Origin of the sequence: Vibrio furnissii CIP 102972 (assembly GCF_000176175.1) — a bacterium.
GTDB classification, from domain to species: Bacteria; Pseudomonadota; Gammaproteobacteria; order Enterobacterales; family Vibrionaceae; genus Vibrio; species Vibrio furnissii.
On sequence record NZ_ACZP01000017.1, the window covers coordinates 1 to 102,801 of the forward strand.

Annotated in this window: 80 protein-coding genes, 9 tRNA genes and 3 rRNA genes; 43 read left to right on the forward strand and 49 right to left on the reverse strand. The window is 52.1% G+C overall.

The window, feature by feature from the left end; all coding sequences use genetic code 11:
* The 7 genes from VFA_RS18320 to VFA_RS18350 form a co-directional block, all read left to right on the forward strand.
* Positions 1-273, forward strand: a 16S ribosomal RNA gene (locus VFA_RS18320); the annotation flags it as partial.
* 67 nt (positions 274-340) lie between these two features.
* Positions 341-416 (forward strand) — tRNA-Glu (locus tag VFA_RS18325).
* A 1-nt stretch (position 417) separates the two neighbouring features.
* Positions 418-493: transfer RNA gene (locus VFA_RS18330), tRNA-Lys, on the forward strand.
* Positions 494-521: 28 nt separating this feature from the next.
* Positions 522-597: transfer RNA gene (locus tag VFA_RS18335), tRNA-Val, on the forward strand.
* Positions 598-947: 350 nt separating this feature from the next.
* Positions 948-3,838, forward strand: a 23S ribosomal RNA gene (locus VFA_RS18340).
* 93 nt (positions 3,839-3,931) lie between these two features.
* Positions 3,932-4,047 (forward strand): 5S ribosomal RNA (rrf, locus tag VFA_RS18345).
* A gap of 101 nt (positions 4,048-4,148) precedes the next feature.
* Positions 4,149-4,239 (forward strand) — tRNA-Ser (locus VFA_RS18350).
* A 97-nt stretch (positions 4,240-4,336) separates the two neighbouring features.
* Here VFA_RS18350 and ilvY read toward each other — a convergent pair.
* Complete coding sequence (ilvY, locus tag VFA_RS18355) at positions 4,337-5,230, reverse strand: HTH-type transcriptional activator IlvY (protein WP_004728351.1); 894 nt, start codon at positions 5,228-5,230, stop codon at positions 4,337-4,339.
* 136 nt (positions 5,231-5,366) lie between these two features.
* Here ilvY and ilvC point away from each other — a divergent pair, with 136 nt between their 5' ends.
* On the forward strand, positions 5,367-6,851 hold the full coding sequence (ilvC, locus tag VFA_RS18360; RefSeq protein WP_004728352.1) for a ketol-acid reductoisomerase: 1,485 nt from the start codon (positions 5,367-5,369) through the stop codon (positions 6,849-6,851).
* A 127-nt stretch (positions 6,852-6,978) separates the two neighbouring features.
* Here ilvC and ubiK read toward each other — a convergent pair whose 3' ends face one another.
* The 4 genes from ubiK to VFA_RS18380 form a co-directional block, all read right to left on the reverse strand.
* Positions 6,979-7,230: a ubiquinone biosynthesis accessory factor UbiK gene (gene ubiK / locus VFA_RS18365; protein WP_004728353.1), complete on the reverse strand. Its 252-nt coding sequence runs from the start codon at positions 7,228-7,230 to the stop codon at positions 6,979-6,981.
* A gap of 122 nt (positions 7,231-7,352) precedes the next feature.
* Positions 7,353-10,475 carry a multidrug efflux RND transporter permease subunit gene (locus tag VFA_RS18370; RefSeq protein WP_004728354.1) on the reverse strand — a complete coding sequence of 1,041 codons (3,123 nt, stop codon included), beginning with the start codon at positions 10,473-10,475 and terminating at the stop codon, positions 7,353-7,355.
* Between the two features lie 11 nt (positions 10,476-10,486).
* Entirely contained in the window at positions 10,487-11,593 is a 1,107-nt protein-coding gene (locus VFA_RS18375) for an efflux RND transporter periplasmic adaptor subunit (protein ID WP_038152543.1), read from the reverse strand.
* An 18-nt stretch (positions 11,594-11,611) separates the two neighbouring features.
* A complete protein-coding gene (locus tag VFA_RS18380; protein ID WP_050780285.1) occupies positions 11,612-12,220 on the reverse strand; it encodes a TetR/AcrR family transcriptional regulator in 609 nt (202 codons plus the stop codon).
* Between the two features lie 138 nt (positions 12,221-12,358).
* Here VFA_RS18380 and rep point away from each other — a divergent pair, with 138 nt between their 5' ends.
* The gene (rep, locus tag VFA_RS18385; protein ID WP_004728357.1) at positions 12,359-14,374 is read left to right on the forward strand and encodes a DNA helicase Rep; all 2,016 of its coding nucleotides are present in this window, start codon (positions 12,359-12,361) and stop codon (positions 14,372-14,374) included.
* A gap of 63 nt (positions 14,375-14,437) precedes the next feature.
* Here rep and VFA_RS18390 read toward each other — a convergent pair whose 3' ends face one another.
* Entirely contained in the window at positions 14,438-14,845 is a 408-nt protein-coding gene (locus VFA_RS18390; RefSeq protein WP_004728358.1) for a c-type cytochrome, read from the reverse strand.
* Between the two features lie 292 nt (positions 14,846-15,137).
* On the opposite strand from VFA_RS18390, the gene VFA_RS18395 reads away from it, so the two are divergent.
* From VFA_RS18395 to VFA_RS18440, 10 genes are all read left to right on the forward strand, one after another.
* Positions 15,138-15,214 (forward strand) — tRNA-Arg (locus tag VFA_RS18395).
* Positions 15,215-15,248: 34 nt separating this feature from the next.
* Positions 15,249-15,324: transfer RNA gene (locus VFA_RS18400), tRNA-His, on the forward strand.
* A gap of 5 nt (positions 15,325-15,329) precedes the next feature.
* Positions 15,330-15,406, forward strand: a tRNA-Pro gene (locus tag VFA_RS18405).
* Between the two features lie 66 nt (positions 15,407-15,472).
* Positions 15,473-15,548, forward strand: a tRNA-His gene (locus VFA_RS18410).
* A gap of 21 nt (positions 15,549-15,569) precedes the next feature.
* Positions 15,570-15,646 (forward strand) — tRNA-Pro (locus VFA_RS18415).
* Between the two features lie 1,190 nt (positions 15,647-16,836).
* Positions 16,837-18,552: a dipeptide ABC transporter ATP-binding protein gene (locus VFA_RS18420; protein WP_004728360.1), complete on the forward strand. Its 1,716-nt coding sequence runs from the start codon at positions 16,837-16,839 to the stop codon at positions 18,550-18,552.
* A gap of 95 nt (positions 18,553-18,647) precedes the next feature.
* Positions 18,648-20,204: an ABC transporter substrate-binding protein gene (locus VFA_RS18425; RefSeq protein WP_004728361.1), complete on the forward strand. Its 1,557-nt coding sequence runs from the start codon at positions 18,648-18,650 to the stop codon at positions 20,202-20,204.
* 176 nt (positions 20,205-20,380) lie between these two features.
* Positions 20,381-21,358, forward strand: a complete 978-nt coding sequence (locus VFA_RS18430) for an ABC transporter permease (protein ID WP_004728362.1) — start codon at positions 20,381-20,383, stop codon at positions 21,356-21,358.
* 2 nt (positions 21,359-21,360) lie between these two features.
* Positions 21,361-22,299 carry an ABC transporter permease gene (locus tag VFA_RS18435; RefSeq protein WP_004728363.1) on the forward strand — a complete coding sequence of 313 codons (939 nt, stop codon included), beginning with the start codon at positions 21,361-21,363 and terminating at the stop codon, positions 22,297-22,299.
* Positions 22,300-22,423: 124 nt separating this feature from the next.
* Positions 22,424-23,371 (forward strand): SPOR domain-containing protein, encoded by a 948-nt coding sequence (locus VFA_RS18440; RefSeq protein ID WP_004728364.1) that lies wholly within the window; start codon positions 22,424-22,426, stop codon positions 23,369-23,371.
* 105 nt (positions 23,372-23,476) lie between these two features.
* Here the strand turns inward: VFA_RS18440 and VFA_RS18445 are convergent, their stop codons facing one another.
* The 11 genes from VFA_RS18445 to VFA_RS18495 form a co-directional block, all read right to left on the reverse strand.
* Positions 23,477-25,783 carry a hypothetical protein gene (locus tag VFA_RS18445; protein ID WP_004728365.1) on the reverse strand — a complete coding sequence of 769 codons (2,307 nt, stop codon included), beginning with the start codon at positions 25,781-25,783 and terminating at the stop codon, positions 23,477-23,479.
* Positions 25,784-25,997: 214 nt separating this feature from the next.
* A complete protein-coding gene (locus VFA_RS18450; protein ID WP_004728366.1) occupies positions 25,998-27,548 on the reverse strand; it encodes a hypothetical protein in 1,551 nt (516 codons plus the stop codon).
* Entirely contained in the window at positions 27,545-28,117 is a 573-nt protein-coding gene (locus tag VFA_RS18455) for an ECF-type sigma factor (protein WP_004728367.1), read from the reverse strand. Before VFA_RS18455 ends, VFA_RS18450 begins: the two co-directional genes overlap by 4 nt.
* The gene (locus VFA_RS18460; RefSeq protein WP_004728368.1) at positions 28,114-29,562 is read right to left on the reverse strand and encodes a hypothetical protein; all 1,449 of its coding nucleotides are present in this window, start codon (positions 29,560-29,562) and stop codon (positions 28,114-28,116) included. The genes VFA_RS18455 and VFA_RS18460 overlap by 4 nt, the downstream gene beginning before the upstream one ends.
* A complete protein-coding gene (locus VFA_RS18465) occupies positions 29,559-30,896 on the reverse strand; it encodes a serine/threonine protein kinase (protein WP_038152545.1) in 1,338 nt (445 codons plus the stop codon). Before VFA_RS18465 ends, VFA_RS18460 begins: the two co-directional genes overlap by 4 nt.
* 198 nt (positions 30,897-31,094) lie before the next feature.
* Positions 31,095-34,223 (reverse strand): efflux RND transporter permease subunit, encoded by a 3,129-nt coding sequence (locus tag VFA_RS18470; RefSeq protein ID WP_004728370.1) that lies wholly within the window; start codon positions 34,221-34,223, stop codon positions 31,095-31,097.
* A gap of 3 nt (positions 34,224-34,226) precedes the next feature.
* A complete protein-coding gene (locus VFA_RS18475; protein ID WP_004728371.1) occupies positions 34,227-35,378 on the reverse strand; it encodes an efflux RND transporter periplasmic adaptor subunit in 1,152 nt (383 codons plus the stop codon).
* Positions 35,379-35,801: 423 nt separating this feature from the next.
* The gene (locus VFA_RS18480) at positions 35,802-37,706 is read right to left on the reverse strand and encodes an FUSC family protein (protein ID WP_004728372.1); all 1,905 of its coding nucleotides are present in this window, start codon (positions 37,704-37,706) and stop codon (positions 35,802-35,804) included.
* Between the two features lie 16 nt (positions 37,707-37,722).
* A complete protein-coding gene (locus tag VFA_RS18485; protein ID WP_004728373.1) occupies positions 37,723-38,145 on the reverse strand; it encodes a MarR family winged helix-turn-helix transcriptional regulator in 423 nt (140 codons plus the stop codon).
* Between the two features lie 177 nt (positions 38,146-38,322).
* On the reverse strand, positions 38,323-39,678 hold the full coding sequence (gene gorA, locus VFA_RS18490; protein WP_004728374.1) for a glutathione-disulfide reductase: 1,356 nt from the start codon (positions 39,676-39,678) through the stop codon (positions 38,323-38,325).
* A gap of 144 nt (positions 39,679-39,822) precedes the next feature.
* Positions 39,823-40,662, reverse strand: a complete 840-nt coding sequence (locus tag VFA_RS18495; RefSeq protein ID WP_014204127.1) for a 23S rRNA (adenine(2030)-N(6))-methyltransferase RlmJ — start codon at positions 40,660-40,662, stop codon at positions 39,823-39,825.
* Between the two features lie 262 nt (positions 40,663-40,924).
* Between VFA_RS18495 and prlC the strand changes: the two genes are divergently transcribed.
* The gene (gene prlC, locus VFA_RS18500; RefSeq protein ID WP_038152546.1) at positions 40,925-42,967 is read left to right on the forward strand and encodes an oligopeptidase A; all 2,043 of its coding nucleotides are present in this window, start codon (positions 40,925-40,927) and stop codon (positions 42,965-42,967) included.
* Between the two features lie 165 nt (positions 42,968-43,132).
* A complete protein-coding gene (locus VFA_RS18505) occupies positions 43,133-43,372 on the forward strand; it encodes a hypothetical protein (protein ID WP_004728376.1) in 240 nt (79 codons plus the stop codon).
* On the opposite strand, the gene VFA_RS18510 is transcribed toward VFA_RS18505, so the two are convergent.
* From VFA_RS18510 to VFA_RS18525, 4 genes are all read right to left on the reverse strand, one after another.
* Positions 43,356-43,814 (reverse strand): DoxX family protein, encoded by a 459-nt coding sequence (locus tag VFA_RS18510; protein WP_004728377.1) that lies wholly within the window; start codon positions 43,812-43,814, stop codon positions 43,356-43,358. The two genes, VFA_RS18505 and VFA_RS18510, sit on opposite strands and share 17 nt — an antisense overlap.
* Before the next feature lie 14 nt (positions 43,815-43,828).
* Positions 43,829-44,596, reverse strand: a complete 768-nt coding sequence (locus tag VFA_RS18515; RefSeq protein WP_004728378.1) for an HvfC/BufC N-terminal domain-containing protein — start codon at positions 44,594-44,596, stop codon at positions 43,829-43,831.
* The gene (gene bufB, locus VFA_RS18520) at positions 44,593-45,462 is read right to left on the reverse strand and encodes an MNIO family bufferin maturase (protein WP_370447154.1); all 870 of its coding nucleotides are present in this window, start codon (positions 45,460-45,462) and stop codon (positions 44,593-44,595) included. Before bufB ends, VFA_RS18515 begins: the two co-directional genes overlap by 4 nt.
* Before the next feature lie 72 nt (positions 45,463-45,534).
* On the reverse strand, positions 45,535-45,795 hold the full coding sequence (locus tag VFA_RS18525; RefSeq protein WP_004728380.1) for a BufA1 family periplasmic bufferin-type metallophore: 261 nt from the start codon (positions 45,793-45,795) through the stop codon (positions 45,535-45,537).
* A gap of 317 nt (positions 45,796-46,112) precedes the next feature.
* Here VFA_RS18525 and uvrD point away from each other — a divergent pair, with 317 nt between their 5' ends.
* Positions 46,113-48,287 (forward strand): DNA helicase II, encoded by a 2,175-nt coding sequence (gene uvrD / locus VFA_RS18530; RefSeq protein WP_004728381.1) that lies wholly within the window; start codon positions 46,113-46,115, stop codon positions 48,285-48,287.
* A gap of 703 nt (positions 48,288-48,990) precedes the next feature.
* Here uvrD and ggt read toward each other — a convergent pair.
* The 4 genes from ggt to rarD form a co-directional block, all read right to left on the reverse strand.
* Entirely contained in the window at positions 48,991-50,745 is a 1,755-nt protein-coding gene (ggt, locus tag VFA_RS18535) for a gamma-glutamyltransferase (protein WP_004728382.1), read from the reverse strand.
* A gap of 101 nt (positions 50,746-50,846) precedes the next feature.
* Positions 50,847-51,503, reverse strand: coding sequence for a LysE family translocator (locus VFA_RS18540; RefSeq protein ID WP_004728383.1), 657 nt, complete (start codon positions 51,501-51,503; stop codon positions 50,847-50,849).
* A gap of 72 nt (positions 51,504-51,575) precedes the next feature.
* Positions 51,576-52,376 carry a helix-turn-helix domain-containing protein gene (locus tag VFA_RS18545; RefSeq protein WP_004728384.1) on the reverse strand — a complete coding sequence of 267 codons (801 nt, stop codon included), beginning with the start codon at positions 52,374-52,376 and terminating at the stop codon, positions 51,576-51,578.
* A 201-nt stretch (positions 52,377-52,577) separates the two neighbouring features.
* Positions 52,578-53,495, reverse strand: a complete 918-nt coding sequence (rarD, locus tag VFA_RS18550) for an EamA family transporter RarD (protein ID WP_004728385.1) — start codon at positions 53,493-53,495, stop codon at positions 52,578-52,580.
* Positions 53,496-53,734: 239 nt separating this feature from the next.
* Between rarD and recQ the strand changes: the two genes are divergently transcribed.
* From recQ to VFA_RS18565, 3 genes are all read left to right on the forward strand, one after another.
* Positions 53,735-55,570: an ATP-dependent DNA helicase RecQ gene (gene recQ, locus VFA_RS18555; RefSeq protein WP_004728386.1), complete on the forward strand. Its 1,836-nt coding sequence runs from the start codon at positions 53,735-53,737 to the stop codon at positions 55,568-55,570.
* Positions 55,563-55,865 carry a DUF3630 family protein gene (locus tag VFA_RS18560; RefSeq protein WP_004728387.1) on the forward strand — a complete coding sequence of 101 codons (303 nt, stop codon included), beginning with the start codon at positions 55,563-55,565 and terminating at the stop codon, positions 55,863-55,865. The genes recQ and VFA_RS18560 overlap by 8 nt, the downstream gene beginning before the upstream one ends.
* Before the next feature lie 102 nt (positions 55,866-55,967).
* Entirely contained in the window at positions 55,968-56,327 is a 360-nt protein-coding gene (locus VFA_RS18565; protein WP_004728388.1) for a hypothetical protein, read from the forward strand.
* Between the two features lie 51 nt (positions 56,328-56,378).
* Here the strand turns inward: VFA_RS18565 and VFA_RS18570 are convergent, their stop codons facing one another.
* Positions 56,379-58,208: an ABC transporter ATP-binding protein gene (locus tag VFA_RS18570; protein ID WP_004728389.1), complete on the reverse strand. Its 1,830-nt coding sequence runs from the start codon at positions 58,206-58,208 to the stop codon at positions 56,379-56,381.
* 223 nt (positions 58,209-58,431) lie between these two features.
* Here VFA_RS18570 and VFA_RS18575 point away from each other — a divergent pair, with 223 nt between their 5' ends.
* The 4 genes from VFA_RS18575 (at position 58,432) to fhuB (ending at position 64,245) form a co-directional block, all read left to right on the forward strand.
* Complete coding sequence (locus VFA_RS18575) at positions 58,432-60,459, forward strand: TonB-dependent siderophore receptor (protein WP_370447166.1); 2,028 nt, start codon at positions 58,432-58,434, stop codon at positions 60,457-60,459.
* A gap of 107 nt (positions 60,460-60,566) precedes the next feature.
* Positions 60,567-61,352: an ABC transporter ATP-binding protein gene (locus VFA_RS18580; RefSeq protein WP_004728391.1), complete on the forward strand. Its 786-nt coding sequence runs from the start codon at positions 60,567-60,569 to the stop codon at positions 61,350-61,352.
* Positions 61,343-62,272 carry an iron-siderophore ABC transporter substrate-binding protein gene (locus VFA_RS18585; protein WP_004728392.1) on the forward strand — a complete coding sequence of 310 codons (930 nt, stop codon included), beginning with the start codon at positions 61,343-61,345 and terminating at the stop codon, positions 62,270-62,272. Before VFA_RS18580 ends, VFA_RS18585 begins: the two co-directional genes overlap by 10 nt.
* Positions 62,269-64,245: a Fe(3+)-hydroxamate ABC transporter permease FhuB gene (gene fhuB / locus VFA_RS18590; RefSeq protein WP_004728393.1), complete on the forward strand. Its 1,977-nt coding sequence runs from the start codon at positions 62,269-62,271 to the stop codon at positions 64,243-64,245. The genes VFA_RS18585 and fhuB overlap by 4 nt, the downstream gene beginning before the upstream one ends.
* A 37-nt stretch (positions 64,246-64,282) precedes the next feature.
* On the opposite strand, the gene VFA_RS18595 is transcribed toward fhuB, so the two are convergent.
* Positions 64,283-64,771 (reverse strand): TIGR00645 family protein, encoded by a 489-nt coding sequence (locus tag VFA_RS18595; RefSeq protein WP_038152561.1) that lies wholly within the window; start codon positions 64,769-64,771, stop codon positions 64,283-64,285.
* A gap of 239 nt (positions 64,772-65,010) precedes the next feature.
* Positions 65,011-66,543 carry a nitric oxide reductase transcriptional regulator NorR gene (gene norR, locus VFA_RS18600; protein WP_038152563.1) on the reverse strand — a complete coding sequence of 511 codons (1,533 nt, stop codon included), beginning with the start codon at positions 66,541-66,543 and terminating at the stop codon, positions 65,011-65,013.
* 178 nt (positions 66,544-66,721) lie between these two features.
* Here norR and norV point away from each other — a divergent pair, with 178 nt between their 5' ends.
* The 3 genes from norV to VFA_RS18615 are packed head-to-tail and all read left to right on the forward strand — an operon-like array spanning position 66,722 to position 69,754.
* Positions 66,722-68,221 carry an anaerobic nitric oxide reductase flavorubredoxin gene (norV, locus tag VFA_RS18605; protein ID WP_004728396.1) on the forward strand — a complete coding sequence of 500 codons (1,500 nt, stop codon included), beginning with the start codon at positions 66,722-66,724 and terminating at the stop codon, positions 68,219-68,221.
* An 11-nt stretch (positions 68,222-68,232) separates the two neighbouring features.
* Entirely contained in the window at positions 68,233-69,438 is a 1,206-nt protein-coding gene (gene norW / locus VFA_RS18610) for an NADH:flavorubredoxin reductase NorW (protein WP_004728397.1), read from the forward strand.
* Positions 69,419-69,754, forward strand: coding sequence for a TehB-like domain-containing protein (locus VFA_RS18615; RefSeq protein ID WP_004728398.1), 336 nt, complete (start codon positions 69,419-69,421; stop codon positions 69,752-69,754). Before norW ends, VFA_RS18615 begins: the two co-directional genes overlap by 20 nt.
* A gap of 122 nt (positions 69,755-69,876) precedes the next feature.
* On the opposite strand, the gene VFA_RS18620 is transcribed toward VFA_RS18615, so the two are convergent.
* Positions 69,877-70,743 (reverse strand): YicC/YloC family endoribonuclease, encoded by an 867-nt coding sequence (locus VFA_RS18620; protein ID WP_004728399.1) that lies wholly within the window; start codon positions 70,741-70,743, stop codon positions 69,877-69,879.
* Between the two features lie 215 nt (positions 70,744-70,958).
* On the opposite strand from VFA_RS18620, the gene rph reads away from it, so the two are divergent.
* Positions 70,959-71,675: a ribonuclease PH gene (rph, locus tag VFA_RS18625; RefSeq protein WP_004728400.1), complete on the forward strand. Its 717-nt coding sequence runs from the start codon at positions 70,959-70,961 to the stop codon at positions 71,673-71,675.
* A 178-nt stretch (positions 71,676-71,853) separates the two neighbouring features.
* On the forward strand, positions 71,854-72,495 hold the full coding sequence (gene pyrE / locus VFA_RS18635; protein WP_004728401.1) for an orotate phosphoribosyltransferase: 642 nt from the start codon (positions 71,854-71,856) through the stop codon (positions 72,493-72,495).
* 86 nt (positions 72,496-72,581) lie between these two features.
* On the opposite strand, the gene VFA_RS18640 is transcribed toward pyrE, so the two are convergent.
* From VFA_RS18640 to coaBC, 3 genes are all read right to left on the reverse strand, one after another.
* Positions 72,582-73,532 (reverse strand): Kdo(2)-lipid IV(A) acyltransferase, encoded by a 951-nt coding sequence (locus VFA_RS18640; protein ID WP_004728402.1) that lies wholly within the window; start codon positions 73,530-73,532, stop codon positions 72,582-72,584.
* 5 nt (positions 73,533-73,537) lie between these two features.
* Complete coding sequence (slmA, locus tag VFA_RS18645) at positions 73,538-74,128, reverse strand: nucleoid occlusion factor SlmA (RefSeq protein WP_004728403.1); 591 nt, start codon at positions 74,126-74,128, stop codon at positions 73,538-73,540.
* Positions 74,129-74,249: 121 nt separating this feature from the next.
* Complete coding sequence (coaBC, locus tag VFA_RS18650; protein WP_004728404.1) at positions 74,250-75,467, reverse strand: bifunctional phosphopantothenoylcysteine decarboxylase/phosphopantothenate--cysteine ligase CoaBC; 1,218 nt, start codon at positions 75,465-75,467, stop codon at positions 74,250-74,252.
* A gap of 196 nt (positions 75,468-75,663) precedes the next feature.
* Between coaBC and VFA_RS18655 the strand changes: the two genes are divergently transcribed.
* The 8 genes from VFA_RS18655 (at position 75,664) to VFA_RS18685 (ending at position 83,726) form a co-directional block, all read left to right on the forward strand.
* On the forward strand, positions 75,664-77,343 hold the full coding sequence (locus VFA_RS18655) for a methyl-accepting chemotaxis protein (RefSeq protein ID WP_004728405.1): 1,680 nt from the start codon (positions 75,664-75,666) through the stop codon (positions 77,341-77,343).
* Positions 77,344-77,451: 108 nt separating this feature from the next.
* On the forward strand, positions 77,452-78,126 hold the full coding sequence (radC, locus tag VFA_RS18660) for a RadC family protein (protein WP_004728406.1): 675 nt from the start codon (positions 77,452-77,454) through the stop codon (positions 78,124-78,126).
* Positions 78,127-78,528: 402 nt separating this feature from the next.
* Positions 78,529-78,765 carry a 50S ribosomal protein L28 gene (gene rpmB, locus VFA_RS23525; protein WP_004728407.1) on the forward strand — a complete coding sequence of 79 codons (237 nt, stop codon included), beginning with the start codon at positions 78,529-78,531 and terminating at the stop codon, positions 78,763-78,765.
* A gap of 13 nt (positions 78,766-78,778) precedes the next feature.
* Positions 78,779-78,946 carry a 50S ribosomal protein L33 gene (gene rpmG / locus VFA_RS18665; protein WP_004728408.1) on the forward strand — a complete coding sequence of 56 codons (168 nt, stop codon included), beginning with the start codon at positions 78,779-78,781 and terminating at the stop codon, positions 78,944-78,946.
* Positions 78,947-79,094: 148 nt separating this feature from the next.
* The gene (locus VFA_RS18670; RefSeq protein WP_004728409.1) at positions 79,095-79,574 is read left to right on the forward strand and encodes a hypothetical protein; all 480 of its coding nucleotides are present in this window, start codon (positions 79,095-79,097) and stop codon (positions 79,572-79,574) included.
* Between the two features lie 34 nt (positions 79,575-79,608).
* On the forward strand, positions 79,609-80,445 hold the full coding sequence (gene mutM / locus VFA_RS18675) for a bifunctional DNA-formamidopyrimidine glycosylase/DNA-(apurinic or apyrimidinic site) lyase (RefSeq protein ID WP_004728410.1): 837 nt from the start codon (positions 79,609-79,611) through the stop codon (positions 80,443-80,445).
* Positions 80,446-80,484: 39 nt separating this feature from the next.
* Positions 80,485-81,489: an NAD-dependent epimerase gene (locus tag VFA_RS18680; protein WP_038152568.1), complete on the forward strand. Its 1,005-nt coding sequence runs from the start codon at positions 80,485-80,487 to the stop codon at positions 81,487-81,489.
* 233 nt (positions 81,490-81,722) lie between these two features.
* Positions 81,723-83,726 (forward strand): LTA synthase family protein, encoded by a 2,004-nt coding sequence (locus VFA_RS18685; RefSeq protein ID WP_370447155.1) that lies wholly within the window; start codon positions 81,723-81,725, stop codon positions 83,724-83,726.
* A 62-nt stretch (positions 83,727-83,788) separates the two neighbouring features.
* On the opposite strand, the gene coaD is transcribed toward VFA_RS18685, so the two are convergent.
* The 5 genes from coaD to VFA_RS18710 all read right to left on the reverse strand — a co-directional run bounded on the left by coaD (position 83,789) and on the right by VFA_RS18710 (position 88,441).
* Entirely contained in the window at positions 83,789-84,286 is a 498-nt protein-coding gene (coaD, locus tag VFA_RS18690) for a pantetheine-phosphate adenylyltransferase (RefSeq protein WP_004728413.1), read from the reverse strand.
* Positions 84,287-84,371: 85 nt separating this feature from the next.
* Entirely contained in the window at positions 84,372-85,466 is a 1,095-nt protein-coding gene (locus VFA_RS18695) for a glycosyltransferase family 4 protein (RefSeq protein ID WP_004728414.1), read from the reverse strand.
* Positions 85,467-85,549: 83 nt separating this feature from the next.
* A complete protein-coding gene (locus tag VFA_RS18700) occupies positions 85,550-86,590 on the reverse strand; it encodes a glycosyltransferase family 4 protein (protein ID WP_004728415.1) in 1,041 nt (346 codons plus the stop codon).
* On the reverse strand, positions 86,587-87,378 hold the full coding sequence (locus VFA_RS18705) for a glycosyltransferase family 2 protein (protein ID WP_004728416.1): 792 nt from the start codon (positions 87,376-87,378) through the stop codon (positions 86,587-86,589). The genes VFA_RS18700 and VFA_RS18705 overlap by 4 nt, the downstream gene beginning before the upstream one ends.
* A complete protein-coding gene (locus VFA_RS18710; protein WP_004728417.1) occupies positions 87,371-88,441 on the reverse strand; it encodes a glycosyltransferase family 9 protein in 1,071 nt (356 codons plus the stop codon). Before VFA_RS18710 ends, VFA_RS18705 begins: the two co-directional genes overlap by 8 nt.
* A 154-nt stretch (positions 88,442-88,595) precedes the next feature.
* Between VFA_RS18710 and VFA_RS18715 the strand changes: the two genes are divergently transcribed.
* Entirely contained in the window at positions 88,596-89,309 is a 714-nt protein-coding gene (locus tag VFA_RS18715) for a 3-deoxy-D-manno-octulosonic acid kinase (RefSeq protein ID WP_004728418.1), read from the forward strand.
* On the opposite strand, the gene VFA_RS18720 is transcribed toward VFA_RS18715, so the two are convergent.
* From VFA_RS18720 to VFA_RS23530, 12 genes are all read right to left on the reverse strand, one after another.
* Entirely contained in the window at positions 89,306-90,385 is a 1,080-nt protein-coding gene (locus tag VFA_RS18720) for a glycosyltransferase (RefSeq protein ID WP_081454508.1), read from the reverse strand. The two genes, VFA_RS18715 and VFA_RS18720, sit on opposite strands and share 4 nt — an antisense overlap.
* Before the next feature lie 33 nt (positions 90,386-90,418).
* A complete protein-coding gene (gene waaA / locus VFA_RS18725; RefSeq protein ID WP_004728420.1) occupies positions 90,419-91,684 on the reverse strand; it encodes a lipid IV(A) 3-deoxy-D-manno-octulosonic acid transferase in 1,266 nt (421 codons plus the stop codon).
* A gap of 8 nt (positions 91,685-91,692) precedes the next feature.
* Entirely contained in the window at positions 91,693-92,739 is a 1,047-nt protein-coding gene (waaF, locus tag VFA_RS18730) for a lipopolysaccharide heptosyltransferase II (protein ID WP_081454509.1), read from the reverse strand.
* 74 nt (positions 92,740-92,813) lie between these two features.
* A complete protein-coding gene (locus VFA_RS18735; protein ID WP_004728422.1) occupies positions 92,814-93,887 on the reverse strand; it encodes a glycosyltransferase family 9 protein in 1,074 nt (357 codons plus the stop codon).
* The gene (locus VFA_RS18740; RefSeq protein WP_004728423.1) at positions 93,880-95,103 is read right to left on the reverse strand and encodes an O-antigen ligase family protein; all 1,224 of its coding nucleotides are present in this window, start codon (positions 95,101-95,103) and stop codon (positions 93,880-93,882) included. The genes VFA_RS18735 and VFA_RS18740 overlap by 8 nt, the downstream gene beginning before the upstream one ends.
* Positions 95,104-96,087 (reverse strand): lauroyl-Kdo(2)-lipid IV(A) myristoyltransferase, encoded by a 984-nt coding sequence (gene lpxM, locus VFA_RS18745; protein WP_038152552.1) that lies wholly within the window; start codon positions 96,085-96,087, stop codon positions 95,104-95,106.
* A 237-nt stretch (positions 96,088-96,324) separates the two neighbouring features.
* On the reverse strand, positions 96,325-97,491 hold the full coding sequence (locus VFA_RS18750) for a nucleotide sugar dehydrogenase (RefSeq protein ID WP_004728425.1): 1,167 nt from the start codon (positions 97,489-97,491) through the stop codon (positions 96,325-96,327).
* A gap of 40 nt (positions 97,492-97,531) precedes the next feature.
* Positions 97,532-98,473 carry an ADP-glyceromanno-heptose 6-epimerase gene (rfaD, locus tag VFA_RS18755; protein ID WP_004728426.1) on the reverse strand — a complete coding sequence of 314 codons (942 nt, stop codon included), beginning with the start codon at positions 98,471-98,473 and terminating at the stop codon, positions 97,532-97,534.
* A gap of 156 nt (positions 98,474-98,629) precedes the next feature.
* Positions 98,630-100,885 carry a YjbH domain-containing protein gene (locus VFA_RS18760; protein ID WP_004728427.1) on the reverse strand — a complete coding sequence of 752 codons (2,256 nt, stop codon included), beginning with the start codon at positions 100,883-100,885 and terminating at the stop codon, positions 98,630-98,632.
* Positions 100,882-101,640: a capsule biosynthesis GfcC family protein gene (locus tag VFA_RS18765; protein WP_038152554.1), complete on the reverse strand. Its 759-nt coding sequence runs from the start codon at positions 101,638-101,640 to the stop codon at positions 100,882-100,884. The genes VFA_RS18760 and VFA_RS18765 overlap by 4 nt, the downstream gene beginning before the upstream one ends.
* Positions 101,640-102,275, reverse strand: a complete 636-nt coding sequence (locus tag VFA_RS18770; protein ID WP_004728429.1) for a YjbF family lipoprotein — start codon at positions 102,273-102,275, stop codon at positions 101,640-101,642. The genes VFA_RS18765 and VFA_RS18770 overlap by 1 nt, the downstream gene beginning before the upstream one ends.
* A gap of 286 nt (positions 102,276-102,561) precedes the next feature.
* On the reverse strand, positions 102,562-102,783 hold the full coding sequence (locus tag VFA_RS23530; RefSeq protein WP_004728430.1) for a hypothetical protein: 222 nt from the start codon (positions 102,781-102,783) through the stop codon (positions 102,562-102,564).
* Between the last annotated feature and the right edge of the window lie 18 nt (positions 102,784-102,801).

Here is a 102,801-nt window from a genome sequence, read left to right on the forward strand (position 1 = left end):
AAGTGAGCGAATCCCAAAAAGTGCGTCGTAGTCCGGATTGGAGTCTGCAACTCGACTCCATGAAGTCGGAATCGCTAGTAATCGTGGATCAGAATGCCACGGTGAATACGTTCCCGGGCCTTGTACACACCGCCCGTCACACCATGGGAGTGGGCTGCAAAAGAAGCAGGTAGTTTAACCTTCGGGAGGACGCTTGCCACTTTGTGGTTCATGACTGGGGTGAAGTCGTAACAAGGTAGCGCTAGGGGAACCTGGCGCTGGATCACCTCCTTATACGAATGATTATTGCGATGAGTGTTCACACAGATTGATACGGTTTAGATGTGAAGAGTATCTTAGTGTCCCGTTCGTCTAGAGGCCTAGGACACCGCCCTTTCACGGCGGTAACAGGGGTTCGACTCCCCTACGGGATACCACGGGTCGTTAGCTCAGTTGGTAGAGCAGTTGACTTTTAATCAATTGGTCGCAGGTTCGAATCCTGCACGACCCACCATTTCCTGCCACAGGAAATCAAATAATGTGGGCGATTAGCTCAGTTGGGAGAGCACCTGCCTTACAAGCAGGGGGTCACTGGTTCGAACCCGGTATCGCCCACCACTCTCTAAGTATTTTTGGATAGGATAGCCAAACCACTTCAGTAAAACGGGTGTGGTTCGGATTTCTGACGCTGAGAATCCTTAGAAAGTGTTATTTTCGATAGAAAGTGGCATTGCTCTTTAACAATTTGGAAAGCTGACAAAACAACAATTTATTGTTGTTTGTAAAGTTCTCAATGTATTCCTAACGGAATACACCAACAAACACATTCAAGTGTGCTTGGTATCGAAGCTTACTGTTTCAGTAAGTCTTCAAAATTGAGTCCGGCAAAATCAGTCACACACTCATGTAAATTAAATGTGTGACACCTAGGTTGTTTAACAACAACCCGAAACTCCTTCGGGTTGTATGGTTAAGTGACTAAGCGTACACGGTGGATGCCTTGGCAGTCAGAGGCGATGAAGGACGTAGTAACTTGCGATAAGCTCAGATTAGGCAGTAACAGCCACTTGAGTCTGAGATTTCCGAATGGGGAAACCCAACTGCATAAGCAGTTACTGTTAACTGAATACATAGGTTAACAGGGCGAACCGGGGGAACTGAAACATCTAAGTACCCCGAGGAGAAGAAATCAACCGAGATTCCGATAGTAGCGGCGAGCGAAATTGGATTAGCCCTTAAGCTTTACATGCGTCAGGTGAAGGTTCTGGAAAGGACCGCGAAACAGGGTGATAGCCCCGTAGCCGACAGCGCATGTTCAGTGAAATCGAGTAGGGCGGGACACGTGTTATCCTGTCTGAATATGGGGGGACCATCCTCCAAGGCTAAATACTCCTGACTGACCGATAGTGAACCAGTACCGTGAGGGAAAGGCGAAAAGAACCCCTGTGAGGGGAGTGAAATAGAACCTGAAACCGTGTACGTACAAGCAGTAGGAGCCTCCTTTGTGGGGTGACTGCGTACCTTTTGTATAATGGGTCAGCGACTTATATTCAGTGGCAAGGTTAACCATATAGGGGAGCCGTAGGGAAACCGAGTCTTAACTGGGCGTTCAGTCTCTGGATATAGACCCGAAACCGGGTGATCTAGCCATGGGCAGGTTGAAGGTTGAGTAACATCAACTGGAGGACCGAACCGACTAATGTTGAAAAATTAGCGGATGACTTGTGGCTAGGGGTGAAAGGCCAATCAAACTCGGAGATAGCTGGTTCTCCCCGAAAGCTATTTAGGTAGCGCCTCGGACGAATACTACTGGGGGTAGAGCACTGTTAAGGCTAGGGGGTCATCCCGACTTACCAACCCTTTGCAAACTCCGAATACCAGTAAGTAATATCCGGGAGACACACGGCGGGTGCTAACGTCCGTCGTGGAGAGGGAAACAACCCAGACCGCCAGCTAAGGTCCCAAATTACAGCTAAGTGGGAAACGATGTGGGAAGGCTCAGACAGCTAGGATGTTGGCTTAGAAGCAGCCATCATTTAAAGAAAGCGTAATAGCTCACTAGTCGAGTCGGCCTGCGCGGAAGATGTAACGGGGCTAAGCTGTAAACCGAAGCTGCGGCAATGCGATTTATCGTATTGGGTAGGGGAGCGTTCTGTAAGCCGTTGAAGGTGTGTTGTAAAGCATGCTGGAGGTATCAGAAGTGCGAATGCTGACATGAGTAACGACAAGGGGGGTGAAAAACCTCCCCGCCGGAAGACCAAGGGTTCCTGTCCAACGTTAATCGGGGCAGGGTAAGTCGACCCCTAAGGCGAGGCTGAAAAGCGTAGTCGATGGGAAACGGGTTAATATTCCCGTACTTCTTACAATTGCGATGGGGGGACGGAGAAGGCTAGGTGGGCCTGGCGACGGTTGTCCAGGTTCAAGTGCGTAGGCTTGAGAGTTAGGTAAATCCGGCTCTCTTTAAGGCTGAGACACGACGTCGAGCACCTACGGGTGTGAAGTCATTGATGCCATGCTTCCAGGAAAAGCCTCTAAGCTTCAGATTGTAAGGAATCGTACCCCAAACCGACACAGGTGGTCGGGTAGAGAATACCAAGGCGCTTGAGAGAACTCGGGTGAAGGAACTAGGCAAAATGGTACCGTAACTTCGGGAGAAGGTACGCTCTTGATGGTGAAGTCCCTCGCGGATGGAGCTGATGAGAGTCGCAGATACCAGGTGGCTGCAACTGTTTATTAAAAACACAGCACTGTGCAAAATCGTAAGATGACGTATACGGTGTGACGCCTGCCCGGTGCCGGAAGGTTAATTGATGGGGTTAGACTTCGGTCGAAGCTCTTGATCGAAGCCCCGGTAAACGGCGGCCGTAACTATAACGGTCCTAAGGTAGCGAAATTCCTTGTCGGGTAAGTTCCGACCTGCACGAATGGCGTAATGATGGCCACGCTGTCTCCACCCGAGACTCAGTGAAATTGAAATCGCTGTGAAGATGCAGTGTACCCGCGGCTAGACGGAAAGACCCCGTGAACCTTTACTACAGCTTGGCACTGAACATTGAACCTACATGTGTAGGATAGGTGGGAGGCTTTGAAGACGTGACGCCAGTTGCGTTGGAGCCGACCTTGAAATACCACCCTTGTATGTTTGATGTTCTAACTTAGACCCGTTATCCGGGTTGAGGACAGTGCCTGGTGGGTAGTTTGACTGGGGCGGTCTCCTCCCAAAGAGTAACGGAGGAGCACGAAGGTGGGCTAATCACGGTTGGACATCGTGAGGTTAGTGCAATGGCATAAGCCCGCTTAACTGCGAGAATGACGGTTCGAGCAGGTGCGAAAGCAGGTCATAGTGATCCGGTGGTTCTGAATGGAAGGGCCATCGCTCAACGGATAAAAGGTACTCCGGGGATAACAGGCTGATACCGCCCAAGAGTTCATATCGACGGCGGTGTTTGGCACCTCGATGTCGGCTCATCACATCCTGGGGCTGAAGTCGGTCCCAAGGGTATGGCTGTTCGCCATTTAAAGTGGTACGCGAGCTGGGTTTAGAACGTCGTGAGACAGTTCGGTCCCTATCTGCCGTGGGCGTTGGAAGATTGAAGGGGGCTGCTCCTAGTACGAGAGGACCGGAGTGGACGAACCTCTGGTGTTCGGGTTGTGTCGCCAGACGCATTGCCCGGTAGCTAAGTTCGGAATCGATAACCGCTGAAAGCATCTAAGCGGGAAGCGAGCCCTGAGATGAGTCTTCCCTGATACTTTAAGTATCCTAAAGGGTTGTTCGAGACTAGAACGTTGATAGGCAGGGTGTGTAAGCGTTGTGAGGCGTTGAGCTAACCTGTACTAATTGCCCGTGAGGCTTAACCATACAACACCCAAGGGGTTTTGTAGTGGACTCAAAGCTAAGTGCATAAGAATGTGTTGAGAGAACGAAAACAGCTTTCCGAATTTTAAGAATTTGCTTGGCGACCATAGCGTTTTGGACCCACCTGATTCCATTCCGAACTCAGAAGTGAAACGAAACAGCGTCGATGGTAGTGTGGGGCCTCCCCATGTGAGAGTAGAACATCGCCAGGCTTTAATATCGTTTTCAGATATTCATTTTAAGGAATAATTTGAAAACACAGCTAAAAATCCAGCATCATCTGTATAAGACTCGATTTTTAGTGACAATTTGTGGAGAGATGGCTGAGTGGTTGAAAGCACCGGTCTTGAAAACCGGCGATGGTTAATAGCTATCCTAGGGTTCAAATCCCTATCTCTCCGCCACTATTCAAAAAGCCCGCTGAGCAATCAGCGGGCTTTTTGTCATTTGTCATGGTGAAAATGAATCGTAAAAAAGCCGCAGTGATTGCGGCTAGCATATTTAGTCAACAATACTGCGTTTGGATGACACCACTCGCCATAACGCTCGCACTAACGGATCATCGAGCTGTGAGCGCTTACAGCACACCCCAAGCTTGAATGGTTTGATTGGTGAGAAGGCGAGTCGCTGTACTTTCTCTCGCACAGGGCTGTTGTTGATCACCACATCCGGCGCAATTCCGACACCACACCCCAAAGCCACCATGCTCACGATCGCCTCATGTCCGGCAATCTGTGCGTAAATGTTGGGCTTAATCTTCATCTTCTTAAACCAAGCATTCGCACGATCCCGTGCGGTTCCGACTTCTGGCACAATGAAGGGAACTTGTGTCCAGTCAGGGTGCTCTTTCTGTACTTCTTCGACAAAGCTGCTGATGCCAATCGGCGCGATCACCGACAGTGGGATTTCGCTGATGGTTTCAAACTCAACCCGGGATGGCAGACTTTCTGGCATGGCGGAGATGGCGATGTCTGCTTCATCATTGAGGATTTTATCGATCGCTTGTGCAGGATCGCCTGTCAGCAGTTTGAATTCGATGTAGGGATGCTTTAAGCGAAAAGCATTCAGTAGTTCAGGCAGATGGCTATAGCTGGCGGTCACGGAGCAAAAAAGGCGAATCTCACCTTTTAATTTGGCTTCCTGATCATTGAGTTCGAATTGAAACTGACGCCATTCATTGATCATCCGCATCGCGACAGGCAGCAGTTTACTCCCCGCTGGCGTGAGCTCGACGCTTCGATTGTCGCGAACAAACAGGGCATGACCAATCTCTTCCTCCAGTTTCTGGACCTGACGGCTGAGCGCTGATGGACTGACGTGCATCGCGGTCGCGGTTTTACTGAAATTCATGCTGTCACACAGATGCAGAAACAGCTGTAAGGTTTTAATGTTCATGGGAACTCGCACGTTGCATTAATTGCAATAACTAATTGTGAATATATCACTTTGAGCAACTGAATGTCTGTTTTAGTATGAATTCATTCGGTGCAGAGCCACCGGCCTAATGGAATAACGATAAAGGAGCACCCTCATGGCTAACTATTTCAATACGCTAAACCTACGTGAACAACTTGATCAACTTGGCCGCTGCCGCTTTATGGCGCGTGAAGAATTTGCAACTGAAGCAGATTACCTGAAAGGCAAGAAAGTCGTCATCGTGGGGTGTGGTGCTCAAGGCCTGAACCAAGGTCTGAACATGCGTGATTCGGGGCTGGACGTTGCTTATGCTTTGCGCCAAGCGGCAATCGATGAAAAGCGTCAATCGTACAAAAACGCCAAAGACAACGGCTTTGTGGTTGGTAGCTATGAAGATCTGATTCCACAAGCTGACCTCGTAGTTAACCTCACGCCAGATAAACAACACTCTAATGTGGTTGAAACGGTGATGCCATTGATGAAACAAGGTGCAGCACTGGGTTACTCACACGGCTTTAACATCGTGGAAGAAGGCATGCAAATTCGTCCAGACCTGACGGTTGTGATGGTGGCGCCAAAATGTCCAGGTACGGAAGTGCGTGAAGAGTACAAACGTGGCTTTGGTGTGCCAACACTGATTGCGGTTCACCCAGAAAACGATCCAAAAGGTGAAGGTTGGGATATCGCGAAAGCATGGGCTGCTGCAACTGGCGGTCACCGTGCGGGTTGTCTGGAATCCTCGTTCGTTGCGGAAGTAAAATCGGACTTGATGGGTGAGCAAACCATCCTGTGTGGCATGCTGCAAGCCGGTTCTATCGTGTGTTACGAGAAAATGATTGCTGATGGTATCGAACCAGGTTACGCCGGTAAACTACTGCAATTTGGTTGGGAAACCGTGACTGAAGCGCTGAAGTTTGGTGGCATCACGCACATGATGGATCGTCTGTCGAATCCGGCGAAAATCAAAGCATTTGAACTGTCTGAAGAGCTGAAAGATCTGTTGCGTCCACTATACAACAAACACATGGATGACATCATCTCGGGTCACTTCTCAAGCACCATGATGGCCGACTGGGCGAACGATGACGTGAACCTACTGGGCTGGCGTGCAGAAACGGCGGAAACAGCGTTTGAAAACTACCCAGCAACGGACGTGAAGATCGCAGAACAAGAGTACTTCGACAATGGCATTCTGATGATTGCGATGGTTCGCGCTGGGGTTGAACTGGCCTTTGAAGCGATGACGGCATCTGGCATCATTGATGAGTCGGCGTACTATGAATCACTGCACGAATTGCCACTGATTGCGAACACCATCGCACGTAAGCGTCTGTACGAAATGAACGTGGTGATCTCGGATACGGCGGAGTACGGGAACTACCTGTTCGCTAACGTTGCGACGCCGCTGCTGCGTGAGAAGTTCATGCCAAACGTTGGTACGGACGTGATTGGTAAAGGCTTGGGTGAGACATCAAATCAAGTGGATAACGCGACGCTGATCGAAGTGAACAGCATCATCCGCAACCACCCTGTGGAATATATCGGTGAAGAACTGCGTGGCTACATGAAAGACATGAAGCGCATCGCAGTGGGTGATTAATCACTCGGCTTAAAAGAATTACAAAAGCAAACACAACAACATAAAAAAGAAAAAGGGCTTAGTCGCAAGACTAAGCCCTTTATATATTCAGCGTATTAGCTGCCAATGACATTCTGGCCGAATGGCCTTATTTATCCGCCAGTTTAGCTTCCAGCTCGGCGAGCTTGGCTTCCATCTCGGTCAGTTTTTGACGTGTGCGCAGCAGGACTTGAGTTTGAACGTCGAACTCTTCGCGGCTAACAACATCCAGTTTATTCAACTGTCCTTGAATCACTTGGCGCACTTTTTGTTCCACGTCCGCACCCAGCTCTTTCACTGGCTGAGGCATGGATTCGTGAATCTGCTTGGCAATTTGCTCAAGTTTTTTTGGATCAAACATGCGGTTTTCACTCCTATATTTATTCCGCCCATTCTATGCAATTCGTCTTGGAATGTCGTTAATTGCAGCCATAAAAAAGGCCACCGAAGTGGCCTTTTGTGAGTCAGAAACTCTTTAGTGATTTACTTGTTCTCTGCCAGTTGGCGTTGTGCGGCTTTCGCTTCATCAACTCGGGCCAGTTTCTCCAAGTCTTTGTCTTCGACAAACACCGGCAGTGGCTTGTGCTTTTCTGCCAGATAGCTGTAAATCACTGGTAGGACGAACAGGGTAAAGATGGTCCCGATCGCCAGACCAGCGACGATCACAATCCCGATACTGAAGCGCTGAGCAGCACCGGCACCGGTGGCGTACATCAACGGGATCAGACCAGCAATCATCGCTGCGGTGGTCATCAGAATCGGACGCAGACGCACTTTAGCAGCCGCCATGACGGCATCAATACGATTGAGTTTGTTGTGCAACTGCTCTTCTTTGGCCACTTCACAAATCAAAATACCGTGCTTGGTGATCAGACCCACGAGGGTAATCAAGCCGACCTGCGAGTAAATGTTCATGGTTGCCATCCCCCACGCCAGCGCAATCAATGCACCACAAATGGCAAGTGGCACCGACACCATGATCACGATCGGGTCTTTGAGTGATTCAAACTGAATCGCCAGCACCAAGAAGATGATCGCCAGGGCCAGACCAAACGTGGCATACAACGCGCTGCCTTCGGTCACGTACTGACGGGCTTCACCCATGTAATCGTGATTGTACCCTTTCGGCAGTTTGGTATCAGCGATGTTCTCGAACCACGCGATGGCATCCCCCATGGCAGTGCCGGGCGATGGAACCGCACCGACGGTTGCTGAGTTCAACTGGTTGAAGTGTGGCAGCGCACGCGGCTCAGCCACGACATCAATGTTGATCAAGCTACCCAGTGGTACTGCTTGCCCATCTGCGCCGCGAACGTAGTAATTATTCATCGACTCTGGGTTCAAGCGCCATTTACGCTCAACCTGTGGAATCACTTCGTACGAACGGCCGTTCAGGTCGATACGGTTGACGTAACCGTCCGCCATCATGGTGCCAAGCGTGACACCGATGTCTTGCATGGTGACACCATACGCGCCGGCTTTGTCCTTATCGATGTTGATTTTCATCGTGGCCGAGTCGTAGTTCAAATCCAAGTTGGAGTACACAAACAGCGGACTATTTTGAACTTCGGTCAGCACGTCGGTTGCAATGGTAAACAAGCTCTCAAATGCGTTGGGCGTCGTGATGACAAACTGAATCGGCAGGCCTGAACCCGCACCCGGCAATTCCGGCATCTGGAAGGCGGTGACAGCCATCCCCGGAATGTCTTTCACCAAGTTACCCACGCGTGTGGTCACTTCAGCTTGGCTCGCTTCACGCTGGCTCCAAGGGACCATTGATGCGATACCAAACGCTTGGTTGGAATCTGGCACCCCGGTGAAAACTTGCGCAAATTGCACTTCTGGCTGATCGGAGAGAATCTTGTTCACATCCGCCATGGTGTTGGACAGGTAATCCAAGTTCGCATTGGATGGACCGGTACCCAGCAGCATGACCACGCCTTTATCTTCCGATGGTGCCAGTTCACTTGGAATGAACTTGAACAGCACCGGCAAGCTACCAAACACGATGATCGCAAACGCAATGACCACCGGACGGTGTTGCATGACCGCACGCAGCATTTTTTCGTAGCGGTTGGTCATTTTGTCCAGCACGTGGTGCACTTTCTGTTCAAAGCGATTCGGTTTTTCATTCGCTTTGAGCATTTTTGAACACATCATCGGCGACAGCGTCAGTGCGATGATACCGGACACAAACACGGAACCGGCCAGCGTGAGGGCAAACTCTTTAAACAGCGACCCGGTGATCCCGCCCATCAGCGCGATAGGCGCGTATACCGCACCCAGCGTCAGCGTCATGGCAATCACGGGCACGGCGATTTCACGCGTCCCGATAATCGCGGCGCGGAATGGGGATTCGCCTGCCTTGATATGACGGTCGACGTTTTCTAGCACCACGATCGCATCATCCACCACCAAGCCGATGGCGAGTACCATCGCCAGCAGGGTCATCAAGTTCCAGGAGAAGCCCATCGCCTGCATCACCATCGCCACACCAATCAACGACAGCGGAATGGTGACGATAGGAATGATCACGGCGCGGAACGAACCCAGGAACAAAGTGATCACCACCAGAACGATCACTGCCGCTTCGATGATGGTTTTAATCACTTCATGAATCGATTCGTTGATCGCAACGGTGGAGTCATACAACACGTTCATCTTGATGTTGCTTGGCATGTTGCGTTGCAGCTCTGGCAAGATCTCCAACACATCTTTGGCGATGTTGATTGGGTTTGCACTGGGGGCAGCGTTGATTGCGGCAACCACCGCTTCTTGGCCGTTGGCACTCGCGCGGTATGTGTCGTGGCTTTTCGCCAATGTCACGTTGGCAATGTCGCCCAGACGGGTCACGTTCCCGTCTTCGGTTTTCACCACCAGACTTTTCAGCTCGTCGACGTTCGAGACTTGCGTATCGGCGCTACCGTTAAACAGCACGAATTCGCCTATCGCTTGACCGGTAGCCGATTGGTAGTTGTTGGCACTCAGAACGCTCATCACGTCGGTGGCGGTCAGGTTAAACGCAGCCATTTTGGCTGGGTCGAGCCACACGCGCAGGGCGTATTTAAGACCACCGTACAGATCGATACTGGAAATCCCGTTGATCGAGTACAGCTGAGGGTTGGTCACACGTTGCAGGTAATCGGTGATCTGACTCGAATCCAGTTCATTACTGGTAAAGCCGATGTAGAGAACCGCGGTGGTGGAACCGGTCGACATGGTAACCGTTGGGTCTTCCGCTTCTTTAGGAAGCTGAGAGCGCACCGAGTTGGTCTTGGCCAGCACGTCAGACAACGCCGCATTCGGATCGGTGTTGAGCTTCATGTTGACTGTGATTTTCGAAGTCCCCAAGACGGATTGCGACGTCATGTAGTCGATGTTATCGGCCTGAGCAACCGCCTGTTCCAAAGGCTGGGTAATAAAGCCTTGAATCAGATCGGCACTCGCACCGTAATAACTGGTACTGACGGTAATCACCGTATTGGTCATTTCCGGATATTCACTGACCTGCATTTTGAACACAGCTTGCAAACCAAGCAGCGCAATCAAAAAGCTGATCGAAATCGCGAGTACCGGACGTTTAATAAAAACATCAGTAAAGCGCATACATCCTCCGCTTACAGCATTGGGGTTTCAGCAGGAGGCGTTGTTGCATTGCTTTCGACAATGCGAACTTTGGCGCCATTACTTAAACGAACCTGACCTGAAGTCACCACCACATCGCCGGCTTTCACGCCATCAAGAATGTGGGCAATGTCTTTGGTTCGCTCACCCACTTTCACCACATGCTGTTGCACGCGTTTCACGCCATCTTCTTCGGTCACAACAAACACGTTGTTGCCGTACAGTGTAAAGGTGATTGCGGTTTGTGGCAGCGTGACCTGATTTTCCAGTTTCGGCAGAATGATGCTGGCGCGCGCAAACATACCGCTGCGCAGCTTCCCGTCGCTGTTTGGAATATCGGCTTGCACTTGAATCAGACCACTTTGCACGCTCACTGCCGGTTCAATGGCAGTGATTGAGCCATGGAACGAAGTGGCTGGGTACGCATCGACAAAAATGTTCACGTCCTGACCCATCGAAATGCGCGAAATGTCTGTTTGTGGCACGGTAAAACGTAAACGCATCACGCTGGTGTCTTCCAGACGCACGATGTCGGTGCCCGGTTGCAAGTACTGACCCAGGTAGACGTTACGAATACCGACCACGCCAGCAAATGGCGCTTTGATTTCGCGACGGGCAATCGAGGCTTTCAGGCTCTCGATGTCGGCAGACAAGGAGTAGTAATTCGCTTCGGCATCATCAAACGATTCTTTAGAAATGGAGCCTTTTGCGTACAGACCTTTGTAGCGTTCGTATTTGGCTTTCGCTGCCGGTAAGCGGGCCTGAGAACTTTTCAGGTTCGCTTTCTCGACGTCGGAATCCAGCATGACCAGTGGTTGGCCTTGAGTCACTTGTGTGCCTGACTCAAAGGTGATTTGGTCGATGACACCGCTGGTTTCTGTCGTCAGCGTGACGCCCTGATTGGGTTCAATAAAGCCGATGGCATCAATGACCGGAATCCAGTCCACAGGTTTCACTTCGGTCACTGTGATTGGAAATTCTGCTTCAGGGCGATTGGCCATGTATTCAGCAATTTTCTTTTGCTTAAACAAATTGAAACCTATCACGCTGCCAAACAGCAGAATCACGATAAGTATCATGAAGAATGTCCACTTTTTCATTCTAGTGAGAACCCCAGTTTAGTGTTGAATGATTGTGTCCCAACAGGCTTCAATTACTGCCTGAAGGTCGTCGTTGCTTAGTTGGTACAAGCCGGACGCATGTTTTTGCGCCAAGGCGACAGTCGTTTCAAAACTTAGCGCCGCGAGGATTTGATTATCCAGCGGTTTGAATAAGCCTTGTGCTTTACCTTGATCGAACAGCAAATCGACTTTGGTAAACATTTTCCTCTCAAGTTCCTTAATGTTGCAACCAGTTGTTGTGGGTAATGATTCATATTGAACATAGTTGCAAATCAGATCACTGTCCGAGTTCGCCAAACTCCAGATGTTCAGCCACATGGTACGAAAACGCTGTTTCAGCGGCATGTCATCGCTGACATTGTCCTGCACAGCATCCGCAATTCGGCGGCTGACATGTAATCGCACTTCACGTAGCAGATGTTCCTTATCGTCGAAGTAGCGATACAACGTTCCTGCGGCTACATCGGCTTTTCTCGCTAATTTGTGCATCGACAAACCACGAAACCCCAATTCTGCAATCAGGGTTTCCGCCGATTCAAGAATCGCCAGTCGCTTGTCAGTTAGTTGATCAGGCACAGAAAAATTCCGTAGTGAATGAACGTTCATCCATTATAGCTTATATTCTGCTCCTTTTTGCAACACAAATGTGCAGCAAAAATAAAGCCACGGTTTTTTCTTTGTGTGGAAAGCAGCGCCGACGGGCATTATCATTAGCAGCTCGAATAAGCAGACCCAGAGAGCAACATGAAGCTGAATCCAAGACAAGATGAAGCCGTGAAATACGTATCCGGTCCGTGCCTGGTTTTGGCGGGGGCTGGCTCGGGCAAGACTCGAGTAATCACCAATAAAATTGCCTATTTGGTTCAGCAGTGTGACTACAAGGCGCGCCATATCGCAGCCGTGACGTTTACCAATAAAGCCGCGCGAGAAATGAAAGAGCGCGTGGGTCAAACCTTGGGGAAAGCCGAATCCCGTGGTTTGATGGTTTCGACTTTCCATACTCTGGGGCTCAACATCATTCGTCGCGAATACAAACAGCTGGGCTTAAAAGCGGGTTTCTCGCTGTTTGATGATCAGGACCAGTTGGCCCTGCTCAAAGAGCTGACCGAAAAACAGCTCGATGGCGACAAGGATTTGCTGCGCCAATTGACGAGCACCATCTCCAATTGGAAGAACGACATGCTGTCGCCGGAGCAGGCCAAAGCGCAGGCGCAGGGTGAGCAGCAGCAACTGTTTGCGTTTTGCTACGAGATGTATCAAAAGCAGATGCAGGCGTACAACGCACTCGATTTTGACGACTTGATTTTGATGCCAGTGCTGCTGTTGCGTCATCATGATGAGGTGCGTCAGCGTTGGCGCAACCGCATTCGTTACCTGCTGGTCGACGAATACCAAGATACCAACTCCAGTCAATATGAGCTGGTGAAATTGTTGGTTGGGGAGCGTGGCCGCTTAACCGTGGTGGGGGATGATGACCAGTCGATTTACTCATGGCGCGGCGCAAAGCCCCAAAACCTGGTGTTGCTTGGCCAAGATTTTCCGAATCTGCGTTTGATTAAACTGGAACAGAACTACCGCTCCACCAGTCGGATTTTGCGCGCGGCGAACATTTTGATCGCCAACAACCCGCACGTGTATGAGAAGTCACTGTTTTCCGAGATTCCCGACGGAGAAAAACTCAAAGTCGTGCTGGCGAATAATGAGGATCACGAAGCGGAAAAAGTGACGGCGGAGATCATCGCGCACAAATTCCTCAACCGAACCGAATATCGTGATTATGCGATTTTGTATCGCGGGAACCATCAGTCACGCTTGATTGAAAAATCCTTGATGCAGAACCGCGTTCCGTACAAGCTCTCCGGCGGCACCTCGTTCTTTTCGCGCGCTGAAATTAAAGACATCATGGCTTATCTGCGCGTGCTGGTGAATCCAGACGATGACAACGCGTTCTTGCGTATTGTGAACACGCCGCGGCGTGAGATTGGCCCGGCGACCCTAGAAAAACTGGGTAGTTACGCCAACATGCGTGGCAAAAGCTTGTTTGAGTGCAGTTTTGAGTTGGGGTTGGAGCAGCACCTGTCCGGTCGTGGTTTGGAGAATTTGCGCCGTTTTACCCAATGGTTGGTGGCGATCGCCGACAATGCCGAACGGGGTAATACCGTCGATGCGGTGCGTTCGTTGGTGCGTGACATTCATTACGAAGACTGGTTGTACGAAACCTCCTCCAGCGCTAAAGCGGCGGAGATGCGGATGAAAAACGTCTCGGATCTCTACTCGTGGATTGTGGCGGATTTGGAAGGGGACAATTACGATCAGGAAGAGAAAACCCTCAAAGAGGTGGTGCAACGTCTCACCCTGCGCGACATGATGGAGCGCGGTGAAGAAGATGACGACAGCGACGCGGTGCAACTGATGACGCTGCATGCTTCCAAAGGGTTGGAGTTTCCGTATGTGTATTTGATTGGTGCGGAAGAGGGCATTTTGCCCCATCAAACCAGCATTGATGAAGATAACGTCGAAGAAGAGCGCCGTTTGATGTACGTGGGTATTACTCGGGCGCAGCGGGAACTGACATTTGTGATGTGCAAAGAGCGGCGTCAGTTTGGTGAATTGCTCAAGCCGACGCAGAGCCGCTTTTTGGATGAGCTGCCGTTTGACGATGTCGAATGGGAAGTGAAGAAAAAACCGCTGTCGCAAGAAGAGCGAATGGCCAAAGGTCAGGCACACATTGCCAACATTCGCGCTATGTTTAAGAAGTGATTGGCGACCGCACGTGAATAAAAAAGGCTTGGAATCTCCAAGCCTTTTGTGTGTCTAGTCTACTTACAAACCTTCAATCATGTGTTCGATGGCAGCCATGATTTCATCATCGCTACAATCCATACATGTGCCTCTTGGCGGCATCAGGTTCAGACCGTTAATCGCGTGTTGTTGCAAGACGTCTTTCCCTTGTGCAATACGCGGAGCCCAATCACCGGCGTTACCTTTGATGGGCGCGCCACTGACGCCAGATGCGTGACAGGCAATACAAAATGTGCCATAAACTTTAGCGCCATCACGAGGTCCGGTCGGTTCAGCGACAACCGGTTCACTGCCCGCCAAGTACACATCCCCAACGGGTTTGATGCGTTCGGCAATGGCGTCGTAATCGGCTTGGCTGGTGGCAAATGCTGCAGTAGAAAAGGTTAGTGCAGCGAACAATACGCTTAAGACTGATCGAGACATATCCATTAAACTCACTTTACATTCCAAAGGTAAGTGCTGCTTACCCAATTATTATTTAGCGTAGGGCGATTTAAAAAGCGATCAAAGCTGTTAAATCAATGTAAATATTGGGTGATTATATCCCGATAAGTTGTTGCAATAAACAACAAGTTGCGATCTTCAGGGGCTTAGTCACATCCTTTGTGTGGGGTTATTGGCAACTAACTGACGAAAAAGACGCCAAACGATAAAAAAAGTTGAAAAAGTACTAGACGGCCTTGGGGGATATCCGTATTATTCCACTCCGCCGATAGGGCATGCGCCCGTAGCTCAGCTGGATAGAGCGTTGGCCTCCGGAGCCAAAGGTCGAAGGTTCGAATCCTTTCGGGCGCGCCATTTCCCGGAGGAAGATCGGTAACAATTGATAGTGGTGGCTATAGCTCAGTTGGTAGAGTCCCGGATTGTGATTCCGGTTGTCGCGGGTTCGAATCCCGTTAGCCACCCCATTTGTCGGTGAATAGCGCAGTTTGGTAGCGCATCTGGTTTGGGACCAGAGGGTCGGGGGTTCGAATCCCTCTTCACCGACCACTCTTTATCTAGTTAGGCTTTAATCGCGTGACTAGTTCGGCAAGCAGCCGGTTACACAAATTGATGGTGGCTATAGCTCAGTTGGTAGAGTCCCGGATTGTGATTCCGGTTGTCGCGGGTTCGAATCCCGTTAGCCACCCCATTCTTTTAAAGAATAAAAGCTCGGTGAATAGCGCAGTTTGGTAGCGCATCTGGTTTGGGACCAGAGGGTCGGGGGTTCGAATCCCTCTTCACCGACCATCATTCAAAGCCTCGTCAGAAATGACGGGGCTTTTTTGCATTTGCACGTATGGTTTGGAAATGTGGACGCTGGAAGCTGAGTTCGCTTCATCACGCTCGAGTCGTGGGCTGGAGCGCCAGTCCGATCGAATCCTCATTCACCGGCCACGATCCAAAGCCTTGTCAGATATGATGGGGCTTTTTTGCATCTGCATGTGTGGTTTGGAAATGTGGACGCTGGAAGCTGAGTTCGCTTTCATCACGCTCGGGTCGTGGGCTGGAGCGCCAGTCCGATCGAATCCTCGTTCACCGACCACCATTCAAAGCCTCGTCAGACTGATGGGGCTTTTTTGCATTAGCATGTGGTTTAGATACTTGGCAGCGCATCGGTGCACTCACTGGTGAGCTCGGCTGGCAACGAGCGCGATGGTAGTGAAAAGGTTTTCCTAGGCGCGAGCGTGCACCGTTTGCGGGGCGATGAGGTGGGGACATCCGTCACGAAGATGCCGGCATGGCATGCGATTGGCGGTGATTAATTTTATCGATATCAGGGAATGGTGCTGTTTCTGTGGTTCATTTGGCATTTTCTGGTTTTATGCGTTTGCGACGCCTGAAAGCCATCTAAGCTCTATGAGTCGAGTGAACCGCGCATGGCGAGTGTTGGGTCGTGATGACGGTGAAATCCCTGCTTTTTTGTTTTAGATAGTTCTCGATAATCATGCTAATTAGTTTTGAAAGTTTGGTTTTATACACTGGTTTTTGATTTTAATTCCAAGATCTAACGCTTAGGTAATGGATTTCACTTGGCGGTTGTTTCTTTATTGTTAAAAGTCATTGTTTGCATAATTGTGAACAAATATGCGTACAGTCCTATTTACAATATTTTTATATTTACTCGGAATATAGAGTTTAAAACTATATGAATCGGTATGAATTGGCGTGCTAGAAACGGCTTTGATTATTTATATATGTAATTTAAATGCATAACAATTCGACAAAGCTGCTTTATTTTTGGTCGTTATCGATTTTTTATCCTCTCAATGTTGCTTTTCTGTGAAATATTTGCCAAATTGATGACCTTGTAAATTGCCAGAATAATGTACTGGTAAGAATGGATTCACTTGTACTCGTGGTGAGACGACCAATTCAGGTCGTGCGCCGTGAGTCTCAGACAGGGCAGAAAACTGCCGAAGCAGTAGAGGTCTGGTTAGATGTCACTTTTAGAAGTTAAAAACCTTCGTATTGAATATCCGTCACGTCACGGCGTCCATGCCGCGGTGAAATCGCTGTCATTCAACATTGAACGCGGTGAAATCGTGGGTGTGGTTGGCGAATCTGGCGCGGGTAAATCGACGGTGGGCAATGCCATCATCGACTTGCTCAGCCCACCGGGAACCATCGCCGGAGGCGAGGTGTTCCTTGATGGCCAAAAAATCTCCGGTTTGTCCGCAGACAAGATGCGCGCCGTTCGTGGATCTAAAATTGGCTTCATCTTCCAAGACCCAATGACGTCTTTAAACCCACTGTTTACCGTCGAGCAGCAGCTCAAAGAGACCATTCACGCCAACATGAAGGTGAGTGATGATGAAGCGTACCAACGGGCGCTGTCTCTGATGCAACAGGTGGGGATTCCTCAACCGGAAAACCGTCTGAAACAGTACCCACACCAATTTTCAGGCGGTATGCGTCAGCGGGTGGTGATTGCCATTGCACTGGCGGGCGAGCCGGATCTGATCATCGCCGATGAACCCACCACCGCGCTGGATGTGTCCATTCAGGACCAAATCCTGAGCCTGATTCGCGAGCTGTGCATTCAAAACAATGTGGGCTGTATGCTGGTGACGCATGACATGGGCGTGGTGTCGAACGTTACGGACCGCGTGGCGGTGATGTATCGCGGGGAGCTGGTGGAATTTGGCCCAACCGCCAAAGTGCTGGGCGACCCCGATCACCCCTACACGCGCAGCCTGATTTCGGCTGTGCCACGTTCAGACATGAAACTGGATCGCTTCCCGCTGGTGACCTACATCGAAGATGTGGGCGATCATCAATCACTGGATATCAAAAATCACTGGTTGGGTCAGAGTCAGGATCAGCGCCAATACACCGGCCCGCTACTGAACGTTGAACATGTGAAGCTGCGTTTTGTGACCAAAGATTCGCTGTTTGAGAGCCGCCGGGAGTACGTGCAGGCGTCAAACGACGTGAGTTTTGAAGTGTTTGAAGGCGAAACCTTTGGTTTGGTGGGAGAATCGGGTTCGGGTAAATCGACCATTGCGCGTGTAATCGCGGGGTTGTATGAACCGAATGATGGTCGCGTGACCTTTGAAGGCATCGACCTCACGGCGATGAAATCCGAGAAAGAGCGCCGTCCGATGCGTCGTCAGATGCAGATGGTGTTCCAGAACCCATACACGTCCATGAATCCGCGCATGAAGATTTTCGACATCATTGCCGAGCCGATTCGTTTCCACAAATTGACACGTAACGAAGCGGAAACTCGCCAGATCGTGAACGATCTGTTGGATCATGTGGGTTTGGGGCGTCAATCGGGCGTGAAGTATCCTCATGAATTTTCGGGCGGTCAGCGTCAACGTATTTCGATTGCACGTGCGCTGGCGACGCGTCCGCGTCTGCTGATTTGTGATGAACCGACGTCAGCGCTGGACGTGTCCGTTCAGGCGCAAATTCTTAACCTGCTGAAAGACCTTCAGGATGAGCTGAATTTGACCATGCTGTTTATCAGTCACGATTTACCCGTGATTCGCCAGATGTGTGATCGCGTGGGTGTGATGAAGATGGGCACGTTGCTGGAAGTGGCACCGACCGAACAGCTCTTTAATTCACCGTCGCATGAATACAGCAAACAACTGATTTCCTTGATGCCTGAATTTACAGGCTTGAGAGAAGATGTAAAAACGGCATAAGCCGTATCGGATTACCCATTCATTGGAATGGGGATTGATAAACAGAAGCAAATACAACAACTAGGGATTCGGATTCCCGCATAAGGAGTTATGCAATGAAAACCATGAAAAGCAAACTAGCAGTGGCTTTAATGGCAGCTGGCTTGAGCTTTGCGGCAAGTGCTGCAGACATCACAGTGGCTTACGACGCAGACCCAGTGTCTCTTGACCCACATGAACAGCTGTCTGGCGGTACGCTGCAACTGTCTCACATGGTGTTTGATCCACTTGTTCGTTACACGCAAGATCTGGATTTTGAACCTCGCCTAGCGACCAGCTGGGAACGTTTGGATGACAAAACCGTCCGTTTCCACCTGCGTGAAGGTGTGAAATTCCATTCAGGCAACACCATGACTGCAGATGATGTGGTGTGGACGTTTGACCGCCTGCAGAACTCTCCTGATTTTAAAGCGATTTTTGAACCGTACGAGAAAATGGTGAAAGTGGATGCTAACACCGTTGATTTGGTGTCAAAAGGCGCGTATCCGCTGGTGCTGCAAACGGCCACTTACATCTTCCCAATGGACAGCAAGTTCTACACGGGCAAGACTGAAGACGGCAAAGACAAGAGCGAAATCGTGAAACACGGTAACTCGTTCGCTTCTACGCACATTTCGGGTACCGGTCCGTTCATCGTGACGCAACGTGAACAGGGCGTCAAAGTGGACTTTGAACGCTTCAAAGATTACTGGGATAAAGATTCCAAAGGCAACGTGGATCACCTGAAACTGGTACCAATCAAAGAAGACGCGACTCGCGTGGCAGCGCTGCTGTCTGGCGACGTGGACATGATTGCTCCGGTTGCGCCAAACGACCACAAACGTGTGGAATCGGCGAAAGGCGTTGATTTGGTGACATTGCCGGGCACGCGTTTGATCTCGTTCCAAATGAACCAATCCAATAACGAAGCGCTGAAAGATGTGCGCGTTCGTCAGGCGATTGTCTACGCGATCAACAACGAAGGTATCGTGGACAAGATCATGAAAGGCTTTGCGACAGCAGCCGGTCAACAGAGCCCGAAAGGCTACGCGGGTTACAACCCTGAGCTGGTGCCGCGTTACGACCTGAAGAAAGCCAAAGCGCTGATGAAGGAAGCGGGTTACGAGAAAGGCTTCACGTTGACCATGATCGCACCGAACAACCGTTACGTGAACGATGCGAAAGTGGCACAAGCGGCGTCTGCAATGCTGTCTAAGATCGGCATCAAAGTTGACCTGAAAACCATGCCAAAAGCGCAATACTGGCCTGAGTTCGACAAATGTGCGGCAGACATGCTGATGATCGGCTGGCACTCAGACACCGAGGATTCAGCGAACTTCTCTGAATTCCTGACCATGACGCGTAACGAAGAGACTGGTAAAGGTCAGTACAACTGTGGTCATTACTCGAACCCAGAAGTCGACAAATTGGTGGAAGCGTCTAACGTAGAAACTGATCCGGCGAAACGTGCGCAAATGCTGCAAAACGTGGAAAGCATTCTGTACAAAGATGCGGCATTCGTGCCACTTCACTGGCAGAACCTCGCATGGGGTGCGAAATCAACACTGGACATCAAACCAATCGTCAACCCGATGGAATTCCCATACTTCGGTGACTTGGTCGTGAAAGAGTAATTTCGCACACACTGCGTGAATGAGGCCTTTCGAGCTTCGGCTTGAAAGGCCCGTTGACGGCTTTGGTACTTAACTTTGTTTCAGTCGGGTTAGGTGCCATTTTTGAGACTGAATTTAATTCATGAGCGGTGCGTTGACCCGCGGTGAATTTTTCATGGAAAGTTAAGGGGCAAGGAATGTTTTCGTTTCTGGTCAAGCGCCTGTTTCAGGCACTGATAGTGATGTTTGTGATCAGTTTGGTGGCGTTTGCCATTCAGGATAACCTGGGCGATCCGCTGCGTGAGCTTGTCGGTCAATCGGTTTCGGAAGCAGAGCGTCAAGCGCTGCGTGATGAGCTGGGCCTCAACGATCCTTTCGTGACTAAATACGCTCGTTTTGTGACCGCTGCAGTGCACGGTGACTTGGGCACATCTTACTTCTTCAAGCGTCCTGCGGTAGAAGTGATTCTCGATAAATTGGTGGCGACGCTGGAACTGGTGTTCGGGGCTTCGTTAATCATTGTTATCTGTTCGATTCCGCTTGGGGTGTATTCGGCAATACATCCGAAAAGCTTCTTTACCAAACTCATCATGGCGGGCAGTAGTATCGGTATCTCGATTCCGGTGTTCCTGACGGCTATTATGCTGATGTATGTGTTCTCGATTGAGCTTAACTGGCTACCGTCCTATGGCCGGGGTGAAACCGCCAACTGGCTGGGCTGGGATTCAGGCTACTTTACACTCGATGGCTTGGCGCACCTCATTTTACCGTGTGTATCACTGGCTTCCATCATGCTGCCACTGTTCATTCGCTTGGTGCGTGCGGAAATGCTTGAGGTGCTGAGCTCGGAATACATCAAGTTCGCGACCGCCAAAGGCTTGCCGATGAACAAGATTTACTATCAGCACGCGTTGAAAAACACCATGCTGCCTGTATTGACGGTCGGCGGGGTGCAAATCGGCACCATGGTGGCCTACACCATTTTGACCGAGACTGTCTTCCAGTGGCCGGGCACCGGCTTTTTGTTCCTTGAAGCGATTAACCGAGTGGATACGCCGCTGATCACCGCTTACGTCATTTTTGTCGGTCTGATTTTTGTGGTGACCAACACCATCGTCGACCTGTTGTATGGTCTCATCAACCCAACCGTTAACCTGACTGGCAAAGGAGCATAATCATGAGTCAAGTAGCTGCTGCTCCTTCACGTTGGGAGCGTTTTAAACAATCGGATTTTCTGTACTACTTCCTGCGCGACAAAGTGGCGATGTTCAGCTTCGCTGTCTTTATGGTGGTGCTGGTGGTCTCTTTGGTGTCGCCGCTGGTGGCGCCGACTAACCCGTATGATTTGTCGTCGATCGACATCATGGACTCCGAGCTGCCGCCATCGTGGATGGAAGATGGCGACGCGCGTTTCCTGTTGGGGACGGATAACCAAGGGCGCGATATTTTATCCACCATTTTGTACGGCTCACGTTTGTCGCTGACCATCGGCTTTTTGGCGGTGGGGCTGCAACTGTTCCTCGGCATTGTGATTGGTTTGTCTGCGGGTTACTTCGGTGGCCGTATCGACAGCTTCCTGATGCGTTTTGCGGACGTGCAGTTGTCGTTCTCGACCATGATGGTGGCAATCATTGTTTCGGCCATTTTCAAGGCCAGTTTTGGCAGTGAGTTCTTCAGCGAATACGCGGTGATCATGCTAGTGGTGATCATCGGGGTGGCGGAATGGCCGCAGTATGCGCGGACCATTCGTGCGTCGGTATTGGCCGAGAAGAAGAAAGAGTATGTCGAAGCGGCACGCGTGATGGGCTTTAAATCGCCACGCATCATGTTCCGCCATATTCTGCCCAACTGCCTGTCTCCGATTCTGGTGATCTCGACTGTGCAGGTGGCAAACGCCATCATGTCGGAAGCGGCACTTTCTTTCCTCGGATTGGGGTTGCCGGTTGACCAACCATCGCTTGGCTCGCTGATCAGTATCGGTTTTAACTACATCTTCTCGGGGTCTTGGTGGATCACCATCTTCCCGGGGATCGTGCTGGTGACACTGGTGTTGGTGATCAACCTACTCGGCGACTGGTTGCGCGATGTATTTAACCCAAAAATCTACAAAGGTTGATCAGAGTCGATTGATTTTGTTCATATAATCTACCTAAACTAAGAGTCGTAAGTGATTACGGCTCTTTTTTTGCATCTGTCACTGAACATTGAGCCATAACCATTGTCACTAGAATAGGATAACCATGGATATGAGAGTGGTCGTGATGCCTAAAGTCACCCATCGAGTTCTATTAAGCCTGTCTTGTTGTGCCGTGCCTTTCGTTACTTTACCGGCGCACGCCAAGGATTTTCTGTGCGATGCGACACAAGCATCAAGTCAGCAGTTGCCCGTACTGGATAAAGCCTGTCCGATCGGTCAAGGCTTATGGGGGAACTCGGCCCCGAAAGGCAAGGAATCAAATTTCTGGATTCAGTGTGGTTTGCTGGCGGAACCGCTGTCAGTCGACAAAGCCAAAGTGCTGTATCAAAACATGTCGACCGATGTATGGATGAAGCCGGAAGCCAAAGGCCAACGGTGTTTAATTGGTCCGTACACCGATTATGCCAAAGCGAAACGCGATCTCGCTGGTGTGCGCAGTGTGCCGGGTTACAAAGAAGCCTTTATCCGTGAAGTGCGAAAATCGGGTTCGGTGACGGCGCCCGTTGCGAAAAAACCGGCGACGTCAGCCCCCCGAACGCCCGCCGCAGCGCCGAAAAAAGTGACCCAACCAGCGCCCGTTCAAGCCGCGCCAGCGCCAGTCAAGGCCACCACAACGGTACCGAGTCAAACACGCCCCACGCCTCCTAAAGCGGCCAGTGGCGATGTACTGCTGCGCCATCAAACTACGTTGAATGGCCTCATGTACGCGGTGCCATACACCATGGCGGACAACGTGCAGTTCTACATGGAACACAATTTGGCGTGGAACCGTTTGAGCTACGATGGGGCAGAAAAGCTGTGCCGGAGCCAAGGTATGCGTTTGTCGACCGAAGAGGAGTGGAAGCAACTGCTCAACTCGAAAGTGATGGAAAACGAACAGTGGCCGGTCTATTTGCCCTATTGGGGATTCAACAAGAAAGGTTTGTTTACCAACGGCAAGATCACCAACCTCAAAGGCACGTCGCTGCTGAATGTATTGTGTGTTCAGTAACGGAACGCCACATTGGCTGAGCCATATCAGCCCGATGACATAGAAAAAGGCCGAATCTGAGATTCGGCCTTTTGGTGATCACTTGCGGTGACTCGCGTCGCGTGATTAATCTTTAGAGATTGGCAAGGATTCCACGACCGCATTCATCAACGCTTTGTCTTCGCTAAAGAGGCGGAAGAACGGTGCCGATTGGTATAGATACTGCGCTTCTTCATCCCAACCCATGGAAATGTAGAAGTCACCAAAATCGCGGTACACATAGCGAATGCGTGTTTTTTGGTCTTCTTCTGTTTCGATAAACTCAGCGTAGCTGTAGCCTTGCTCATCGGTTGAAATCGACCAAGTACCTGGCGTATAGAATCCTGTTGGCAGAACCGAGTTGGTTTCAAACTCACCTTCGGTCAGTTGGTTCTCTGCGTATGAGTAGCTCAGCTCTGGGCCATCCAACGCTTCAATGAATTCTTTACCCGCTTCGACGAACATCTGGTATTCCGTCACACCCGCGTAAACTTTGGTCTCTGCCGCAATCTGGTTGGCGAACTTGGTCGACGTTCCGTCCAACCAGAACAGTTCTTGGCTGCCCACTTGAATCAGGAATTGGTCGCCATCGGTGTTTTGGTACAACACTTTGGCCTCAAAACCACCGAAGTTGCTCAAAGAGCCATCGCTTTGCAGCTCGACGCTCCAACAATCTTTATCCGCCGCTTGCACGTAGGTGCCGCTCACTTCGTCCAGTTGGGCTAGGCGATCAAACGCGGTTTCGTTGTTCCACGTGTTGGTGTCACTGATGTTGGTTTTGTAGGGGTCACTTTGTGCGTCCGTTCCCCAACACATTTGCAGTTGACCATCATTGTTGAGCAGCGCCGCGTAACCCACTTCGCCATCGATGTCAGCAAAGCTGCCCATTTTCCACTCTTGGTTATTGAACTGCTTGAGGGTAAAACCAAGCTCTGGTGTTTCTGGCTCTGGTTCCACGCCGTCCACAATTTCAGGCAAAGTGAAGCTGGCGCTCACTTTGGCGGCTTCGTTATCTAGGCCGTAAACCACAAACGTTTGTCCGGCTGGGTAGGCCTTGTTGGGTGTCCCAGCAATCGTGACCACGGCTTGGCTGGCATTCACGTTGATGCTGAGGCCGTCTGCGCTGATGGTGCCGACTTGGTAGTCGCTGATAGTGCCATCGCTGTCGCTAAATAGGCCCGCTAGGCTTAATGTCTGTTCGAACGCGACCCCTTGTTGAAGTTGCCATCCATCGACGATCGCTTGCAATTGCTCTTGTGTGTCTTCTTCCACAACAGGCAGTTGGTTGGTCGAGGTAATGGTGAGCGTCAAAACCACCTGGAGGGGAGAGGTTAGCGTCTCACCTTGTGAATCCACATCGTTGGCTTGCAAGGTGATGGTGAATGAACCGCTTTCCGCGACTGGGTTGACCGCGCCCAGTTGGAGTGTGTTGTTCGAGACACTGACAGAAATACCGGTGTCCCCCAGTTGCGTGGTGCTTGTGCTGACGGTTGGGGTGGTATTGTCTTTATCATTGAACAGGCCGTCGAGCGCCAGCGAAAGGCCCGCAAAGCTCTCGTTTTTCGCAAGGGTGGCTGCACTGAGCTGCAATTGCAGTGATTCTGCGACGGTTTTATCCACCGTCAATTTGTAGTTCAACTGCGTGCTGGCGTTGTTGCTGTCATCGACGGTGATCACCGGTTTGTAGGTGTTGGACGTCAACTGCTCGTCATCCATGCTTTCCACTTGCGTTTGCGCTGCCGCCACGATGGTGGCCGCTTGAGCATGGTAGTTGTCACCCGCCACGGCTTTCGATTCTGTCAGGATCTGCGCGGTTTTGTGCAGTTTGCTGTTGGCCTTATCGCCAGACACAAAGTCACTGTAGACGTCGTCGACTTGATCGGAAATCCCAAGGCTCACGGCGACACTGGTTTTCGCGGCTTCTTCATCTCCGCCGTTGCTGCTCATTTCAATCGCCACCAAATCGGTGATCGGCGAAATCACGGTAGATGAGCTAGGGGCACGGAAGACGACTTCATGGGTCATCACCTGATCAGCATTATCCGAATCGTAGGTGTAGATGCCCACGTATTTTGAGTTGTAGTTTGCCAATGCAGTTTGCGCAGTCCCGCCCGGGATCAGGGTTTGCAGGGCAAGTGAGCCGCTGATTTCGGTGTCGGCCGGTAACGTGTATTGACCGTTCTCATCGGTTAAATCGAAAATCGTATCGGTGCCGATGGTGAGCACGCCATCGTTGTTGGTGTCATCGAACACAACCGCCTGATAGAAGTAACCATCGAATGCGGTGATGGTGGTGCCTTGCGCCGCGGTCTCGCCGCTGCTGCCATCAGAACCACCGCCACAGCCACTCAATGCCATCGCCACTGACACTGCCAGTAAAGTCATTTGTTTCATTATTATATCCCTGTCGATTTCAAATCAGATCGCTGACACATTGTTATTCCGCACTGCCACTGCTGAGTACGGAACGAAATACGTTGTGGGCAACTTTCTACCTGTTTGAATTCGCGCTTTCAATATACGGAAATTAAATAAAAACCCGTAAAATAATTTATTTTTTTATGATTCATGCGATGTGTGACAACGATGAACAAATAAGCATCAGCGGTTAGTGCACCGGTTGGCGATAAATCAGGTTGATTTTGAACGTTTCCAATAAATGGGCATATTCCGGCCGCGGGCGCAAAATGTAGGTGTATATTTCGCCATCCAGCGGGATGTCGTATTCGGAATATTCCAGATCGGAGGACAAATTGGTCAGGCGCTGCGGGTTTTGATATTCAAAGCAGGCGGGCGGATAGTTGCCATAATAATCCCCCGAAAAGACCATCAAGGTTTGCTGATATTCCGTCATGCCCGTCAGTGAGGAGAACGCAAAATACGGTTCAAACTGGCGACACGATAAGTTGCCAACTTCAGCGGTAATATTTAAGTCGGAATCTGCAGGTTGATAATAGTCCGGATTATCGAGGCGGCGGTTATAGATGTAATTCATCATGCTCACCCAGTAATAATGGTGTTGTTCATTCAGCATCAGGTAGTCAAACCGGCTCGTTTGATACAAATATTGGCCGGTCGTGACGTTGAGGCGCGCTTCGGCTGCGGCCGGGACGTCCATCAAGGTGTCGGTTTCATAGCGGTCACCGTTGTAGCTGGTGACCAGAAAATTCGTCCCTGACCCCATTCGCGCGGTGTAGCTTTGTCGAAACGTCCAGCGCATGAAGGTGTTGGAGTCGAGATCGAAATCAATGTCTTGAGTGCGCCGTTGGTAATAGCCCACCTTTTTAAAGTCACTTGGCGTTGGGCAAGTGAGGCGGCTTTGGCTCATGGCATAGAGCACCGTGCCATGGTCAAGATAGAACCCTTCGCAATACAGGACGTCGAAGTCATAGCGTTTTCCACCCAATTCGCGGGTGGTGTGAATGCGATATAAATACTTGTTCTCCAGCTGTTGGCTGTCTTGCTGCTCTTCGACATCAATGTTGGCGAGTGTAAAACTCACGCTTTGCCACGCGTCTTCCTGATGGTGATCGTCGTTGGCTTCGATCAACACCGTGACGGCGCTTAAGTCCGGTTCAACGAGGCCGTTGAGTGTCAGAGACTGCGCCAGTGCCAACTTGAGCGAACGACTGTTGATGGAGACACGGTAAGTGATTAAATCCCCCTCCGGATCGCGAAACAAATCATCGATGTTGATCTGGTAATGCGCCGAATCGGTGGTGCTGAGTTGCCACGTTGCCATGTCCTCGCTGATGCGCTGGTAAGCTTGTTGATTGAGTTCAGGCGGTTGATTGGGGGGCTCGTCGCTGGCGAGTGCATGTTCGCCTGCGCTGATGATGATCTCGGTGCCGATGCCGCTGGACAGCAATGCCTCCAGTGGTGTCTCTTCCTCGGCGGCGTCTGGCAATGGTGCGGTGGGCTGTGGTGTGGCATCCAAATCACGCTGGGCGTTGTCAGGATGGGCTGCCGATGAGGCGCGCTGGCTTGGCGCGGCCGAGTCGGTCAAATTCAAAGCGTCACCGCGCGCCGCCTGAGGGCGTGCTTGGGATAGGGCGGCCTGAATGGCGCGCTCGATGGTATCGAGCGGGTTGGAGTGACTCGGCCAGCATAACCACACGCCGAGTACTGTGGAGATGAGGGGCAGCAGCAGGCGCATCATGAACTGAGTCTCGATTGAAACCAACACAGCGCGAATTTGAGATCTTTTTCAATCAGGCTGCGGCTGCACTCGAGCAGCTCACTGATTTCATCGATTTTCATGCCAATCAGGTATTTCAGCTTTAAGGCGTTGGATTGGCGTGGGTAGCGCGCGCTAAAGGTGTCCAACGTTTTGTCCATGATGATCAGTTGTTCAAATGACGCGGCGGCGTTTTTCTCGGCCACCACCGTGACGGGCAGGCGTTTTTGTGCCTGCTTATGACGGGCATGATCAATCAAAATTTGGCGCATGATTTTGGCCGCTTTGAGATAAAAGTCGCGGCGGTGATGAACATCATCCAGCGTCGATTGTGATAAACGCAAATAGGCTTCATGCACCAAGGCGGTGGTGCTGTGAATGCTGTCGTTGATGACGGGATTGCCATCGCCGTATTTGCTGATGTTGCGGGTTTGCTCTTGCTCGGCCAAACGGCGTAAATGGGCATAGGCGATGCGGTATAGCTCGCTCTCGGCACGTTTGTCACCTTGTTTCCAGTGATGCAGCACTTGGGTAAAAGGGGGGTGGTTCATTGGCTGTCCTTATGTTGCCGTGTGAATTCGTCGACGCTGAGGGTCTGCATCGACTCTTGCCCATCCATGGCACGATGTTTTCGTTGTTGATAGCGATAGAGAATGCCTTGATCCCATTGCGCGCCCGCGGGCAGGTATTCCCAGCTGGTGTATTGGGGGCCGCGTTGAGGGTCAAACCAGGTCACCGTGAGGTTGAGGTCGGCCAGGGTCAGTGCCGACGCGTTGGTGTTCAGCCACCACATGTCTTTGTACTCAGTGGTCACGTCCTGTGAGTAAGCGCTGGGCTGCTCAGGACATTGCGTGGTGCCGGTTGGCCCCCGCAACACCGCATGTGGGCCGACTTTCAAACATTGATGCGCCATGCCCGAAGCAAGGTAGCGGGTGCGTAACCAGATCCCTTGATACGGGATGTGATCCCCTTTGCCTGTGGGGTAGGTGAACCACATCATCTCACTGCGATTGCTGTGGCGGACGTTGGGGGTGTGGCCCAAGCCTTGTGCTTTTTCCATATACAGCTGCGTGGTCGGGTCGAAGTTCATCGCGATGGTGCGGTACTTCCAATCCCCGTCGTCGTCAAAATCTTCAATATAGAAGCCGTTCAAATCGTTGCGCGTGCAGCCGTGCTGGGCGCAGCCAATCAAGCCGCCTTTCAAAGAAAAATCATCCAGAGGGGTCGATTGCATTTGGCGCAACCCATGTTCCGGTCGCAATTGGCAGCCGTTGAAGAAGTCCCCCAACGCTGGGTATTCGATCAGCGTGTTCCCACGAACGGCAAAGCGGACGATGCCCACCGGACGGTGATAATTCGGGTGATTAGCACGGTCGAGGTTATAGGCGCAAATTTTGCCCTGCCAGTCTTTTTTCGGCACCAAGGTACTTTCAAACTGCACGCCGAGTGGGCGGTAGACGATTTGATCCGACGTGAAGTTGTCGGTGATGTATTGCTGGCTTTGGGTCAGGTGTTCGATGGCTTCGCGGGCGGAAACCAAGGGTAAATCCAGTTCGTCGAGGTGCTCGTCGATGAACGACAAATCAATCTGCTTGAGTTGCTGCAGAAATTTTTTATCCGTTAAGGCATCGCTGAGCAGTTTGATCTCAGCGTTGTTTTGCGGCGTCGCGTCGAGGGTCAGTAACAGCCGAGTCATGTTGATGCTGCGGTTGACCTGCGTGCTGGCTTGCGTGGGCGTGATGACCTCCTGACCGCTGAGCGTACTGAGTAAGTATCCGTTGTCATCTTGACCGAGGTAAAAATAGATGATGTCACCCGGCCGGTATGAAAATTTCCCTTGCTGCGTGGTGCCACTCAGCCCCGACGTGGTTTTATAAAATAGACCCGTTACCGGCGCGTCAATGAAGTGGCCTTCCCGCGTCTCGGCGTTCACCAACACAGGAGGAAGGGAAAGGAGGCCGAACATCAGCCAAAACAGGGCAAATCGGGTGGTCATGGTTTCGTCGTCGCGGTGGAATCGGCCAAGGCCGTGTCATCGGGTGGTGTAGGAACCGGCGTGATCAACGCCAGCAGCATTTTTTGTTTGATGTGCTGGGGTAAGTCGGGGTTGGAGAGCACGCGTAAGCGCGTGATGGCCAACATGGCTTCAATGGTCAAGGGTTGATCGTGGGAGTCTTTGCTGTGAAACAGCAGCTGCGTGAGTTCAAACAGCATGTTCTCGGAGATTTTCTTCTCTTGTGAGAGCTGGTGGTTTTTGTCCACCACGGCGTAAGTAAAGCTCGCCCCTGATGCCAAGAGTAGCGAGACCAGCAAGCAATAAAATGGCCGCCGCTGTATCAAGCGGCGCAGGATATACACCGGTTGATGCTGCTTGAGTGAGATCGGTCGCAGCGCCAGAATGTGTTCTAAGTCGTGGCGCAGGTCGCCAACGCTGAGATAGCGCTGCTCAGCTTGAGGGGCGATGGCTTTCTCCACCACGTGTTGCAAATCCGAGTTGGCGCGTAGCCTTGGAAACAAACACTGCAGAATCTTGCCCAATGAATAGACGTCGCTTTGCTGCGTCAGGTAGTCCCCTTGCTTTTGCTCTGGGCTGGCGTATTGATCACTAAACGCCAAAAGTGACGAGTCCTCGTTGGGCAACGTATTCTGCTTGAGCTTCTGCGTCAGGTTGAAGTCGATCAGCTTGGGCTGATGCGCTGCATCAATCAGTATATTTTCCGGTTTGAGGTCGGCGTGCAGAATGTGATGGTCATGGGCGTGCTCAACTGCCTGACACACCTGAATGAAGAGCTTGAGTTTCTCTTGAACCGATAACGTCTGCTGCTGAAGATAGGCATCCAGCGTTTGCCCCTCAATACGCTCCATCACGATATACACCTGATCGCGAAACAGGCCGCCATCGTAAACTTTCGCGATGCCGGGGTGGTTGAGGCGCGCCAGAATCTGCGCTTCGGTAAACAGCGCCCGTTGGTCGAGGTGGTGCACGATATGGGGCTGAATCAGCTTGATGGCCAGTTGCTGTTCATAGGTGTTGTCATCACGCGAGGCAGAATAAACCAGCCCTAAGCCGCCACGTCCAATCTCTTGATGCAGGCGATATTTGTCGATGACTTGGCCGCTGTAATCGTAGTGGTCTTGCACCCAGTCGTTGGCGTGCTGGGTGAACACATGCGCTAGCTGAGTGGTTTGTAGCTGATGAATCAAGGGGAGCACTTGCGCATGCAAGGCGGGCTTCTGTTGGCGAAGCTGGCCGAGTGCGGCCGTTTGTTCAGCGTCAGTGAGATCAAGCCAATCATAAAAAAATTGGGTTGGAGAGTCAGTCGAGCACACGGATTTGTTCAGAATGGATCGTAATGCGCCGTAGTGTATCGAAAATGTGTGTAAAAGGTGAAATATTTCTTAATCTTGGTACGTTTTGTTGCGGGAAAACTAAGCAATACGGGTGAAATTCATCACTGAGCAGAATGAAATAAAAAAGCCACTGACCCGCTTGCGCGGATCAGTGGCGAGGGTTCGCTTGTGTGTCTCTTAAGCGTCGGTTGGAATCTTATGCGGTTTGGTGCGGAACAGTTTCATCACCATTACAAAGAACACCGGCACGAAGAAGATCGCCAGTATGGTTGCGGCCAACATACCACCGACCACACCCCAGCCAATCGCGTTACGGCTGGCAGCACCTGCACCGGTACTCAGTGCCAGTGGCAGTACGCCGAGGATGAATGCGAACGAGGTCATCATGATCGGACGCAAACGCATTCGACACGCTTCGACCGTTGCGTGCACCAGATCCATGCCGTCGTCATACAAGTCTTTGGCAAACTCCACGATCAAGATGGCGTTTTTCGCCGACAGACCGATGGTGGTCAACAGACCCACTTGGAAGTAGATGTCGTTCGAGAGCGACTTCATCGTCGCCGCCGCAATCGCACCAAAGACGCCCAGTGGCACCACCAAGATGATGGAGAACGGGACGCTCCAACTTTCGTACAACGCAGCCAGGCTGAGGAATACGATTAAGATAGACAAGGCGTATAGGAACGGCGCTTGTGAACCGGTTTGGACTTCTTGGTACGAGGCGCCCGTCCATTCTAGGCCAATGCCTTCCGGCAGTTGCTTCACAATGTCCAGAATCGCCTGCATGGCATCCCCGGTACTCTTACCTGGCGCAGCGGAACCTTGAATGTTCACGGCCGGTACGCCGTTAAAGCGTTCCAGACGAGGTGAACCAAAGGTCCATTTGGTGGTGGCAAAGGCATCAAACGGCACCATGTCGCCATCGGCGTTCGCCACATGCCACAAGCTCAGGTCATCTGGATTCATGCGGTAAGGTGCATCGGCTTGTACGTACACTTTCTTCACACGACCGTTGTCGATGAAGTCGTTGACGTAGCTCGAACCCAGCGCGGTTGACAGGGTGGAGTTGATGTCAGACACGGACACACCCATGGCCATCGCTTTTTCGTAGTCGATATCAATGCGGAACTGTGGCGTATCTTCCATACCGTTCGGGCGTACCTGAGTCAGGTTCGGGTTAGAACCGGCCATGCCCAAGAGCTGGTTACGTGCTTCGATCAGTTTGTCGTGGCCCAAGTTCGCGGTATCGGTCAAGTAGGCATCAAAACCACTCGCGCTACCCAAACCTTGAATGGCTGGCACGTTGAACGAGAAGATTTGCGCTTCTTTGATTGGGGCAAACGCCGGATAAGAGCGTCCAACCACAGCATCTACCGACAGCGCCGGATCTGTCCGTTCACTCCAGTCTTTGAGACGCACGAACGCCATACCCATGTTCTGACCTTGACCGGCGAAACTAAAGCCAGCCACGGTAAACACCGATTCAACCGCGTCTTTTTCATCTTCTTGGAAGTGTTTACGCACTTTGCCCATCACTTCCAGCGTTTGTTCTTGTGTGGCACCCACAGGCAATTGAACAATCGACAAGAAAATACCTTGGTCTTCTTCCGGTACAAAGGAAGTGGGCAGACGTGTCCACAACGTGGCGAGTACACCAACGATCACGATGTACGCCAGCATGTAGCGCACGCGGTGGTTTACACCACGATTCACCGTGTTCTGGTAGCTCTCAGTGCCGCGATCAAACCATGTGTTGAACCAAGCCAGCGGGCCGCGTTTTACGTGGTGCGCTTCGCCTTTCTTGATTGGTTTGAGCAAGGTCGCACACAGGGCTGGCGTCAGAATCATTGCCACCAGTACCGACAGAACCATCGACGAAACAATGGTCAGCGAGAACTGACGATAAATCGCCCCCGCGGCGCCCCCGAAGAAGGCCATCGGAATGAATACCGCACTCAAGACCATCGCGATCCCCACCAGCGCGCCGGTGATTTGACCCATCGATTTACGCGTCGCTTCGCGCGGTGACAACCCTTCTTCGCTCATCACCCGTTCCACGTTCTCAACCACCACGATCGCATCGTCCACCAGCAAGCCGATGGCGAGGACCAGACCAAACATGGTCAACGTGTTAATCGAGAAGCCAAACGCCGCCATCACCCCGAAGGTCCCCAACAGAACCACCGGAACGGCGATGGTTGGGATCAAGGTGGCGCGGAAGTTTTGTAGGAACAGGTACATTACCAAGAAGACCAGCACGATCGCTTCCATCAGCGTGTGCACCACTTCCTCAATCGAGATTTTTACGAATGGGGTGGTATCGTATGGATACACCACTTCGATGTTCGATGGGAATGTCGGTTGCAGTTCGGCCAGGCGCGCTTTCACCGCATCGGCGGTTTCCAGTGCGTTGGCACCGGTGGCCAGTTTCACCGCAATACCAGAAGCGTATTTGCCGTTGTACAGCGCAACCGCTTGGTAATCTTCAGCGCCCAGCTCCACACGCGCCACGTCTTTGAGACGAATTTGCGCGCCGTCGGTGTCCACTTTCAGCAGAATGTTTTCAAACTGTTTGACGGTGGTAAAACGGCTTTGTGCAGTAATGGTCGCGTTCAGCTGTTGACCTTCAAGCGCGGGTGTGGCGCCCAACTGACCCACAGAAACTTGCGTATTCTGTGCGCTGATGGCGGTTTTCACTTGCGCTGGCGTCAGCTGGAAGTTGTTGAGTTTATTCGGGTCGAGCCAGATACGCATCGCGTGCTGTGCGCCGAACACCTGAACTTCACCCACCCCTTGTACACGGCTGAGCGGGTCTTTGACCTGCGACACCATGAAGTCGGCGATTTCGGTGTTGTCCATGCTGCCGTCGTTAGAAATAAAGCCTACCACCATCAAAAATGAGCTGGAGGATTTCGCGACGGTGATCCCTTGTTGGGTCACTTCGGTCGGTAGCGTTGCTTCCGCCAAAGACAGCTTGTTCTGTACTTGAACCTGCGCGATATCGGGATCGGTACCTGATTCAAACGTCAGTGTGATGCTAAAGTTACCCGCAGAGTCACTGGTGGCCGACATGTACAAGAGATTGTCGATACCATTCATGTTCTGTTCGATGGTCTGCGTCACGCTGTTTTCCACCGTTTCCGCAGAGGCACCTGGGTATGAACCGGACAACGACACCGCTGGGGGCGCGATATCCGGGTATTGCGAGACGGGCAGTGTCATGATTGACAGCACACCGGCCAGCATGATGATTATGGCGATCACCCACGCAAAGATGGGGCGATCTATGAAAAATCGAGCCATATCTTATTGTTCCTTAGAGGCTTCCAGGACGTTCGCGGTCACCGCGCTGCCCGCATGAACTTTTTGCAGGCCTTTGACAATCACAAGATCACCTGCGTTCAAACCCGAATCAATCAACCATTGGTTGCCAATCGCACGGCTGGCGACCACGGTGCGGCTTTCCACTTGGTTTTGATCGTTAACGACGAATACGGACGCCTGACCACGCGCATCGCGGCTGACGGCCGACTGCGGGATCAAAATGCCGTTGTCACGATGTTCGGTCGGTACCGCTGCACGCACATACAAACCCGGCAGCAGGAACTGATCGGGGTTTGGAATGGTGGCGCGCACGTTGACGGTGCCGGTTTTCTCGTTAACAGACACTTCGGCAAATTGCAGCGTAGCGCGTTGCTCGATTGGCGTACCATCATCCAAGAACAGTTTGATGCCAGCGAGTTCCTGATTCTCTTTACCCGCAGACTGGCGCAGTTTCAGCAGTTCATTACTTGGCTGAGAAAGGTCGACGTACAGTGGATCCAGTTGCTGAATGGTAGCCAGCGCATTGGTTTGGTTGGCAGTCACCAGCGCACCTTCAGTAATCAGGGTACGACCGATACGACCGGAAATCGGCGCGGTAATTTTGGTGTAATCCAGATTGATTTGCGCTGAATTGACGTTCGCTTTAGACGCTTCTACAGAAGCCAAGGCTTCTTTGTAGCTCGCTTGAGCATCTTCGTAATCTTGTTGGCTGACCGATTTTTTGGCCACCAGTTCACGGTAGCGTTTCGCTTGAAACTCTGCCTGAGCCAGGGTGGCTTCTGATTTTGCCAGATTCGCTTTGGCACTCGCCAATGCGGCTTTGTAAGTGGACGGATCGAGTTCAAAGAGCACCTCGCCCTTGTTCACCATGCTGCCTTCAACGAACAGACGATTGGTCACAATGCCACTCACCTGTGGACGCACCTCCGCAATGCGGTAGGCACTGGTCCGGCCCGGTAGCGTACTGGTGACTTCAACCGGTTGGGTGTTAATTTGAACCACATCCACCGCAACTGGGGGTGGCGCGCCATTGCTGGCGGCTTGTGGTGTGGCTTCTGGCTGACATCCAGCAAGCGCAACTGCGGCAACAATTGCGGTCAGCCATTGTTTAGAAAAGGCTTTACCGTCGCCCATAATCTTTCTCTCCTTTACCACTTAGAACGCATTAAGCTCAGTGACTCATGTGGGTATACGTACAATTCAACGCTTTTGATTCACAGGCTCAAATGTCTTTGTGAGAACGCTATTTAATCGCAAGGCCGCTCGAAAGGATAATGTAACCCTAGTTAACAATGGGTTAAGAATCGTCATGAATCGGCTGCTGACTGAACTCTGTCATTTATTGCACAAATGGACAAGCGAATTTTACTATACAGTTGGATAATTAACTACAGAAGTTTATTTCCCGTACAAAATTGGCTCATGATTGTCGCATTGAATGCATGATGATGCATGCGCAAATTTTATCCATTGGTGATTTTTTCATCGATGAGAATGACATGACGCGATCAAAAAAGCGATGCCGGAAAACCGAACATCGCTTGTGTGGGCAGGGGGTTAGCGGCGTTTGAGCCGTTGCCAATGCGGTTGCACGTGTTTTAGCCCATCGGCGGCACGGCGCGCCATCCTTGCCGGTTGCGGCGTGCGTTGGTGCTCTTGCGTGGCGTAGCGATTGAGCAGGGCAATTGTCGCTTGCGGCGAGTCACGCAGCGCACGTTCTAACCGTTGCAACCACACATGATGACGTTGTTGATGGTACGTGCTGGTGCTGTGGGTCGCGATCTGCTGCCAATGTTGAATACATTGACCCAGCATGATCAGAGTCAGGCCACTTTCGCCATGTGCGGCCCAATTGAGGCCATTTTTTCGCGTGATGGCAATCAACTTGAGCACACGATGCTTCATGCGCGCTTGCCAGAAGTGAAAGGGGATTGCATGTTGAATCAGGGTGGGCAGCGCATGCCACATGGCATCCATCAAACGTTGTTGGCGGCGCAACAAGTTGGTGGGGAAAATCAGTTTAAATGCCAGCAGCGCTAACATGGGGCCAGCGATGACCGCCAGCGACATGGTGATAGCGTGCGCAGCATCGGCGCTGTAGGGTTGGTGCGGCTGCGACATCAACAAGAAAATCATAAAGTAGTCCATCGACCCCGAACTGAGGCGGCGATGGGCAAATGGCACCACGCCCAACAGAATCAGCGGCACCATCATCAACAGCATCTGCAATTCATTGGCCGCCATCGGCCACAGCACCAACTGACAAATCAGGTTCGACATGCCGCCGACAATCTGCCACCAGAAGATATGCGTCATGATCAGCGCTGGGTTTTCAAAGGTGGAGAACAGCGTCACCATCACCGATGCTCCCAGTAGCACGTACGCGCCAATTGGCGATCCGGTCCACGCCCAACCGAGGCCCAGCAACACCATTAAACTGGTGGTGCGATACATGGCCTGCGTGGCGCCAACCCAGTCGCGGTGGAGCACCACTTTGCCGGTCGCGGCAGTGATCTCCAGTTTGCCTGATTGACGAAACGTCTTGCGGCCTTGCAAGGCTTGGCTCAGTTCATTCAACGCTTGTGACAGCAGCAAATCGTCGCACTCTTCATCAGCGCGTTGCAAATGCACCACCACCTGATCGAGCGGCGATTGCAGTTCGTGCGCGTTGATGGCGTGTTGAATCTCGAGCAGGAAAGCGTTGTGGTTGACGCGCGAACCTTGGTTCATCAGCCAAGTCAGTATCGAGATCAGAGCAAACACCACCGAACGCAGGGTTTGTACCGCGCGGCGTGAACGAATTGACCCGACGCTGTGCGGATCCAGCGCTTCTTCAATCTGCGCGGCTTCCAGCATCAAATGTTCCAGGGGCTGAGAGAGGGGCTGCTGCCGCGAATGCTGGGTGAGCGCTTGCAAGACCGCAATGGTGAGCGAGCGCACGCGCCACACCAAGGCATCTTCATCGCTGCGACGGGCAAACAGCAAGCCCACCAACAGCGCGATGAACACCCCGGTCATCACGGTGAGCAAGCGGTCGGTGCCCAGCTCCAGCATGTCGGTTTGGTTGGCGGTACCGAGCAGCGCCACCAGTGAAGCCGAGTAGCCAGACAGCAGCGTCGCGTAACTGAACAGGCCATGAATCACGTTGCCCGCGCCGGCGCACAAGCCGACCCACACCGACAGCCCCAGCGCCAGCAGCAAAATGTTGTCCCCGGCGACGGACACCAGCGTGACCCCGACGACCGTACCGACCAATGTGCCGATAAAGCGGAACAAGCTTTTTTCCAGCAGCATGCCGCGCCCGGGTTGTGAGGCCGCCCAAACGGACATCGCCGCCCATTGTGGGTGCTCTAAACCAAGCGCCCAGCCGACGAACAGTGCCGCGCACGATGCCAGTGCGGTGCGCAGCGCAAACGCTAAGCGACCCGCATCCAAGCCGAGATTTGCAAGTTGAGCGTTCATGGTGTGCCCTCAGTCCTTAGTGTTTGAATTTGGTGATGAGGCCGCCGAGCACTTGCCGCATGACCTCAATCTGTTCATCGGATACATCGGCCAACATGTCGGTTTCGATCGCCAGCAGTTCTGCGCGCAGCGACACGACGTGCTCACGCCCGGCTGCGGTGAGAAAAATGCGTTTCGCGCGGCGATCGTGCATATCCGCTTGACGCTCAATCTGGCCTTTTTGTTCGAGCGTATCGAGCAAGCGGACCAAGGTGGAGCCTTCCATGCCAACTGAAGCGGCGAGTTCTTTTTGGCTGATGCCATCGCCAAATTCATCTAAATGCAGCAGCGGGGCCCAACTGATGTCTTTGATGCCCGCTTGCGCCAGACGTTGATCGAGGTGGCGGCGCCACAGTCGCGCCGCGATGGAAAATTGAATACCAAATTTGTGTCGAGACATAATACGTTTGATTGATATAGTTTGAATTCAAACTATATGGATAAATCCGCTGCGGATCAACGCAGAATTGAAGGCCAAGGCTGAAATGCAGGCATAAAAAAGCCCCGCAGTCTCTGCAGGGCATTGATATGTTTGGCATAAGCCAAATGCATGCTTATGGCTTCAGCGGTTGAAGCATTAACGCATGGTCACGAATTCTTCGCTGCCGGTTGGGTGAATCGCCACGACCGCGTCGAAATCGGCTTTGGTGGCGCCCATCTTCATCGCGACGCCAAAGCCTTGAATCATCTCATCGACCGCAAAACCGATGCCATGTAGGCCAACCACGGTTTCTTCTGGTCCTGCGCACACCAGCTTCATTTTGCAAGGCTGACGGTGCTGAGTCACCGCGGTGTACATGGCCGTAAAGCCGGATTGGTACACTTTCACGCTGTCTGCGCCGAATTTCGCGATCGCGTCGGTTTCCGTCAGGCCGATGGTGCCGATGGGCGGGTGGCTGAACACCACGGTCGGCACCAGATCGTAATCCATTTTCGCATCCGGCTTGTTGTTAAACAGGCGCTCAGACAGCTGGCGACCCGCTTTCACGGCCACAGGCGTCAGTTCGATGCCGCCTTCCATGATATCGCCGACACAGTAAATGCCGCTAACGTTGGTGGCTTGGTAAGCATCGACTTTGATGTAGCCTTGCGCATTGGTTTCCACACCCGTCGTCGAGAGGTTAATCGCATCGGTCGCTGGGTGACGGCCAATGGCCCAAATCAGGGTGTCGACATTGCAGCTTTCGCCGTTTTCTAGATGCAGGGTCAGGCTGCCATCGGCTTCCTTGACCACTTCTTTTGGCACGCTGTGCGTGTGCAGTTGCGGGCCTTCTGCCGCCATCACTTCCACCAAGGTGTCGATGATCATCGGGTCAAAGCTGCGCAGGGGCGACTCTTTACGGCAGAACAGGTGCGTTTCGGTGCCCAGAGCGTTGAGTACGCCCGCGATTTCTACCGCGATGTAACCCGCGCCGACGACCGCAACTCGTTTGGGTTGTGCGCTCAGTTCAAAGAAACCGTTGGAGTCGATACCGAATTCAGCACCCGGAATATTCGGAATGGTTGGGCGGCCACCGACGGCGATCAGAATGTGATCGGCGGTGTAGTGCTCCCCATTGACTTCCACGGTGTTCGCATCGACGAACTTGGCAAAACCGCGAATCACTTCGACTTTGTTGTTGCCCAGCACGCGATCGTAAGACTGGTGAATACGACCGATGTACGCCTGACGGCTTTCCACCAGTTTGGCCCAGTCGAAGTGTTTCACGTCCACATCAAAACCGTAATCTGCCGCGTACAGGTTCATCGCTTCTGCGACCTGAGCGCCGTGCCACATCACTTTCTTCGGCACACAGCCGACGTTCACACAGGTCCCGCCAAGATCTTTGGCTTCAATCAGGGCGACTTTGGCGCCGTACATGGCTGCACGGTTGGCTGAGGCGATACCGCCGCTGCCGCCACCGATACAGATATAGTCAAAATGTGTTGCCATTACTTTCTCCAATTTGGGCTCATCGCGAACAGGTTCGCATTCAGCCTCTGTTATGCATATATCCAACGACCTAATCTAGGTTAGTTGGGGGTGGATTGCCAAATTGCAATCCCAGTCGCTGAGTCTTGTTGAGCGGTCGCGACCTTATTCAGGCACAATCCAGTCCACTTTATAGTGACCGGTGGCCGGCGCAATTGCTTCTTTCAGGAACGGCAGAATGCTTTGCATCTGGCTTTCCAGTTTCCACGGCGGGTTGATGACAATCATGCCCGAGGCGGTCATGCCGCGCTCGTTGGTGTCGGGGGACACGCCGAGTTCAATTTGTAAGATTTTGCGAATGCCGAGGCCTTGCAAACCTTCAATCATGTCCTCGATGTCGCAGCGGTTCACCACCGGATACCAGATGGCGTAAATGCCGGTCGCCCAACGCTTGTAGCTTTGCGCGATCGCCTGCACCACATCGCGATACTCTTTGGCGAGCTCATACGGCGGGTCAATCAGCACCAGACCACGGCGCTCTTTCGGCGGCAGGCTGGCTTTCAGGCGGGCAAATCCGTCTTCTTTGAAAATTGCCACTTGGCGATCGCGGTGAAACTCCTGCTCCAGCAGCGGGTAATCGCTCGGATGCAGCTCCGTCAGCACCATGCGGTCATGGCTGCGCAGATGCGCGCGTGCCACACGCGGTGAACCCGGGTAGTAACGCAGCTCGCCATCGTCGTTGAGCGCTTTAATCGCCTCGAGATAGCTGTGAATATCTTCCGGGACTTCGGTTTGTTGCCACAGGCGGGCGATACCTTGTTTGTATTCACCGGTTTTTTCTGACCATTCGTGGGTCAGATCGTAGCGGCCGACACCCGAGTGCGTGTCGTGGTAGACAAAGGGTTTGTCTTTCTGCTGCAGGGCAGACAGGATCAAGCTCTGTACGATGTGTTTCACCACATCCGCGTGGTTTCCGGCATGGAAACTGTGTCGGTAACTTAACAAATTGCGCTCTCTCACCCAAAGCCGGGTGCTGGTCAGTTCAAAAAACAGTTCGCCTGATTATACGCCAGTATTGAAAATTGCTGAACCTGACTATATCTATTAACGTAATAGCCAAAGTCTTCTTTGCTGGCGCACAGGTGTATTGATAACGTACGCTTAGCAAATCATCGAATGAATGAAGGCGCTTCGTCGCGCCCGTCTCCATGACTTCAGGTACCGTGATGGTTCGTCACGGACTCTCTTTTATGAAAAGGAACGTTATATGTCTAATCCACTTCTGACCTTTACGGATTTGCCACCGTTTTCTGCGATTAAGCCAGAGCACGTCAAACCAGCGGTTGAGAAGGCGATTGAAGATTGCCGCGCGCGCATTGATGCGGTGCTGGCAGGCAACGCCGAGCCAAGCTGGGAGAGCGTGATTGCGCCGATTGAAGAAGTGGATGATCGCTTAAGCCGTATCTGGTCGCCGGTCAGCCACATGAACTCCGTGATGAACAGCGATGAGCTGCGCGATGCCTACGAAAGCTGCCTGCCGATTTTGTCGGAATACAGCACCTGGGTTGGCCAGCACAAAGGGCTGTTTGACGCCTACAAAGCGATCAAGGCCAGTAAAGCATTCGCCACCTTGAGCCGCGCGCAGCAGAAAACCATCACCGACGGTCTGCGTGATTTTGAGTTGTCGGGCATCGGTTTGCCAGCGGCTGAGCAAAAACGCTATGGCGAAATCAGCAAACGCATGTCGGAGCTGGGCTCGAAATTCTCCAACAACGTGCTTGATGCCACCATGGGCTGGACCAAGCAAGTCACGGACGTGAACGAACTGTCAGGCATGCCGGAATCGGCGTTGGCGGCGGCGCAAGCGGCGGCAGAAGCCAAAGGGCTGGAAGGCTACTTGCTGACACTCGATATTCCGTCGTACCTGCCGGTGATGACCTACTGCGACAACCAAGCGCTGCGTCAGGAACTGTATGAAGCGTATGTGACCCGCGCCTCCGAGCGCGGGCCGAATGCCGGAAAATGGGACAACAGCGAAATCATTGCTGAGCAGTTGAAACTGCGTCACGAAATCTCGCGCATGCTTGGGTTTAACACTTACAGTGAAAAATCACTGGCGACCAAAATGGCCGAGTCGCCAGAGCAGGTGCTGAGCTTTTTGAATGATCTGGCCACCAAAGCCAAGCCGCAGGGCGAGCGCGAAGTGGAAGCGCTGCGCCAGTTCGCCGAGCAAGAGTTTGGCGTCACAACGCTTAACCTGTGGGACATCGCGTACTACAGCGAAAAACAAAAGCAGCATCTGTTTGAAATTTCCGACGAAGAGCTGCGCCCTTACTTCCCAGAACACAAAGTGGTGAGCGGCCTGTTTGAAGTGCTCCATCGCGTGTTTGGGATGGACGTGAAAGAGCGTCAGGGCGTGGATACTTGGCACGAATCGGTGCGTTTTTTCGATATTTTCGACAGCGAAGGCGCGCTGCGTGGCAGCTTCTACCTCGATTTGTACGCCCGTGAACACAAACGTGGCGGCGCGTGGATGGATGAGTGCCGCGTGCGCCGCATTAACGTAGACGGTGCGCTGCAAACGCCGGTCGCCTACTTGACCTGTAACTTCAACCGTCCGGTGGGCAACAAACCCGCGCTGTTTACCCATGATGAAGTGGTCACGCTGTTCCATGAAACTGGCCACGGTATTCACCACATGTTGACGCAAGTTGAGGTGGGTTCGGTGTCTGGTATCAACGGTGTGCCGTGGGATGCGGTCGAGCTACCAAGTCAGTTCCTAGAAAACTGGTGCTGGGAAGAAGAGGCGCTGGCATTTATCTCCGGTCACTACGAAACCGGTGAACCATTGCCGAAAGCGATGCTGGAAAAAATGCTGGCTGCGAAGAACTTCCAGTCTGCGATGTTTATTCTGCGCCAGTTGGAATTCGGTTTGTTCGATTTCACTCTGCACACCACGTACGATCCGGAAGCTGGCCCGAAAGTGCTGGAAACGCTCGCCGACGTGAAGAAGAAAGTGGCGGTGCTGCCAAGTTTGGAATGGAACCGTTTCTCGCACAGTTTCAGCCATATTTTTGCTGGTGGCTACAGCGCGGGTTACTACAGCTACTTGTGGGCTGAAGTGTTGTCGGCTGATGCGTTTTCTCGATTCGAAGAAGAGGGGATTTTCAACCGCGAAACGGGTTTGAGCTTCCTCAATCACATTCTTGAAATGGGCGGCAGCGAAGAGCCGATGGAGCTGTTCAAACGCTTCCGTGGTCGTGAACCGCAAATTGATGCGCTGCTGCGCCACGCAGGCATTGCGGCCTAAGCGACTGCATTCGCGCGCTTCATTCAATTCGGTTGGTTAACCCATTCGTGCGCTTAACCAATTTGTGTGCTTAACCAAAGTATGACAATAACCCCGCTCCATGGAGCGGGGTTATTTGTTATGGTAAAGCCCATGACGGATGACGTCGTTCACAGGAGATCGATCATGAAGGGAATTCAAAGCGTGCGATGGGGTCAAGTGCTCTCGATGAGTGCGTTGCTGGCGTTACTGACATTGACGGCGGGCTGCGCTGAGATGAGACAAGCAGGCACCGACGTCGGTCACGCCACCCGCGACGCAGCGACCGCCATTGGTCATGCCACGCGCGACACCACCAAAGCGATTGGGCATGCGACGCGTGATGCGGTTAACTCGGTAAAAGACGATCTCAATGCTGCAGAATAACGCGCTGCCACTTGCGGCTCAGCCAGTGATCCAGCGACAGACGACCCGGCCCCCACACGACCACCATCAATAACATGAATCCCCACAGCTGGTGGTCGGTAAATCCTTGTTCCCATAACAGCGGATACGACACCACTGCCATCGCATTGACCGCAAACAGCGCCAGTGCGCTGAACCGTCCGAAAAGCCCCGGCATCAACAACAGCGGCAGCGCCAGTTCGGCGCCGGTTGCCAGATACGCGGCGAGCTGCCACGGTAGCAGCGGCACCTGATATTCCAGTTCAAACAAGTACAGCGTGCTGTCCCAGTTGGCGATTTTACTCACCCCAGATTGCCAGAACACCCAGCCGGCCCAGATGCGGCACAGCAGTAAAAGCAGACTGGCGAAGTCGCGTTGCAGCCAGTGGCACAGGGCATGATAACGGTGCATGAAGTCAGCCATGTCGGGCTCCTTAGTTAATCGTGAGTATTGGGGGCGGCTACACGAAAGCCAGCGACAATCTCCATCGCCATGATGGCGGGCAACGCTGCCAGTGCATCCGGATGAATCTGCCCCAGTGGCGCGCGCTGATGCATCGCCAGCAGCAGTTGATACGTCGGCTCATCCAGCGCTTGCGTCCACGGCTCGCCCTCGGCCGTGCAGGTGATGATCCCCGACTGAAGCGCATTGATAGTGAGCTGGCTAAAGTCGTCATCCCGCATCGCACGCTGCAAATCAAACAGCGCAAACGGTGCGCAAAATGGTGTGGCCCACGGCACCAACTCAAACACCAGCTGTGGCTGCTGTTCCGGCGTGACCTGACTCAGCGTGCTGAGTGGCTGACAGTCATTGCGCGGTGCCTGTGCGTATTGTTGCTGCACGTGATCCAGCGCCCATTCAAACCGCGCTAGTGCTGCGGCATACGGCGCGGCCTGCATCACGGGCTGCGCGCGTTCAATCACCGCCGCAAACCCTGCGCCATAGTGGCTGACATCACCGCGGGTCAGCGGATGCGACAACACGTATTCGCGCGCCAGCGCGGCAAAACACTCGTCGCCCAGCACCGCCAGCAGCATCGGATAGGTGGCTTCGAGCACTTCGCTTAGGCTGATCACGCGGTTGTTGCGATAAATCTGCAGCCGCTCATCGGCGCTCAAGCCGTCCGCGATAATCGCGCACGCGTCGCCGCCCGCCTGATAGTTGAGGCCGCGGGCAAACTGCGCCTGCAATTGCGCCAGCGTCATGAGGCGCTCCTGATGCCGCGTTCGGCATCAATCGCATGCAGGCGTGCGGCCGCTTGGTGCGCTTCGCCCAGCAGGACTTCAGGCGCTGGAATCTCCAGATCCCACTCAATCAGGGTGCGGCGCGTGCCGTGCTGACGGCACCAGCGTTCAAACAGTTGCCACACCGCGTCGCTGACCGGGCGGCTGTGCGTATCAATCCAGATGTCGCCTTGCGGCAGCGTTTTGACTGCGTAACCCGCGAGATGAATTTCGGCCACGGCACTGGCGGGAATGGCATCCAGATACGTCTGGCTGTCAAAGCCATGGTTAAACGCCGACACATGCACGTTGTTGAGATCGAGCAGCAAACGGCAATCGGTGCGCTGCTGCACCGCGCGCAAAAATTCCCACTCCGGAATGGTGGAGTGGGAAAAACGCAGGTAGCTGGACGGGTTCTCAATCAGCAGCGGACGACCCAGTGCGTGTTGTACCTGATCGACATTGCGGCAGAACACCGCCAGCGCCTCTTCGGTGTAGGGCAGTGGTAGCAGGTCGTTAAAATAGTGGCCGCCGTTTTCGCTCCAGCTGAGGTGATCGGAAATCAGGATGGGGTCGATGTCATCGACTAACGTTTTGAGCTGCGCCAGATGTTGCGTATTGACCGCCGCCACCGAACCGAGTGATAAGCCGATGCCGTGGCAACTGATGTCGTAGCGCTCACGCAGGCGGCGCAAATCGCGCCTGGCCGGGGCGTGCGGTTGAAAATAGTTTTCGCTGTGAATTTCCAGCCAGTTCAACGGGGTCGGTTGGCTGAGAAAATGGCTCATGTGAGGGCTGCGTAACCCCACGCCGACCAGAGGGTGAGAGTGCGTTGAGTGCATGGCCATGTCCTTATCGCGGGGTCTGGGAGAGAAATCGAGTGCGCCGCCAGCGCCGCGCACTCAAGTCGTCGTGTGCGGTTACTTCGCCATGGTGCTGCCGCCAGCCAGTTTGTCGCACAGCCCTTTGGGGACCACGACAAATGCATCTTTCTGATGATCCATTTTTGACGTGCCGGCGCAGGAGCTGGATTTGGTCGCGCAGTCATTTTTGCCTGCTTTCGCCACGCCGTAGCATTTTTCTTTCTCTGCCGCGGCAGCTGGCGCTGCGGTTAATAGAGTGCCCCCCATGGCTAGGAGGCCAGTGATTGCTGCGGTGACGGCTAGGTTTGATTGTTTCATCTTTATTTCCTCGAGACGGTTCCTTGGTCGTTAGCGTCGCAGGCCGTTGTTGTGGCTTGCTTACCCAAAAAAGAGAGGCAGGCGCGCGGAAAACTTTCACCACGCAAATAGGAAAAATCGAGATATTGATAAAATAAATAACTAAAGCGATGATTTATCGAGTGATTTAATGTGTGATTTTTTTTGAGATTTTTTGCACGCCGCAACCGTTTGGGGCAAAGCGCAGGGAAATTCAAGGCAAATTTCGCTCGCTTGGGTCTCGCTGCGTTTAGGGGTATAATCGTTCAAATTATGTATAAATAACCAGTAGCTAAGCCATGATCGATCCCTCTCTTTTACTTGACGGTTTAAACGACAAACAACGCGAAGCGGTGGCCGCACCGCTAGAAAACCTGTTGGTGCTGGCAGGGGCCGGTAGTGGCAAAACCCGGGTGCTGGTGCACCGCATCGCTTGGTTGATGTCGGTTGAACAGGCCTCGCCGTTCTCCATCATGTCCGTGACCTTTACCAACAAAGCGGCGGCGGAAATGCGCGGCCGTATTGACGAGCTGATGATGGGCAGTTCATCTGGAATGTGGAACGGCACGTTCCATGGCATCTGCCATCGCATTCTGCGCGCCCATTATCTCGACGCCAAACTGCCGGAAGATTTTCAGATCATCGACAGTGATGACCAGCAGCGTCTGTTGAAACGCCTGATCAAAGCGCAGAATCTGGATGATAAACAGTGGCCAGCGCGTCAGGTGTCGTGGTGGATTAACGGCAAAAAAGACGAAGGATTGCGCCCGGCGCACATCGACGCTTATCGCGATCCGGTGACTCAGACGTACCTGCAACTTTACACCGCGTATCAGGATGCCTGTGACCGCGCGGGTCTGGTCGATTTCGCCGAAATTCTGCTGCGCGCGCTCGAGCTGCTGCGCGACAACAAACACATTCGCGAACATTATCAGGCGCGCTTTAAGCACATTCTGGTCGACGAATTTCAAGACACCAACAACATTCAATACGCGTGGCTGCGCATGATGGCGGGGCCACAATCGCACGTGATGATCGTGGGTGATGACGACCAGTCAATTTACGGCTGGCGCGGCGCGAAAGTGGAAAACATCGAGAAATTCACACTCGAATTTCCAAGCGTGAACACCATTCGTCTCGAGCAGAACTACCGCTCGACCAAAACCATTCTTGAAGCGTCCAACACCCTGATCGCCAACAACACCGAGCGTATGGGCAAAGAGCTGTGGACCGATGGCAACGTCGGCGATCCGATTTCGGTCTACTCGGCGTACAACGAGCTGGATGAAGCGCGTTTTGTGGTCGGCAAAATCAAAGAGTGGCAGGACAAAGGCGGCATTCTCAATGACTGCGCCATTTTGTACCGCAACAACGCCCAGTCGCGGGTGCTGGAAGAAGCCCTGCTGCAAACCGGATTGGCGTACCGCATTTATGGCGGCATGCGCTTCTTCGAACGTCAGGAAATCAAAGATGCGCTGAGCTATCTGCGCCTGATGAACAACCGCAATGACGACACCGCTTTTGAGCGCGTGGTCAACACGCCCACCCGTGGTCTGGGTGATAAAACGCTGGATACCGTGCGCTTTGCGGCGCGCGATCGCGGCTGCACGTTGTGGCAAGCCAGCGTGCAGTTACTGGAAGAGAAAGTACTCACGGGCCGCGCGGCCTCGGCACTGAGCCGATTTGTTGAACTGATCAACGCGCTGGAAGATGACAGTGCCGAGATGTCGCTGCATAGCCAAACCGACCATGTGATCAAAACCTCGGGCCTGTTTGAGATGTACCAGCAGGAAAAAGGCGAGAAATCCAAGGCACGTATTGAGAACTTGGAAGAGCTGGTGACCGCAACGCGTCAGTTTGAAAAACCGGAAGAAGCGGACGAAATGACCATGCTGACCGCGTTCTTGACTCATGCGGCACTGGAAGCGGGTGAAGGACAAGCGGATGAATTCGACGATGCCGTGCAACTGATGACGCTACACAGTGCAAAAGGTCTGGAGTTTCCGCTGGTATTTATGGTCGGCGTGGAAGAGGGCATGTTCCCGAGCCAGATGTCGGCTGAAGAAGCGGGGCGCCTCGAAGAGGAGCGCCGTCTGTGCTACGTGGGCATGACCCGTGCGATGCAGAAGCTCTACATCACCTACGCGGAAATGCGCCGCCTGTACGGTCAGGACAAATACCACAAGCCATCGCGCTTTATTCGCGAGTTACCGGAAAGCTGCCTTGATGAAGTGCGCATGAAAGCGCAAGTCAGCCGCCCGGCCAGCAGTGGCCGCTTCAGCCAGAGCGCGGTGAAAGAGAACTTCAACGAAACCGGCTTTACCCTTGGGTCGCGTGTGCTGCATCCGAAATTTGGCGAAGGCACCATCATTAACTTTGAAGGCAGCGGTCCGCAAAGTCGCGTGCAGGTCGCCTTTAACGGCGAGGGCATCAAGTGGCTGGTCACGGCTTACGCCAAGCTGGAAAAAGTCTAACCCGACGGATGAGCCACGAAAAACCCGGTCAGCGTACCGGGTTTTTTATGTCCGCCGCCGACGGATTTTGAGCGTCAGAAAAAGAAAAACCCCGAGGGGCCAAAGCCCTTCGGGGTTATAGTCTTACTCGCAGCAATCCGGCTACTAATAGGTGCTCCCTGCATCTATTCCTTGATAAGTATGCTGTATCCGTCAGCGTAATCCGTTCATCGCCATCCTAGCGGTGTCCTTGATCATCCTGATCTGCTAACTATCCTGGTTAGCTCTCATCACTTGGTCCTTGAGCGGTGTCCTTGGCATCATCCTGATGCTGAGTCCTTGCCTCGTCCAGAGGAGTCCATTGCCATTCCCTTGTCGTCACCATCCTAGTCACGATTGAGTCCGTTCAATGTCCTGTTTGCTATCCGTGCCGATCATTCATCCTGAATAACCGTATCTTCTTCCTGAAGATCACCAATCCGTAGTGATTTCCTGTTCCGTGTCAGCATCCTTCCGACACGATTCATCTTACGGATTTCGTACTTTGGAGCAATGGTAGGAAATCGTTTGCTTAGCGATTTATTTTGCGCTCACACGATGGTTTTATTTAAAAACAATCACTTAGGTTTTACGGTGTGCCATTTTGCCAGATAAAAAGCGAGATTGCCCCATTGCTTTGTGCGAGATCTCTTACACGGCGAGGGGCCAATCGATGACACAAGGATCACTCGCCGATCGCGACCCCTTCACGGCGAGGATCCGCTGCGCCTTCCAGACCTTGCGCCGTGATGCGAATCGCGTGCAAGCCGGAGTTGAGATCGCGCACGGCGACTTTCACGCCCATCTGCTCCAGTGCTGGTTTGAGCTGTTCCGCTTGGGTGCCCTGTTCGACATCGGTTTCACCAAAACGGTTGAGCACATGCGGCTGGTCAATCGCGCGCTGAATGTCCATGCCCCATTGCAGATGGGCAATCAACGCCTGCGCCACATAGCCGATGATGCGGCTGCCACCCGGTGAACCGATGGCTAAGTAAGGTTGCTCGTTGTGTAGCACAATGGTGGGTGCCATCGAAGAGCGCGGCCGCTTGCCCGGCTCCAGACGGTTGGCGATTGGGCGGCCGTTCTCGTGGGTTGCAAAGGAGAAATCGGTCAGTTCGTTGTTGAGCAAAAAGCCGCGCACAAACAGACGGGAGCCGAATGCGTTTTCGATCGTGGTGGTCATCGACACCACATTCCCATCGCGGTCGACGATGTTGAAATGGCTGGTGGACGACAGTTCGATGGACTGATCGGGGCTTTGCAGCATCGCATGTTGCCAAGGGGGCGTGCCGGCTTCGGCGCGGGTCAGCGCTTTACCCGGCTGAATCAGCTTGGCGCGCTGCGCCAGATAGCCGGGGTCGAGCAGTCCTTCCGTTGGCATCGGCACATAATCCTGATCGGCCATATACAAGCCGCGGTCGGCAAACGCCAGGCGTGAGGCATCACCAATCACCTGCCACGATTTGGCGCTGCTGGCGCCCCAGCCTTTGAGGTCATATTGCTCGGTCAGTGCCAGAATCTGGCCGACGGTCAGTGCGCCGGAGCTTGGCGGCCCCATGCCACACACCTGATAGCTTTGATACGGCGCGCACACGGCTGCACGTTGTTTGATTTGATAGGCATCGAAATCATGCTGCGCCAGCACACCCGGATTGCCCATCGCGGTCTGAACGGTGTGGACGATGTCTTCGGCGATCTCGCCCTGATAAAACGCTTTGTCACCGCGCTGGGCGATGGCGCTCAACGTGGCGGCGTACTCGGGGTTTTTCAGCATGCTGCCTGCGGTCAGCGGCGAGCCATCGGGCTGAAAGAAATAGGCTTTGGTGGCGGGAAAACGGCTCAACCGCTGCTGATCGTCGGCAATCAGCGTGGCAAGGCGCGGGCTGACTTCAAATCCCTCTTGTGCCTGTTTGACCACTGGCTCAATCAAGCGCGCCCAAGCCATTTTTCCGTACAGACGATGCGTCTCCCACAGCAGTTTGACGGTGCCCGGCGTGCCGACGGAGCGGCCACCGACCACGGCATCGTAAAATTTCAGCGGCTGGCCGGCGCTGTCGAGAAACAGTTGCGGCGTGGCATCGAGCGGCGCGGTTTCGCGGCCATCAAAAGTCGTGAGCGCCTTTTGTTTGGCGTCCCAGTACACCAGAAAGGCGCCACCGCCAATGCCGGACGACTGCGGTTCGACCAAGCCCAGCATCAACTGCACCGTTACCATAGCGTCGATGGCATTGCCACCATCGCGCAGAATTTGCGCGCCCGCTTCGGCGGCGAGCGGGTTGGCCGCGGTCACCATCCAGTTCTGGGCGTTCACCAGCTGTTTGCTTGCCAGTCCGCTGCTTTGCTCAGGGGCAATCGCGTCGGTGGCTTGATTGGGGGCGGCTTGCGCGGCGAAAGAAAATATCAGCCCTGACGTGGCGAGTGTGGCGAGAGTCCACTGCATACGCTTCTCCTTGTTGTCATGATCAACAATCAGCGTGGCAGGGGAGGTGGTGTTTTTCTAGCCAAAGATGATAAATATGCAACCTTGACTCAGAATTGAGGTCAACCGAGCAAGCCCGTCAGCGATTGCCACAGAATCATCACACCGATCAGGGTGAAGATCGCGCCGCACAGCAGATCGATATAACGGCTGGCGGCCTGCAATTGACGCTGCAAACGCTGGGTTGACAACATCCACGCCAGAGCAGCAAACCACAGCAGCGATAGGCTCCATAAGATCAGCAAGGCCAGGCTTTTGCCACCCAGTGACATGCCTGCCGGCACCAAGGTCGACATCAGGCTGACGAAAAACACCAGCGCTTTCGGATTCAGAAGATTGGTCATCAAGCCGCGCGAGAAGGCTTGGCGTTTGTTGCTCAGCAGCAGCGCCGGTTTGCTCGATAACTCGCCCGGGGCTTGCGACCAGTTGGCCAGCGTCGCCCGCAGGGCACCACTGCCGAGATAGAGCAGATAGCTGCCGCCGCACAACTGCAATAGGGCAAACAGCAGCGGCTGCTGATGCACCAGATAGCTGACGCCGGTCAGGCTCAGCAGCGAGTGCAGTAAAATGCCGAACGACAAACCGAGGGCAATGTAGACACCGGTCTGGCGGCCATAACGCGTGGCATTTTGGACCACCAGCGCGACATCGGGGCCGGGGCTCATCAGGGCGATAAAGTGCACCGTCGCAAGGGTCATAAGAATACTGGCTTCATTCATAAACGGATCTCCAACAACTGATGCCGTCATTGTGCCAAGCGCGCGTTCGCGCCGCTTGTAAAATTCTGACACTTAGTGCGCGTTGACCGCGGAAGGAGAGACGCCGTAGGTGTGTTTGAACGCTTTGGTGAAATGCGCCTGATCGTAAAAGCCGACCTGATGAGCCACATCGGTGCCGGGCAGTCCTGCCTTCACCAGCTTCATGCCTTGTTCGAGACGCAGGCGGGTCAGCCAGGCATACGGCGTCATGCCGGTACGCGCTTTAAAATGGCGCTGCAATTGTGTTGGCGTGAGATCGCACAAGCTGGCCAGCTGCGCTAAGCGCACGGCTTGGTCGAGGTTGGCGAGCAGATACTCTTTTAAGGTGGCCAGCGACTGGGTGCCAAGTGCGACGGCGGCTTTTTCTTGGATGGCACCATAGCGCGACACTAAACCGGAAAACCCTTCATACGGCAGGCAATCTTTGGCGAGCTGACACAAATCCGGCTGCGCCAGTTTCTGATGCAACTGAGTGAGGGATGCAAATATCTGCGGGTCGCTGACGATCAGGCGGTCAAAACTCATCACATCGCTGGGTTGACTCAGTTCGAGCGTGTGGTGAAACCATTCAGGTTCAATTGCGAACACGCGTACCTGATAGCCGGAATCGAGCAGTGAACGGCCGTCGTGCAGTTCATCCGGCGGCATGATCACCAGCTCGCCGTGGCCGACGTTGTGATGTGTGCCCTGATGGAGAAAACGCTGCTGCCCCTGAGTGATGAGCCCAAGGTGAAAATCGAGGTGATAATGGCGCTCGAACGCGAACTCCTGATAGTCCGCTTCAATCAGGCTGATTGCCTGATGAGGGGTGGTGCTGTAGCGAACGTTGTCCATGATGATGCGTGCCCGGCGCTAAAGGCGTGCGCAGCGGCACGCGGTGAAAACAGGGGTGAAAAAATCGTCAAACACTTCTAGCGTAGCGAGGCGGGCGCCGTTTGTCTTGTAAAAAACGATCACCCGCCGTCGCGGTCTGTTTTCAGCGCTGAATGGCTTCAGCGCGAAATTATTTCTGTGCGGTGGCGCTTCGCCGCGGCGCTACTTGGCGACCACGTTGGCCAATGGTCGTTTGCGCCCTTGGGTCAGACCATCGACACTGAAAATCACCAGCGCGCTCCAGATGAAGGCAAAGGTAATCGCTTTGTCAGCACTGAAGTTTTCGCCGTACACCAATACCGCCAGCAGGAACATCAGGCTGGGGCCGATGTACTGGAAAAAGCCGAGCGTCGAGAGTTTGAGTTTGGTCGCCGCGCCAGTAAAGCACAGCAACGGCAGCGTGGTGACGATACCGGCTGAAATCAGCAGCAGGTTGAGATGCCAGTCGTTCGCCAGCATCGAGCTGGTGGCCGAATCGGCAATCCACAGCAGATAAATCGCCGCCGCTGGCACCAGCACCAATGTTTCAATAAACAGGCCGGTTTGCGCATTCACGCCGACTTTTTTGCGTAGCAGGCCATACAAACCAAAAGTGATGGCCAGCGAGAACGCCACGATTGGCACTGAGCCGAACACCACCAACTGAATGGCGACGCCAATGGCTGCCAGCGCCACGGCAAACCACTGCAATTTGCGCAGCCGTTCGCCGAGAAACAGCATGCCGAGCACCACGTTAAGCAGCGGGTTGATGTAATAGCCTAAGCTGGCGTCGAGCATATGATTGGCGTTGATCGCCCAGATGAAAATCAGCCAGTTGCCGCCGACCAGCAGCGCGGTGGCCAGCAGGTACATCATTTTCTTTTTGTCGCGGAATACATTCACCATACCGCGCCAATGGCGGCCGAAATGCAGCAGCGCGGCCAGCAGGAAGAACGACCAAATCACGCGGTGGCTGAGAATTTCTAGGGCAGAAACGGAACTGATCGCTTTAAAATAGATGGGCGCGATGCCCCACATGGTGTAGGCGCTGATCGCTAAAATGACGCCTTTCTTGGCGTTTTGTTGTTCTTCGGATGTCATGCTTTACTTCTCACTCAGATCGCGCACCGAAGGGTGGCGAGTTAGCGGGCAGTATACAGGGCAAATCGTTTTCCTCGAACAAATATGCACCATTTCCGGTGGTGACCCGCGCACCTTGCCCACGCGGGCGGCGCAATTACTTTGCCAATAGCGGTTTAATTCACCGCTAAACGTCTCTACAATATCCGGCTTATTGAAATGCCCAATCGTCTGCTTGCAGACCGCCACTGAGACCCAGCATGACCGCTACTTTAATCGCTGAACAATCCGACGCGTTGCCCGATCCGCAGACCATTCTGCGTGATGTGTTTGGCTACCAGACCTTTCGTGATGGTCAGCAAGAAGTGATCGAATCGGCTGTTGCAGGTCGTGATGCGCTGGTGATCATGCCCACCGGCGGCGGTAAATCGCTCTGTTATCAGATTCCGGCACTCGCGCGCGAAGGCGTGACGGTGGTGATTTCGCCGCTGATTTCGCTGATGAAAGACCAAGTCGATCAGCTCAAAGCCAACGGCGTGGCGGCGGAGTGTGTCAACTCGACCCAGAGCCGAGAGGCGCTAATGGGCATTTACAATCGCATGCATTCCGGCCAGCTGAAATTGCTGTATGTGTCGCCAGAGCGCGTGCTGACTGGCGAATTTATCGAGCGTTTGCACAACCTGCCGCTGGCGATGATTGCCGTCGATGAAGCGCACTGTATTTCTCAGTGGGGACACGATTTCCGCCCGGAATACGCGGCACTTGGCCAGCTCAAACAGCAGTTTCCACAGGTGCCGATCATGGCGCTGACGGCGACCGCCGACGATGCCACTCGCAGCGACATTCTGTCGCGTCTCAACCTGACTGACCCGCACGTTTATCTCGGCAGCTTTGACCGGCCAAACATTCGCTACACGCTGATGGAAAAACACAAGCCGGTGTCGCAGGTGATTCGTTACCTCGACACGCAAAAAGGCCACTGCGGCATCATCTACTGTGGTAGCCGCAAGAAAGTGGAAATGGTGACGGAAAAACTGTGCAACAACCACATTCGCGCCGCTGGTTATCACGCCGGAATGGACGCCGATGAACGGGCGTATGTGCAGGAAGCGTTTCAGCGCGACGACATTCAGATTGTGGTCGCCACCGTGGCGTTCGGCATGGGCATCAACAAACCCAACGTGCGGTTTGTGGTTCACTTTGATATTCCGCGCAACATCGAATCCTATTATCAAGAAACCGGCCGCGCTGGCCGCGATGGCTTGCCCGCAGAAGCCGTGATGCTGTATGACCCAGCAGACATTGCTTGGCTGCGCCGCATGTTGGATGAGAAAAGCGACGGCCCGCAAAAGCAGGTGGAAACGCACAAGCTGACCGCGATGAGCAACTTTGCCGAAGCGCAAACCTGCCGCCGTCAGGTGCTGCTCAACTATTTTGGTGAATATCGCGACAAGCCGTGCGGCAACTGCGATATCTGCCTCGATCCGCCCAAACATTTCGATGCCACCGAAGAGGCGCGCAAAGCGCTGTCGTGTGTCTATCGCGTCAATCAAAGTTTTGGGATTGGCTATGTGGTGGAAGTGCTGCGCGGCATGCAGAACATTCGCATTCGCGAGCATGGCCACGACAAGATTTCGACTTACGGGCTTGGGCGCGATCACAGCCACGACTACTGGGTGAGTATCTTCCGCCAGTTGATTCACAAAGGCATGTTGCATCAGAACATCACGCGCAACTCGACGCTCCAACTGACCGAAGAGGCGCGTCCACTGCTGCGCGGCGATATGTCGCTAGAGCTGGCGGTGCCGCGTTTGGATACCGCAGTGCGCGCAGCCAAATCGGATAAGTTGTCGAGCAAAAACTACGACAAGAAGCTGTTTGCCAAACTGCGCAAGCTGCGTAAGTCGATTGCTGATGAAGAAGGGTTGCCGCCGTACGTGGTGTTCAGTGACGCGACCTTGATTGATATGGCGGACATTCTGCCGACATCGTATGGCGAAATGCTGGCGGTGAGCGGCGTGGGCCAGCGCAAACTGGAAAAATACGCCGACCCGTTTTTGGACTTAATTCAGGAGCATCTGACCTATCATGGCTGAGTTTGGTTTACGTGAGTATCTGGCCAGTGACGGCCGCCTGATTGTGGCAACGCCCGCGTTTGATTTTGACTCCTTTCCCCCGCTCGGTGAGCGTTTGGTCGCGCTGTTGTCGGCGCGCGTGCTGGAAAAGCAGAGCGATGCCGATTTGCACTCGTGGCTGATTGATTTTGAAGGCTGCCACCTGATGCTGCGTGCCGAACACTACAGCGAATGTGTGTGGCTCGAAGCGATGGGAGAAGGCTTGGCCACAGAAGAGCTCGATTTTATCGCCAGTCTCCTGCGCCGCGGCATCTGAGCGCCAAAGCGCGACGGTTGTTCCATCTCGCTGCTATTTCCCTTTTTCTTTATTTTTCAACGCTTATGCTACTCCTACTCGGTTGAGAACAAGGAGAGCACCATGCGTCTGGAATCCATTCATCAGGATGTCATTTCGTTTGAGCGTTTTATCGGGCGCTGTATCCGTTACGCGCTGATTGCGCTGGGTGTGTTGCTGCTGGGCCTGTTACCGGGCGTGCTCGGTTTTCTGCTGCTGGCGGAACTCACCGCTGTGCAGGCGTGGCTCAATGCGCTGTCGATGGTCAGCGGGCTGGCGCTGCCGTATCCGGTGGCGGATTTTCATCAGTCGGCGTCGCTGCATCTGTTTCTCGCGTTTTATAGCCTGTTCATCGAAACCGTCTTCTTCGTTGCGCTCGCCACGCTGTTTGCGCCGATCATTCATCGCGTGTTTCATCGCATGCATTGCGCTGAAGAGGCCTAGCGGCCGCATATAAAAAAAGCCCCAAACGGGGCTTTTTTGTTGTGAAACGTTTTAAACTTCGCCGATAAAACCGCCGGTCTGGTGCGCCCACAACTGCGCGTACACGCCGTTTTGTGCCAGCAGCTCTTGGTGGGAGCCTTGTTCGACGATGTGGCCTTGGTCCATGACAATCAAACGGTCCATGGCAGCAATCGTCGATAGACGGTGCGCAATCGCAATCACGGTTTTGTTTTCCATCAGCTTGTCCAAATTCTCCTGAATCGCCGCTTCCACTTCTGAGTCGAGCGCCGAGGTGGCTTCATCCATGATGAGGATCGGCGCGTCTTTGAGCAGCACGCGTGCGATGGCGATGCGCTGGCGCTGACCGCCGGAGAGTTTCACCCCGCGTTCGCCCACTTGCACGTCGTAGCCCGAGTGGCCGTTTTCATCTTTCAGCAATTCAATGAAATCATGCGCTTCCGCTTGGCGACTGGCGTGCATCAGCTCTGCTTCGCTGGCATGCGGGTTGCCGTAGAGAATGTTTTCACGAATCGAGCGATGCAGCAGTGAGGTGTCTTGGGTGATCATGCCGATTTGCTGGCGCAGCGATTCTTGCGTGACCTGCGCGATGTCCTGACCGTCGATCTCAATGCGGCCCGTATTCAAATCGTAAAACCGCAGCAGCAGGTTGACCAGCGTCGATTTGCCCGCGCCGGAGCGGCCGACAATACCGACTTTCTCGCCCGGTTTGAGGTGCAGATCGAGTCCGTCAAACACCACTTTTTGTTCGTTGTATTGAAAACCAACCTGATGGAAGCGAATGTCGCCTTGGGTCACGGCCAGCGGTTTGGCTTGCGGCGCGTCTTCAATTTCAATGTCGTTGGCGATGGTGTTGATGCTGTCGATGACCATGCCGATGCTTTCAAACATGCCGCGGATTTCCCACATGATCCATTTCGACATGCCTTGCAGGCGCAGCGCAATGCTGATACCAATCGCGATCACACCGACGGTCACGCTTTCCGCCAACCACAAGTGAATCGACAGCGCGGCCATCGAAAACAGCAGCAGGTAGTTAATCAAATCGACGCTGTAGAGCAGGCTGGTGAGGGTGCGCATCTGCTGATACACCGTCGCCAGATAGTTTTTCATCCCTTTTTGCACGTATTGGGTTTCGCGCTGCGAATGCGAAAACAGCTTCACGGTGGTGATGTTGGTGTAGGTATCGACAATGCCGCCAGTCATAGACGATTGCGCGTCTGCCTGCGCGGTGGAGATGCGTTTTAGGCGCGGAATGAAGAACACCTGAATCAGCACATACAAACACAGCCACGCCAGAATCGGCAGCACCAACACGTCGTCGGCACTGGCAATCATCACCAGCATCGAGACGAAATAGACCGCGATGTAGACCGACAGATCGACCAGTTTCATTACCACTTCGCGCACCGAATGGGCGCTTTGCATCACTTTGGTGGCGACGCGTCCGGCAAAATCACGCTGAAAAAATCCAACGCTCTGTTTGAGCAGGTAACGGTGCACCAGCCAGCGAATCGACATCGGGTAGTTGCCGAGAATGGCCTGATGCAGCAAGTTGGAGTGGATAAACGCCAGCACTGGCATCACCACCAACACCAGCAGCGCCATTGACAGCAGCGCGCTGCCATTTTCCGCCCAGAAGTTGGCGCGCGAGCTGTTGCTCAGCATGTCGACCAATTCCCCCATGTAGCGCACCAGCGTGACTTCGGCGATCGCCACACAAGCGCTGAGCAGCGACATCAACAGCAGCGGTTTTTCAAACCCGCGCGTGTAGTAGCGGCAGAAGCCAAACAGGGTTTTAGGGGGTTGTTGCGGCTCGTGATCCGGAAACGCGTTGGTGAGATTTTCAAACCAATGAAACATGAAAGAATTGACCTGGGTTAATGAAATTGAGATTGGTTCCTATTTATACTTTTAATTGTGAGAATTGTAAGTAAAATGGCCGGCTAATAGTAATGATAACTAAAATGATTCTCAAATATTTAAAGCAGAGGTAATTCCAATCATGGTTGATGTACTACCAAATCGACTGGCGCAGTCGATTCGCAACGCACTGCGTTTTAGCCTAGTGCCCTTGTCACTGTGCATGGCACACAGCGCACTGGCTGCCGACGAGCAACAGGCGTCCAACGAGGTTGAAACCATCGTGGTGACCGCATCGGCCTCTGCGTTGAAAGTGGATACGCCTCTGCAAGAAGCACCGGTGTCCTTGTCGGTCATTACTCACGATGACATTGCTGCGCGTGCGCCTGCGAAATTGGATGAAGCACTGCGCTATACCTCGGGCGTGATGTCGCAACCGTACGGCTCAGACAACGATACCGATTGGCTGAAAGTGCGCGGTTTTGATGCTGCAACGTACCTCGATGGCAGCCGTTTATTCAAAGATGGTTACTACACTTGGTTGGTTGAACCGTATGCTTTAGAACGCATTGAAGTGCTGAAAGGCCCTGCGTCAATTTTGTACGGTGAAGCCCCTCCGGGTGGGGTTGTGAATGCGGTCCAGAAGAAACCCACGGATGTGCCTCAGGGTGAAATCGGCCTGCAAATCGGCAACGACAATCTGCGCACGCTGTCTTTGGACGTTTCTGATTACGCGAACGATGATGGCTCAGTGCGTTATCGTTTAGTGGGGTTGATGAAAGAGAACGATGGTGAACTCAACGGCACGGAAAACAGCCGTTTCTTCCTCGCGCCAAGTTTGACCATCGACGTTTCTGATCGCACCCGTTTGACATTACTGACGAGCTATCTGGAAGATAGTGGTATTCCAACCAACCCATTCTTTCCTGCGGCGGGAACGTTGATTGGCTCAGATTTTGGTTCAATTGATCCTTCGACCAACTTAGGTCAGCCAGACTACGACAAGTACGAACGCAAGCAAATTTCTGCCGGTTACATTCTTGAGCATGACGTGAATGAGGCCTTGTCTGTCTCGCAGACGTTTAATTACGGTTACAACGAACTCTATTTGCGTAGCAGCTACGTGTTTCCGAACTCAGATCCGTCAACAGATTCTCTGACGCAGGGGTTGGTATTCCGGGACGGTAAAACGGAAAGTTTTAGTTTGGATAACAAGGCGGTTGCGAATTGGGCTTCGGCACGTGTTGAACATACTGCATTGGTGGGTGTGGAATTCCAGCATCACAAAATGGATGGTGTTGAAGCGGATGAGTTTGGGTTTGGTTCGATCAATCCGTTTAACCCAGTCTACGGGAACTATACTGCGCTCGATGAATCGGCGGCTGCGGATCGCGAAATTTCCAAAATGCAGTCCAGTTTGTATGCGCAATATCAGTTGAAGTTGGATCAGCAATGGGTTGGCGTTTTAGGCGGCCGCTTTGATGTGGTGTCGACGGACAACAAAAGCCTAGCAAAATCGCAAGATCTCAGCCGCAATGATTCAGAGTTTTCTCTCAATGCTGGCTTGATGTACTTGGCGCAAAATGGGCTATCACCGTACGTCAGTTATTCTCAGTCGTTTGATGTCTTAACCACCATCGACCCAACCACGGGTAAGTTGTACAAACCGTTAGACGGCGAACAGACGGAAGTTGGGGTGAAATACGAACCTGATTTTTATAATGGCTTTATCAATTTAGCGCTATTTGATATTACCCAGAAAAACGCTCTGGTCACCAATCCAACGACTTGGGTGGCAACACAAACGGGTGAAGTCACCTCGAAAGGTTTAGAACTGGAAACGGTTGGCTACCTTACGGACAGCTTGAAACTGACAGCCAGTTATACCTACACCAAAGCGAAAACCGATGACACGGGTGGCCAAGGTAAAAAACAAGCGGGCTTAATTCCTAAACACATTGCGTCAGCATGGTTGGATTTTGATGCCAACCGCGTGGGTTTGAACGGTTGGAAATTCGGTTCTGGCGTTCGTTACATTGGTGAATCAAAAGATAGTCCAGCGTCAAGTAACCTCACTGTGCCCGATGTGACGTTAATGGACGCGATGGCCTCTTACGATATCAATAAAAACTGGCAAGCCCAGTTGAACGTGAATAACGTGTTTGATAAAGAGTATGTTTCTGCGTGTGATTATTACTGCTACTTTGGCCAATCGCGCACGGTTGTCCTGAGTGCAAACTATCGCTGGTAAGCTCAATCACACACTCACACCCATCGTGGTGTGAGTGTTCGTTTTACACATTCCCGCGCTCTGCGGGATTTGTCGTTTTTGTGGATCCCGAATAATGAGGGGGAGAGATGTATCATTTAGCTGATATTCAAATGATTCGAGGCGGTCGAACGATTCTGGCCATCGATGAGCTGAATATTCCCACCAACGAGCTGACGGTGGTGCTGGGCCACAATGGTTCCGGGAAGTCGACCTTGGTCAGTTTGTTATCCGGCCAGCAAGCGCCGGATACTGGGTCGGTGTTGCTGAATGATGCACCGCTGGCGTCGCTCAGCAGCAAGTCTCTGGCCAAAGCGGTGGCGTTCTTGCCACAAAAACTGCCAGCCAGTGCTGGTTTAACGGTGCGCGAATTGGTGCGTCTAGGCCGTTTCCCTTGGCGCGGCGCGCTGGGATTTTGGCGCCAACAAGATGCCGAGATTATTCATGCGGCGATGGAGAAAACCGGTGTCAGCGCGTTCGCGGAGACGTTTGTGGATGAGCTGTCGGGCGGCGAACGCCAACGGGCGTGGGTGGCGATGCTGCTGGCACAAGAATCCCCGATGTTGATTTTGGATGAACCGACCTCGGCACTCGATGTGCAGCATCAATACCAATTGATGGCGCTACTAGCAGAACTCAATCAACAGCAGGGCTGTGGCATCATCGTGATTTTACATGATCTCAACCTCGCGCTACGTTACGCCACCCACATCGTGGCGCTCAAGCAAGGGCGCATTGCTTTTGACGGCCCGGCATCTGCGCTGGCCGATGAGCAGCGCCTGTCTGATTTGTACCAAACGCCGATTACGCTGATCGATCACCCGCACGCGGTAGGCGATGCCTCGACTCATAAGGTTGCGATTGTATGTGCTTGAAAATTAACCTGAAAAAAACACTGATGCTGCTGGGCCTGTTGGTGAGCAGTGTGTCGTCGGCGCTGGCCGCAATTTCGGTCACCGATTCATTGGGCCAGCACACACTGGCGGCCGTGCCGCAGCGCGCCGCGGTGCTGGATTGGGATTTGATGGAGCAGGTGATTGAACTGGGCGTTGCACCGGTGGCGGTGACCGATGCGGAGTCGTACCGCGATTGGGTGGTGAAGCCTGCGATTCCAGCGAGTGCGGAAAACGTCGGCACCCGCGGGGAGCCGAATTTGGAACGAATTGCGGCTTTGCAACCGGACATCATTTTGATCACGGGTTCGCAGCGCGATCTCAAACCGCGCTTAGAGCAGATCGCACCGGTGCTGCTTTATACCAACTTCAGTGCACGGGATGCGCAAGCGGAAGTGGCGATCGCCCAGTTTCAACAACTGGCTCAAGTGTTTGGCAAACAAGCGGTTGCGGCGCAAAAACTGGCGTTCATGGAGCGCCGTTTTGCGGAACTCAACGCGCAGTTGAAAGCGCATTTTGGCGCGATGCTGCCGCCGACCTTGGTGATGCGCTTTGCGGATACCAAATCGACCTTCATCTACACCCAAGATTCGATGGCCTATTACGTGGTGGAAAAACTCGGCCTGACGCCAGCGATGGTGGAAGCGCCGAAGCAGTGGGGCATTGTGCAAAAGCCGATTACCGATCTGCGCCACATTCGTGACGGCTACGTGCTCTATATCGAGCCGTTCAGTGATGAGAAAAAACTGAAAAATTCGGTGTTGTGGAAAGCGATGCCGTTTGTGCGTCAGCAACACGTGAATTCGGTGGCGTCGGTTTGGAGCTACGGCGGCGCGATGTCGCTGATGTACACCGCGGAAGCGATCACCGCCAGCTTGCTTGATATGGCGCCGGCCTCATGACCGCCAAGCACTTGATGGCGGTGGTGCTGGTGTTGGCGGCCGCGTCGCTGGCCAGCCTGCAATGGCATCAACCGCTGGCCTTGAGCCATCAATGGCAGTTACTCGGTAGTCCGCAGCTTGCGGAGTCGTTTGATGAGTTTAACTTTGCTTACGCGCAGTTGCCTCGTTTGGTGATGACGCTGATTGTCGGCGCCATGCTGGGTTTGGTTGGCAGCTTGATGCAGCAACTGACACAGAACTCGCTCACCTCACCGCTCACCATGGGGACTTCTTCTGGCGCCTGGTTGGCGCTCATTATCGTCAGTATCTGGTGGCCGGATGCAATCGCCGATTACAGTGCTATGGCTGCGATGACTGGCGCGTTGGTGGCGTTTGGCCTCATTTTGCTGATCGCGGGGATCGACAACATGACCGGGTTGCCGATGGTGATTTCCGGTATGGTGATCAACATTCTGCTGGGGGCGATTGCGGGCGCCATTATTTTGCTGCATCAAGATTACGCACAAAACGTCTTCATGTGGGGTGCGGGCGATCTGGCGCAAAACGGCTGGGAGATGATTGAATGGCTGGTGCCACGGTTGTCGCCGTTGGTGCTGCTGTTGCTGCTGGCACCGCGCGTGCTGACGCTGCTGCGGTTGGGGCATCAAGGCGCGCAGGCGCGCGGCTTGTCAGTGATTCCTGCGTTCTTTTTGCTGATGACCCTTGGGATTTGGTTGGTGTCGGCTTCGATTACTGTGGTCGGTTTGATTGGTTTTATCGGCCTATTAACGCCCAATATTGTGCGTGCGCTGGGCGCGCGAACCCCCCGCATGGAGCTGCTGGCGAGTTTGGTGTTTGGCGCGCTGCTGCTGTTGCTGACCGACATGTTGGCGCAAGGGCTCACGGGGTGGCTCGGGCAAGTGGTGCCCAGTGGCGTCACCGCCGCCGCGATTGGCGCGCCAGCGCTGATTTGGTTTAGCCGCCGTCAGCTCAAAGCGCAAGATGGGATTGCTGTGGCATTGCCCGGTTCACGTCGACGGGTGAGTCGCGGATTGACGGCGATGGTGACCGGTTTACTGGTGGCGGGTGTGGCACTCTATTTCTGTTATCAACCGGACAGCGCGCACGCTTGGCTGGCATTGCCAAGTGATTATCAGTGGTCGCTGCGTTGGCCGCGCGCGTTAACGGCGCTGTGCACCGGTATTGGCCTCGCGCTGGCGGGCACCATTTTGCAGCGCTTGATCTACAACCCGCTCGCCAGCCCCGATATTCTCGGTGTGTCGGCTGGGGCGACGTTTGCGCTGGTCTTTTCCAGCCTGTTTCTCGGTCAGTCATTGGTGTCGACGCAATGGGGCACCGCGCTGGCTGGGAGCATGGCGGTGCTGGCGGTGCTGATTTTACTTGGCCGCAAGCATCAGTTTGCGCCTTCGAGTGTGATTCTGACCGGGATCGCGATGACGGCGCTGTTGCAAGCGTTCGTCCAGTTCTGTTTGGCGAAAGGCAATCAGGACAGCTACAAAATTCTGCAATGGTTGGCTGGTTCGACGTACCGCGTGACCGCCGAGCAAGCGATGCTGCTGTTTGGGTTAGTGGTGGTGCTGTTTGTGCTGAGTTTGATGAGCAGCCGCGCGCTAACCCTGATCTCCATCAGCCGTTCATTTGCGACCGCGCGGGGGCTCAACAGTGGGTGGATGTCGCTCGGTTTGTTGGTGCTGGTTGCGATGCTGTGCGCGGTGGTGACGGCGACGATGGGGCCAGTGGCCTTCGTTGGTTTGATTGCGCCGCACTTGGCGCGCATGCTGGGAGCGCAGCAGGTCAAAGCGCAGTTACTGCTCGGCAGTTTGATTGGCGCGACGACCATGCTGTGGTCGGATTGGCTGGGGCAGGTGCTGCTGTTTCCCAATCAGATTGCCGCCGGTACGCTGGTCGCGATCCTCGGCGCGCTGTATTTCCTCATCTTGTTGTTGGTCAGCCGAATGCGGCGCCAATCATAAAAAAAAACGCCTTCTGTTGAAGGCGTTTTTTTCATCATTATTTCTTGGTGATCTTATCCAGATAGCCCATGGCAAACGCCGATAACACAAACGTGACGTGCAGCAGCAGGTACCATTTAATCTTCTCATCCGCAATGTGTTCGGTGTTCATGAACACTTTCAACAGGTGAATCGACGAAATTGCCACAATCGAGGCGGAGACTTTGTTTTTCAGCGAACTGGTGTCGAGCTTACCCAGCCAGCCGAGTTTGTCGTCGTTCTCATCCACATCGATTTTGGAGACGAAGTTTTCGTAACCGGAGAACATCACCATCACGATCAGGCCGCCAACCAGTGAAATATCAATCAACGACAGCGCGACCAGAATGAGGTCGACCTCTTTGATCGAGAAGATGATGGGCAGCAGGTGAAACACCTCCTGAAAGAATTTGATGCCCAGCGCCAGCAGCACCAAGCTGAGGCCGAGATAAATAGGCGCCATTATCCAACGCGCTGAATACAAAAGTTTTTCCACGAAGTTTTCCATGTTGAAGTAGCCGATTTTTGTGATTTGATGTGGTGATGAGTCCACGGTGTGCACCAGGCTCACCGTGATGGCGCGATAGTACTCTGATTCGCGCGCTGTTGGCTATCCGTCAACCGCGCTTTTTTGGTGGCAGCGACGGAACATTCTGCGGCGCTCAAAAAACAAAAAGCCCTGCAATCGCAGGGCTTGGTATCCATCGGCTGATGAGGCTCCTCTCTCAGAATGTTCATTGCTGCTGGTTACTTGAGGCCCAGGCGTTTTGCCAATCGGTGAAGATTGCCGTTGTCCAATCCCAATTGGCGAGCAGTGGCTGCCCAGTTATTCTGATTTTGCTCAAGTGCTTGCGAAATCATCGCGGTTTGGAAGGTATCGGTTGCTTCTTTCAATTTGGCATCTGGCAAGGTCAGAGACGTATGGGGATTGAGCGTCTGTTGAGATGACTCGCGTTGTCCGGATGTTTTTAAATCGACATCTTCCGCAGTTAACTCGATGTCCAATGCGTGAGATCGTGCTCGGGCTAACACCCCAGCTCGTTTGATGGCATGTTCTAATTCACGCACATTGCCCGGCCAATTGTAGGCTTTCAAAGCCTGAATCAGAGCTGGGGAGAGGCGAATACTATTCATTCCCAACTTGCTTTTTAGCCGCTCTGCAAAAAAGCCAGCCAGCAGCACCATGTCATCCTCACGTTCGCGAAGTGGAGGAACATACAGTGGAAAAACACTCAAACGGTGATAGAGGTCGGCACGAAAACGTCCTGCGGTCACTTCCTCATGCAGTACTCGGTTTGTCGCCGCGACGATACGGGTATTGACGCGGATATGACGATCTTCCCCCACGCGCTGTATGTCTCCATATTGCAGTGCTCGCAATAGTTTGGCTTGCAGACCGAGCGATAGTTCGCCCACTTCATCTAAAAACAGCGTCCCGCCATCGGCCTGTTCAAATTTACCTTTACGGTGACTGATGGCGCCAGTGAAGGCGCCTTTGATATGGCCAAACAGTTCGCTTTCCGCCACAGACTCCGGTAAAGCAGCGCAATTCAGGTAGACCAGAGGATGGCTTGCACGTCGAGAGCGATGATGAATGGCATTGGCGACCAACTCTTTACCGACACCCGTTTCACCCATCACCAACACGGACAGTTCGGTATCCGCCACCGCATCTATCTGTTGCTGAAGCGCGGTCATACCCGCGGATTGGCCGATGATCTCGTTATCCAACGTGCGTTTTTCTGCATAAGATTCTCGTGACAGGCTGGTTTGCGTTTCCAGTTGTTCAAGTAGTAATGCGGTGTGCAAACCACCAGCAGCCAACGCACTGATAAAACGTAACTCTTGGTTTTGCAGCCCGGAAAACTGATTGGGATCGAAGGCATCAATGGTGATGGCTCCAATCAGTTGATCATCAATTAACAAAGGCAGGCCAATGCATGCGTGAACGTGTAATTGGTCATCATGATTTGGGATTAAACCATCGTAGGGATCCGGTAAGGTGCTGTCGGAGGGAAAACGGACGATGTCGCCAGCTCGGGCAATCGCCTCTAAGCGTGGATGTTGCCCGATAGCAAAACGGCGCCCCAAGACTTCAGTTGCCAATCCATTGATGGCGAGTGGTTTAAAGTGTTGGTCTTCAAACAAAAGTAGCGCAGAAGCATCGCACTTCAAGACTTCGCGAATGGTCGTCAGCAAGGTGTCGAAACGAGCCTGACGAGTGAGTGCGGAGTTTAAATCTTGGGTGATGTGCAGCCATTGATCGATTAGATAATTCATAACCATTACCGGTTGTGTCAATTTAACAATTGTATTGTCATTAAAACAATTGTCAAATCGACTATTTTTGAAGGTGTTTTGTTTTAACTTTATGATATTTAAAGATTAATAAAATTGGCATGCCTGATGCAATAAGTGAAGAAACTATTTATTTATCTCGTTATTGAAGGTGTTAGTCATGACAATTCACGTAAAAAACAATATTCACTGGGTGGGCCAACGCGATTGGGAGGTACAGGACTTCCACGGTACTGAATTCAAAATGACGAAAGGCACCAGTTACAACAGTTATCTCATTCGTGAAGGAAAAACCGTGTTGATTGATACGGTGGATCATCACTTCAGCCAACAATTCATTCAACAGCTAGAAATGGAAATCGAATTGACGTCGATCGATTTCATTGTCATCAACCATGCCGAAGAGGATCACTCCGGTGCGCTGTCTGCGTTAATGGAGAAGATTCCCAACACCCCCATTTATTGCACGGAAGCTGCGATAGATTCGATTGTTGGTCATCACCACCATCCGGAATGGAACTTCCACACGGTAAAAACCGGAGACAGTATTGATATCGGTAACGGCAAGCAACTGGTCTTTGTTGAAGCCCCTATGCTGCATTGGCCAGACAGCATGATGACTTACCTGACGGGCGATGCCGTGCTATTCAGCAATGATGCCTTTGGTCAGCACTACTGCGATGAGCATCTGTTTAATGACGAAGTGGATCAGAATGAATTGATGGAGCAGTGCTTGCGTTACTACTCCAACATTCTTACGCCATTTAGTGCGTTAGTTACAGCAAAAATCAAAGAGGTGCTGAGCTTCAACTTGCCTGTCGACATGATTGCGACGTCACATGGCATCGTTTGGCGTCACAATCCGATCCAAATCATTGAACAATACTTAGCGTGGGCCGATAACTATCAAGAAAATCGCATTACTCTCTTCTACGATTCCATGTCAAATAACACGCGTATGATGGCCGATGCGATTGCACAAGGGATTCATGATGTTGATCCGAGTGTGGCGGTGAAAGTGTTTAACGTGTCCAAGCACGATAAAAATGACATCCTCGCGAACGTGTTCCGCTCCAAAGGCATCTTGGTGGGCTCATCTACGATGAACAACGTGATGATGCCGAAAGTCGCTGGCATGTTAGAGGAAATCACCGGCCTGCGTTTCAAAGATAAAAAGGCTGCTGCCTTTGGTAGTTATGGTTGGAATGGTGGAGCGGTGGATCGTATTCATGCACGTCTCACCGATGCCGGGTTTGAAACTGCGTTGGGTCTGAAAACCAAATGGCGACCAGATGGCAAAGCGATGCGTGAATGCCGTGAGCATGGTCAGATGATTGCCAAGCTGTGGTCGAAGGGGGCGCTGTCAAACAGCAGCGCGGCGCCGGCACGATTGACAAAAACACCTCAAACTCCAGCGGTGATTGAGCACAGTGCAGCACAGGTCGCTCGAGACATAGAGACCAACAATACCAATAAAGAAACCCACGCCCCAGACTGCCAATGCATGATCTGCTCCGTGTGTAATTGGGTGTATGACCCCGCACAAGGTGAACCGAATCAAGGAATTGAACCGGGCACGGTTTGGTCTGATGTGCCGGATTATTTCCTCTGTCCTGAATGTCACTTGGGCAAAGACGTATTTGTTGAGTTCAAAGGCTAAGGAGATAGTGAATGCAAGCACCGATTGTGATTATTGGCAGTGGTTTTGCTGCTTATCAGCTCGTGAAAACGATACGTCGAATCGACGCGCAGATTCCGATTCAACTGTTTACCGCTGACGATGGCGCAGAGTACAACAAACCGGATTTGAGCCATGTCTTTACCAAGCAACAAACCGCTCATGACTTAGTGGTGAAAACTGGCCACGTGTTCGCGCAGGAATATAACGTCGATCTGCATGCCAATGCTTGGGTTGAGAGTATTGATACTCACGCGCAACACATTTTGGCAGAAGGATGCACATACCCCTATTCGAAATTGGTTTTGGCGATGGGAGCAACCCCCTTTGTGCCACCTATGCAGGGGAATGCGGTAGAAGAAGTGGTGACACTCAATTCACTGCAAGAGTACCAAGCTGCAGAGGTAAGAATCAGTACAGCGACGCGAGCACTGGTGATGGGCGGAGGCCTGATTGGCGTCGAGATAGCGATGGATTTGGCGAGCAGTGGTAAAGCGGTGACGATCGTCGAGCCTAACCCGCGTTTGCTCGCCAATCTGATTCCAGAGTTTGTCGCCTTCCCCTTAGAAAAACAGCTGAAGCAACAAGGCATTCAGTTGAATCTAGAGCGCAGCGTTGTCGAAATGAATCGCTCTGGTACGACACTTGCGGTGCGACTGAGCGGTGGTCAAATGGTTGAAACCGATGTGGTGATTGTTGCCGCAGGCTTGCGCGCCAACACGCAACTCGCCAAAGCGTCGGGCATTCAAGTGCGTAAAGGTATTGTTGTCGATGCCTGTTTGCAGACGTCGGCGCCCCATGTTTTTGCATTGGGCGATTGCGCAGAGATTCAAGGACGACTGATGCCTTATCTACAACCGATTGTATTAAGTGCCAATGTGTTGGGTAAGCAATTATTGGGGCAGTCAGCAGAATTGGTTCTGCCTCCGATGATGATCAAAGTGAAAACGCCCAGTTACCCCATTCAACTCGCAGGGCGTTTTGACAATATTGCGGCTTGGCGTGTGCAGATGTCTCAATCTGGCATCGTGGCTCAAGCTGAAAATGAAAATGAGCAATTCATGGGGTTTGTCGTCACGGGTGAATATGTGGCTCAGGCATTTCCGCTGTTGCGCGAGTTATCCCAAGTCGTGATTCAATCGTCACCCAATTCCATTCATCATGAGCGAGGAGTTTCTTATGTCACATCTACGTATTAACAAAGATTGGACCATTCAGCGTTCAACGCCATTTTTTACTAAAAATAATGTGCCTAAAGCTCTGCTCAGCCATCACAATACGGCTGAGGGTGTGTTTGGCCAGTTATGTGTGATGGAAGGTCAGGTAACCTATTATGGATTTGCAGATGAAAATGCCACTGAGCCAGAGAAGGTTGTGGTCATTGCTGCAGGCCAATTTGCGACCAGCCCACCTCAGTACTGGCACCGTATTGAAATGAGCGATGACGCGCAGTTTAATATCAACTTTTGGTCTCAAAGCAATGAGAGTCAGCGCAACTTGGTTCATGCCAAATAAGCCATTGCTCTTTTTGTGTGATGATGAAAGATGAGGGTTGGTATTGAATTGCCGACATGATCGATAGAATTAAAAAAGCCCTTAATCAATAAGGGCTTTTTTGTGCAAATGTGACAGTACGATCACTCGATATTCTGGATCTGTTCGCGCATTTGCTCGATCAGCACTTTGAGTTCCACGCCAGAGGCGGTGATGTCGGTGCTGATTGATTTGGAGGCCAGTGTGTTGGACTCGCGGTTGAACTCTTGCATCATGAAATCGAGACGGCGACCGACTGAGCCGCCTTTTTTCAGAATGTTGCGCGTTTCTTTGACGTGCGAATCGAGGCGATCCAGCTCTTCCGCCACATCTGATTTCTGCGCTAGCAGAATCAGCTCTTGTTCGATGCGGCTTGGGTCGAGCTCGACTTTCGCTTCTTCAAATTTGCCGACCAGACGCTCACGTTGCCAGTCGATGATTTCCGGCATGCGCGCGCGCACTTTGACGACTTCGGCGCTGATGCCATCCAGACGCTGTTCGATCAGCGCTTTCATGTTTTCACCTTCGCGGCCACGCGCTTCGATGAACTCGCTCACCGCTTCATCAAATCCTTCCAGCAGCGATTTGTTGATTGCGTCCATATCTTGTTCTGGGGTTTCCATCACGCCCGGCCACTGCATCACTTGGAATGGGTTGATGCGGCTCAGTTCACCGGTCATGTGCATGACTTGGCTGGCGGCTTTAATCACTTGTTCAGCCAGCGCCTCGTTGATGTTCAACTTGCTTTGCGCTGCAGGGTTGGCATCAAAACGCAGGTGACATTCGACTTTACCGCGCGCCAGACGCTGGCGGAAACGTTCGCGCAATACGGGCTCCAGGCCACGGAACTGCTCCGGCAGGCGGAAATAGGTTTCCAGGTAGCGTTGGTTAACCGAGCGAATTTCCCACACGGCACTGCCCCAATCGCCTTTGACTTCTTTGCGTGCATACGCCGTCATGCTGTAGATCATCGATGTGTCCTTGGTTTTGAATTTTTTAAATGAACTGGCGCTAATACTAGCATAGAAAACCCCCACGGTGGCGAGAGACGCGTCGCCAACTTCGCTGATCCAACCGATGCAAACCTAGGATTGAGGTTTGAATTCCGCTATAATTCTGCCCCAATCAAATCCGCCCTTGCGATGGCGGTTCATCCAACGGTTCACCCAACATAGGTAAAGCCCTTATGCGTCCAAATAACCGCGCTGCGGATCAGGTTCGTCCGATTCAAATTACTCGTCATTACACGGCTTACGCAGAAGGTTCTGTGCTGGTGGAATTCGGCAATACCAAAGTGCTGTGTAACGCAACGGTAGAAGAAGGCGTGCCACGCTGGCTGAAAGGTCAGGGCAAAGGCTGGGTGACTGCAGAATACGGCATGCTGCCACGCGCCACCCATTCGCGCACACGTCGTGAAGCGGCGAACGGCAAACAAGGCGGTCGTACCATGGAAATTCAACGTCTGATCGCGCGCAGCCTGCGTGCCGTGGTCGACTTAGAAGCGATGGGTGAGCTGATGATCACCGTGGATTGTGACGTGATTCAAGCTGACGGCGGCACACGCACCGCATCGATTTCTGGCGCTAGTGTGGCGATGGCCGATGCGTTCGACAAACTGGTTGCCGACGGCAAACTGAAGAAGAACCCGATGAAAGGCCATGTGGCTGCGGTTTCCGTGGGCATTCTGGGCCAAGACGTGTTGTGTGATTTGGAATATGTGGAAGATTCTGCGGCAGACACCGACATGAACGTGGTGATGACCGAAGAAGGCAAGATGATCGAAATTCAGGGCACGGCCGAAGGCGAACCGTTCAGTCATGAACAGTTGCTTGATTTGTTGGCGGTGGCCAAGAAAGGCATTGCAGACATCGTCTCGGCGCAGAAGGCGTCGTTAGAGAATTGATGATTAGCTCCCGAAAGGGGGCTATTTTTTTGTCTAAATTTTTTGCCGCGCAGGCGGCAGTAAGAAACTTTGGGCGCTTACGGAGTGACTTACGGAGTAAAGTGCCCACTGCGGTGTTTGACGAGGTGCAAACCCGAACCCTGTTTACCCTGAACCTTGGATATATAGAGAGAAAGTGATGAAAGCATACCAGCGTGAATTTATTGAGTTTGCCCTAGAAAAGGAAGTACTGAAATTTGGTGAGTTTACTTTGAAGTCAGGCCGTAAAAGCCCATATTTCTTTAACGCTGGTCTATTCAACACTGGTCGCGATTTAGCGCGCCTCGGCCGTTTTTACGCAGCGGCGCTGGTGGATTCAGCGATTGAGTTTGATGTGCTGTTTGGCCCGGCCTACAAAGGGATCCCGATTGCGACCACCACCGCGGTCGCACTGGCTGATCACCACGATGTGGATACGCCCTACTGTTTTAACCGCAAAGAAGCCAAAGATCACGGCGAAGGTGGCAATTTGGTGGGCAGTGCGCTGGAAGGCCGCATCATGCTGGTGGACGATGTGATCACTGCGGGCACGGCGATTCGTGAGTCGATGGAAATCATTCAGAACAACGGCGCGGATTTGGCCGGTGTACTGGTGGCGATTGACCGTCAGGAAAAAGGCAAAGGCGAATTATCGGCGATTCAGGAAGTTGAGCGTGACTTTGGTTGCGCGGTGATTTCGATTGTCAGCCTGACCGACCTTATCACCTATCTGGAAGAGCAAGGTGGTAACCGCGAACACCTCGATGCGGTGAAAGCGTACCGCGCGCAATACGGTATCTAATGCCGTTCTCCTTACAGGGGAAATGGACGGACAACAAAAAGCCCACCGATGGGTGGGCTTTCTAGTTCAAGCTGGCGTTGCCGACATTATTGGTAACGAATGCCTTTCGGCACGTTCGGATCCTGCATGGTTTTAAAACGTTTGTGCAGCCACATCCACTGGGTTGGCGCGCGCATGATGACCATTTCTACATACTTGTTCATGTAGGCTGCGGCGGCAACTTCATCTTTTTGTGGGTAGTTGTCTCCCACGGCGATGTCGGCCAGTAGTTCATACTTGCCTTCGTCGTTACGAAAGCCGGACCCCATCACGATGGCGCAGTGGCTGGTGTACGCCAGAATGCTGGTGCCGGTGGTGGTACACGCATCTTGCACTGCAAAAAACGGTACGAATACCGATTTGTTACGCCCGTAATCGTGGTCTGGCAAATAGAACAGCAGCTCGCCCTGGCGCATGACGCGAATCATTTTCTTCACGTCTTTGCGGTCAATCAGCACGTTGCCGTTATGCGTGCGGCCCCAATATTGGATGAAGTTGTAGGCGGGGTTGTTGTGTGGGCGAAACGCGCCATAACCCGGCAGACCCAGCACGGCAAACGCACGTGCGGTAATTTCCAGGTTGAGGGCATGCACGCAGCACAGCAGCACGCCTTGGCCGTTGGCTTTGTATTCGCGCAACACCGCCAAGTCTTTCTCAACAATACGACGCTTGAACCGCCAAGTGGGCCAGAACCAGGTGATGCCGGTTTCAATCAGCGCCAGACCGGTGTTTTTGAAGTTCTCGACCACCATCTGCTCGACTTCATCGCTGTCTTTGTCAGGAAATGCCAGTTCAAAGTTACGCTTGGCCACGTGCACGCGTTTTTTACCCAAACGCATGCCCAGCAAGCCCAAGCTTTGGCCGAGCTTCAGCAGCACGGCATAAGGCAGTAGGTTTACGATCAGCGCGAGGGTGCCGAACCCCAGCCACACGCCCCAGTTTTTAGGGTGCAGCAAGGACAGGGTGAATTGAGGTTTGCCGTATTTGTCTTGACTCATGGGGTTCACTTAATCTGAGCACTCAGCAGCGACCAGTATTCGTCGAAGTTGGCCGTGGGCAGGTATTTGAAATCAGAACGCACGAAGCGGTTCAGACTGCCTTCGACCTGACCGAGTAACTGGGCGGCCAGAATGTTTTCGTCAACAGGGAATGATTTGCCTTCACGAATTTTACGTTCACGCAGAATCTGACGCAATGACGTCTCGATGCGTTCAAACAGTTGATTGATGCGCTCACGCAGACGTTCATTTTCAAACATCAGAGCATGGCCGGACAAAATTCTTGTCAGACCGGGGTTACGTTCTGAAAACGCTAACAGTAATTGCATCACCAAGCGAATGCGGTTCAACGTGTCTTTTTCATCATCCAGAATACGGTTGATGCGCGACATCAACGACTCTTCGATGAACTCGATCAGCCCTTCGAACATGCGTGCTTTGCTTGGAAAATGGCGATACAACGCGGCTTCTGAGACGCCAACCTGCTTCGCCAATTTGGCGGTGGTGATGCGCGAAGCACCTTCATGCGATTCCAGCATTTGTGCTAAGGCTTGAAGAATTTCTTCACGTCGATTGCTTTTCTTACTGACGGCCATAACCGTGTTTCCTTTTTATACCACTGCTTGGTTAGAAATGAGTGGGCGAAACGGTCACTGTTTCGCGCCCCAACCTCATTTCAGAGCGTTTCGATAACGGGATGTAAGTAGGCGTTGTCGCCTACAGTTTGTCATTGATCAACAGCATCAGCGCATGTGCCAATTCGGCTTTGGAGGCCAATGGCAGGGATTGCTCGCTGGGCGCATCTGGCGCACTTGGACGCCAATACACGGTCAGCGCGTTGTCGTTGCTGTTGAAACCCTGGCCGGCGACGGAGACGTCGTTGGCACAGATCATATCGAGGTTTTTCTTCTCCAATTTGCCGCGTGCGTATTTTTCCACATCCTGTGTTTCGGCGGCAAAACCGACGGTAAAGGGTCGGTTGTCGGTCATCGCGGCGACCGAGGCGACGATGTCCGGGTTTTTGACCATGGTGACGCAGAGCGTGTCACTGTCGTCGGTTTTTTTGATTTTTTGCTGTGCCATGCTTTGTGGGCGGTAATCTGCCACCGCCGCGCAGCCAATAAATACGTCATGTTCGCCTGCGTGCGCCATCACCGCTTGGTGCATCTCAAGGGCGCTGTCGACATTGATACGCGACACGTTGGCTGGCGTTGTTAAATTCACTGGGCCACTGACCAGCGTCACGTGTGCTCCCAGTTTCGCCGCCGCATCGGCAATCGCAAAGCCCATTTTTCCGGAACTGTGATTGGTGATGTAACGCACCGGATCGAGCGCTTCACGGGTCGGGCCCGCTGTTAGTAGAAGGCGTTTACCCGCCAGCGGCTTTGGGCCGAAAAATTCCTCACAGCGATGCACCAGATCCATCGGCTCGAGCATGCGCCCCGGGCCGATATCGCCACACGCTTGTTCACCGGCGGCCGGTCCCCAAATGTGCATGCCGCGACGCGCCAGCGTGGCAATGTTTTCTTGCGTGGCGAGATTGCGGTACATCTGTTGATTCATCGCCGGAGAGACGACCACGGGCGAGTCGGTGGCCAGCACGAGTGTGGTGAGCAAATCATTGCCCATGCCAGCAGCCATACGCGCAATGAGATCGGCGGTGGCGGGTGCCAGTAGAACCAAGTCGGCCCATTTCGCGAGTTCGATATGACCCATCGACGCTTCCGCGGCTGGGTCGAGCAGGCTATCAGAGACTGGGCGACCGGAGACGGCTTGCATCGTCAACGGCGTGATAAATTCTTTGGCCGCTTTGGTCATCACGACCTGAACGGTGGCGCCGCGCTCAATCAGGCGACGGGTTAATTCTGCACATTTGTACGCAGCGATACCGCCGCTGATACCAAGCAGAATCTTTTTTCCTGCCAATGTTTGCATGCTGGATTCCTCAAAAATTCTGCGCGCTATGTTAGCACAACTCCAGAGAGATGTTGGAGCTGTGTCAAATCTCACGGCGCAACGGGGATAAATCGTCCGGTGAGCTCAGCAAATTTCAGCGCTTCTCACAGATATTATTTCCGGATTATGCAACATACTGTGTGATAAAAACCAATAATAGAGCACAAGGACCTTTATGATTACCTCCCTGAGAAGCCGAACGAAACTTTTACTGCTGACGGTCATTCCGCTGGTGATTATTACTGCCATGGTGACGGCGGTGTATTACTGGAATGGGATGAAATCCCTCGATCAAGAACTGACTCAATACCGCGCGCAGCTGGTCGATAGCCGCAAAGCGGAACTCAAAGCTTATCTGATGATGGGCGTTACCGCAGTGAAGTCGTTATACGAGACGGATCAGGGCGGTAACAACAAAGCGCAAGCGAAAGACATTCTGAAAGCCATGCGCTTTGACAGCGATGGCTACTTCTTTGCTTATGACTCTCAAGGCATCAACACACTGCATGCTATCAACCCGTCGCTGGAAGGCAAAAACCTCTACGGCATGAAAGATGAAAATGGTGTGCCGGTCATTGCTGGATTGATTCAGGCGTCCAAATCAGGTGACGGCTTCCTTTATTTCTCGTGGCACAAACCGACGATCAATGCGCAAGCGCCAAAACTAGGTTATGCCGAGTATCTCGCTAAGTGGGATTGGGTGCTGGGCACCGGCATTTACATTGATGACATCGACACGCAAGTGGCACAGTTCAAAGCGCAGCGCGAAGCGCAGCTGTATGAGCAAACCCTGTCGGCGGTTGGTCTTTCCGTCGTGGGCTTGGTGCTGACGATCATCGTGGTGAGTGTGCTGGTGTCGCGCGGTGTGGCGCCATTGCACCACGTGGTGGACTCACTCAAAGCGGTCGCGGCCGGTGGCGGCGATCTCACAGCGCGTTTAAAAGTGGAGAGCCGCGATGAAGTGGGCGAAGTGGCGCAGGCGTTTAATGCCTTTATGGACAAACTGCATCCGCTGATTGTGGATCTGCGAGCGTCAGCGCAGGACGTGCAATTGGCGGCGGCGGATCTCGATGGCCAAACCACGCAATCGAGCCAGCAGATGAACAGCCACTGCATGGAAACTGATAAAGTGGTGGCTGCGGTGACTGAAATGAGCGCTACAGCTCGTGAAGTGGCCAACAACACCAATGCCACTGCACAAGCGATTGATTCGGCCAACCATCAAATCTTGGATGCGCAAAAAGAAGTGAACTTGGCGATTGAAGGCATTGGCGATCTGGTGAATGAAGTGAACCTGACCTCGGATGCGATTCAGGAGCTGAGCCAAAAAACGGAACAGATCACCAAAGTGCTCAATGTGATTGGAGATATTGCCGAGCAAACCAACCTTTTGGCGCTCAACGCGGCGATTGAAGCGGCGCGTGCGGGTGAACAAGGACGCGGGTTTGCTGTGGTAGCTGATGAAGTGCGCTCGCTGGCCAGCCGCACGCAAAACAGCACACAGGAAATTGGCGAGATGTTGCAGTCGCTGCATCAAGGGGTGAGTAAAGCGGTCAGCCGCATGGCGCTGAGTCAGGATCGCGGCGAGAAAACGGCGCTGGAATCGGTGCAGATCAAAGAGCGTTTGTCTGGTATTTCTGAAGCGGTGAGCGTGATTCATGACATGGGGATTCAGACCGCATCGGCTGCCGAGCAGCAAAGCGCGGTGTCGGAAGACATCAACCAAAATCTGGTCGCGATTCAGCAGATTGTGAATGAGCTCAGCGATAATCTGCAGCGCTCCGAATCGATCAGCACCCGTTTGGCGCAATCGGGCCAGCAAATGGGGAACTTGGTCGGTCACTTTAAGCTTTAACACACAGCGGCGTTGCACCTGCCCATGACGCCGCTCTCAAGATCCCTCAGGCCGCTTGCAGCCTGAGGGATAAATCGGCTTGAGTATGGCAAATCACAGGAGCCATGCATGAGCCTCAAATCCTTTCCCAACGAATCCATGCCGCGTGAAAAGCTGTTGTCGCGTGGCCCACAGGCGTTATCCGACGCCGAATTACTCGCGATTTTTCTGCGCACGGGCACGCCGGGCATGAACGTGCTCGCGCTCTCGGATTTTTTATTGCGTGAGTTTGGATCGCTGCGCGCGCTGTTTTCTGCCCCCAAGGATCAGTTTTGTGCTCACAAAGGGCTCGGCGAAGCCAAATTTGTGCAGTTGCAGGCGGTGCTGGAGATGACTCAGCGTTATCTGGCAGAAACACTCAAGCGTGGCGAGGCACTCACCAGCCCGCAGCAAACCAAGTTGTATTTGTCGAGCGTGCTGCGCGATCGCCAGCGTGAAGCGTTTTACATTCTGTTTCTTGATAACCAGCATCGCGTGATTCGCGATGAAGTGTTGTTTGAAGGCACGATTGATGCGGCGAGTGTGTATCCACGTGAAGTGGTCAAACGTGCGCTGCACCATAACGCTGCGGCGCTGATACTGGCGCACAACCATCCTTCGGGAGTCGCCGAGCCCAGCACGTCTGATCGCAGGATCACGCGCCGGCTCACCGATGCTTTGGCGTTGGTGGACATTCGCGTGTTGGATCACTTCGTGGTGGGGGACGGCGAAGTGGTCTCTTTTGCTGAACGCGGGTGGATTTAACGCGCGACAAAAAATATTTTTTGGCTGTCGAAAGTTTAAACTATTGAGCAAATACAAGGGTGTAGGGAGAAAACTTAACTTTTTCGTGGAACAATTCCGACAGGCCTTATCCGCAATTCACCTGAATGCACAAAAAATGCTTAGCTTTCTGTGGTTTTCTGGTATGATTCGCACACATTTTTTAACCCCAATTCAGCTCAACACAAAAAAAGATCAGGTAATCCTGTAAAAAGGATCTGTTCGGGTCTTGAGCAATGCGTGTCAAGTTAGTATAATGCGCGACCTTTGATAGCCTTGTATGGATTTTCCATAACGGTTTTTAACCTCAACTTCTTATGTAGAAAGAGAGAGGTTCGGCCACCAAGGTTGATATCGAGCTGAAACGATTTGGAGAAGACATTCATGTCCCGAGTATGCCAAGTAACTGGTAAGCGTCCAGTAACGGGTAACAACCGTTCACACGCACGAAATGCTACTAAGCGTCGTTTTCTGCCGAACCTACAAACTCATCGTTTCTGGGTAGAGAGCGAAAAACGTTTTGTTAAACTACGTCTAACTGCTAAAGGCATGCGTATCATTGATAAGAAAGGCATCGATGCTGTTCTTGTTGATATCCGTGCACGTGGCGAAAACGTTTAAGAGGAATTAAACAATGGCTAAAGGCATTCGTGAGAAAATCCGTCTAGTATCTTCTGCTGGTACTGGTCACTTCTACACAACTGACAAGAACAAACGCAACATGCCAGGCAAATTTGAGATCAAGAAATTTGATCCAGTTGTACGCCAGCACGTTGTATACAAAGAAGCAAAAATCAAGTAATTGATTGCGGTCTTTGGAATGATAAAAACCCAGCCTTTTGGCTGGGTTTTTTCTTTTCTGCTGCTGGTGTTCTGCCAAGCCGTTTTCTAGGATCTCGTGTCGTCCTCTGCTACTCTAGCGGTATCGTAATCAATGAAGGATAGCGATTATGCGTGTCGCGCCTCATCGCCGCCGCCGATGGAATAACATCCTGATTCTGGCGGTGATCGTGTTCATCGGAGTGCTGAATCTACCTGCGTTCATCAAATCGTATTTGATGGAACCGGAGGTCAGTGCGAACCCCACCTTACTTAATCCACACGCGTCATTGCAGGCAATGCACTTTACTCATGTGTCGCTTGAGCTCAATCAAGGCCGCTGGCGAGCCACGCCGCCGACTACGGTGGCCCCCGAAGAGCTGGTGAAGCGTTGGCAAGCGCTGGTCGGCACTGAAGTGGATGAAGAGACCTATCAATCGCTGCAACCGAATTTGCGCAGTCCACAAACGATCGAAGTGTGGTATCGCGATCAAGAAGAGCCGCAAAGGATCACCTATTACCGCACACCGCAATTCTGGCTGTTTAAGAACTGGCAGGAGAAGTGGATTGCTATTTCCGTTGACAACGCTTACCTGCTGCCGTCCTCCTAGCGACGGCCTGATCAAGAGAGGTTGAACAAACAACATGCCTGAACTCCCGGAAGTTGAAGTCAGTCGTATGGGCATCTCACCGCATCTGGTGGGAGAAACCGTGCGTTCCCTGACGTTCCGCACGCCAAAACTGCGGTGGGATATTCCCGCTGAACTGAAGCAGATGGAAGGGCAAGTGATCACTGCTATTTCTCGCCGCGCCAAATATCTAATGATTGAAACGTCGGTGGGCAGCGCCATTGTCCACTTGGGCATGTCGGGGTCGCTGCGCGTGCTCGACGGTGATTTCCCGCCCGCCAAACACGATCACGTGGATCTGACGCTGACCAACGGCAAAGTACTGCGTTATAACGACCCGCGTCGTTTCGGGGCTTGGTTGTGGTGTCCGGCTGGTGAACATCACGAAGTGCTAGGTCATATGGGGCCCGAGCCGCTCACCGACGAATTTAATGCAGCGTATCTGCTGCATAAAGCGCGCAAGAAACGGGTCGCGGTGAAGTCGTTTATTATGGACAACAAAATCGTTGTCGGTGTGGGCAACATCTACGCCAATGAATCGCTGTTCAGTGCGCATATTCACCCTTTGCGACCTGCGCATTCGCTGAGCGAAGCTGAGTGGACGTCTTTGGTGGCGGACATCAAAGCGGTGTTGACGACTGCTATTGCGCAAGGCGGCACCACGCTGAAAGATTTTGCCCAAGCGGATGGCAAACCGGGCTATTTTGCTCAGGAGTTGCAGGTGTACGGTAAAAAGGGCCAACCTTGTCCACGATGCGGTGAACCGATCGCGGAGCTGAAAATTGGTCAGCGCAACTCGTTTTTTTGCCTGCAATGCCAACCCGTTGTGCCGGAAAGTCCCGCTAAATTGTGATATAACGCGTGGAGCTTTCGTTCTGAAGAGAGAATGGTGATGAAATATTTAGTAACTGGCGCCGCAGGATTTATTGGCTCAGCAGTCATTGAGCGTCTGTGTGCCGAAGGGCACGATGTCGTTGGCATTGATAACCTGAACGACTACTACGATGTGGCGTTGAAAGATGCACGTCTGGAACGTGCCGCGCATGAGCGTTTCTCATTTATCGAAATGGACATCGCGGATCGCGAAGCGATTGCCGACCTATTTGCTGTTGAGCAGTTTGACAAAGTCATCCACCTCGCGGCGCAGGCGGGTGTGCGTTATTCAATTGATAACCCCATGTCGTATGCCGACAGCAATCTGGTTGGCCACCTGACTATTCTAGAAGGTTGTCGTCACCACAAAATCAAACACTTGGTCTATGCATCGTCAAGCTCAGTGTACGGTCTGAACCGCAAAACGCCGTTCAACACGTCGGATAGCGTGGATCACCCGGTGTCACTCTACGCGGCGACCAAAAAGTCCAATGAGCTGATGGCACATACTTATTCGCATCTGTACGGCGTGCCAACCACTGGGCTGCGTTTCTTTACCGTGTACGGCCCGTGGGGACGTCCGGACATGGCATTGTTTAAGTTCACCAAAGCGATCCTCAAGGGTGACGCGATCGATGTGTACAACAACGGCGATATGATGCGCGATTTCACTTACATTGATGACATCGTGGAAGGCATTCTGCGCATTAAAGATGTGGTGCCGGAGCCAAATGCTGAATGGAGCGTGGAAGCGGGATCGCCAGCAACCAGTTCCGCGCCTTACTGTGTGTATAACATTGGCCATGGCAGCCCGGTCAAATTGATGGATTACATCAAAGCGCTGGAATCGGCGTTGGGGATTGAAGCGAAGAAAAACATGCTGCCGATGCAGCCGGGTGACGTGTATGTCACGTATGCTGACACGCAAGACCTATTCAACGCAACGCAGTACAAACCTCAGATGGGGGTTGAACAAGGCGTGGCGAATTTTGTGAAATGGTACAAAGAATTCTATTCTGCATAGCGATACCTTCCACACTCTTTACAGCCGGGGCTAGCGCCCCGAGCTGTAAACGATAATCTCCCGTTTTACCGGGAACTCAGACGATCATCCATCAAATCTGGCAATGCGCTGGAACATTTTGGGACATTGAGACTCCAACATCGGTATCATTCTTGCTAATGATTTACTGAGTCAATTCCGAACGCGACAATTTGCCGTCGTTCATTGTATTTTTCTGCCTGTTGTTCAAGAAAATGAAGTATCAACCACACCTACGCCAGCTCTGCCTGTTTCTCCTTCAGTGTTTTGCCTTTTCCTTTTGTATCTTACTGATTGCTCGAGTGGTCTTTTTTCTCCACATTCGTGATGTGTTACCGACGCATGCGGTCGATGATGATATTTGGCGCGCATTTTGGGTGGGGGGGCGCTTTGATGCCAAAGTGACGGCCATTGCCTATGCGCCGCTGCTGCTCAGTGGGCTGATTGCCGCGGCGTTTCATGCGGCCTATCGCCGTTGGCTCAAGTTCGCACTCGGGTATCACAGCGTGATTGCCGGTTTGTATGTGGTGGGCTGCATCGGGAATTATTACTACTACCTGACGTACGGCAGCCATGTGGACCTGTTCGTGTTCGGTTTGTGGGAAGATGATACCGACGCGGTGCTGATCAATATGTGGCAGGATTACCCTATCATGCGTGGCGCGTTCTTGGCCGTGGCAACGGCTGGGCTGGCCTATGTGTCGTCGCGTTGGTTCCTGCGTTCGTCGCTGGGGCAATTGAACCCCCGTATGTATTGGCATTGGGGTGTGACGTCGCTGGTGGTTTTGATGACGATCATCGTCACGTTCGCGGTCGCTCGTGGTTCGCTCGACAGCCATCCGCTCAAGCGCTATCACGCCAGTGTGTCGCAATACAAACCGCTCAATATGATCACACCGAACGTGTTTATGGCGCTCGATTGGGCGACGACCGATTACAAAGAGCAGCGCCATTTTGACCCGGTCTCACAACGTGCGTTGACGGCGCAGATGGAAAAAATGCTCGGTCAGCCAACGCCAAACTATCATGTACCGACCAACCCATTTCTAGCCGACCATCCACCGCATGTTGTGGTCGCGATGATGGAAAGCATGGGCATGAATATTTTGGTGGAAGACGATCCGCAGACAAACGATCTGCTGGGCAGCCTGCGCCCATACTGGGAGAAGGGTTTCTTATTTGAGCGTTTTATGGCGGGCACGTCGGCGACCATCGACAGCATCGTCATGACGCTGTTCCACAGCCCGGTGGCGACGATCAGCCACTCGTCAATTCAAAACATTGCTTTGCCAAGTTCGGCCATTTTGCCGTACAAACGCGCAGGTTATGAGGTGGTGTTTCTGTATGGCGGTAATGGCATGTGGCGAAATCTGGCCAATTACTTGCCCGTGCAAGGGTTTGATCGCGTTTATGATGAGAACGACATCATCCAAGCATTTCCCGATGCGTCTCAATATTCTGGTACGTGGGGTGTGCCGGATGGGTACATGTTCCGTTTTGCCAATAAAATCCTTGAAGAGGCTCAGAAGCCGACGTTGGTTTTCATGATGACGGTCACCAACCATTCGCCGTACAAAGTGCCGAATTACTACCAACCCAAACCGACGGCCATGAGTGAACGTTTAGCGACGTTGATCGGCTACCAAGGGGCGCAGGCGAAAGTGTTGCTCAACACGTTCCAGTATGCATCGGATGCGTTGGGCCAGTTTATCGGCCGAGTCAAAGCCTCAGACAAGTTGAAGGACAACACGGTGATTGCGGTCACGGGTGATCACCGCATGCGCTACAGCAGCACCGATGAGCCGACCGAATACGGCTTAACCTTCGCCGTGCCATTTTTCCTTGATGTGCCGCAGCCGATTTTGGATCACACGCCATTTACCTATGATCCGCAGCGCATTGGTTCACATCGCGACCTGTTTCCGACCTTGTATCATTTCAGTTTGTCGAATCAGGACTACATCAGTTTAGGCGGCGAAAACCTGTTGGCCCAAGGCGGAGTGAGCAACATCGGTTTTAATGCTTCGCGCACCATCAGTGAACAAGGCGCATTCAGCAATAGCGGCTCGGGGCTGTTTTATGCGTGGGACGAACACAATCTGCTGTTGAATCAAGCCCGACCGGAGAAGAACCCACCGCAAGAGACAGACTGGGGCAAAGAGTACTCGTTGCTGCAAGATTATTACCTGCGTTCGCAAGTGCTACCGATGACGCCATAAACTGGCGCAATACATCAAGACAAAGGGCTGCTCAGTGAGCAGCCCTTTTTTGAGGTGTGACGTTATTCCACAATCTTTTTGCTGTGCAGCGCGTTGGCCACCAACTCAGGCACAAACGCATCCACGTTGCCCCCATGAATCGCGACTTCACGGACCAGCGATGAGGAGATAAATGCGTACTCTTCCGCCGGGGTGAGGAACACACTCTCCAGCCCGGGCATCAAGCGCCGGTACATGTTGGTCAGACCGAATTCGTATTCAAAATCGACCGTAGTGCGCAGGCCGCGCACCAATACGGTGGCGCCTTCGGCTTTGGCAAAATCCACCATCAAGCCAGAGAACCCTTTTGCCGTCACCTTATCCAGATGTGAAGTGACCGCTTTGGCAAAGGCCACGCGCTCTTCCAGCGTAAACAGGGTGTTTTTGCTTGGACTGGCAGCCACCGCGATGATCACTTCATCAAACATGCTGGCAGCTCGCTCAATCAAATCGAGATGGCCGTTGGTAATGGGGTCAAAGGTGCCCGGGTAAATAACGCGGGAAATACTTTTTGAATTCACAATGTTCTACTCAGTGTTTATGCGTGTAGGGGTATGCTAAACAAAACTGTGCCGCCAAACCATGACAATTTGACGGCAAGCGTGATTATTTTTCATCCAATAATGATTGGAAAAAGTCCAAATGCTGCTGCGCGCTTTCCTGACAGGAGAAATCGTTGATCATCCGCTGCTGCGCTTTGTAGCCCATCGCTTGACGATGTTGCTCAGACGCGTACAGCCACTGAATTTTATCGGCGATGGCTGAGGCATCATTCACCGGCACAACGAATCCGGTTTCGCCGTCGATCAAGAGTTCTTTACCACCGCCGGTAGTGGTCACCACGGAAGGAATGCCCATCGCCATCGCTTCAATGATGGTTTTGGGTAAGCCTTCTCCGCTAATCGAAGGCTGAACTTGTACTTGGCTTGCCGCCAGCAGTTCGGGCACATCTTTGCGGTAACCGAGGAAATGTATGCGATCGCGCATGCCACTTGCTTCAGCCAATTTCAGGTTCTGTTCGGTATCCATATCGCGACCAACCAGCAGCAAGTGTAAATTCGGCAATGACGCCAGTTGTTTCGCGCTCTCAAGCAGCACGTGTACGCCTTTACTTGGTCGCGCATTGGCGATACAGATGGCGCTGAAAGCGTCGTCCGGCAGTCCCAGTGCGCTTAAATTCGCCGGCTGCGCTTGATACCAAGCAATGTCGTGGCCTTTGTAAATCGTGACCACTTTGTCGGCGCGTTTCCACACATGTTTACGCACATCGTCAGTCACCGCCTGTGCCACACAACTGATGCCGTCGATACGAGGATGCAAGTGGGTCAGGTAGGCGGTGGGATCGTGACGATACAACCCGCCAACTGTCCCGCGATAGCTCACCAGTTTGGTGTGTTTGAAGCCGATGCAGGCAAATGCCGCGTTGGGAATGGTTTTGGAATTCATGGCATACACCACGTCATAACGTTCTTGACGCAGCGCGTGACGCAAAGTTTTAATCGTGTTGAGACAAATCTTTTTCTTCGGATAGCAGTCGATGATGGTCACGCCGTTGTCGCGAAAACGTGGCACATACTCCGCATCGCCTTGCGTCATGATGGTCACTTCATGGCCGAGCTTGGCCATTTCAATAAACATCTCCGCTTCCGGACGCACGCTGTTCCAGGCATCACGATAGGAGCTAAAAATTAAGATTTTCATGGTCTCACATTACCTCAGCCGCAGCGAAACTGCAGCGGTGTTCAAATTTGGTGGCTGACGCGTCTTCGTGCCGCGAGCCTAGATTATAACTTTCCGGCCGCAACGCGAGCGTAAAGCTGCTCATAGCGTTTGGCGGTATTCTCAATCAGAAAGCCTTGCAGTTTTTTCTCGCGTCCGATGGCGAGCTTTTCGCGCAACGTGGCGTCGCTGCGAATGGTTTCAATCGCATCGGCCAATCCGAGGCCATCGCCAGGCTCAATCAAAAGCCCTGACTCTTGGTGGTCGATAATATCCGGGATACCGCCCGCGCGAGCACCGATTACTGGTAAGCCATTGCCCATCGCTTCCAGAATCACTGAGCCCAAACCTTCGCTGTACGAGGGGTGAACCAGCAAGTCGGCTGCGGCAAACCAGTCGCCCATGTTGCTTTGTTTGCCCATGAACGACACGTTGGGTAAGCCTGCGGCTTGCTGCTCTAGGGCGGCTCGCTCTTTGCCATCGCCTAACAGTGCAAAATGAACCTCAGGGGCGCGCTGAGCCAACGCTTTTGCTGCGTTCAGGGTGACATCAAAACCTTTGTGTTTGAGCATGTTTGCGGCGTGGATGACCAGAAATTTGCCACTGAATTGCTGCTTGATGCGCGCCACGTTGGCTTCATCAATCGGGTAGGCGACTGGCGAGCTGGGAATGATCTCAATGCTTTGGGTTGGGTACGCGTCACGAATGCGGGCCGCGATTTCATGGCTCAGGCCAACCAACAACGCGGCTTGACGATAAGCTTGGTTCGATAACCATTTTTTGCGCAGCGGATTGTCGATGCGACGCGTCACCATATATGGCACACCATGCAATGCGTGTTGCAGCCAAGCCCAGTAAATGGCTCGGCCTTCATGCACATGAATCAATTCACAGCCATCGGTCACGCGTTTGCCATGTTGGAGTAAATAATGGCTGGCGGCGATGACTCGACAAGGCAGCTCGGACACACGCGCAAAAAACGGGCTTTTGGGGTTGGCGACAATCGTTAGCTGATAGCCCATGCGAATCTGCTGCTTGATGAGTTGCAGTGTCTGGTTTTCTCCGCCGTGATAGCCGGATGCCAAGTTAACGTGGCAGATGTTCATTTCTGTTTTTGCTCCTGCTTGCGTACGTAGTCGCGCAGCCACAAATCCGCATACCGAGTAAACGTGGTGTTGGCGCTTAACATCGCCAACAGTAAGCCATGGCGACCATCGAGAAACCCGCGTTTAATCACGTACATTTTAAAGAAGCGGAAAAATCCATGCAGGATTGCGCCGCCCAACGACGCTTTCTTGCGTCCTTCACGTTGGTCAGCCCACGCTTTCATGTATTGCTGCGTTTTTGCGGTGTACTGTGGCAGATACTCAAAGGTGTAATGCTCGAGATAACCTTTTAACGACCGCAGTTGAAATCCGGATGGGATTTCTACGCTCTCATGCACCAAGGCTTGGTTGTATTGTGTGTCGCGCGTGCGGTAAAGACGCGTGACCCAGTCGGGGGACCAGCCGGAATAGCGAATCTGTTTGCCAAACGCGGTGGTGAGACGGTCAATCTGGTAGACGGTGTTGGGTTTGTCGGCGTGGACCGCTTGTAAAATCTGTTCTTTGAGCGCATCGGTCACGCGTTCATCGGCATCGAGCCACAACACATAGTCTGAGGTAATGTGCGATTGTGCCAAGCGGCGCTGAGGGCCAAAACCTGGCCACTCGGTGTTGACGAAAAATTTGTCGGTATAGCGGCGAGCGATGGCTTCAGTTTGATCGCTGCTGCCGGAGTCAAGAATGACGATTTCGTCGACCCACTGATACACCGTGTCTAAGCAGGCTTGCAGGTGCTTGGCTTCGTTTTTCACGATCAGGGCGACCGCCAATGTTGGAGTGGTATTAGCCATGATTTGGGTTACCTAACTGTGTTGTCGCTGACATCATGCGATCAAAGGTGGTGATGACCGCATCGAGCGTGATGGCCTGCATCAGATCCGCGCCTTTGGCACGTGTGCTCCACGCCAGCAGTTCCAGCGGTTTGCCTTGCTGCTCGGTCACGAACGGTTCGTACACACTCACCACATCTTTGATATTAAAGTATGGCCCCGTGCGCTTCGGGTTGCTGTGGGCATATAAGCCCAGTACGGGCGTGCCTTGTGTGGTGGCAATATGTGCTGGGCCAGAATCCGGAGCAAGCACTAACTTCGCTTCGCCCAAAACGGCGGTCAGTTGTTTCAAATTGGTTTTGCCAACCAGATTGAGCACCGGATGCGTCATCAAGGCGCTGATTTGCTCTGCCAGTTTCTGCTCGCGCGGTGCAGGAGAGCCACACAAGGCGACCTGATAGCCTTGAGCAATGACGTAATCGGCAAATTGCGCGTAGCGTTCCGTGACCCAGTTGCGCTCATCTTTACTGGCGGCTGGGCTGATGACGATGGTCGGTTGGCTGCCCAGTTGCGTGCGGGCAAATTGCCGATCGTTTTCTGAAATCGGCAGGTGCCAGGTTGGTGTTTGGCGTGGCACGCCAAGAAATTCGGTAAACGAGAAAAAACTGTCGAGCACGTGCGCCGATTCGGTATCGGCAATCTTGCGGTTAGTGAACAACCACTGACCTTCTTTGGCCCGTTTGCGGTTGAATCCCACTTTGTACTGCGCGCGAATGCCCAGCGTGACCAAACTGGCGCGCAGGGCTAACTGCATATGCACGAGCGCATCAAAATGACGCCCTTTCAGTTGCTGCCAAACCGCTTTGATTCCAGACCAGCCGGCTTTTTTATCAAAGACGACCAATTCAACGTTCGGCAAACCTTGGAGCAATTGGGCTTCGACTTTGCCAATCACCCAGGTTACTTGGGTATCTGGCCAGTGTTGTTGCAGGTTTTGAACCGCGGCAACGGCATGACAAACGTCGCCAATCGCCGACAGGCGCAGAAAACAGACCGACTTCGGAGGCGCAGTGAACAGTGGCATCAAATAAGCTCTTCAATTAATGAGGCTAAATTATGCAGAGTCCACCGATAAATGTAAAATAACCGCATTCTTTTCCTCTCTTTATTGGTGTGAAGATGCCAATTTTGACGAGATCAGCCACCTTGTGTGTCAATCACTATAGCGGGAACCCAGCGTGATCAAACAGCAGCAGCTTAGCAAACATCAGACAATTTGGTATGACGACCAATGGGTCAATGAACCGTTGGCGTCGTTGTTTGACCCCGAATATTGGCAAGCGAATCAGCTGGTGATTGGTAGCGCGCAAGGGCGTGGCACCACGTGGTTTGTTCAAATGGCGGCGTTGCCAGCCGCGTTGCGTCATTATCGCCGGGGCGGCTTGTTCGGCAAATTGGTCAGTGACAGTTATTGGTTTCAAGGGTGGGAACAAACCCGCAGCTGCGCCGAATTTCAATTGCTGCATCATTTGCGTGAGCAAGGGGTGAATGTTCCGCGTCCGATTGCTGCTCGCGCCCTGCGTCGGGGCTGCGTGTATCAGGCCGATATTCTCAGTGAGAAAATCGCCAACGCGCGGGACTTGGTGGCAGTGTTACAAGACAAAGCCTTGCCTGAGGCGCTTTATCATCGTATTGGTCAACAGGTGGCGAAGCTGCACCGTGCTCAGGTCAATCACACCGATTTGAATATTCACAACATTCTGCTCGATGATCACGACCATGTGTGGATCATTGATTTTGATAAATGTGCGATTCAAGAGGGCGATGGCTGGAAAGCGGAGAATTTGGCGCGACTGCTGCGATCGTTTCGTAAAGAGCAGTTACGCGCCCATATCAAATGGCAGGAACCTGAATGGCAGGCGTTGCTGGCCGGTTATCAAACCACGATTTAATGCTTATTGTTATGCCATTGCGCGGCGATAGCCATAAATGACTGATATACCTGTTCTGCAGTGAATTTCTCATACCCGACCGATAAATCTGGGATGGATTTCTCTTCCAGCAGAGCGTCAATGTGCTCTGCGATAACGTGTTCATCGTAAGAGTGAATCAGATATTTCGATAACTCTCCGGTAAGAATTTCATCTGGGCCGGAAGGGCAGTTCACACTGAGTGCCACGGTGCCGAGGATGAGCGCCTCAATAATGACGGTTGGCAATCCTTCATGATCAGAGGTCAATACCACCGCTTTTGCTTCTTTGATGATGGGGTAAGGGTTTGTATCAAACTTTTTGAACAGGACGCGTTCACCGAGATTGAGTTGTTCGGCTTGTTGTTTTAGTTCCAGCTCTAACGAACCTTCACCCAATACGACCAGTTTGATGGTCGGATTTTTTACGTAAGAAAACGCGTTCAGTAAGCGATCCACGCGTTTTTGCTTTTCCAGACGTCCAACAAACAACACATATTCTTCTGGTATTGTCAGACCTTCTTTCTCGCAAGCGTAGTGGCGAATGGTCTCAACATCGAACGGATTATAGAGCACGTTGGCTGAGAGAAGACGGTCACCACAACATTGCGTCGTGAACTTTCGAATGCTTTCTGATACCGAAATAACGTGCTTCCCTTTGAGGCGTTTCGCTAATCGAGTACGGTAACGAAACCGCTTGAAAAAGCTGCGCTGGTTATAGGAACACTCATCTGAATTATGGATAAATGGAATCAGGCGTGAGTCCGAAAAATGCGCGATGAGCTTGATACTCTCACTGTGTGGGGCAATGAGGTAGTCAAATTCAGCATCGTGATACCAAGCTTTGAAGCGCGTGAGCATCGTTCTCTCACACCTCACCGGGGTCGGAATATCGAGGCATGAAATTGTTAAATCGTCTAGCTGAGGCAATTCGATATCGTGAAAGAGAGTGATGATTTCCACGTCATGCCCTTTAGCCTGCAGAAGCCTGGCTAATCGTACGGTTACAACCTGTACGCCTTCAATTTTTAAGTCTCGAATTAAAAATTTTATGTTCATGTGTTAACCATCACTGCATTCAAGTGCATTTTTTTAATTTTTATGTAGGGCAATATTGGCGACAGTGCGCGATATTGCACCTCTATTCTGCTTCACTACGTTTTGCGCGTTGATTCCCTTCTGTTGCATCAGTTGGGGGCTCGCCCAAAGCTGTTGAAGGTTGTCTGCAATCTGTGGTGCATTTTCGCAAATACTCACGGCATCGTTGTCTTGTAGCATTTGCATTATTTCATTGAAATTATAATAGCTTAGACCATTGAGCAGCGGTTTTCCAAGTGCGGCGGGTTCCAGCAGATTGTGCCCGCCGACTTTCTCGCCGATTAAACTGCCGCCCATGAAGCAGATATCGGCCGCGCTGATCAGTGCCAACAGCTCTCCCATGGTATCGCCTAAGTAGATCTGAGTGCCTGGTGCTATTGAGGCGGATGAGGTTCTGCGATGCGTGGTGAATCCGTGTTGAATGCACAAGTCGAACACGGCGTTAAATCGTTCCGGGTGACGGGGCACAAGGATCAATAGGGCATTTGGAAATTGTTTCAGCAACGCCTGATGTGCGTCGAGGAGAATGGCATCTTCGCCGTCGTGGGTGCTGGCGGCAATCCATACCGGGCGTGCCTCGCCCAGTTCTGCACGTAATTGTCGCCCTTGTTCAAGCACGGTGGGGGCGATCTCGATATCAAACTTAATCGAGCCCGTCACCTGAACTTGTTCTGATTGAAAACCCAAGCGAAGAAAACGCTGAGCATCGCTATCGTACTGACACAAAATACGATCGACGTAGGGGCGAATCAGTTGAAAGAGTGCGGAAAACTGTTGATAGCGAAGGCAAGAACGCTCGGATAAACGCGCATTGATCACGGTGACTGGCACTGCCTGTTGATGAACGGTTTTTAAGGTATTGGGCCACAGCTCGGTTTCCACAATCAATAGTTGTGAAGGGTGGACTGCTTTCAAGAAGCGACGGACACACCACGCAAAGTCTAACGGCATGTAGCGATGTTCAACGAGATCGCCCAATTTGGTAATTTGCTCTGCGCCCGTGCTGGTGGTGGTGGTGACGACAATGGCCTGATTGGGCTGCGCTTGTTTGATGGCTTTGATCACCGGAATCGCGGCAATGGATTCACCCACGGAAACCGCATGAATCCAAATCGGTTTTTGGGCGGTCACCTTGGGGGTCATGCCCCAATGTTCTTTCCAGCGAACGCCAAACGCAGGTTTGCCCGGCTTCTTTTTGTACAGGGAATAGAGCAAAATCGGGCTCGCCAGCACCAGCAGCAGGGTATAAATCAGGCGCATATAACGTTCTACTCCTGCGCTGCGTGATCGAACTGCATTAATGCATCAATGACGCGTTGTGGCGCTAACTCTTTCAGACACTTCAAATGGCCCAATGGACACTCGCGCTTAAAGCAAGGTCTGCATTCAATCTCGGTGTGAATAATGGCTTTTTTCACGGCCAGAGGTGGGGTGTACGTTGGCGAAGTGGAGCCATATACGCCGACCACTTGGCAACCCACCGCGGCGGCCACATGCATTAACCCCGAATCATTGCTGACGACGCTCTCGCAGCAGGCCAGCATGTCGACGGCTTCGATTAAGCTGGTTTTTCCCGCCAAATCAACGATGTGTGCTCGTTGGTCGTCGCTGAGGTCGGCCGCAATGGCTTGTGTGGTTTTGCTATCTTTCGCCGAACCAAATAACCAAACTTGTTTCCCGGCATCGATCATCGCCGCAGCGACGGCGGCGTAATGTTCGGTTGGCCATTGCTTCGCTGGTCCAAATTCAGCGCCGGGACATAAGCCAATGATTGGGCGAGTGGCGTGAAGGGCAAACTTATCGCGCGTGTGTTGCTGAGCATCTTTGTCAATATATAGGCTTGGGCGCGGCAAGGTGTCGAGGCCGCCTAATGAGGAGGAGTCCACCATGGTGGCTTTGGGATGCGCCAAAGCAACATAACGCTCGGTCATGTATTGGAAGGATTTTTTATTTGGGCGCACATCGTTCAGCAATCCGTAACGCATCTCACCTTTCCAACCGGTTCTGACTGGGATATCGGCAAACCAAGGAATCAGCGCAGATTTAGCGGAATTCGGCAGAACATAAGCCTGATCATATTGGCCACGCATCGATTTGCCGATGGCACGGCGACCAAGCAAGTTAAAATCACCATGCCCTAACGGCATTTCGATCGCTTGGTGGACTTCGGGCATGCGCTCCAAAATGGGTTTGCACCATGCAGGCGCCATGACATCGATGATGGCGTCGGGATGTTGTTGCTTAAGACGCGTATAGAGGCATTGAGACATCACCATGTCTCCGACCCATGAGGGGCCAATCACTAGAATTTTCATTCGATACTTCGATTCGTTTGATGCTGTGTTCATTCTGGCGGTAGAGAAAGAATGAACACAAGCGTTTTGCTCTTTTAGTGTGAAGATAGCAGAGATTTACGCTTTTGCTTGAGCTCTGACCATTCAAAATCATGCACATAGACACGGTCGTTTCGACCTTTGGCTGGTGGGTTAAACACCACTTCTGCTTTATCTGATAGCGGATGCCACTCTTGGAAATTGCGCGGGTCGTCGGCATAAATCGCCAGAATGGGCGTATTCAAAGCGCTGGCCATATGAACCACAGAGGTGTCGGGCGTGACACACAAGTCGACCTGACTGAGCAGTTGCAACGAAAATGCCAATGACGGTGTTTCGCTTAACAATTGCACGCGTGGATTTTCGAGTTCAGTGACGAGCTCTTTCAGAAATTCAATTTTCCCCGGAACGGGAATCAGATAAAGGGTGTCTTGCGGGAAATCACGTAGCCAAAGATTCAGCAGCTTGTAGGCTTCCGTTTTGGAAAACTGACGATATTTACTTGAACCAAATAGATTGATTGCCACGGTCGTTGTTTTTGGATCCACGATTGTTGATGTTGAATAAGGAATCAACGGAATGTCAGCAGATTCTGGCACATCACAAAACAACTTCGCGACCGCAAGGTAGCGATCTTTAAAGTGCACATGGTCATGGGGGAGACACACGTTGAAAATCGGATGTGATTCTTTATTAAACCCGATGTTATACGCTGAGCCCAATTCATGCAGGGCGAGCAATTCCTTAAAGTCGAAACTGGTGCCGAGTTCAACCACCGCATCAAATTGCCCGCGATATTGGTTGAATGATCGCGCGGTCTTCACGCCCCGTTTTCCACAAGGAATGATGTTGCACTGGGTTGATTGTTCAAACCAACTTGCGCAAAAACTTGGTGTGATGACGGACACCTGAATGTCTGGGCGGTATCGTTGCAACATTTGGATCAGCAAACCACTCATGATGGCATCACCCAGTTTGTTGTCCCAACGCAATAGCGCCAAACTCTTGATGTCACGGAGTGGCACGGTTGTTTGGGGAGCCTTATCAAAGCGCTGACAGTAATAGCGCAACTTGAGTTTTTTCTGCTTGTTGCGTAATGCTCGGTTGAACTGTTTTAATTTCTTAAGCACCGCTGAATCTCACATGGTTCGTCTGTTTTGTGGGCTGAAAGGACGTGTTGATCAAAATAAGCATGGTGAGGACGTACAAAATAAATGTTTGGCCATTATAAAATGGCGCATCGGTAAGCCCCATGACGACATACAATGCAACCACGGAGAGGACAATATTTTTTGTACGCTTATCGGCGTGTCTAACTAAATACAGAGGTAGTAATAGTAGCAATAGCAGAAAGAACAGACCGATGAGCCCTGATTTCACCACGCTGTCGATAAACTGGTTGTGGTAATGAGGTGGATGAAGGTCATATAAAGCCTTTGTTATTTGATGCTGGGTATACAGTTGCTCAAATTTATCGAAATGATCAGTCCCCAAGCCCACGAGCCAGTTATTATCTGCCAACTTAAGAGAAGCTTCCCACATTTGGAATCTTAAGCCTATAGATGTATTCATATTACCTTGTTGAATTTGTTCGAATTCGTATTGTGTCTTTTCTATACGTTGTTCGATAAAACTACCTGAGAGCAACGTTATCAATGAGGCAACTAGTACTGACACGAAAATGATTTTCTTGATCGTAAACTTAAACAGTCCCCAAGATAGCATCAAAAAGGCACAGATAAACGCTAGCCAGACTCCACGGGATTCAGTCAGTATCAGGCTGATGATCGGGAAAAGGGATGCTCCTGCAAAGATGACTTTTCCTTTAGTTGTTTGTGCACCGAAAGAAAAATGCAACGCTAATAAGGCTAGTAGAGCAGCGATACTGGCGTAGGGTATGGGGTTAATCACTCCGAATTCCCGGTTAAAACCATGGATAACGCTGAAGTAAAGGCTATTTGAAAAAATCGTACAACAACCTAAAACCACGAGCGATTGATAATAAATGGGTTGAATTCGTTGAAATGGGAAATAGAGTGCAATCAAAGATAGGCAGATCGCTGCTCTGATTTCTCGCGAGCTTACTCCATGTAACAAGGATTGAGCGATGACAAATACACTAAATACCCACAACAAAAGATGGAACGGTTTACGGCTTGCATTTGCAATGTTGCTTTTAATTTCACCTTTAAACACGATGACAAAAACCAGCAATGAAATAACTGTGGTTATGACTAACGCTTTGCTTGCCCCCTCAAACCAAATCATAAAAGCAAAAGCGAACACGAAGGGTAGAAGCAAAAGGACTTCGTTAAAGGTTTTCTTGTTCAATAGATTGTTCATCATTTACAGCTTTACTTGATATGGGTTGATGTCTGAATCTGGACGCGTTTTCAGCAGTCGAAGAATCCACATATATTGCTCTGGGCGTTGTGACACATAGTTTTCAATGCATTCGTTCATCATTCGTGCATCCTGATGTTCATCGCCAGTTGGGAAAGGCAGCTCAGGATAGAAATCCAATTCATATTGGCCAGTTTGACTGTTGAACATGGCAAACAGCGGCACGATTTTCGATTTGCTCAACGTAGAAAGGCGACCTAATCCTGCGATGGTTGCTTTTTGAGTGGCAAAAAAATCAACAAAGACGCTGTGCTCTCGTCCCAAGTCCTCATCAGGCAGGTAATAACCCAAGTAACCGTCTTTACGGACCGATTTGATGAACGGTTTGATCCCGACACTGCGATCATACACGCGACCACCGTATTGCACGCGCTGCTTATGCATTAACCAGTCAGAGACTTTATTTTTCTGGCTTTTGGCCATCGCAGAAACAGGGTGACCACGCGAAGCCAACAAGATTGCGGGAATATCGATCGCCCAGGTATGTGGGACCAGAAGAATGACATTTTCACCCCGATCTAGAACTTGTTCGACGTGCTCAAAACCCCGCAGGGTCGTATTCGCCTCTAGCCAAGCTTTGCTGCGCAGGGATGTTGAGGCAAACCCCATCAGAAACATCACGGAAGTGATGTACATCTCAACAAGGATTTTCTCGCGGTCACTGTCGGAATGCTCTGGGAAACACATCCGTAAATTCACTCGAGCGCGAGTATTGGCTTTACTTTTGATGTTGACCGCGAGCTTGGCGAGGCTTTTGGCGATCAGTCGTTTGATTGCCACCGGCAGAAAACTCAATACACAGGCCACGATCACGGCCAACCAAGTTCCCCAGTAACGAGGATGCAGGAAGTTCATACTGAACTGCGGATTATAAGCGTAATCATCATGGTCATTACGTGGTGATGATGAAGAGTGTGATGACGACATAAGTGGCTCAGATTGGATTGCTTTTTTAGTAAAATTGTGACCGAGTATAGCAGTTAACTGGGTGGGAAACAGTAAGCAATGTGGTGATTCAGACAGCACAAAGTAATTTTCCGTCCGCGACTTGAGTAAATTGGGGCGGGGTTGTATTTGGATATAAAAACAGCCACCTGAGGTGGCTGTTTCATTCATCACCATAACATCCATGATGATGAATGATGGCGGTGTACCGGTGGACGTTTAATCGCTGCCAAACAAATCTCGGGTATACACTTTCGCTTCAACATCTTTCAACTCTTCGGACAAGCGGTTCGAGACAATAATGTCGGCCTCTTGTTTGAATGCTTCCAGATCGTTGACCACGCGGGAATGGAAGAAATGTGCTTCTTCGAGTACAGGTTCGTACACAATCACTTCAATCCCTTTCGCTTTAATGCGTTTCATGATGCCCTGAATTGACGATGCGCGGAAGTTATCGGAACCCGCTTTCATGATCAATCGATAGATCCCCACAACTTTTGGTTGACGCTGAATGACCGAATCGGCAATGAAATCTTTGCGTGTACGGTTGGCATCAACAATGGCACCAATGATGTTGTTAGGCACATTTTGATAGTTGGCCAGCAGTTGCTTGGTATCTTTTGGCAGGCAGTAACCGCCGTAGCCAAAGGAAGGGTTGTTGTAGTGATTGCCGATACGAGGGTCAAGACTCACGCCTTCGATGATTTGGCGGCTATCGAGGCCATGAACTTCGGCGTAAGAGTCCAATTCATTGAAGTACGCCACACGCATGGCGAGGTACGTGTTCGAGAACAGCTTCACCGCTTCTGCTTCGGTTGAGTTGGTAAACAAAACCGGAATATCTTGTTTGATGGCGCCTTCCATCAATAGGTTTGCAAACGTCTGGGCGCGCTCGCTTTGTTCACCTACAATGATACGTGAGGGGTACAAGTTGTCGTACAGCGCTTTGCCTTCACGCAGGAACTCAGGCGAGAAAATAATGTTTGAGCAGTTGAGGTCCTGTTTTAGTTTTTCAGTGTAGCCGACAGGAATCGTGGATTTGATCACCATTACCGCATCAGGATTGATGGCCATGACATCACGAATCACCGCTTCAACAGATGACGTGTTGAAGTAGTTGGTATTGGGATCGTAGTCGGTCGGTGTCGCGATAATCACAAATGCTGCGTCTTGATAGGCCAACGTTTTGTCGGTTGTCGCTGTGAAGTTCAGTTGCTTTTCGGTCAGAAACTGCGTGATCTCTTTATCAACAATCGGCGACTGCTGACGGTTGAGCATCTCGATCTTCTCTTGGACGATATCCAGAGCCACCACTTCGTTGTGTTGGGCGAGGAGTAAGGCATTGGACAGACCGACATAGCCTGTCCCCGCGACTGCGATTTTCATGTTGTTCTCTCTTAAAGCTTGATGACGTTGTATTGTTGATTCATTCGTTGATGATCGATAAGTATTCGGCGACGCCTTGTGCCACCGACTTAAACTCGATATCGCACCCTGCCGCGCGCAATTTGGTCAAGTCGGCTTGCGTGTATTCTTGGTATGCACCTTTGAGATGCTCTGGGAATGGAATGGTTTCAACCTGACCTTGACCATGATGCGTAATCACGGCTTTGGCGACTTCGTTAAACGACTCGGCTTTGCCGGTGCCGCAGTTGAAAATGCCGGATTTGCCGTGGTCTAAGAACCAAAGGTTCACCGCCGCAACATCGCCCACATAGACAAAATCACGTTTGAACTGTTCACTGCCCGCAAAAAGTTTTGGATTTTCGCCTGCGTTCATCTGGTTGTTCAAATGGAACGCCACCGACGCCATGGATCCTTTGTGTTGCTCACGTGGGCCGTACACATTGAAATAGCGGAAACCGGTAATTTGAGACAGTTTCTCGTGATGTACTTCCGCATCGAGCCACAGACGGCGTACGTAATTATCAAACTGCTGCTTTGAATACCCATAAACGTTCAGCGCACCTTCGTACTGAGGTTCTTCCACGAATGTGTCGGTCTCACCATAAGTGGCCGCAGAAGAGGCGTACAGAAACGGAATTTCTCGCTCCAAGCAGTAATGCAATAGCTCTTTCGAATACTCGTAGTTATTGAGCATCATGTATTTGCCATCCCATTCGGTGGTGGCAGAGCATGCGCCCTCATGGAAGATGGCATCGATAGGGCCAAAGTCATCGCCGGCCATAATCTGAGTGAGGAAGTCATCGCGATCCATATAATCTGCGATTTGGAGATCCACGAGATTTTTGAACTTGCGGCCATTTTTTAGATGGTCAACAACCAGAATATCCGTGATGCCGCGCGCGTTGAGCGCCTGAACAATATTGCTGCCAATCATGCCAGCGCCACCAGTTACGATGATCATAGTCTTTCCATTTATGCGTGAAATATGTTCCGAATATTAGCAGCAATGCGGTTTCATGGCTATTCGAGTCGCGGGCGTGGTGATGTGGCTACACAAGACAAACAGAGTTTGCAAAAGTGGGGTTAATGAATCACTAACCCCACTTGAATACATCACTTATTTGGCTTCAGAAACTTGGCTTTTTCGCTCAAACCAAGGGCTACGGGCATCCGTGAGATCGTATAAGTGATACTTACGTCCCAGCATCTGACCGCCATCGCGAGTGATTGGCTGCCATGCGATGTTCGCGCGGCTGGTGGATGGTTTAATGGTCATGATGTCAAACGGTACGGAAACGTAAAACCCTTTGTTGTAGCTGCCTTCACCGTATTCTTCCGTGGTCAGATCCGTGACGGTCGCAAATGCCCCGACAATGACACCGGACTTAAACTGTTTCGAGAAGTCAACACGGACCCCTTTATCGCCACCGAGGAATTTACCGACACTGACTTTAAACAGGGTGTTATCGATCCACTCCCATTGTGGCGTGTAATAAGTGGTAATTTGACCGGTTGTGCCTTGGTCGAGTACGTATGCTTGACAGCTCACGTCGCCAGCACTGCAGTTGCTGGCATTGTAGCCATCATAGTAGACGTACGGATCGCTAAAGGTACCAAACCAGGAGTCAGGATCACGTTGAGAGATCAAGTTGGCATCCACACCGAAGGCCCAATTGCTGTTCAATGGGCGATAGAGAATTTCACCGCCCACCCCCGCAAACATGGTTTCTAGGTAACCCGCGTAGGCTTGGGTATACACTTGTTGCAACGGTTGCTCGAACCACGTCAGCTGCAGGTTGTTTAAACGCACAGGGTTGTCGTGAACGTAGGCGCGGAACATGGTGCGAACACGCGGCACCGCAAAGTTGGAAATGTGCGGGTTGTTCTCGACGTAGTTAAATTTGTCGTAGTTATCGGCAAGATTGACGTAAATCGAACCACTGGCTTCAAGGTTATTGGTCAACCAGACATTTGCATTGGTATTGAAGCCAATTTGATAGAGGTAAAAGGACTCTGGGCCGCCAAATGATTGTTGAAACACTGGGGATATGCCTGCGCCCCAGCGTTGATTGTTTTGCGCAAGTTGCTGTCCAGACACCGGTGTTTTCGGTTCTGAGTGTGTGGTGGCATCTGACATTTTTGCGCCGATATAGTCGTGGTTAGCGACTTTTTTATACCCGCTCGCTGAAATTTCAGCTTCGGTTAGGTCAACACCATTGCGTTGCTCTACGATTTTATAAGTACGAATGGATTCTGGCGCATGATTGGCTAGAATCGCAGCGGCGCGATCTTGTGCCTCTTCACGATCACGATATTTCGTTTGTTGACCAGTGATGATTAACGTGTCGCCATCTTGACGGATGGTGTTTTTCTCATAGCCCGCATTGCTCGCAAGTTGTTCGCTGACTTCATTCCAATTCGGGTTGGCAACCGGGCGAGCCGTGACCGCCGTTTTTGGCTCATCTCGCCAGATGGCCTCAATTTGATCGAAATTGGTATACAGGTTTAGGCCAACAGTGAGGGTGTCGCCGCGCTGGTAGCTGACTTTGGCATCGCCCCAATCGCCCAAACGATAGAGCACCCCGAAGTTCCATGGTGTGTGTTGTGTCATGGGCTTCCCACCCGTGACATGTGGAAAATCTTGCGAATAATCATTGGCGTCGTATTCGACTTTGATCCGCAATGGGTCATACGGTGTTTGGTATTCGATACCACCAAACAGCGCCGCCGGTCCGTGGAACCAACGACCAGCATCAATTGAGCCGCCACTTTCTTTCGTCTCTGTGCTGCGTTCGCAGAAAGAATCACTGGCTTTACAAAGTGGGTTCGTGATGTTGCCACTTTGGCCAACATAGCCCCATCCCATACCGAGCGTGACGTCGAGATTGCCAAAACGTTTGGTGGCGGCAATAAACTCACCATCAAATAGCCCCGTACCGCCAATATCGCGAATACCAATCGAGGTTTCGGGGAGCCAATAGCCTTCTTCAAATAAACGCAGTTTGACGTCAATCCCTTTGTCGGTATACAGGTTATCGCCGCTGTAGTCTGGATTGGCGTTATACAGCATGTCAGGAACACGCGTGTAACGAATGGTGGATTCTAACCAAGGAAACAGCTGAATGGAGGTATAAAAATGTTGATAGTCATCATTCACATTGACGCCAAAATTAAACTCACCTTCAGCCGTCATTCGGCCTGAGGGCATTTGCATCAGACCCACACCACCGAAATCAGATTGAGAGGGCTTTAGCGCCACTGGGGTGAGTGTGGACGCCAACAATGCACTTGAGAATGTGCCAGAGAAAAGGCCAATACACACTGCGCTCAGTTTAAAGGCCAATGCGGTGGACGAACGTACCGAATGTGTCATAGCGCAGAACCCTCAATCATGCTGATCAGTGTGGCAATATCTTGTTCCAGTTGAACCATCTCTTGGTCGCTGGCGTTAAATCCGACGAGGAGCGCGCTACCTGGTTTCAAATGCGTGTGTGCATTATTCCAGTAAGCATAACCAACGTGAGTGATCTCACCTTCCGGAGAAATCACCCATGCATCGCTGTGATGCTTCTTATGGGGTGAGCGAGAGCGGGCGATATAATCGGCAACAGTGAAGTTGGCGTTAAATGTCATCTGTTGCTGCTCGGATAGACCAAATAACGCAATCGAATTGGGGCGCTGGGCAAGTTCAAGTTGAAATTGCCCGGGCAACAGCGGGTTGAACTCTGGCTTCAGGCGAACGGCATCGACATCCAAATTGAGCTTTTCTCGATAGCCGTATTGGTAACCACTGAGCTGCGTGAGTAGCTGTTTCGCTGCGACGCGGTAGGTGTCGTTGTTTAACAACGCGCTTAATCGCGCTTTCACGCCGGCATAGAGTTCCTGCGCTTTATCGGCTTTCGCGCCAGAAAACAAGCGATAACCTTCGTGATAAGTGTTTAAATGATTTGTTTGGTTGGCTTGTTGTTGGGCATCGAGCAAGACGCGATCCAGCCGAACCGGTTGGTTGTATTGTAAAATCACCTGTTGCATCGGTAAGGTTACGGTCGTCGGGGTATTCGCCCATGCAGAAGTGCTGCTAACGCTGGCTAAGCATAATAACAGCCAAGTTGGAATGGTTTTGGTCATTATTTCCCTTCCACATATGGTTTCAGAATATCCATTTCGATTTGACCCATTTGTGGGCCAATGTGCTGGATACTTTTGAGTACCCAGCCTTCTTTACTCACCCAATAGTGATTTTGAATGCTGGTCGTAAGTTCTGGGTAGGCAACAGTTTCCTGCCAGTGATCCAAGGTTTCTTGCCAAAGTTCAGAGGTGACTTTATCGCGGCTCAGTTTGGTGGTCGAAACGTTGGCGATATAACCGTATTGATTGCCCGCTTGCCAGTCGTAGTAAGTTTGCCAATTTGAAGCGGAATCCCACGTTTGTGCAGCAGAGCTGTCCCGATGAGCCAAGTTTTGCACCGGAAAATTGATTGTTTTAACGATTCGTCCTTGTTCCGTGACGATCATGGCGTGATCTTGAGAAATCCATTTGAGTTGAGTTTGGCCAGTGGCAGGATTGTTCTCGGCATAAGCCAATACCATAAAAACTTTAGGGCCGTTATTGAGTCTCACGTAGGCACTGGCGAAAGGGATGTCGGCAATTTGCTTGGCACTGAGTTCAACATCGTCAATGCCCCAAAAAGCTTCTTTGAGGGTTTCGTTGACACTGGAAATTCTTTGCGAACAACCAGTTAACAGTACAACACTGAATATCATCGTTGCACTGCCTAAATTACGCCATCCTAACGTTGGAATCATTGTTTAAACAGCCTTGTTTATCGAGTTGGATTATCATTTTTAGCGGATTAGATTAACAGTCTTAATCATTGTCAGCAATCGTCGTTACGGTTTTAAAACGTTAATTTTTAGAAAGAAAATGAGCTGCTCATATAAAAAAAAGACCAACAAAAAGTTGGTCTTTTCTAAGCTCAAATAGGAGAAAAACCCCTGTGGATTTAGTCTCTTCGCTTATTAGTTAGTGCCTGTTGTACCTGTGGTACCGTCACTGGCTGTTGCTTTCAGAAACAGCAACAGTGGCGGTGACCACCACAGCTGTACCAATAGCAACACCAGAAGCGGTTACACCGCCAAGGGCTGCGCCAGTTGCAGCGCCACCAGCGGCACCGCCACTAGAAGCGGCGGCAGCCGCACCTTCTTCACCGGCAGCGAATACTGACGTTGAAACACCTAGCGCAACTAGCATTGCTAATGCAATATTTTTCATAGATAGTCCTTAATATAC

Coding starts and splice junctions, on each gene's coding strand:
- ilvY (WP_004728351.1), bottom strand. CDS start 5,230: ATGAACATTAAAACCTTACAGCTGTTTCTGCATCTGTGTGACAGCATG.
- ilvC (WP_004728352.1), top strand. CDS start 5,367: ATGGCTAACTATTTCAATACGCTAAACCTACGTGAACAACTTGATCAA.
- ubiK (WP_004728353.1), bottom strand. CDS start 7,230: ATGTTTGATCCAAAAAAACTTGAGCAAATTGCCAAGCAGATTCACGAA.
- VFA_RS18370 (WP_004728354.1), bottom strand. CDS start 10,475: ATGCGCTTTACTGATGTTTTTATTAAACGTCCGGTACTCGCGATTTCG.
- VFA_RS18375 (WP_038152543.1), bottom strand. CDS start 11,593: ATGAAAAAGTGGACATTCTTCATGATACTTATCGTGATTCTGCTGTTT.
- VFA_RS18380 (WP_050780285.1), bottom strand. CDS start 12,220: ATGAACGTTCATTCACTACGGAATTTTTCTGTGCCTGATCAACTAACT.
- rep (WP_004728357.1), top strand. CDS start 12,359: ATGAAGCTGAATCCAAGACAAGATGAAGCCGTGAAATACGTATCCGGT.
- VFA_RS18390 (WP_004728358.1), bottom strand. CDS start 14,845: ATGGATATGTCTCGATCAGTCTTAAGCGTATTGTTCGCTGCACTAACC.
- VFA_RS18420 (WP_004728360.1), top strand. CDS start 16,837: ATGTCACTTTTAGAAGTTAAAAACCTTCGTATTGAATATCCGTCACGT.
- VFA_RS18425 (WP_004728361.1), top strand. CDS start 18,648: ATGAAAACCATGAAAAGCAAACTAGCAGTGGCTTTAATGGCAGCTGGC.
- VFA_RS18430 (WP_004728362.1), top strand. CDS start 20,381: ATGTTTTCGTTTCTGGTCAAGCGCCTGTTTCAGGCACTGATAGTGATG.
- VFA_RS18435 (WP_004728363.1), top strand. CDS start 21,361: ATGAGTCAAGTAGCTGCTGCTCCTTCACGTTGGGAGCGTTTTAAACAA.
- VFA_RS18440 (WP_004728364.1), top strand. CDS start 22,424: ATGGATATGAGAGTGGTCGTGATGCCTAAAGTCACCCATCGAGTTCTA.
- VFA_RS18445 (WP_004728365.1), bottom strand. CDS start 25,783: ATGAAACAAATGACTTTACTGGCAGTGTCAGTGGCGATGGCATTGAGT.
- VFA_RS18450 (WP_004728366.1), bottom strand. CDS start 27,548: ATGATGCGCCTGCTGCTGCCCCTCATCTCCACAGTACTCGGCGTGTGG.
- VFA_RS18455 (WP_004728367.1), bottom strand. CDS start 28,117: ATGAACCACCCCCCTTTTACCCAAGTGCTGCATCACTGGAAACAAGGT.
- VFA_RS18460 (WP_004728368.1), bottom strand. CDS start 29,562: ATGACCACCCGATTTGCCCTGTTTTGGCTGATGTTCGGCCTCCTTTCC.
- VFA_RS18470 (WP_004728370.1), bottom strand. CDS start 34,223: ATGGCTCGATTTTTCATAGATCGCCCCATCTTTGCGTGGGTGATCGCC.
- VFA_RS18475 (WP_004728371.1), bottom strand. CDS start 35,378: ATGGGCGACGGTAAAGCCTTTTCTAAACAATGGCTGACCGCAATTGTT.
- VFA_RS18480 (WP_004728372.1), bottom strand. CDS start 37,706: ATGAACGCTCAACTTGCAAATCTCGGCTTGGATGCGGGTCGCTTAGCG.
- VFA_RS18485 (WP_004728373.1), bottom strand. CDS start 38,145: ATGTCTCGACACAAATTTGGTATTCAATTTTCCATCGCGGCGCGACTG.
- gorA (WP_004728374.1), bottom strand. CDS start 39,678: ATGGCAACACATTTTGACTATATCTGTATCGGTGGCGGCAGCGGCGGT.
- prlC (WP_038152546.1), top strand. CDS start 40,925: ATGTCTAATCCACTTCTGACCTTTACGGATTTGCCACCGTTTTCTGCG.
- VFA_RS18505 (WP_004728376.1), top strand. CDS start 43,133: ATGAAGGGAATTCAAAGCGTGCGATGGGGTCAAGTGCTCTCGATGAGT.
- VFA_RS18510 (WP_004728377.1), bottom strand. CDS start 43,814: ATGGCTGACTTCATGCACCGTTATCATGCCCTGTGCCACTGGCTGCAA.
- VFA_RS18515 (WP_004728378.1), bottom strand. CDS start 44,596: ATGACGCTGGCGCAATTGCAGGCGCAGTTTGCCCGCGGCCTCAACTAT.
- bufB (WP_370447154.1), bottom strand. CDS start 45,462: ATGGCCATGCACTCAACGCACTCTCACCCTCTGGTCGGCGTGGGGTTA.
- VFA_RS18525 (WP_004728380.1), bottom strand. CDS start 45,795: ATGAAACAATCAAACCTAGCCGTCACCGCAGCAATCACTGGCCTCCTA.
- uvrD (WP_004728381.1), top strand. CDS start 46,113: ATGATCGATCCCTCTCTTTTACTTGACGGTTTAAACGACAAACAACGC.
- ggt (WP_004728382.1), bottom strand. CDS start 50,745: ATGCAGTGGACTCTCGCCACACTCGCCACGTCAGGGCTGATATTTTCT.
- VFA_RS18540 (WP_004728383.1), bottom strand. CDS start 51,503: ATGAATGAAGCCAGTATTCTTATGACCCTTGCGACGGTGCACTTTATC.
- VFA_RS18545 (WP_004728384.1), bottom strand. CDS start 52,376: ATGGACAACGTTCGCTACAGCACCACCCCTCATCAGGCAATCAGCCTG.
- rarD (WP_004728385.1), bottom strand. CDS start 53,495: ATGACATCCGAAGAACAACAAAACGCCAAGAAAGGCGTCATTTTAGCG.
- recQ (WP_004728386.1), top strand. CDS start 53,735: ATGACCGCTACTTTAATCGCTGAACAATCCGACGCGTTGCCCGATCCG.
- VFA_RS18560 (WP_004728387.1), top strand. CDS start 55,563: ATGGCTGAGTTTGGTTTACGTGAGTATCTGGCCAGTGACGGCCGCCTG.
- VFA_RS18565 (WP_004728388.1), top strand. CDS start 55,968: ATGCGTCTGGAATCCATTCATCAGGATGTCATTTCGTTTGAGCGTTTT.
- VFA_RS18570 (WP_004728389.1), bottom strand. CDS start 58,208: ATGTTTCATTGGTTTGAAAATCTCACCAACGCGTTTCCGGATCACGAG.
- VFA_RS18575 (WP_370447166.1), top strand. CDS start 58,432: ATGGCACACAGCGCACTGGCTGCCGACGAGCAACAGGCGTCCAACGAG.
- VFA_RS18580 (WP_004728391.1), top strand. CDS start 60,567: ATGTATCATTTAGCTGATATTCAAATGATTCGAGGCGGTCGAACGATT.
- VFA_RS18585 (WP_004728392.1), top strand. CDS start 61,343: ATGTGCTTGAAAATTAACCTGAAAAAAACACTGATGCTGCTGGGCCTG.
- fhuB (WP_004728393.1), top strand. CDS start 62,269: ATGACCGCCAAGCACTTGATGGCGGTGGTGCTGGTGTTGGCGGCCGCG.
- VFA_RS18595 (WP_038152561.1), bottom strand. CDS start 64,771: ATGGAAAACTTCGTGGAAAAACTTTTGTATTCAGCGCGTTGGATAATG.
- norR (WP_038152563.1), bottom strand. CDS start 66,543: ATGAATTATCTAATCGATCAATGGCTGCACATCACCCAAGATTTAAAC.
- norV (WP_004728396.1), top strand. CDS start 66,722: ATGACAATTCACGTAAAAAACAATATTCACTGGGTGGGCCAACGCGAT.
- norW (WP_004728397.1), top strand. CDS start 68,233: ATGCAAGCACCGATTGTGATTATTGGCAGTGGTTTTGCTGCTTATCAG.
- VFA_RS18615 (WP_004728398.1), top strand. CDS start 69,419: ATGTCACATCTACGTATTAACAAAGATTGGACCATTCAGCGTTCAACG.
- VFA_RS18620 (WP_004728399.1), bottom strand. CDS start 70,743: ATGATCTACAGCATGACGGCGTATGCACGCAAAGAAGTCAAAGGCGAT.
- rph (WP_004728400.1), top strand. CDS start 70,959: ATGCGTCCAAATAACCGCGCTGCGGATCAGGTTCGTCCGATTCAAATT.
- pyrE (WP_004728401.1), top strand. CDS start 71,854: ATGAAAGCATACCAGCGTGAATTTATTGAGTTTGCCCTAGAAAAGGAA.
- VFA_RS18640 (WP_004728402.1), bottom strand. CDS start 73,532: ATGAGTCAAGACAAATACGGCAAACCTCAATTCACCCTGTCCTTGCTG.
- slmA (WP_004728403.1), bottom strand. CDS start 74,128: ATGGCCGTCAGTAAGAAAAGCAATCGACGTGAAGAAATTCTTCAAGCC.
- coaBC (WP_004728404.1), bottom strand. CDS start 75,467: ATGCAAACATTGGCAGGAAAAAAGATTCTGCTTGGTATCAGCGGCGGT.
- VFA_RS18655 (WP_004728405.1), top strand. CDS start 75,664: ATGATTACCTCCCTGAGAAGCCGAACGAAACTTTTACTGCTGACGGTC.
- radC (WP_004728406.1), top strand. CDS start 77,452: ATGAGCCTCAAATCCTTTCCCAACGAATCCATGCCGCGTGAAAAGCTG.
- rpmB (WP_004728407.1), top strand. CDS start 78,529: ATGTCCCGAGTATGCCAAGTAACTGGTAAGCGTCCAGTAACGGGTAAC.
- rpmG (WP_004728408.1), top strand. CDS start 78,779: ATGGCTAAAGGCATTCGTGAGAAAATCCGTCTAGTATCTTCTGCTGGT.
- VFA_RS18670 (WP_004728409.1), top strand. CDS start 79,095: ATGCGTGTCGCGCCTCATCGCCGCCGCCGATGGAATAACATCCTGATT.
- mutM (WP_004728410.1), top strand. CDS start 79,609: ATGCCTGAACTCCCGGAAGTTGAAGTCAGTCGTATGGGCATCTCACCG.
- VFA_RS18680 (WP_038152568.1), top strand. CDS start 80,485: ATGAAATATTTAGTAACTGGCGCCGCAGGATTTATTGGCTCAGCAGTC.
- VFA_RS18685 (WP_370447155.1), top strand. CDS start 81,723: ATGAAGTATCAACCACACCTACGCCAGCTCTGCCTGTTTCTCCTTCAG.
- VFA_RS18695 (WP_004728414.1), bottom strand. CDS start 85,466: ATGAAAATCTTAATTTTTAGCTCCTATCGTGATGCCTGGAACAGCGTG.
- VFA_RS18700 (WP_004728415.1), bottom strand. CDS start 86,590: ATGAACATCTGCCACGTTAACTTGGCATCCGGCTATCACGGCGGAGAA.
- VFA_RS18705 (WP_004728416.1), bottom strand. CDS start 87,378: ATGGCTAATACCACTCCAACATTGGCGGTCGCCCTGATCGTGAAAAAC.
- VFA_RS18710 (WP_004728417.1), bottom strand. CDS start 88,441: ATGCCACTGTTCACTGCGCCTCCGAAGTCGGTCTGTTTTCTGCGCCTG.
- VFA_RS18720 (WP_081454508.1), bottom strand. CDS start 90,385: ATGAACATAAAATTTTTAATTCGAGACTTAAAAATTGAAGGCGTACAG.
- waaA (WP_004728420.1), bottom strand. CDS start 91,684: ATGCGCCTGATTTATACCCTGCTGCTGGTGCTGGCGAGCCCGATTTTG.
- waaF (WP_081454509.1), bottom strand. CDS start 92,739: ATGAAAATTCTAGTGATTGGCCCCTCATGGGTCGGAGACATGGTGATG.
- VFA_RS18740 (WP_004728423.1), bottom strand. CDS start 95,103: ATGATGAACAATCTATTGAACAAGAAAACCTTTAACGAAGTCCTTTTG.
- lpxM (WP_038152552.1), bottom strand. CDS start 96,087: ATGTCGTCATCACACTCTTCATCATCACCACGTAATGACCATGATGAT.
- VFA_RS18750 (WP_004728425.1), bottom strand. CDS start 97,491: ATGAAAATCGCAGTCGCGGGGACAGGCTATGTCGGTCTGTCCAATGCC.
- rfaD (WP_004728426.1), bottom strand. CDS start 98,473: ATGATCATCGTAACTGGTGGCGCTGGCATGATTGGCAGCAATATTGTT.
- VFA_RS18760 (WP_004728427.1), bottom strand. CDS start 100,885: ATGACACATTCGGTACGTTCGTCCACCGCATTGGCCTTTAAACTGAGC.
- VFA_RS18765 (WP_038152554.1), bottom strand. CDS start 101,640: ATGACCAAAACCATTCCAACTTGGCTGTTATTATGCTTAGCCAGCGTT.
- VFA_RS18770 (WP_004728429.1), bottom strand. CDS start 102,275: ATGATATTCAGTGTTGTACTGTTAACTGGTTGTTCGCAAAGAATTTCC.
- VFA_RS23530 (WP_004728430.1), bottom strand. CDS start 102,783: ATGAAAAATATTGCATTAGCAATGCTAGTTGCGCTAGGTGTTTCAACG.